The 113193-nt window shown below is 68.5% G+C and carries 104 protein-coding genes and 1 pseudogene (1 of these 105 only partly in view); 67 read left to right on the forward strand and 38 right to left on the reverse strand.

Annotation, left to right across the window (positions count from 1 at the left end):
- The 4 genes and pseudogenes from AC1DJH_RS11965 to flgL form a co-directional block, all read left to right on the forward strand.
- Nucleotides 1-411: pseudogene (locus AC1DJH_RS11965) on the forward strand (methyl-accepting chemotaxis protein); the annotation flags it as partial.
- A 118-nt stretch (nucleotides 412-529) separates the two neighbouring features.
- The gene (locus AC1DJH_RS11970; protein WP_478185846.1) at nucleotides 530-2251 is read left to right on the forward strand and encodes a methyl-accepting chemotaxis protein; all 1722 of its coding nucleotides are present in this window, start codon (nucleotides 530-532) and stop codon (nucleotides 2249-2251) included.
- A gap of 98 nt (nucleotides 2252-2349) precedes the next feature.
- The gene (flgK, locus tag AC1DJH_RS11975; protein WP_472121295.1) at nucleotides 2350-4314 is read left to right on the forward strand and encodes a flagellar hook-associated protein FlgK; all 1965 of its coding nucleotides are present in this window, start codon (nucleotides 2350-2352) and stop codon (nucleotides 4312-4314) included.
- A gap of 32 nt (nucleotides 4315-4346) precedes the next feature.
- The gene (gene flgL, locus AC1DJH_RS11980) at nucleotides 4347-5558 is read left to right on the forward strand and encodes a flagellar hook-associated protein FlgL (RefSeq protein WP_478185847.1); all 1212 of its coding nucleotides are present in this window, start codon (nucleotides 4347-4349) and stop codon (nucleotides 5556-5558) included.
- Between the two features lie 25 nt (nucleotides 5559-5583).
- Here flgL and fliR read toward each other — a convergent pair whose 3' ends face one another.
- The 13 genes from fliR to fliF all read right to left on the reverse strand — a co-directional run bounded on the left by fliR (nucleotide 5584) and on the right by fliF (nucleotide 17072).
- Complete coding sequence (gene fliR, locus AC1DJH_RS11985) at nucleotides 5584-6369, reverse strand: flagellar biosynthetic protein FliR (RefSeq protein WP_472121369.1); 786 nt, start codon at nucleotides 6367-6369, stop codon at nucleotides 5584-5586.
- An 8-nt stretch (nucleotides 6370-6377) separates the two neighbouring features.
- Nucleotides 6378-6647, reverse strand: a complete 270-nt coding sequence (gene fliQ, locus AC1DJH_RS11990) for a flagellar biosynthesis protein FliQ (protein ID WP_435436180.1) — start codon at nucleotides 6645-6647, stop codon at nucleotides 6378-6380.
- 10 nt (nucleotides 6648-6657) lie between these two features.
- Nucleotides 6658-7389: a flagellar type III secretion system pore protein FliP gene (gene fliP, locus AC1DJH_RS11995; RefSeq protein ID WP_435444763.1), complete on the reverse strand. Its 732-nt coding sequence runs from the start codon at nucleotides 7387-7389 to the stop codon at nucleotides 6658-6660.
- Between the two features lie 23 nt (nucleotides 7390-7412).
- Nucleotides 7413-7922: a flagellar biosynthetic protein FliO gene (gene fliO, locus AC1DJH_RS12000; RefSeq protein WP_478185848.1), complete on the reverse strand. Its 510-nt coding sequence runs from the start codon at nucleotides 7920-7922 to the stop codon at nucleotides 7413-7415.
- Nucleotides 7919-8356: a flagellar motor switch protein FliN gene (fliN, locus tag AC1DJH_RS12005; protein WP_472121301.1), complete on the reverse strand. Its 438-nt coding sequence runs from the start codon at nucleotides 8354-8356 to the stop codon at nucleotides 7919-7921. The genes fliO and fliN overlap by 4 nt, the downstream gene beginning before the upstream one ends.
- The gene (fliM, locus tag AC1DJH_RS12010; RefSeq protein WP_472121303.1) at nucleotides 8349-9347 is read right to left on the reverse strand and encodes a flagellar motor switch protein FliM; all 999 of its coding nucleotides are present in this window, start codon (nucleotides 9345-9347) and stop codon (nucleotides 8349-8351) included. The genes fliN and fliM overlap by 8 nt, the downstream gene beginning before the upstream one ends.
- Nucleotides 9348-9371: 24 nt before the next feature.
- The gene (gene fliL / locus AC1DJH_RS12015) at nucleotides 9372-9878 is read right to left on the reverse strand and encodes a flagellar basal body-associated protein FliL (protein ID WP_478185849.1); all 507 of its coding nucleotides are present in this window, start codon (nucleotides 9876-9878) and stop codon (nucleotides 9372-9374) included.
- 134 nt (nucleotides 9879-10012) lie between these two features.
- Complete coding sequence (locus AC1DJH_RS12020; RefSeq protein WP_478185850.1) at nucleotides 10013-11488, reverse strand: flagellar hook-length control protein FliK; 1476 nt, start codon at nucleotides 11486-11488, stop codon at nucleotides 10013-10015.
- A gap of 16 nt (nucleotides 11489-11504) precedes the next feature.
- Nucleotides 11505-11960, reverse strand: a complete 456-nt coding sequence (gene fliJ / locus AC1DJH_RS12025) for a flagellar export protein FliJ (RefSeq protein WP_472121309.1) — start codon at nucleotides 11958-11960, stop codon at nucleotides 11505-11507.
- A 50-nt stretch (nucleotides 11961-12010) separates the two neighbouring features.
- Complete coding sequence (gene fliI, locus AC1DJH_RS12030) at nucleotides 12011-13468, reverse strand: flagellar protein export ATPase FliI (RefSeq protein ID WP_478185851.1); 1458 nt, start codon at nucleotides 13466-13468, stop codon at nucleotides 12011-12013.
- A gap of 5 nt (nucleotides 13469-13473) precedes the next feature.
- Entirely contained in the window at nucleotides 13474-14334 is an 861-nt protein-coding gene (fliH, locus tag AC1DJH_RS12035; RefSeq protein ID WP_472121312.1) for a flagellar assembly protein FliH, read from the reverse strand.
- Nucleotides 14321-15319, reverse strand: a complete 999-nt coding sequence (gene fliG, locus AC1DJH_RS12040; protein ID WP_435484658.1) for a flagellar motor switch protein FliG — start codon at nucleotides 15317-15319, stop codon at nucleotides 14321-14323. The genes fliH and fliG overlap by 14 nt, the downstream gene beginning before the upstream one ends.
- Nucleotides 15312-17072 (reverse strand): flagellar basal-body MS-ring/collar protein FliF, encoded by a 1761-nt coding sequence (gene fliF, locus AC1DJH_RS12045; RefSeq protein ID WP_478185852.1) that lies wholly within the window; start codon nucleotides 17070-17072, stop codon nucleotides 15312-15314. The genes fliG and fliF overlap by 8 nt, the downstream gene beginning before the upstream one ends.
- Before the next feature lie 293 nt (nucleotides 17073-17365).
- On the opposite strand from fliF, the gene fliE reads away from it, so the two are divergent.
- The 24 genes from fliE (at nucleotide 17366) to AC1DJH_RS12165 (ending at nucleotide 42083) form a co-directional block, all read left to right on the forward strand.
- Nucleotides 17366-17689, forward strand: coding sequence for a flagellar hook-basal body complex protein FliE (gene fliE / locus AC1DJH_RS12050; protein WP_472121317.1), 324 nt, complete (start codon nucleotides 17366-17368; stop codon nucleotides 17687-17689).
- Between the two features lie 176 nt (nucleotides 17690-17865).
- Nucleotides 17866-19524 (forward strand): flagellin N-terminal helical domain-containing protein, encoded by a 1659-nt coding sequence (locus tag AC1DJH_RS12055; RefSeq protein WP_478185853.1) that lies wholly within the window; start codon nucleotides 17866-17868, stop codon nucleotides 19522-19524.
- Nucleotides 19525-19698: 174 nt separating this feature from the next.
- Complete coding sequence (locus AC1DJH_RS12060; RefSeq protein WP_478185854.1) at nucleotides 19699-20052, forward strand: flagellar protein FlaG; 354 nt, start codon at nucleotides 19699-19701, stop codon at nucleotides 20050-20052.
- Nucleotides 20053-20104: 52 nt separating this feature from the next.
- Entirely contained in the window at nucleotides 20105-21547 is a 1443-nt protein-coding gene (fliD, locus tag AC1DJH_RS12065) for a flagellar filament capping protein FliD (protein WP_478185855.1), read from the forward strand.
- Nucleotides 21548-21577: 30 nt separating this feature from the next.
- Complete coding sequence (fliS, locus tag AC1DJH_RS12070; protein WP_472121325.1) at nucleotides 21578-21997, forward strand: flagellar export chaperone FliS; 420 nt, start codon at nucleotides 21578-21580, stop codon at nucleotides 21995-21997.
- Nucleotides 21998-22039: 42 nt separating this feature from the next.
- Nucleotides 22040-22372, forward strand: a complete 333-nt coding sequence (locus tag AC1DJH_RS12075; protein ID WP_478185856.1) for a flagellar protein FliT — start codon at nucleotides 22040-22042, stop codon at nucleotides 22370-22372.
- Between the two features lie 54 nt (nucleotides 22373-22426).
- Nucleotides 22427-23749, forward strand: coding sequence for a flagellar hook-length control protein FliK (fliK, locus tag AC1DJH_RS12080; RefSeq protein ID WP_478185857.1), 1323 nt, complete (start codon nucleotides 22427-22429; stop codon nucleotides 23747-23749).
- Complete coding sequence (locus AC1DJH_RS12085) at nucleotides 23746-24033, forward strand: EscU/YscU/HrcU family type III secretion system export apparatus switch protein (protein ID WP_435436199.1); 288 nt, start codon at nucleotides 23746-23748, stop codon at nucleotides 24031-24033. The genes fliK and AC1DJH_RS12085 overlap by 4 nt, the downstream gene beginning before the upstream one ends.
- 356 nt (nucleotides 24034-24389) lie before the next feature.
- Nucleotides 24390-24752, forward strand: a complete 363-nt coding sequence (flhD, locus tag AC1DJH_RS12090; protein WP_435436200.1) for a flagellar transcriptional regulator FlhD — start codon at nucleotides 24390-24392, stop codon at nucleotides 24750-24752.
- Complete coding sequence (gene flhC, locus AC1DJH_RS12095; protein WP_435484649.1) at nucleotides 24749-25348, forward strand: flagellar transcriptional regulator FlhC; 600 nt, start codon at nucleotides 24749-24751, stop codon at nucleotides 25346-25348. Before flhD ends, flhC begins: the two co-directional genes overlap by 4 nt.
- A 77-nt stretch (nucleotides 25349-25425) precedes the next feature.
- Nucleotides 25426-26286: a flagellar motor stator protein MotA gene (gene motA, locus AC1DJH_RS12100; RefSeq protein WP_435436202.1), complete on the forward strand. Its 861-nt coding sequence runs from the start codon at nucleotides 25426-25428 to the stop codon at nucleotides 26284-26286.
- 50 nt (nucleotides 26287-26336) lie between these two features.
- Nucleotides 26337-27236, forward strand: a complete 900-nt coding sequence (motB, locus tag AC1DJH_RS12105) for a flagellar motor protein MotB (RefSeq protein WP_478185858.1) — start codon at nucleotides 26337-26339, stop codon at nucleotides 27234-27236.
- 56 nt (nucleotides 27237-27292) lie between these two features.
- Entirely contained in the window at nucleotides 27293-29398 is a 2106-nt protein-coding gene (cheA, locus tag AC1DJH_RS12110; protein ID WP_472121333.1) for a chemotaxis protein CheA, read from the forward strand.
- Nucleotides 29399-29424: 26 nt separating this feature from the next.
- Complete coding sequence (locus tag AC1DJH_RS12115; protein ID WP_472121336.1) at nucleotides 29425-30744, forward strand: EAL and HDOD domain-containing protein; 1320 nt, start codon at nucleotides 29425-29427, stop codon at nucleotides 30742-30744.
- Between the two features lie 86 nt (nucleotides 30745-30830).
- Nucleotides 30831-31697 (forward strand): CheR family methyltransferase, encoded by an 867-nt coding sequence (locus tag AC1DJH_RS12120; protein ID WP_472121339.1) that lies wholly within the window; start codon nucleotides 30831-30833, stop codon nucleotides 31695-31697.
- Nucleotides 31694-32380, forward strand: a complete 687-nt coding sequence (cheD, locus tag AC1DJH_RS12125) for a chemoreceptor glutamine deamidase CheD (RefSeq protein ID WP_472121340.1) — start codon at nucleotides 31694-31696, stop codon at nucleotides 32378-32380. Before AC1DJH_RS12120 ends, cheD begins: the two co-directional genes overlap by 4 nt.
- A complete protein-coding gene (locus AC1DJH_RS12130; RefSeq protein WP_472121342.1) occupies nucleotides 32377-33471 on the forward strand; it encodes a protein-glutamate methylesterase/protein-glutamine glutaminase in 1095 nt (364 codons plus the stop codon). Before cheD ends, AC1DJH_RS12130 begins: the two co-directional genes overlap by 4 nt.
- 31 nt (nucleotides 33472-33502) lie before the next feature.
- A complete protein-coding gene (gene cheY, locus AC1DJH_RS12135; RefSeq protein ID WP_172839779.1) occupies nucleotides 33503-33898 on the forward strand; it encodes a chemotaxis response regulator CheY in 396 nt (131 codons plus the stop codon).
- 1 nt (nucleotide 33899) lies between these two features.
- Nucleotides 33900-34541 (forward strand): protein phosphatase CheZ, encoded by a 642-nt coding sequence (gene cheZ / locus AC1DJH_RS12140; protein ID WP_472121345.1) that lies wholly within the window; start codon nucleotides 33900-33902, stop codon nucleotides 34539-34541.
- Between the two features lie 154 nt (nucleotides 34542-34695).
- Nucleotides 34696-35859 (forward strand): flagellar biosynthesis protein FlhB, encoded by a 1164-nt coding sequence (gene flhB, locus AC1DJH_RS12145; protein WP_472121347.1) that lies wholly within the window; start codon nucleotides 34696-34698, stop codon nucleotides 35857-35859.
- Complete coding sequence (flhA, locus tag AC1DJH_RS12150) at nucleotides 35856-37955, forward strand: flagellar biosynthesis protein FlhA (protein ID WP_478185859.1); 2100 nt, start codon at nucleotides 35856-35858, stop codon at nucleotides 37953-37955. Before flhB ends, flhA begins: the two co-directional genes overlap by 4 nt.
- Nucleotides 37952-40507 carry a flagellar biosynthesis protein FlhF gene (gene flhF, locus AC1DJH_RS12155; protein WP_478185860.1) on the forward strand — a complete coding sequence of 852 codons (2556 nt, stop codon included), beginning with the start codon at nucleotides 37952-37954 and terminating at the stop codon, nucleotides 40505-40507. The genes flhA and flhF overlap by 4 nt, the downstream gene beginning before the upstream one ends.
- A 10-nt stretch (nucleotides 40508-40517) precedes the next feature.
- Nucleotides 40518-41312, forward strand: coding sequence for a MinD/ParA family ATP-binding protein (locus AC1DJH_RS12160; RefSeq protein ID WP_478185861.1), 795 nt, complete (start codon nucleotides 40518-40520; stop codon nucleotides 41310-41312).
- A gap of 36 nt (nucleotides 41313-41348) precedes the next feature.
- Nucleotides 41349-42083 carry an RNA polymerase sigma factor FliA gene (locus AC1DJH_RS12165; RefSeq protein WP_472121357.1) on the forward strand — a complete coding sequence of 245 codons (735 nt, stop codon included), beginning with the start codon at nucleotides 41349-41351 and terminating at the stop codon, nucleotides 42081-42083.
- Here the strand turns inward: AC1DJH_RS12165 and AC1DJH_RS12170 are convergent.
- A complete protein-coding gene (locus tag AC1DJH_RS12170; RefSeq protein WP_478185862.1) occupies nucleotides 42067-44061 on the reverse strand; it encodes a type VI immunity family protein in 1995 nt (664 codons plus the stop codon). The two genes, AC1DJH_RS12165 and AC1DJH_RS12170, sit on opposite strands and share 17 nt — an antisense overlap.
- 201 nt (nucleotides 44062-44262) lie before the next feature.
- On the opposite strand from AC1DJH_RS12170, the gene AC1DJH_RS12175 reads away from it, so the two are divergent.
- Nucleotides 44263-46218 (forward strand): glycoside hydrolase family 15 protein, encoded by a 1956-nt coding sequence (locus AC1DJH_RS12175; RefSeq protein WP_478185863.1) that lies wholly within the window; start codon nucleotides 44263-44265, stop codon nucleotides 46216-46218.
- On the opposite strand, the gene AC1DJH_RS12180 is transcribed toward AC1DJH_RS12175, so the two are convergent.
- The 4 genes from AC1DJH_RS12180 to AC1DJH_RS12195 are packed head-to-tail and all read right to left on the reverse strand — an operon-like array spanning nucleotide 46139 to nucleotide 48786.
- Nucleotides 46139-46522 (reverse strand): putative antibiotic biosynthesis monooxygenase, encoded by a 384-nt coding sequence (locus AC1DJH_RS12180; protein ID WP_478185864.1) that lies wholly within the window; start codon nucleotides 46520-46522, stop codon nucleotides 46139-46141. The genes AC1DJH_RS12175 and AC1DJH_RS12180 overlap by 80 nt on opposite strands.
- A gap of 41 nt (nucleotides 46523-46563) precedes the next feature.
- A complete protein-coding gene (locus AC1DJH_RS12185) occupies nucleotides 46564-47457 on the reverse strand; it encodes an NAD(P)-dependent oxidoreductase (protein WP_478185865.1) in 894 nt (297 codons plus the stop codon).
- Nucleotides 47454-48020: a gluconokinase gene (locus AC1DJH_RS12190; protein WP_478185866.1), complete on the reverse strand. Its 567-nt coding sequence runs from the start codon at nucleotides 48018-48020 to the stop codon at nucleotides 47454-47456. The genes AC1DJH_RS12185 and AC1DJH_RS12190 overlap by 4 nt, the downstream gene beginning before the upstream one ends.
- Before the next feature lie 4 nt (nucleotides 48021-48024).
- Nucleotides 48025-48786, reverse strand: a complete 762-nt coding sequence (locus tag AC1DJH_RS12195; RefSeq protein WP_435484634.1) for an SDR family oxidoreductase — start codon at nucleotides 48784-48786, stop codon at nucleotides 48025-48027.
- 162 nt (nucleotides 48787-48948) lie between these two features.
- Here AC1DJH_RS12195 and AC1DJH_RS12200 point away from each other — a divergent pair, with 162 nt between their 5' ends.
- Nucleotides 48949-49902, forward strand: a complete 954-nt coding sequence (locus tag AC1DJH_RS12200) for a 2-hydroxyacid dehydrogenase (RefSeq protein ID WP_478185867.1) — start codon at nucleotides 48949-48951, stop codon at nucleotides 49900-49902.
- A 33-nt stretch (nucleotides 49903-49935) separates the two neighbouring features.
- Nucleotides 49936-51033 carry an L-idonate 5-dehydrogenase gene (locus AC1DJH_RS12205; RefSeq protein WP_478185868.1) on the forward strand — a complete coding sequence of 366 codons (1098 nt, stop codon included), beginning with the start codon at nucleotides 49936-49938 and terminating at the stop codon, nucleotides 51031-51033.
- A gap of 6 nt (nucleotides 51034-51039) precedes the next feature.
- On the opposite strand, the gene AC1DJH_RS12210 is transcribed toward AC1DJH_RS12205, so the two are convergent.
- Nucleotides 51040-52050, reverse strand: a complete 1011-nt coding sequence (locus AC1DJH_RS12210; RefSeq protein WP_435484797.1) for a LacI family DNA-binding transcriptional regulator — start codon at nucleotides 52048-52050, stop codon at nucleotides 51040-51042.
- A gap of 215 nt (nucleotides 52051-52265) precedes the next feature.
- On the opposite strand from AC1DJH_RS12210, the gene AC1DJH_RS12215 reads away from it, so the two are divergent.
- From AC1DJH_RS12215 to AC1DJH_RS12225, 3 genes are read left to right on the forward strand one after another with little or no spacing between them, the layout of a single operon-like run.
- Entirely contained in the window at nucleotides 52266-53783 is a 1518-nt protein-coding gene (locus tag AC1DJH_RS12215) for a sugar ABC transporter ATP-binding protein (protein WP_478185869.1), read from the forward strand.
- Nucleotides 53780-54886, forward strand: a complete 1107-nt coding sequence (locus AC1DJH_RS12220; RefSeq protein WP_478185870.1) for an ABC transporter permease — start codon at nucleotides 53780-53782, stop codon at nucleotides 54884-54886. Before AC1DJH_RS12215 ends, AC1DJH_RS12220 begins: the two co-directional genes overlap by 4 nt.
- A 35-nt stretch (nucleotides 54887-54921) precedes the next feature.
- Nucleotides 54922-56034, forward strand: a complete 1113-nt coding sequence (locus AC1DJH_RS12225) for an ABC transporter substrate-binding protein (protein WP_478185871.1) — start codon at nucleotides 54922-54924, stop codon at nucleotides 56032-56034.
- 22 nt (nucleotides 56035-56056) lie between these two features.
- On the opposite strand, the gene AC1DJH_RS12230 is transcribed toward AC1DJH_RS12225, so the two are convergent.
- Both AC1DJH_RS12230 and AC1DJH_RS12235 read right to left on the reverse strand, forming a co-directional pair.
- Nucleotides 56057-56968: an alkaline phosphatase D family protein gene (locus AC1DJH_RS12230; RefSeq protein ID WP_478185872.1), complete on the reverse strand. Its 912-nt coding sequence runs from the start codon at nucleotides 56966-56968 to the stop codon at nucleotides 56057-56059.
- 180 nt (nucleotides 56969-57148) lie between these two features.
- Entirely contained in the window at nucleotides 57149-57550 is a 402-nt protein-coding gene (locus tag AC1DJH_RS12235; RefSeq protein WP_116911010.1) for a phage holin family protein, read from the reverse strand.
- Nucleotides 57551-57800: 250 nt separating this feature from the next.
- Here AC1DJH_RS12235 and shkS point away from each other — a divergent pair, with 250 nt between their 5' ends.
- The gene (gene shkS / locus AC1DJH_RS12240) at nucleotides 57801-59216 is read left to right on the forward strand and encodes a surface-behavior sensor histidine kinase ShkS (RefSeq protein ID WP_478185873.1); all 1416 of its coding nucleotides are present in this window, start codon (nucleotides 57801-57803) and stop codon (nucleotides 59214-59216) included.
- 148 nt (nucleotides 59217-59364) lie between these two features.
- On the opposite strand, the gene AC1DJH_RS12245 is transcribed toward shkS, so the two are convergent.
- The 8 genes from AC1DJH_RS12245 to AC1DJH_RS12280 all read right to left on the reverse strand — a co-directional run bounded on the left by AC1DJH_RS12245 (nucleotide 59365) and on the right by AC1DJH_RS12280 (nucleotide 67484).
- Entirely contained in the window at nucleotides 59365-59964 is a 600-nt protein-coding gene (locus AC1DJH_RS12245) for a LuxR C-terminal-related transcriptional regulator (protein ID WP_472118594.1), read from the reverse strand.
- 74 nt (nucleotides 59965-60038) lie between these two features.
- The gene (locus tag AC1DJH_RS12250; RefSeq protein ID WP_472118596.1) at nucleotides 60039-61373 is read right to left on the reverse strand and encodes a tryptophan--tRNA ligase; all 1335 of its coding nucleotides are present in this window, start codon (nucleotides 61371-61373) and stop codon (nucleotides 60039-60041) included.
- Nucleotides 61374-61391: 18 nt separating this feature from the next.
- On the reverse strand, nucleotides 61392-62063 hold the full coding sequence (locus tag AC1DJH_RS12255; RefSeq protein ID WP_472118599.1) for a site-2 protease family protein: 672 nt from the start codon (nucleotides 62061-62063) through the stop codon (nucleotides 61392-61394).
- Between the two features lie 41 nt (nucleotides 62064-62104).
- On the reverse strand, nucleotides 62105-62740 hold the full coding sequence (locus tag AC1DJH_RS12260; RefSeq protein WP_435484622.1) for an L-threonylcarbamoyladenylate synthase: 636 nt from the start codon (nucleotides 62738-62740) through the stop codon (nucleotides 62105-62107).
- A gap of 130 nt (nucleotides 62741-62870) precedes the next feature.
- Complete coding sequence (locus tag AC1DJH_RS12265; protein ID WP_478185874.1) at nucleotides 62871-63848, reverse strand: DMT family transporter; 978 nt, start codon at nucleotides 63846-63848, stop codon at nucleotides 62871-62873.
- Nucleotides 63845-64702 carry a 3',5'-nucleoside bisphosphate phosphatase gene (locus tag AC1DJH_RS12270; RefSeq protein ID WP_472118608.1) on the reverse strand — a complete coding sequence of 286 codons (858 nt, stop codon included), beginning with the start codon at nucleotides 64700-64702 and terminating at the stop codon, nucleotides 63845-63847. Before AC1DJH_RS12270 ends, AC1DJH_RS12265 begins: the two co-directional genes overlap by 4 nt.
- Nucleotides 64703-64799: 97 nt before the next feature.
- Nucleotides 64800-65843 (reverse strand): transporter, encoded by a 1044-nt coding sequence (locus tag AC1DJH_RS12275; protein ID WP_435436234.1) that lies wholly within the window; start codon nucleotides 65841-65843, stop codon nucleotides 64800-64802.
- Between the two features lie 9 nt (nucleotides 65844-65852).
- Nucleotides 65853-67484 (reverse strand): inorganic phosphate transporter, encoded by a 1632-nt coding sequence (locus AC1DJH_RS12280; RefSeq protein WP_472118614.1) that lies wholly within the window; start codon nucleotides 67482-67484, stop codon nucleotides 65853-65855.
- A 155-nt stretch (nucleotides 67485-67639) separates the two neighbouring features.
- Between AC1DJH_RS12280 and ppk2 the strand changes: the two genes are divergently transcribed.
- Both ppk2 and AC1DJH_RS12290 read left to right on the forward strand, forming a co-directional pair.
- Nucleotides 67640-68572, forward strand: a complete 933-nt coding sequence (gene ppk2, locus AC1DJH_RS12285) for a polyphosphate kinase 2 (RefSeq protein WP_472118617.1) — start codon at nucleotides 67640-67642, stop codon at nucleotides 68570-68572.
- Between the two features lie 60 nt (nucleotides 68573-68632).
- On the forward strand, nucleotides 68633-69676 hold the full coding sequence (locus AC1DJH_RS12290) for an extracellular catalytic domain type 1 short-chain-length polyhydroxyalkanoate depolymerase (RefSeq protein WP_478185875.1): 1044 nt from the start codon (nucleotides 68633-68635) through the stop codon (nucleotides 69674-69676).
- 6 nt (nucleotides 69677-69682) lie between these two features.
- Here the strand turns inward: AC1DJH_RS12290 and AC1DJH_RS12295 are convergent, their stop codons facing one another.
- Both AC1DJH_RS12295 and AC1DJH_RS12300 read right to left on the reverse strand, forming a co-directional pair.
- Entirely contained in the window at nucleotides 69683-69934 is a 252-nt protein-coding gene (locus AC1DJH_RS12295) for a hypothetical protein (protein ID WP_478185876.1), read from the reverse strand.
- 159 nt (nucleotides 69935-70093) lie between these two features.
- Complete coding sequence (locus AC1DJH_RS12300) at nucleotides 70094-70672, reverse strand: nucleotidyltransferase domain-containing protein (RefSeq protein WP_478185877.1); 579 nt, start codon at nucleotides 70670-70672, stop codon at nucleotides 70094-70096.
- Nucleotides 70673-70774: 102 nt separating this feature from the next.
- Between AC1DJH_RS12300 and AC1DJH_RS12305 the strand changes: the two genes are divergently transcribed.
- The 20 genes from AC1DJH_RS12305 (at nucleotide 70775) to AC1DJH_RS12400 (ending at nucleotide 95672) form a co-directional block, all read left to right on the forward strand.
- Entirely contained in the window at nucleotides 70775-71098 is a 324-nt protein-coding gene (locus AC1DJH_RS12305) for a nucleotide pyrophosphohydrolase (RefSeq protein WP_478185878.1), read from the forward strand.
- Between the two features lie 143 nt (nucleotides 71099-71241).
- Nucleotides 71242-72510, forward strand: coding sequence for an urea ABC transporter substrate-binding protein (gene urtA / locus AC1DJH_RS12310; RefSeq protein WP_435444568.1), 1269 nt, complete (start codon nucleotides 71242-71244; stop codon nucleotides 72508-72510).
- Nucleotides 72511-72697: 187 nt separating this feature from the next.
- Nucleotides 72698-74245, forward strand: coding sequence for an urea ABC transporter permease subunit UrtB (urtB, locus tag AC1DJH_RS12315; protein WP_478186098.1), 1548 nt, complete (start codon nucleotides 72698-72700; stop codon nucleotides 74243-74245).
- Entirely contained in the window at nucleotides 74242-75468 is a 1227-nt protein-coding gene (gene urtC / locus AC1DJH_RS12320; protein ID WP_478185879.1) for an urea ABC transporter permease subunit UrtC, read from the forward strand. The genes urtB and urtC overlap by 4 nt, the downstream gene beginning before the upstream one ends.
- Complete coding sequence (gene urtD / locus AC1DJH_RS12325; RefSeq protein ID WP_435484612.1) at nucleotides 75465-76343, forward strand: urea ABC transporter ATP-binding protein UrtD; 879 nt, start codon at nucleotides 75465-75467, stop codon at nucleotides 76341-76343. The genes urtC and urtD overlap by 4 nt, the downstream gene beginning before the upstream one ends.
- Before the next feature lie 12 nt (nucleotides 76344-76355).
- Nucleotides 76356-77048, forward strand: coding sequence for an urea ABC transporter ATP-binding subunit UrtE (gene urtE, locus AC1DJH_RS12330; RefSeq protein ID WP_435484611.1), 693 nt, complete (start codon nucleotides 76356-76358; stop codon nucleotides 77046-77048).
- A 132-nt stretch (nucleotides 77049-77180) separates the two neighbouring features.
- Nucleotides 77181-78431, forward strand: a complete 1251-nt coding sequence (locus tag AC1DJH_RS12335) for an MFS transporter (RefSeq protein WP_478185880.1) — start codon at nucleotides 77181-77183, stop codon at nucleotides 78429-78431.
- A 127-nt stretch (nucleotides 78432-78558) separates the two neighbouring features.
- Nucleotides 78559-80106 carry an alkaline phosphatase D family protein gene (locus AC1DJH_RS12340; RefSeq protein ID WP_478185881.1) on the forward strand — a complete coding sequence of 516 codons (1548 nt, stop codon included), beginning with the start codon at nucleotides 78559-78561 and terminating at the stop codon, nucleotides 80104-80106.
- 82 nt (nucleotides 80107-80188) lie between these two features.
- A complete protein-coding gene (locus tag AC1DJH_RS12345; protein WP_478185882.1) occupies nucleotides 80189-81199 on the forward strand; it encodes an aldo/keto reductase in 1011 nt (336 codons plus the stop codon).
- A gap of 471 nt (nucleotides 81200-81670) precedes the next feature.
- Nucleotides 81671-83194, forward strand: a complete 1524-nt coding sequence (locus AC1DJH_RS12350) for an efflux transporter outer membrane subunit (RefSeq protein ID WP_478185883.1) — start codon at nucleotides 81671-81673, stop codon at nucleotides 83192-83194.
- Between the two features lie 4 nt (nucleotides 83195-83198).
- Nucleotides 83199-84404: an efflux RND transporter periplasmic adaptor subunit gene (locus AC1DJH_RS12355; RefSeq protein WP_478185884.1), complete on the forward strand. Its 1206-nt coding sequence runs from the start codon at nucleotides 83199-83201 to the stop codon at nucleotides 84402-84404.
- Complete coding sequence (locus tag AC1DJH_RS12360) at nucleotides 84401-87574, forward strand: efflux RND transporter permease subunit (RefSeq protein ID WP_478185885.1); 3174 nt, start codon at nucleotides 84401-84403, stop codon at nucleotides 87572-87574. The genes AC1DJH_RS12355 and AC1DJH_RS12360 overlap by 4 nt, the downstream gene beginning before the upstream one ends.
- Before the next feature lie 39 nt (nucleotides 87575-87613).
- Complete coding sequence (locus tag AC1DJH_RS12365; RefSeq protein WP_478185886.1) at nucleotides 87614-88312, forward strand: heavy metal response regulator transcription factor; 699 nt, start codon at nucleotides 87614-87616, stop codon at nucleotides 88310-88312.
- Nucleotides 88309-89691 (forward strand): heavy metal sensor histidine kinase, encoded by a 1383-nt coding sequence (locus AC1DJH_RS12370; RefSeq protein ID WP_435484603.1) that lies wholly within the window; start codon nucleotides 88309-88311, stop codon nucleotides 89689-89691. The genes AC1DJH_RS12365 and AC1DJH_RS12370 overlap by 4 nt, the downstream gene beginning before the upstream one ends.
- 141 nt (nucleotides 89692-89832) lie before the next feature.
- On the forward strand, nucleotides 89833-90771 hold the full coding sequence (locus AC1DJH_RS12375) for a VTT domain-containing protein (RefSeq protein WP_472118663.1): 939 nt from the start codon (nucleotides 89833-89835) through the stop codon (nucleotides 90769-90771).
- Nucleotides 90772-90896: 125 nt separating this feature from the next.
- Nucleotides 90897-92177, forward strand: a complete 1281-nt coding sequence (locus AC1DJH_RS12380; protein ID WP_472118666.1) for an MFS transporter — start codon at nucleotides 90897-90899, stop codon at nucleotides 92175-92177.
- A 15-nt stretch (nucleotides 92178-92192) separates the two neighbouring features.
- On the forward strand, nucleotides 92193-93218 hold the full coding sequence (locus AC1DJH_RS12385) for a hypothetical protein (protein ID WP_478185887.1): 1026 nt from the start codon (nucleotides 92193-92195) through the stop codon (nucleotides 93216-93218).
- A 46-nt stretch (nucleotides 93219-93264) separates the two neighbouring features.
- Nucleotides 93265-94647 carry a cache domain-containing protein gene (locus AC1DJH_RS12390; RefSeq protein WP_478185888.1) on the forward strand — a complete coding sequence of 461 codons (1383 nt, stop codon included), beginning with the start codon at nucleotides 93265-93267 and terminating at the stop codon, nucleotides 94645-94647.
- Complete coding sequence (locus AC1DJH_RS12395) at nucleotides 94644-95279, forward strand: response regulator (RefSeq protein ID WP_435436256.1); 636 nt, start codon at nucleotides 94644-94646, stop codon at nucleotides 95277-95279. The genes AC1DJH_RS12390 and AC1DJH_RS12395 overlap by 4 nt, the downstream gene beginning before the upstream one ends.
- Nucleotides 95280-95369: 90 nt before the next feature.
- The gene (locus AC1DJH_RS12400) at nucleotides 95370-95672 is read left to right on the forward strand and encodes a hypothetical protein (protein ID WP_478185889.1); all 303 of its coding nucleotides are present in this window, start codon (nucleotides 95370-95372) and stop codon (nucleotides 95670-95672) included.
- Nucleotides 95673-95757: 85 nt separating this feature from the next.
- On the opposite strand, the gene AC1DJH_RS12405 is transcribed toward AC1DJH_RS12400, so the two are convergent.
- Nucleotides 95758-96954 (reverse strand): MFS transporter, encoded by a 1197-nt coding sequence (locus tag AC1DJH_RS12405; RefSeq protein WP_478185890.1) that lies wholly within the window; start codon nucleotides 96952-96954, stop codon nucleotides 95758-95760.
- Nucleotides 96955-97317: 363 nt separating this feature from the next.
- Between AC1DJH_RS12405 and AC1DJH_RS12410 the strand changes: the two genes are divergently transcribed.
- Complete coding sequence (locus tag AC1DJH_RS12410; protein WP_435436261.1) at nucleotides 97318-97605, forward strand: HU family DNA-binding protein; 288 nt, start codon at nucleotides 97318-97320, stop codon at nucleotides 97603-97605.
- A gap of 143 nt (nucleotides 97606-97748) precedes the next feature.
- On the forward strand, nucleotides 97749-98288 hold the full coding sequence (locus AC1DJH_RS12415; protein ID WP_478185891.1) for a C40 family peptidase: 540 nt from the start codon (nucleotides 97749-97751) through the stop codon (nucleotides 98286-98288).
- 51 nt (nucleotides 98289-98339) lie between these two features.
- Here AC1DJH_RS12415 and AC1DJH_RS12420 read toward each other — a convergent pair whose 3' ends face one another.
- Nucleotides 98340-98675, reverse strand: coding sequence for a hypothetical protein (locus tag AC1DJH_RS12420; RefSeq protein ID WP_478185892.1), 336 nt, complete (start codon nucleotides 98673-98675; stop codon nucleotides 98340-98342).
- Nucleotides 98676-98886: 211 nt separating this feature from the next.
- The gene (locus tag AC1DJH_RS12425; RefSeq protein ID WP_478186099.1) at nucleotides 98887-100143 is read right to left on the reverse strand and encodes an FAD-dependent oxidoreductase; all 1257 of its coding nucleotides are present in this window, start codon (nucleotides 100141-100143) and stop codon (nucleotides 98887-98889) included.
- Nucleotides 100144-100350: 207 nt separating this feature from the next.
- On the opposite strand from AC1DJH_RS12425, the gene AC1DJH_RS12430 reads away from it, so the two are divergent.
- Entirely contained in the window at nucleotides 100351-102423 is a 2073-nt protein-coding gene (locus tag AC1DJH_RS12430; RefSeq protein ID WP_435484592.1) for a carbon starvation CstA family protein, read from the forward strand.
- Nucleotides 102424-102427: 4 nt separating this feature from the next.
- Entirely contained in the window at nucleotides 102428-102634 is a 207-nt protein-coding gene (locus AC1DJH_RS12435) for a YbdD/YjiX family protein (RefSeq protein ID WP_472118691.1), read from the forward strand.
- Here the strand turns inward: AC1DJH_RS12435 and AC1DJH_RS12440 are convergent.
- Nucleotides 102631-103560 carry an AraC family transcriptional regulator gene (locus AC1DJH_RS12440; protein ID WP_478185893.1) on the reverse strand — a complete coding sequence of 310 codons (930 nt, stop codon included), beginning with the start codon at nucleotides 103558-103560 and terminating at the stop codon, nucleotides 102631-102633. The two genes, AC1DJH_RS12435 and AC1DJH_RS12440, sit on opposite strands and share 4 nt — an antisense overlap.
- A gap of 97 nt (nucleotides 103561-103657) precedes the next feature.
- On the opposite strand from AC1DJH_RS12440, the gene AC1DJH_RS12445 reads away from it, so the two are divergent.
- Nucleotides 103658-104410: an SDR family oxidoreductase gene (locus AC1DJH_RS12445; RefSeq protein ID WP_478185894.1), complete on the forward strand. Its 753-nt coding sequence runs from the start codon at nucleotides 103658-103660 to the stop codon at nucleotides 104408-104410.
- A gap of 117 nt (nucleotides 104411-104527) precedes the next feature.
- The gene (locus tag AC1DJH_RS12450; RefSeq protein ID WP_478185895.1) at nucleotides 104528-105331 is read left to right on the forward strand and encodes a class I SAM-dependent methyltransferase; all 804 of its coding nucleotides are present in this window, start codon (nucleotides 104528-104530) and stop codon (nucleotides 105329-105331) included.
- Here AC1DJH_RS12450 and AC1DJH_RS12455 read toward each other — a convergent pair.
- Nucleotides 105301-105660 carry a LysR substrate-binding domain-containing protein gene (locus AC1DJH_RS12455; RefSeq protein WP_478185896.1) on the reverse strand — a complete coding sequence of 120 codons (360 nt, stop codon included), beginning with the start codon at nucleotides 105658-105660 and terminating at the stop codon, nucleotides 105301-105303. The two genes, AC1DJH_RS12450 and AC1DJH_RS12455, sit on opposite strands and share 31 nt — an antisense overlap.
- A 102-nt stretch (nucleotides 105661-105762) precedes the next feature.
- Here AC1DJH_RS12455 and AC1DJH_RS12460 point away from each other — a divergent pair, with 102 nt between their 5' ends.
- On the forward strand, nucleotides 105763-106182 hold the full coding sequence (locus tag AC1DJH_RS12460) for an SEL1-like repeat protein (RefSeq protein ID WP_472118705.1): 420 nt from the start codon (nucleotides 105763-105765) through the stop codon (nucleotides 106180-106182).
- A gap of 25 nt (nucleotides 106183-106207) precedes the next feature.
- On the opposite strand, the gene AC1DJH_RS12465 is transcribed toward AC1DJH_RS12460, so the two are convergent.
- The gene (locus tag AC1DJH_RS12465; protein ID WP_478185897.1) at nucleotides 106208-107044 is read right to left on the reverse strand and encodes a hypothetical protein; all 837 of its coding nucleotides are present in this window, start codon (nucleotides 107042-107044) and stop codon (nucleotides 106208-106210) included.
- The gene (locus tag AC1DJH_RS12470; protein ID WP_478185898.1) at nucleotides 107041-108480 is read right to left on the reverse strand and encodes a DUF2314 domain-containing protein; all 1440 of its coding nucleotides are present in this window, start codon (nucleotides 108478-108480) and stop codon (nucleotides 107041-107043) included. Before AC1DJH_RS12470 ends, AC1DJH_RS12465 begins: the two co-directional genes overlap by 4 nt.
- 180 nt (nucleotides 108481-108660) lie before the next feature.
- Between AC1DJH_RS12470 and AC1DJH_RS12475 the strand changes: the two genes are divergently transcribed.
- The 3 genes from AC1DJH_RS12475 to AC1DJH_RS12485 form a co-directional block, all read left to right on the forward strand.
- The gene (locus AC1DJH_RS12475) at nucleotides 108661-109707 is read left to right on the forward strand and encodes an alpha/beta fold hydrolase (RefSeq protein ID WP_478185899.1); all 1047 of its coding nucleotides are present in this window, start codon (nucleotides 108661-108663) and stop codon (nucleotides 109705-109707) included.
- A 183-nt stretch (nucleotides 109708-109890) separates the two neighbouring features.
- Nucleotides 109891-112152, forward strand: a complete 2262-nt coding sequence (locus AC1DJH_RS12480; RefSeq protein ID WP_478185900.1) for a type VI secretion system Vgr family protein — start codon at nucleotides 109891-109893, stop codon at nucleotides 112150-112152.
- A gap of 19 nt (nucleotides 112153-112171) precedes the next feature.
- Nucleotides 112172-113193, forward strand: partial view of a DUF2169 family type VI secretion system accessory protein gene (locus AC1DJH_RS12485; RefSeq protein WP_478185901.1) — the 5' portion only. Its footprint extends 313 nt past the window's final position; the window shows 1022 of its 1335 coding nt (coding positions 1-1022); its start codon is at nucleotides 112172-112174; the stop codon falls past the right edge of the window.

Below are 113193 nucleotides of genomic sequence, written 5' to 3' on the forward strand. Positions count from 1 at the left end.
GGCAGCGTGAAGCGCGTGACGGACATCATGGGCGAGATCACGGCGGCGAGCCAGGAACAGACCTCGGGCATCGAGCAGGTCAACCAGGCCATCAGCCAGATGGACCAGGTCACCCAACAGAACGCCGCGCTGGTCGAAGAAGCCTCGGCGGCAGCCCAGTCGCTGCAGGAGCAGGCCGGCAGCCTCGTGCAGGCCGTCAGCATCTTCAAGCTCGACCACAACGCCGCGGTCGCGCGCACCGGCTTCACACGCATCACGCCCATCGCCCGGCCCGCCAAGGCGGTTGCCGCCTACCAGTCGGCGCTCAAGCGCCCGGCCAAGGCGCTGCCTGCGCGCCACGAACCGGCCAAGGGCGCCGCGCCGCGGCTGGCCGTGGCTGCCGACGCCAAGGGCGACTGGACAGAGTTTTAAGAAACAAGAGAGCCAAGAGACACGAGGGCTCAAGACCGGCGGGCCTGTGCCGATAACGAATTGACGACGCCGCATCCCGCGGCGGGATTCGCTGCAGTTCTGAAAGAGAAGAAATCAAATGAGTTTGAAGAACCTGAAAATCGGCACCCGCCTGGGCCTTGGCTTCGCGGCGATGCTGCTGTTGATGGCGGTGATTGCCGGCACCGGCTTTCTGCGCCTTGCCAGCGTGGGCCAGTCCACGGACGAGATGATTGCGCACGCGCTCGTGAAGGAGCGCCTGGCCAACCAGTGGGCCAACCTGCTGGGCCCGACCGTGGTGCGCTCCTACGCGATGGTGAAGTCCACGGACCCGACCGTGGTGGCCTATTTCGCCAAGGCGCGCACCGAAAGCTCGAACCGGATCAACCCCGTGCAGAAGGAGCTCGAAGGGCTGCTGACCTCGCCGGAAGAAAAGAAGCTCTACGTCGGCGTGGCCGATGCGCGCGCGGTCGTCCTGGAAATCAGCGACAGGCTCAACAAGCTCAAGCTCGCGGGCCAGAGCGACGAAGCCACTGCCCTGGCGGACAACCAGTTCGCGTCGGGCCTCGCCGTCTATGAAGATTCCGTGGCCAAACTCGCCGCGTACCAGCGTGACAGGATCGACGTGCTGTCCAAGAGCATCCTTGCCGACCACGCGAGCGGCCAGACCCTGCTGCTGGTGCTGTCGGCCATTGCGCTGGTGCTGGGCGCGCTGTTCGCGTGGCGCCTGACGCTGGGCATCGTGCGTCCGCTGGGCCGCGCGGTGATGGTGGCCGAGACGGTGGCCGCCGGCGACCTGAGCGCGGACATCGTGGTCGAGAGCCGCGACGAGGCGGGCCAGCTGATGCATGCGCTGCGCGAGATGAACGCCAGCCTGGCCAAGGTGGTGGGCGAAGTGCGCGCTGGGACCGAGACCATCGCCACGGCGTCGGGGCAGATCGCCTCGGGCAACCAGGACCTGTCGTCGCGCACCGAAGAGCAGGCCAGCTCTCTGGAAGAGACGGCCGCCTCGATGGAAGAGCTGACCTCGACGGTGAAGCAGAACGCGGACAACGCACGCCAGGCGAACCAGCTGGCCGTGTCGGCGTCCGAGGTCGCGGTGCGCGGCGGCAACGTGGTCGGGCAGGTGGTCGGCACCATGGGCTCGATCAATGCGTCGTCCAAGAAGATCGTGGACATCATCGGCGTGATCGACGGCATCGCGTTCCAGACCAACATCCTGGCGCTGAACGCGGCAGTCGAAGCTGCTCGCGCTGGCGAACAGGGCCGTGGTTTTGCCGTCGTGGCATCCGAAGTTCGCAGCCTGGCGCAGCGCTCCGCAGCAGCGGCCAAGGAAATCAAGGCCCTCATCGGCGACTCGGTCGAGAAGGTGGAAGAGGGCAGCAAGCAGGTGGCCGAAGCCGGCCGCACGATGGAAGAGATCGTGGGCAGCGTGAAGCGCGTGACCGACATCATGGGCGAGATCACGGCGGCGAGCCAGGAGCAGACCTCGGGCATCGAGCAGATCAACCAGGCCATCTCGCAGATGGACCAGGTCACCCAACAGAACGCCGCATTGGTCGAGCAAGCCTCGGCCGCAGCCCAGTCGCTGCAGGAACAGGCCGGCAGCCTCGTGCAGGCCGTCAGCATCTTCAAGCTCGACCGCAACGCCGTGGCTTCCCCCCGCGCGGCGTTCACGCCCATCACCCCGATCCCGAAGGTGGCGAGGCCCGCGCCGCGGCGTGCGGCGCCGCCATTGCCCGCACGGCGTGCCCCTGGCGCCGCCGCGGCCCCGCAGTTGTCCATGACCGGCGACGCCAAGGGCGACTGGAGCGAGTTCTGACCCTCAACTTTCGGCCGATGCTGCCGATAGAGAGAACAAGGCATCGAAAAGACAGTGACTCGGTGCCACCCCTACACACCATCGACAGGTAAAGCCTTATGTCCGGAAGTTTGTTCTACACAGGTCTGAGCGGTCTGAGCGTCGCTCGCACCGCGCTGATGACCACGGCCCACAACACCGCCAACGTGTACACCGCCGGCTACAGCCGGCAGGTGGCGGAAATCGCCACCGGCAGTGCCATCTCCAGCGGCTCGGGCTTCATCGGCTCGGGCGCCAACGTGACGACCGTCTCGCGCAGCTACGACCGCTACCTGACGGCGCAGCTGGGAACGGCGCAGTCGGCTTCGGCCGCGCTGGCCACCAACAGCGTGCAGATCAACCGCATCGACACCCTGCTGGCCGACAAGACCTCGGGCATCGCGCCGCTGATGCAGAGCTTCTTCACCAGCATCCAGGGTGTGGCCAACACGCCGGCCGACCCCGCCGCCCGCCAGCAGATGATCAGCTCGGCCCAGGCGCTGGCCAGCAAGTTCCGCGCGACCGACCAGTACCTGTCGGACCTGAACTCCTCGGTGAACGAGCAGATCGTGGGCAGCGTGGACCAGATCAACACCTACGCCACCAAGATCGCCAGCCTCAACCAGCAGATCAGCCAGATCAGCGCCATGGCCGGCGGCCAGCCGCCCAACGACCTGCTCGACCAGCGCGACCAGCTCGTGAGCGACCTGAGCCAGGTGGTCGACGTGAAGGTGCTGCAGCAGGACAACGGCAAGTACAACGTGTTCATCGCCACCGGCCAGTCGCTGGTAGTGGGCGACTACGCCTCGCAGATGGTGGCGGTGAATTCCGCCGCCGATCCGTCGCGCAAGGCGGTGGCGCTGCAGGGCTTTGCCGGCAACACCTCCGAGCTGTCGGACAGCGCCATCACCGGCGGCGTGCTGGGCGGGCTCATGAGCTTTCGCCGCGACACGCTCATTCCCTCGCAGAACGCCATCGGCCGCCTTGCGATGTCGGTGGCCGACGCGGTGAATGCGCAGCACAAGCTGGGCGTGGACCTGAACGGCGCGCTGGGCAAGGACTTCTTCACGCAGGCCGTGCCAGGTGCGCTGCCCAACGCAAAGAACACGGGCAACCTCGAATTCGGCGCCACGGTCTCGAACGCTTCGCAGCTCACGACCAGCGACTACAACGTGAGCGTCACCGATGTGGCCGGCACGCTCACCTACTCGGTCACCCGGCTTTCGGACAAAACGTCGATGGGCACTTTCACCACATTCCCGATCACCTTCGACGGCGTCAGCCTCACGGCCGCCAGCGGCACCGCGCAGGCCGGCGACTCGTTCCTGGTGCAGCCCACGCGCACCGGCGCGCGCGACCTCGACGTGCTCACGCTCGACCCGGCCAAGGTGGCCGCTGCGTCGCCGATCGTCACCGGCAACACCGCCGGCAACAAGGGCAGCGGCGCGCTGGGCGCCGCCACCGTGGACGCCAGCTACCCGGGCACGCCGCTGGCCGGCCCGGTGACGCTGAGCTACGACGCCGCCACCGGCAGCTTCTCGGGCTTCCCCGCCACCTCGGCCGTCACCGTGACCCTGGCCAACGGCACCAGCACCAGCTATGCGGCCGGTACGCCCGTGCCTTACACGGCCGGCGCCAAGATGAGCTTCGACGGCATCACCGTCGGCATGACCGGCGCGCCTGCGCAGGGCGACACCTTCACCATCGGCAAGAACACCTCGGGCGTGTCCGACAACAGCAACGCCCTGGCGCTGGGCGCGCTGCAGCGCAAGACCCTCATGGCCGGCGGCACGGCAACCTTCAACGGCGCCTACTCGCAGCTGGTGAGCGAGGTGGGCAACCGTGCCATGGCCGTGAAGGTGGCGGCCACCACGCAAGACAGCGTGACGGGCCAGATCAAGGCCAGCCAGCAGTCGATCTCGGGCGTGAACCAGGACGAGGAAACCGCCAACCTGCTGATGTTCCAGCAGATGTACCAGGCCAACGCGAAGGTGATCCAGACCGCTTCGACCATCTTCGACGCGATCCTCGGCATCAGCAACTGAGCCTTCATTTCGTACCGATCCAGGAAACCGCGATGCGCATCAGCACTCAATCCTTCTACGACCAGAACGTCAGCGCCATGGGGCAGCAGCAGCAGAAGCTGTTCCGTGTGCAGCAGCAACTGGCCACGAACTCCAAGTTCCTCACGGCCGGCGACGATCCGGTCGGCGCGGCCCGCGCCCTCGGCGTCACGCAGACGCTGTCGGAGAACGCGCAGTACGCCACCAGCCGCCAGCGCGCGTCGCTGTCGCTGTCGACCGAGGAGAACGCACTCAACTCGGTGACCTCGATCCTGCAGAACATCAAGACCCTGACGGTGGCGGCCGGCAACGGCACGCTGGCGGACGCCGACCGCGCCTCGCTCGCCACCACCATCCAGAGCGCGCTCGACCAGCTGGTGGGCGTGGCCAATTCGGACGACGGCAACGGCCAGTTCCTGTTCGCCGGCTTCAAGAGCGGCTCGCCGCCCTTCGTGGCGGCGTCCGGCGGCGGCGTGCAGTACGTGGGCGACCAGGGCCAGCGGCTGATGCAGGTCGACGTGGCGCGCCAGCTGTCCACCTCGGACGACGGCCGCAGCATCTTCCAGACGGTGCAGGGCGGTGCAGGCTACGTGACCGTGGGCGCGGCCGGCAATACCGGTACCGGCGTGTTCGGCGCGGTGGGCGTGAAGGACGCCACCGATGCGAACTACGGCAAGGACTTCAGCATCAGCTTCACGGGTGGCAACTACTCCGTGTCGACCAAGGACACACCGCCCGTGGTGGTGGCCGGCGGCGCGTATGTCGAAGGCCAGCCGATCTCGTTCGGCGGCGTGCAGATGAGCTTCAAGGGCACGCCGGCCAACGGCGACAGCTTCGACGTGTCGACCGCGAAGAACGCCGGCACCGACATCTTCGCAAGCATCGGCGAGCTGGTGTCGGCGCTGCGCACCCCGCTGACCGGCGGCGGCGCGGCGGCCCAGGCCAAGCTGCAGAACGCCTTGAGCACGGCCAACGTGAAGGTCACGAACGCACACGACAACGTGCTGACGGTGCTGTCGTCGGTGGGCTCGCGCCAGACCGAGATCGACGCGCTCGACACCGCCGGCGCGGCCAGCAAGCTGCAGGAAGAAAGCTACCGCTCCAGCATCGAGGACCTGGACCCGTACAGCGCCATCGCGGAGTTCTACCAGCGCCAGTCGTCGCTGCAGGCCACGCAGATGACGTTTGCGAAGCTCAACAGCATCGCCCTGTTCAATTACCTCTAAGTGAAGAAGGCGGGGCCTTGCAGTTCTACGGACGCAAGCCCTGCGTGAACCGCAGCATGTTCGAGATGGCTTCCGCGAAGCGTGGCTCCAGGAACGCCGCCAGGTTCGGCATCAGCAGCTGCAGCATGAAGATGCCCGCCAGCAGCGTGAGCGGAAAGCCCACGGCGAAGATGCTGAACTGCGGCGAAGCGCGGTTCAGGATGCCCATGGCCAGGTTCAGCGTGAGCAGCGCGGTGATGAGCGGCAGCGCCAGCATCAGCCCGCTGGCGAAGATGTCGCCGCCGGCCAGCACCAGGAACAGCCAGCCGCCCGAAGCCAAGGGCCCGTCGGCGATCGGAAGCGTGCCGAAGCTGTCGGCCAGCGCGTTCACCATCAGCAGGTGGCCGTCCAGCGCCAGGAAGATCAGCATCGCCAGCATGTTCAGCAGGCGCGACACCACCATGGTGCTGCCGTGGCTCATGGGGTCGAAGAAAGAGGCGAACGACAGGCCCATCTGCAGGCCGATGTACTCGCCCGCGGCCAGCACGGCGGTGAACACCAGCTTCATCGAGAAGCCCATGGCCGCGCCGACCAGCACCTGCTGCACGATGATCCACAGGCCGCCGGCGGACACCACCGGCACGGCGGGAAGGGTGCCCAGGGTGGGTGCGATCACGAAGGTCAGCATGACTGCGACCGCGACCTTCACCGGCCGCGGCACCCACGCCTCGCCGAAGATCGGCGCCGTGCTCACCAGCGCGAGCATGCGCACGAACGGCCACAGGAAGGCCACCATCCAGGCCTCGAGCTGGCCCGAGGTGACGGAAAGAATCGACGGCGTCACGCCACCAGCTGCGGAATGCCGGCGAACAGCGCGCGCATGTAGTCGAGCATGCGGTCGAGCATCCAGGGGCCGGCGATCACCAGCGTCGCGAACACCGCGAGCAGCTTGGGAATGAACGACAGCGTGGCTTCGTTGATCTGCGTGGCGGCCTGGAAGATGCTCACGATCAGGCCGATGACGAGCGCCACCAGCAGCAGCGGGGCGCCCAGCAGCAGCGAGATCTCCATGGCCCGGTGGCCCATGGTCATGACGGATTCGGGGGTCATCTCGGCGTACCTAAAGGTAGAAGCTCTGCGCCAATGCGCCGATCAACAACTGCCAGCCGTCGGCCAGCACGAAGAGCATCAGCTTGAAGGGCAGCGCAATGGAAGCGGGCGGCACCATCATCATGCCCATCGACATCAGCACGCTGGCCACCACCAGGTCGATGATGAGGAACGGAATGAAGATGGTGAAGCCGATCTGGAAGGCGGTCTTCAGCTCGCTGATGACGAAGGACGGCAGCAGGATGCGCAGCGGCACCTCTTCCGGGCCCTGCATGTCGGGCACCTTGGCCAGCCGTGCGAACAGGGCCAGGTCGCTCTCGCGGGTCTGCTTGAGCATGAAGGTCTTGAAGGGCGCGATGCCGCGCTCCAGCGCCTTGTCGGCGCTGATCTTGTTCTCGGAGAAGGGCACGTAGGCGTCGGTGTAGGCCTTGTCGAGCACCGGCGCCATCACGAAGAAGGTGAGGAACAGCGACAGCCCCACCAGCACCTGGTTGGGCGGCGAGGTCTGCGTGCCGATGGCGGTGCGCAGCAGGCCCATCACGATCAGGATGCGCGTGAAGCTGGTCATCGACAGCAGCAGCGCGGGCAGGAAGGTGAGCGAGGTCAGCAGCACCATGGTCTGCACGCTCAGCGACCAGGTCTGGCTGCCGCCGGGGCCCGGCGTGCTGGTGATGCCGGGCAGGCCCTGGGTCCAGGCCACGGCGGGCAGCGCGGCGGCGGCAAGCAGCAGCGCGGCACGCAGGCCGCGGCGCAATGCGGAATGCGTCATGGGGCGGTATGCGTCTTGCCCGAGAGGGATTCGCGCAGCTTCCGGGCAAAGAGTTCGACAGGGTTGTTCATGGCGGCGGGCGTGCCCGCCGTGCCGGAGGCCGGCTGTGCCTGGGCCGGCAGCGTGTGCAGCATGTTGACCTGGCTGGACGTGACGCCCAGCACCAGCCATTGGCCGCCCACTTCGACCACGACCACGCGTTCGCGCTGGCCGAGCGCGGCGCTGGAGACCACCTTCACCAGGTGGCCGCCGCCCAGGCGCTGAAGCCCGAAGCGGCGCGCCAGCCAGGCGCACAGAAAAATCAGGCCGACCACCACCGCCATGCCGAAGCCGGCCTGCAGCAGGCCCGACGCACCGACGGCGGCCGGCTGCGCTTCATGCACGGGCGTGGGCACGGTGGGCAGCGCGGCGTGCGCCGTGTGCACGGCTTGCGCGCACAGGGTGCACAGCGCCGCCGCCCATGCGGGCAGCGCACGCAGCGCATGCAGGTGGGGGCGCAGGTTCATGAACGGGCGAGCTTCTGCATGCGCTCGGACGGGGTGACGATGTCGGTCAGGCGAATGCCGTACTTCTCGTTCACCACCACCACTTCGCCCTGGGCGATGAGGTAGCCGTTGATCAGCACGTCCAGCGGCTGGCCGGCCAGGCCGTCGAGCTCCACCACCGAGCCCTGCGACAACTGCAGCAGGCTCTTGATGGTGATGCGGGTGCGGCCGATCTCGGCGGTGAGCTGCACGGGCACGTCGAGCACGCGCGCGATGTCCACGGCGGTGGTGCTCGACGGCACCGACGGCGCGTCGTGGATCTGCTGGAAGACCTGCGCGGTGGCCGGGGCCACGGTGGGTTCGGGAGCGGCGACTGGGGTGGCCGCGGTCTGTTCGGCCAGCGCGCTGGCCCAGTCGTCCGCGTCGCTGCTGGCGGAAGAGGTGTTGTCAGTCATGGTCGTTCTTCAAATCGCTGTCTTGGTGGGAGATCATGTGTTGCACGCGCAAGGCGTAGCGCTCGTTCGAGGTGCCGTAGCCGCACTCCATCACCGGCACGCCGCCGACCTTGGCGAGCACCGTCGTGGGCAGCTCGATGGGAATCACGTCGCCGGTCTGCAGCTTCATCACTTCGCCCAGCGTGGAGGGCATGGTCACGAAGTCGGCAATGAGCTCGACGTCGGCGGCCTGCATCTGGCGCGACATCTGCTTGACCCAGCGCTTGTCGACCTCGACCTCGTCCTGGATCGGGTTGGACAGCAGGTCCTTGATGGGCTCGATCATCGAGTAGGGAATGCACACGTGCAGGAAGCCGCCCACGGGGCCGAACTCGATCTGCAGCGTGGTGTTGATCACCACCTCGTTGGGCGCCACGATGTTGGCGAGCTTGCCGTGCATTTCGGCGCGCACGTAGTCGAAGTCCAGCGGGAACACCGGCTGCCAGGCGTCGCCGTAGCACTGCAGCGACAGGTCGAGCAGGCGCTTGATGATGCGCTGCTCGGTGCGCGTGAAGTCGCGGCCTTCCACGCGCACGTGGTAGCGCCCGTCGCTGCCGAAGAGGTTGTCCACCACGAGGAACACCAGCTTCGGGTCGAACACGAACAGCGCCGTGCCGCGCAGCGGCTTCAGGTGGATCATGTTGATGTTCGCGGGCACCGGCAGGTGCCGCACGAACTCGCCGTACTGCTGGATCTGCACCGGCCCCACCGAGATGTCGGGGCTGCGGCGCATGAAGTTCAGCAGCGCGCTGCGCAGGCCGCGCGCGAAGCGGTCGTTGATGACCTCCAGCGTGTGCATGCGGTTGCGCACCACGCGGTCGGGCGCGCCGAGGTCGTAGGCCGGCAGGCCGTCCTTGGGCGGCGGCGGGGCGGCCGGCTGGTCGACTTCGCCGGTGACGCCTTGCAAGAGCGCATCGACCTCGTCCTGCGAAAGCACCTGTTCATACGCCATGGGTCGCTTGTCCGAAGAGGGGGGTCACTGCACCACGAAGGTGTTGAAGGACACGTTGGAGATGCCCAGCGGGGGCTGCCCGGCGGCCAGCGGCGTGTTCAGCGCGGTGCGGATCTCCTCCGCCAGCTTGGCCTTGCCCTCGGGCGTGACCAGCGTGTCGGGTGTGCGGTTGGACAGCAGCATCAGCAGGCGGCTGCGCAGTTCGGGCATGTACTCCACGATCTGCGCCTTGGTCTTTTCGTCGGGCACGCGCAGCGCCATGCCGATCTGCAGGAAGCGGCTGCGGCCTTCGGACTGCAGGTTGACGGTCAGCGGCTCGAGCATCAGGAAGATCGGCTTTTCCGGCGCGGCGGCCTTCGCCGGCTCCTCGGCCGCGGGCGCCGCGTTCATGAAGCGGGGAATGAAGGTGTACGCGGCGGCGGCGACGGCCGCGAGGCCGACGGCGATCACGAGCCCAATCACCAGCTTGGAAGAGCGGCGCGGGGCTGGTTGATTCGGGAGAGCGGTTGCTGCGGGAGTGGAGGTAGCCATGGTGATGCGGGGTTGCGGGTCCGGTCTATTCTTTGCGAAGTCCCTCGGCAACGAACGGTCGAACAAGCGCACAAAGGCGTTTCATATCCGTCATTGCGGGCGCCGGGCAGGCGCCGCCGAGGGGAGGGCGGGCGTCAGGCGAAGGTGTCGACCCCCGCGCTCGCGTGGGCGGCAGGCGCCGCGCGAGCGGCCGTCACGGGCGCGGCCGCCACGACGGCTGCGGCACGGCCGGCACCGGGGTAGCTGGCGGCCTGTTGCCGTGCGGCGGTCTGCTGCTGTTGTTGCTGCTGCGCGAACGCGGCGTCCTGGCCGCCGGCCTGGCGGGTGTCTGCGCCGACCGAGGCCTGGCCCAGGGTGATGCCCTGTTCCGACAGCGAGCTGCGCAGCTGCGGCAGCGCGGCCTCGACGGCCTTGCGCACGCTTTCATGGGCCGACACGAACAGGGCCTGCGCCTGGTTGTCGCCCAGCGACAGCGTGACCTTGAGCGGACCGAGCCCGGCGGGGTTGAGGTTGAGCTCGGCCGTGTGGTGGCCGGTGGTGCTCATGCGCGCCAGCTGCTGGCCGAGGGCAGGGCCCCATTTGTCGCTGCCGACCTCGGGAGCGATGGTGTGCACCGCGGGGCGCGCGGCGGCGGTCTCGTCGCTGCGTCCGGCCGAGGCCGCGGTGGCGGCGGGCTGCTGCAGCGAGAAGGGCGCGACGCCCGCCTGGGTGTCGGCATCGGTGTCCGCGCCGGGGGCGTTGGTGGCGGCCGGCACGGCGGCTGCCGCGGCGGCGATGGCCGCCGTCGTGCCCTCGGGGGCCTTCGGTTGTGCGGCGCTTGCCAGCTGCTCGGCGGTGGTGGCGCTCACGGCGGTGCGCGGACCGGCGCGGCCGGCCGCGGTTGCGCCGGCGGCCGGGCCTGCGGTGGTGGACGCGGGCTTTGCAGTGCCTGCACCCATGGCCTGTGCCGCGACGGCGGCGCGCACGATGTCCTGCAGCGAGGCGGTCGGCGCAGTGTCGGCGTCGCGCGGGGCGTTGGCTGTGCCGGCTGCCGCAGCGGGCTTGGTGGCGTCCTTGGCGGCGTCCTTGGCCGCCGCGTCGGCGTCGGCTTCGGGCGTGGCCTTGGCGTTCGCGGCCAGGGTGGCCGCATCCGACAGGGGCGCCTGGGCCTTGGCGAGCGGGTCGGCCGCGGCCGCGGCCGCGGCAGCGTCAGCGGGAATGTCCGCCGCCGCGGCGGCGCCCTGGGCCGCATCGAGCGCCTTGGCTGCGTCGGCCGCATCGCCGGCACCCGCGCCCTTGGCCGCCGCGCGCCCCGCGAGGGTCAGTGCGTGCAGCGGCGTGTGGGCCGGCGCCAGGAAGGCGAGGTTCGGGTCGGCGGGCAGCGCGTCCTTGGTGTCTTCGTCGGCACCGGGCTTGCGCACCGGCTTGCGCTCTGCGGCCGTGGCGGTGGCGCCCGACGCATCGTCCGTGGTCCGGGCGCGCTGGTTGCCGTTGCTGGCGCGCGAGCGCTCCAGCGCGGCGCCGAAGCCCTGGCCCTGCGCTTCGTCCGCGCCGCGGTTGCGCGCGCCGGCCTGCGACACGGACGGGCTGGCGCCGTTGGGCGAGACGGGGGGCGAGATCATGGATGGCATGTCGGTTCCTGGGAATTCAAAGGGTCGGGTGCGAGGCGCGGTCGAAGAACTTGCGCGCCGCGCGTTCGTCGCTGTCGCGCTGCTCGCGCTTGTTCTCGGCCATCATTTCCTGGGCGCGCACGCGCTCGGCCAGGGTGTCGAAGGAGCTCAGGCGGCGCTTTTGCTGCTGCCAGTCGATGCGGCCGTTGTCCAGGCGGGTCTCGGTCTGCGTGGCGATGGCGCGCTGCTGCTCGATGGCGCCGTCCAGCGTGCCGAGGAAGTTGCGGTAGTTGCGCCACTGCGAGGAGGGCAGGCCGTCGCGCATCAGCGCGTCGAGCTGGTTGTGATAGTCCTGGCGGTACTGCAGCAGCAGCTCGAGTTTCTGGCTGGCGCTGAGGTGCGCGCTCTGCAGCGTGCCCAGGCGCCGCGCGGCGTCGTCGGTCTGCGTGTGGGCCAGGTCGATCAGCATGCCGAGGGGAAGCTTGCGGGTCATGGAAGTAGTCCTTGCGTGATGTCGGGTGTGCTTGGCGTGCGGCAGGCTGCTCAGGCGCGCCGCTCGGGCGTGAACAGGCCGTCCAGCTGCGCGATGGAGTCCTCGTAGCCGGTGCGCTCGTGCATCGACTGCTGCAGGAAGGACTCGATGCGCGGGTACATCGCGATGGCCTGGTCCAGCTGCAGGTCGTGGCCGGGGGCATAGGCGCCCACGCTGATCAGGTCGCGGTTGCGCTGGTAGCGCGAGAGCATCTGCTTGAAGCGGCGCACGCTGTCGAACTGCGTCTGCGGAATCAGCGCCGTCATGGCGCGGCTGATCGACGCCTCGATGTCGATGGCGGGGTAGTGCCCGGCTTCGGCCAGCGTGCGCGAGAGCACCACGTGCCCGTCCAGGATGGCGCGCGCCGAGTCGGCAATCGGGTCCTGCTGGTCGTCGCCCTCGGACAGCACCGTATAGAAGGCGGTGATGGAGCCGCCGCGGCCCTGCGCGTCGCGCGCGCCGTTGCCGGCGCGTTCCACCAGCGCGGGCAGCTTGGCGAACACCGACGGCGGATAGCCCTTGGTGGCCGGCGGCTCGCCCACGGCCAGCGCAATCTCGCGCTGCGCCATGGCGTAGCGGGTGAGCGAGTCCATGATGAGCAGCACGTCCTTGCCCAGGTCGCGGAAGTACTCGGCCAGGCAGGTGGCGTAGGCCGCGCCCTGCAGGCGCAGCAGCGGCGAGTTGTCGGCCGGCGCGGCCACCACCACGGCGCGGGCCAGGCCCTCTTCGCCCAGCGTGTTCTCGATGAAGTCCTTCACCTCGCGCCCGCGTTCGCCGATCAGGCCGACGACGATGACCTCTGCGCTGGTGTAGCGCGCCATCATGCCCAGCAGCACGCTCTTGCCCACGCCGGAGCCGGCGAACAGGCCCATGCGCTGGCCGCGGCCGACGGTGAGCATCCCGTTGATGGCGCGCACGCCCACGTCGAGCACCGAATCGATGGGCGCGCGGGTCAGCGGGTTGACCGGCGGCGAACTCAGCGGCACCTTGCGCGCGAAGTCCAGCGGGCCCAGGCCGTCGAGCGGGCGGCCGGCCGCGTCGACCACGCGCCCGAGCATGCCTTCGCCCACGGGCAGGCGCTTGGTGTGGGCGTTGCCGCCGGCGCCGCCCATGCCGGGCTCCAGGGTGATCGGCCGCGCGAACACGCGCGCGCCCGGCACCAGGCCGGCCACTTCGGTCTGCGACATCAGGAACAGGCGGTCGCCCGCGAAGCCGACCACTTCGGCTTCGGCGTAGCGCTGCGCATTGCCCGGCGGCAGTTCGATCAGGCAGTCGCTGCCCACGGGCAGCTGCAGGCCCACCGCTTCGAGCACCAGCCCGACGGCGCGCGTGAGGCGCCCCGAGGCGGTGGTGGTGGTGCACTGGGCGACGCCCTCGCGCGCCTTGTCCAGCGCGGCGCGCACCTTGTGCAGATGGGAGTTGGCGTTCGCGGCGGCGGTGGCGGTCTGCATCGTGGGGGTCTCGCGCATGGCGTTCAGGAGGGTTCGCCGCCGTCGGAGGCGTTCTCGCGCAGCACCGAGGCCACGCGCTTCCAGCGTGTCTCCAGCGTGCCGTCGAGTTCGCCGTTGGCGGACTGCACGCGGCAACCGCCGCGCGCCAGGGTGTCGTCGCTGCGCACCAGCCAGCCGGCGGCCTCGATCTCGTGGCCCAGGCTGTTCTTCACCAGCGCCACGTCGTCCGGGTGCAGCAGCAGGCGCGGCTCGCCGCGCAGGGCAGGTTCGGTGTTCAGCAGGTCGCGCACCAGCGGCAGCACCCATTCGGGCTCGGCCTTCAGCGTGCGGTGCACCACCTGGCGCGCCACGTCGAGCGCGAGCGCAAGCACGGTGTCGGTCAGTTCGCCCTCGGCGCGGCGCAGCGCGTCGGGCAGCGACAGCGTGAGCGCGCGCAGGCGCTCGGCATGCGCGCTGGCGGCGGCAAGGCCGGCGGCCAGGCCTTCGGTGTGGCCGGCCTTGCGGCCTTCGGCGAGACCGTCGGCGCGGCCTTCGGCTTCGGCGGCGGTGCGCGCGTCCTTGCGGATGCGCGCCAGCTCGGCCAGGTCGACCCGGGGCGCCGGGGGCGCGGGCGGAGGAACCGGGGAGAGCGGCGCGGCGCTGCGGTTGCCGTTGCGGTTGAACTCGGCGGCGGCGGCGGCCTTGCGGCTCGCGGGCACCGAGGGCTTGCCGTCGAGCGTGCCCATCTCCCAGCGCTCCCAGGCGGAGAGTGCGGGCGGGGCCGGCCTGCCGGTCATGCCCGGCAGGGGGCCCGCTGCGGCTTGCCGTGCAGCGGCGTGGATGGCGGCGAGCCGCTCGCTCGCGCCGGTGAATGCGCCCGGGGCGCCGCGGTCAGACGAAGTCATCGGTGCCAGGCGCCGAAATCACGATCTCGCCGGATTCCGCCAGGCGGCGGGCCACCTGCAGGATCGTCTTCTGTTCGGCCTCGACCTGCGACACGCGCACGGGGCCGCGCAGTTCCATGTCTTCTCGCAGGGTCTCGGCGGCGCGTTGCGACATGTTGTTGAGGAACTTGTCGCGCAGCTCCATCGGCGCGCCCTTGAGCGCGATGATGAGCGAGTCGCTCTCGATGTCCTTGAGCAGGCGCTGGATGCTGCGGTCTTCCAGGCCCAGCAGGTTCTCGAACACGAACATCTCGTCGACGATGCGCTGGGCCAGCGCCTCGTCGTGTTCGCGCACATGGGCGATGGCTTCTTCTTCCACCGCGGTGCTCATCAGGTTGACGATCTCGGCCGCGGTGCGCACGCCGCCCAGTCGGCTGCGGCGCAGGCCCTGGCCCGCGAGCATCTCGGTGAGCACGTCGGTCAGCTCGGTCAGCGCCGAGGGCTGCACGCCGCCGAAGGTGGCCACGCGCATGATCACGTCGTGGCGCAGGCGGGCGGGCAGCTTCTCCAGCACCTCGGAGGCCTTCATGCGGTCCAGGTGCACCACCAGCGTGGCCAGGATCTGCGGATGCTCGTCGCGGATGAGCTCGGCCACTTCGCCGGCTTCCAGCTCGTTGAGCCGCTCGATGCCGCCGTGCGGCTCGTCGGGCTGCAGGATGTCTTCCAGCAGGTTGCTGGCGCGGTCCTCGCCCAGCGCCTTCTTCAGCACGGCGCGGATGTAGCTGGTCGAGCCCAGGTGCAGGGCCGACAGCTGCTCGGTTTCCTGGCGGAACTCGGCCAGCACTTCGGCCAGCTCTTCCTTGGAGACCGAGCTCAGCTTGGACATCGCGAGGCCCAGCGTCTGCACCTCGGAGGTGGGCAGCTGGTGCAGCGCGGCGGCGGCGCGGTCTTCGCCCAGCGCCATCAGCAGGATGGCGCCTTTTCGGGTTCCCAGTTCGTTACTCATGGGTGTTCATCCAGTGCTGGATCAGGGTGGCGACCAGCTTGGGGTCCTTGTCGGCGATCGCGTGCGCATAGTCCATGTCGGCTTTCTTGCGGTTGGCCTCGCGTTCGCGCAGGCTGTCTTCCGGCGAGGGCGTGGCGGCGTCCAGCGCGGCGCTCGGAATGATGAGATCGGCCGTCTCCTCGACCGGTGCGGGTGCCGGGGGCGGCGGCGCGTGGCGCCGCAGGAGCGGACGCAGCACGGCGAGCCAGGCGAACAGGGCGATCAGTGCGTACAGCAGGTACTGGCCCAGCGTCTTGCCGATCTCGATGTTCTCGCGGTCGCGCCAGAACGGCACTTCGGGTGCGGGGCCGCTGTCGGCATCGCGGGCGAAGGCGCTGTTCACCACGTTGAGCGAGTCGCCCCGCTCCTGGCTGAAGCCCATGGCTTCCTTGGCCAGGTTGCGGATCTGCTCCACCTCGGCCGGCGTCAGCGCGCGGCTGGTGGTCTTGCCGGCCGTGTCCACGCTGTCGCGGTTGTTCACCACCACGGCCACCGACAGGCGCTTCACGCCGCCGGCGGATTGCTGCACGTGGCGGATGGTGCGGTCGAGCTCGTAGTTGGTGGTGGTGTCCTTGCGCGTGCTGCTCGGGCCGGTGGCGGCGGTGGAGGTGGTCGCGGCGGTGGCGCCATTCGCACCCGGTGCGCCAGGCGCACCCGGCGTTCCGGGCGGCGGCGTGCCCGGCGCATTCGGTGCGCGCGGGCCGACGATCGGCGCGGTCGGGTTCACCGGCGGCTGGTTCGACAGCGCGCCCGGCACGCCGCCCGGCGGCCCGCTGCCGTGCTGCGCCGACTCGCTGCTCTGCTGGCTGCGCATGGCGGCCTGCGACGGGTCCTGGTTGGGCTTGTACTTCTCGTCGGTGTGCTCGACCACCGAGAAGTCGATGTCGGCCGCCACCTGGGCGCGCACGTTGCTCGCGCCCACCAGCGGCTGCAGGATCGCTTCGATGCGGCGGATGTAGCCCTGCTCGATTTCCTGCGCGTACTTGATCTGGCTCACGTCCAGCCCGCGGTCGGTGCCGCGCGCGGAAGACAGCAGGTTGCCGCGCTGGTCGACCACGGTGACGCTCTTGGCGTCCAGGTCGGGCACGCTGCTGGACACCATGTGCACGATGGCGCTGACCTGGCCTTCGTCGATGCTGCGCCCGCGCATGAGCGTGAGCACCACCGAGGCCGAGGGCTTCTTCTGGTCGCGCACGAACAGCGAGGGCTTGGGCAGCGCCAGGTGCACCCGGGCCGCCTCGATGGTGCCGATCGACTCGATGGAGCGCGCCAGCTCGCCTTCCAGCCCGCGCTGGTAGTTGACCTGTTCTGCGAACTGGCTGGTGCCGAACTTCTGGTTGTCCATCAGCTCGAAGCCCACGCCGCCGGCCTTGGGCAGCCCCTGCGCGGCGAGCTTCAGGCGCGTTTCCGCCACCTTGTCGCCCGCGATCAGGATCGCGCCGCCGCCTTCGGCGAACTTGTAGGGCACGTTCATCTGCTGGAGCGACGCGATGATCGCGCCGCCGTCGCGGTCCGACACGTTGGTGTAGAGCACCTTGTAGTCGGGCGCGCGGCTCCACAGCATGAACGCGGCGGCCGCGGCCACGAGGGCCGCGCCGCCCACGATCAACGGCAGCTTGGGCTGGGCGCGCATGCGCTCCAGGAAGGGGGGGAGGCCGTTGCCGGAACCCGTCCCGGCAGTGGGCAGGTCGCCCGTGGGCACGGCTGTGCTCATGCGTGCACCTTGGTGGCGCCGGGGTGGCCGCTACGGTCCTGTGCCATGTTTGGAGAGAGATTTCGGTGTTGAGAGTTCATTCCGGAGTGCCGGTGAAGTCGTCCACGGCATGTTCGTTTCGCGACGATTGTCAACAGTGCATGGGAATTCGAATGCCCGAACAGCCGGGGTTTTCGCCCTCAGTTGCGCGCTTGAATCGGGGTCTTCCCTTGATACGCTGCAGGCCAGCCGGAGGACCTTGCGTCCTCCTTGTCAAGTCACGCAGAAGTGTTCACACAGGAAGAAGAGATCCCATGTCGATCAGCGCCATCGAATCCGTCTTGCAGCAGATGCGCGTCACCGCGCTCAACACCGGCATCGGTCCGTCCTCGGGCGCGGCCGCCCCCGCGGAGGCCGGCGGCTTCGCTGCCGAGCTGAAGCGCTCGCTCGCCAACATCAGCGGCGCGCAGCAAAGCGCCTACGCCCAGGCCGAGTCGTTCGAACTGGGCAAGCCCGGCGTGGCGCTCAACGACGTGATGGTCGACCTGCAGAAGGCCAACGTGGCGTTCCAGACCGGTCTGCAGGTGCGCAACCGCCTGGTCACCGCCTATCAGGAAGTGATGAACCTGCAGGCCTGAGGGCTGGGTTGGGTGACTCGCGGGCCCCTGTGCAACTTTTTTGTGCGCGGCCCTAAAGGTTTGAAGGCACTCGCCGATAACTAAATCAACGATGGCTTGAGTCTCACAGCGGAAGCGGGTCCAGCGTTACGGCCGATGGCCGGAGTCACACAACCTTTGTCAATCAGGAGTCCAACATGACGCAAGTCATCAACACCAACAGCCTCTCGCTGGTCACGCAGAACAACCTCAACAAGTCGCAGTCGGCGTTGAACAGCGCCATCGAGCGCCTGTCTTCGGGCATGCGCATCAACAGCGCCAAGGATGACGCTGCCGGCCAAGCCATTGCCAACCGTTTCACGGCCAACATCAAGGGCCTGACGCAAGCAACGCGCAACGCCAACGACGGCATCTCGATCGCTCAAACGACCGAAGGCGCGCTGACGGAAGTCAACAACAACCTGCAACGCATCCGCGAACTGTCGGTGCAAGCCGCCACGGGCACGAACTCGTCCACCGACCTGGACTCGATCCAGTCGGAAATCGGCCAACGCCTGGACGAAATCAACCGCGTGTCGGAACAAACCCAGTTCAACGGCGTGAAGGTTCTGTCGGCTGACGCTGGCAAGCTGACCGTTCAAGTCGGCGCGAACGATGGCGAGACCATCGACATCGACCTGCAAGAAATCAGCGCCAAGACCCTGGGTCTGGACGGTTTCAACGTCAACAACACCGGTTCGAAGAACAAGGCTGCCGGCGCGTCCGACCTCCTGATCGCCGGCTTCGCCGCAGGCACGACCACCAACGGCGTCACGCCTTACACCCGCACGCTGACCGCCGCCGCCAACGGCGCCACGGCCAACGACGTGCTGGCCAAGATGCAAGACGGCGGCACGGTCACCTCGACCGGTGGCGCAACGTACACCTACAGCGCCGCGACCAAGAGCTACACCGCTTCGGAAGCCGCACGCACCCAGGCCAACACGCTCGCATCCCTGACCCCGCCGGCTGGCACCAGCGTGACCGCCACGGTCAAGCTCGGCACCCACTCGATGGACGTCAAGATCGACAGCAACGGCACCATGACCGACGCTGCCGACGGCTCGGCCCTGTACCTCGACGCTTCGAAGAACCTGACCAAGACGGGCGCTGGCGCGACCACCGGCGCCACGCTGGCGGCAGTGCTCGAGCAAGCCACCGGCATGTCCGCTGCTGGCGACTCGATCACCATCGGCGCAACCGGCGCTTCGTACACGGTGGTGACGGCAGCAGCCGGCGCCAGCACCTTCGCGGTTGCCGGCGAAAAGGCTTCGGCCGACCAAGTGGCTGCCAAGATCAACGGCGGCGCTGGTTCCATCGACATCGACGGCGCAGGTGCGACGACGGCCTACGCAGTGGCAGCAGCCGGCGGCGCCGTGACCGGTGCCTACATCGGTGTGAGCGGCCTGACGACGACCGCCGCTGAATCGATCAACCTGAACGCCAACGGCGTGGTGACCGACGCGCAAGGCAGCACGGTGTACGCCGACTCGGCCAAGGCCGGCAAGCTGACGACCAACGCAGTGAGCGATGCCAAGGCAACCGTCGATCCGCTGAAGGCACTCGACGCCGCCCTGTCGAAGGTCGACAAGCTGCGCTCCTCGCTGGGTGCGGTGCAGAACCGTTTCGACTCGGTGATCGCCAACCTGGGCACCACGGTGACCAACCTGTCCTCGTCGCGTTCGCGCATCGAAGACGCCGACTACGCCGTGGAAGTGTCGAACATGACCCGCGCGCAGATCCTGCAACAAGCCGGCACCTCGGTGCTGTCGCAAGCCAACCAGACCACGCAAGGCGTGCTGTCGCTCCTGCGTTGATCGAGCAAGGCTAGTTAGAAGCAAAGAAACGCCGGACCCCTCCCGAAAGGGTGGGGTCCGGCCGGTGCAGGTACCCGGACGCAAGCCGGGAGCGCCTGCGCTGTCCTCTGCGGCCATGCCCCGAAGGCGAGGCCGCAGAGCACAGCGAATACAGCAAAGAACAAGGTGGAAAAGATGTCGAACCCCGTGCCCGCAAATCCCGTGAAGGACAGTCCCTGGACGCAGATGCTCCTGGGCGGCGCCACGGGCACGAGCCTGCGCGGTACGCCGTCGGGTGCCAAGGCCGACGCCAAGGAGGAGGCGACGCCGGTGCAGGTCGAGCAGGCGGTTCACCAGGTGAACACGGCGCTCGCGCTGCGCGAGGTCGGCCTGCAGTTCGAGGTCGACAAGGACACCGACAAGCTCATCGTCAAGGTCATCGATCGCGCCAGCGGGGAAGTCATTCGCCAGATTCCGAACGAGGAAGTCGTGCGCATCGCCAAGCTCGTGAGCGACGGCAAGGGCCTGCTGGTGGACCACGCGGCCTGAGGCCGCATCCGAATCTTCATCTGCAAACGCAGCAATCAGGAAAAAAAATCAAATGGCAACGATCAGCAGCCTGGGCGTAGGCGCCAACCTCGACCTCGCCTCCTTGCTCACGCAACTCCAGACCGCCGAGAGCCAGCCGCTCGTGGCGCTGCAGGCAAAAGCCAAGAGCTACACCAGCAAGCTGTCCGCCTACGGCACGATCCAGAGCGCGCTCAGCACGCTGCAGACCGCCGCCAAGAAGCTGGGTGACCCGACGCTGTTCCAGAGCGTGACCGGCACGCCCACGGTCAGCGGCATCCTGTCCGCATCGGCCACGGACGCGAGCGCGGCCGGCAACTACACCATCGACGTGACGCAGCTCGCCCAGGCGCAGACGGTCATCGCCGCGGGCCAGGCCGACACCAAGACGCCCATCGGCAACGGCAAGATCACCATCGACTTCGGCCAGGTCACGGGCGGCACGCTCAACGCGGCCACCGGCCAGTACTCCGGCGCCACGTTCACCGCGGACGCGAGCCAGCCCGCCAAGTCGATCACCATCGACCCCACCAACAACACGCTGGAAGGCATTCGCAACGCCATCAACGGCGCCAACGCCGGCGTGACGGCCAGCATCGTGAACGACGGCAGCGGCACGCCCAACCGCCTGGTGCTGACGTCTTCCACGACCGGCGAGAAGTCGAGCATGCGCATCTCGGTGGCCGGCGACGCGCCGCTGCAGAACCTGCTGAACAACGACCCGGCCGGCACGCAGAACCTGAAGCAGACGACGGTGGCGCAGAACGCCAAGCTCAACGTGAACGGCATCGACGTCACCAGCTCCACCAACACCGTCAAGGAAGCCATCCAGGGCGCCACGATCACGCTGGTGAACACCGGCAAGACCGGCCTGTCGATGAAGGAGAACACGGCGGGCGTGAAGTCGGCGATCACGGATTTCGTGAATGCCTACAACACCCTGCAGAGCACGGCCAAGACGCTGACCTCGTACGACGCCGACACCAACACGGCGGCCGCCCTGGTCGGCGACAGCACGCTGCGCAACCTGCAGACGCGGATCCGCCAGGCGCTCACCACGCCGCAGGACGGCGGCACCAACGACATGAAGGTGCTCACCGAGATCGGCGTGGCCTTCCAGAAGGACGGCACGATCGCCATCGACGCCACCAAGCTCGACAAGGCCCTGGCCGGCAACCTCAAGGGCGTGGCGAACCTCTTCTCCAGCGCCACCGGCAGCACCGGCGGCTACGGCAAGCAGATCGACGCGCTGGTGACCGACCTGAACACCGGCGCCCTGAAGGTCGCCAGCGACGGCGTGACCTCCACCATCAAGGAGCTCGACACCCAGTACGACGCCATGCAGACGCGCGTGGACTCGACGGTTGCCCGCTACAAGGCCCAGTTCACCCAGCTGGACGTGCTGATCAACAGCATGAACAACACGAAGAACTATCTCACGCAGCAGTTCGACGCGATGTCGAGCAGCAGCAAGTAAGACAGACAACGAAGACCTGGAGCCGCAGCGATGTACACCCCTCACAACCTCCGCACCGGCGCCGGCGCCTATGCGCGCGTCGGCGTGGAAACCAGCGTGATGAGCGCGTCGCCGCACCAGCTCATCGTCATGCTGTTCGACGGCGCCAAGACCGCCATCGGCATGGCGAGGCACCACATGGCGGCCGGGGAGATCGAGGCCAAGGGCCAGGCGATCTCCAAGGCCATCGGCATCGTGGACAACGGCCTGAAGGCCGGACTCGATGCGCAGGCAGCCGGCGAGGCCGGTGCCGCACTCGTGAGCAACCTGTCCGCGCTGTACGACTACGTCGTGCGGCGGCTGTTCCAGGCCAACCTGCACAACGACGTGCAGGCGCTGGACGAAGCAGGCCAGCTGCTCGAAAACGTCGCTTCCGCCTGGCGGGAGATCGACGACCGGAACCGCGGCTGAGACGCGGCCGTAACTACAAGACAACAGGGATAGGTGAAAAAGATGGCAGTCCGGAGTGAGGTCGTTCATTGCTATGAGGAGCTTGCAGCCAGCGTCGCGCAGATGCTGGTGCTGGCACGGGCCAAGGAATGGGGCAAGCTGCCCGAGCTCGAGACCCGCTGCTCGGCGCTGGTCGAGCGCCTGCGCGCCATCGAGCCGCTGGAAATGCTGGACGCGATACAGATCGAGCGCGTGCTCGGCCTGCTCGACCGCATCCGCACGGACCAGGCCGAAGTCTCCGGCCTGATCAAGCCGCAGCTCGACGACCTGATCGACCGCATGGGTCATCTCCACAAGCAGAAGAGCCTCGGGCGCGCCTACGGGCAGACGCACTGAGCCTGGCTGTATTCGCCTGAGCCCGCCTGAACCCCCACCCGAGATGCCACGCCCATGACTGGACTTGCCGGACTGATCGACGCACTGCTGGCCGCACGGCTCGCACCGCGCCTCGACGTGCTGGGCATCAAGGGCGAGACGACCATCGGCGCGCCGGGCCCGGCCGTGGGCGTCGGCAAAGTCGACAACGATGTGCGGCTGCCTTCCAATGCCGCGCTCGACCGGCAGATACCGGGTGCGCTGACCGGCGGCGCGGTGCATGCCGGCGGTGGTGCGCCGTCGTCGGTGGCCACGCGGCTGTCGGTGGCGGCACGCGTCATCGGCGCGGTGCTGGCCGACCTGCAGGCGCAGCCGGGGCCGGTGCGCGGCGCGGCGCCGCTGCTGGCATCGGGCCAGCAACCCGCCAGCGCCGCGGCACTGGCCGGCGCGCTGGCGCGCACGGTGTCGGACAGCGGGCTCTTCTACGAAGCGCACCTGGCGGAGTTCGCCACCGGCACCCGCACGCTGGCGCAGATGGCGCAGGAGCCTCAGGCGCGTTGGGCGGGGCCGTTGGTTGCGCGGCCCGAGACGGCCGCCGCCCCGGTGAATGCGGCAGCGACGGCAACGGCGACCGCGACCGCGACCGCGACCGCGACTGCGGCGGATGCCGTCGACGTGCTGCTGCCGGCCGGTGCACCGCAGGCGGCTTCCGCCGTGGCGCAAGGTGAGCTGCCGCCCGCCGCCGCACCCAGCCCGCACACACCAGCGACTGCGCCTTCGACCCATGCCGCGGCACAGCCCGGCGCGGCGCAGGCGCCGGACCCTGCGGCATCGGCCGTGTCGGTCGATGCCTTGCGCCTGCAGGCGGCCTACGGCCAGAGCGATGGCGCACCGGCCCGCACGGCCCTGGACGGCGACATGCCCGCGCACCGCGCCGGCGAGATCGCGCGTTCGTCGGAGAGCGCCGCCGTGGCGCAAGCCGCGCGCGGCACCGAAGTCATTCATCCGCAGGCGGTCACGCTCGTGCACCAGCAGCTCGACCTGCTGGCCAGCGCCGCCTTCCGCTGGAGCGGCCAGGCCTGGCCCGACGTGCCGATGCGCTGGTCCATCGAGCAGGAACAGGACAGGCACGATGCCCGCGAAGGCGCGGATTCGGCACCGGAGGCCGAGCGCCGCTGGTCGACCACGGTGTCGCTGTCGCTGCCGCGCCTGGGCGAGGTCGACCTGCGGCTGAGCCTCGCGGGCGCGGCGGTGCAGGCGCACCTGACGGCGCGCGAAGCCACCACCACCGAGCGGCTGCGCGGCGACGCGGGCCAGCTTGCGAAACGCTTCGAGGCCGCGGGCCTCCAGCTGCAGCAGTTGCAGGTCACGGAAAAAGCCATGGCGGAGGCCGCATGAGCACCGCCCTGAACGACGCCATGGAGAACCGGCCCAGCGCGATCGCGCTGTCGTACGCCGACAAGACCAAGGCACCCGTCGTCGTGGCCAAGGGCTACGGCGTGGCGGCCGAATCGATCATGCGCGAGGCGCGCGCGCACGGCCTGTACGTGCACTCGTCGGCAGACCTCGTGAAGCTCTTGATGCAGGTCGACCTCGACCAGCATGTCCCGCCCGAGTTGTACCTGGCGGTGGCCGAGGTCATGGCGTGGATCTACGGCCTGGAAGGCCGTGAACAGAATTAGCCAGGTGCGATCAATGCAAAGTCATGGACATTCCGATGAACGGAATCTGAATAGCAAATTCAGCAGTTCATTCAATGGCCGAATGCCCATAGTCTTTATTAATTCGCAAACTGAAATGAATAAATTATTCCCGAAAACGTCTGTTTGTAACCACTGGTTGCATGTTTTAGGTTACCCAGTTTCCGACGCTGGCGAACCGCTCTCACAGGGAGAGCGCGGAGGCCTTGTCGGACGTTTCCTACTTTTTTTGTCGCCATCTCTTACAAAGTACTTCAAAGTGTAAAACTTTGTGTATAGAATGTATACACGGTCAATTAGAACCTTTGGTGGACTGAGGAACGGAAATGGAACAAGAGATGGAAAACGGTAATTTCAATGCAGGCGGCGTGATTTCCAAGGAAATCGGCGAAATAAACCTGGCTTATATGCTGCTCGCGCAGAAACTGGTCAAGCAGGACAGGGCGGAAGCCATGTTCCGGCTGGGCGTGGGGCGCGAGCTCGCCGATCTGCTGGCGAACATGTCGCTCAGCCAGATCGTGAAGCTGGCGGCTTCCAACTTCCTGCTGTGCAGCTTCAGGCTGGACGACCGCCCGATGTTCGCGGTGGTGGGAGAAGGCAAGGAGCCCGCATTGCAGCAGGCCCACATGTCGATCCTGATGGCGGCGCGCCAGATCCAGGCCCAGGGCCAGATGCGCGACGCGGGCGTGGCGGCTGCATGACCACCCGCAAGAGCGTCCTTGGCGAGGTCCGTGAAGTCCAGCTCGCTGTCGAGCTGATCGGGCTCGGCGCGCGCCTGCAGTTTCTCGAAGCGGCGGTGTCGCTGAGCCGGGAACGACTGATCCGCCTGTACAAGGAACTCAAGGGCGTTTCGCCGCCCAAGGGCCTGCTGCCGTTCTCGACCGACTGGTACATGACCTGGCTGGCCAACATTCACTCGTCGATGTTCTACAACATCTACCGCTTCATGCTGGACGAGGCGGACGAGAACGAACTGCCCGCGCTCATCAAGGCCTACCGGCTCTATGTGGAGCAGGTGTCCTCCCAGGGCGGCGAGGTCGTGCTCGACTTCACCCGCGCCGAGACGATGGTGCGCTTCTTCGACAGCGACATGCTGCAACTGAGCCCCTGCAGCCGGTGCGGCGGCCACTTCGTGGCGCATGCGCACGATCACAAGAACGGATACGTGTGTGTCCTGTGCCGTCCGCCTTCGCGCGCAGGCAAGGCACGCAAGCCCAAGCTCGCCGAAGTGCGGCTGAGCGGATTCGGTGGGTTGGTGGCCGCAGGGCCAGCGTTGGACCTCGGCGGCGCAAGCTAGAAAAAGTACCCCCGCGCCCGTCTTGCGGACGTTCGGGGATTGAATGAATTGACGCCTCAGGGCGATAGGGGTAGCCCGTGCTGGTTCTGGTTGGATACATCGTGGTGATCGGTTGCGTGTTCGGGGGCTACGCCCTCATGGGCGGGCACTTCGGCGTCCTGTTCCAGCCGATCGAGCTGCTCATGATCGGCGGCTCCGCGCTGGGCGCGTTCATCGCGGGCAACAACGGCAAGACCATCAAGGCGACCATCAAGGAGCTGCCGCTCCTGCTGCGCAGCTCCAAGCACAACCGCCAGCTCTACATGGACCTGATGGCGCTCCTGTACGAGCTGCTCGCCAAGGCCCGCAAGGAAGGGATGATGAAGCTGGAGTCCGACGTGGAGAACCCGGCCCAGAGCGAGATCTTCTCGCGCTACCCGAACATCCTGGGGCACGAGGGCATCACCGTGTTCCTGAGCGACTACCTGCGCCTGGTCATCAGCGGCAACACCGACGCCCACGAGATCGAGGCCCTGATGGACCACGAGATCGAGACCATCCGCCACGAGGCCATGGTGCCCGGCCACAGCCTGGCCCGCGTGGGCGACGCGCTGCCGGCGCTGGGCATCGTCGCGGCCGTGATGGGCGTGGTGCACGCGCTGGCCTCGGCCAACCTGCCGCCTTCCGAGATGGGTGCACTGATCGCCCACGCCATGGTCGGCACCTTCCTGGGCGTGCTGCTGGCCTACGGCTTCGTGTCGCCGCTGGCCTCGCTGATCGAGCAGAAGGTGGAAGAGAGCATGAAGATCTACCAGTGCGCCAAGGTCACGCTGCTGGCCAACCTCAATGGCTACGCGCCGCAGCTGGCCGTGGAGTTCGGCCGCAAGGTGCTGTTCTCGACCGAACGCCCGTCCTTCTCCGAACTGGATGACCACGTTCGCGAAGTCAAGGCGCGCTGACGCGCCGCCCGACCCGATACCCCCGCAATCGAGCGAACGACAGAGCCACCATGAGCGAAGGCAAGCCAAGGATCATCATCAAGCACGTGCACAAGGCGCACGGCGGCGGCCACCATGGCGGTGGCTGGAAGATCGCGTATGCCGACTTCATGACGGCCATGATGGCGTTCTTCCTGGTGATGTGGCTGCTGTCCATCTCCAGCCCGAAGCAGCGTGACGGCATTGCCGAGCACTTCCGCATGCCGCTGCGCGTGGCGATGAACGGCGGCGACAAGGCCAGCCTGAGCTCCAGCATGATCTCCGGCGGCGGCGCCGACCCGATGCATGTCGAGGGCGAGGTCAGGAACACCGAGACCACGAGCGAGGACGAGGCCGACGCCAGCCGCCTGGCCGAGATGAAGCAGCAGCTCGAAGAGCTCATCGCCAAGAGCCCGGTGTTCCAGCAGTTCCGCTCGCAGATCCTGATCGACATCACCACCGAAGGCCTGCGCCTGCAGATCGTGGACACCGAGAACCGCCCGATGTTCGAACTGGCCAGCGCCCGCGTGGTGCCGCACATGCGCGCCATTCTTCGCGAGCTGGCGCCTGCGCTGAACCTGCTGCCCAACAAGATCACGCTGTCGGGCCACACCGACGCCATCGTCTACACCAACGACCGCTCGTACGGCAACTGGGAGCTGTCGGCCGACCGCGCCAACGCCTCGCGCCGCGAGCTGGTCATCGGCGGCATGACCGAGGGCAAGGTGCTGCGCGTGATCGGCCTGGCCGACAGCATGCACCTGGACAAGGCCGACCCGCGCAGCCCCATCAACCGGCGCATCAGCATCATCCTGCTCAACCGCCGTACGCAGGAACGCATCGAGCACGAGAACAGCACCGAACCCGTGGGCACGCGCGTGGGCAACGTGCCCGGCGCACCCGCTCCCAAGGCGACGCCCGCGTCGCCATGACAACGACAAGAAATCACATGCGGCAGGCGTGAGAGCGCAGGCCCGGAGCACAAGAGATGGACCTCAGTCAATTCACCCAGGCATTCTTCGTCGAAGCCATCGAGCTTCTCGCGGAGATGGAGCAACTGCTCCTGGCGCTCGATGTCGAGTCGCCGGACAGCGAACAGCTCAACGCCATCTTCCGCGCGGCGCACTCCATCAAGGGAGGCGCCGCGACGTTCGGTTTCACAGCCCTGACCAACACCACGCACGTTCTCGAGACGCTGCTGGACCGCGCCCGCCACGGGCAACTGGTCCTGAGCGCTTCGATGATCGATGCCTTTCTGGAAACGAAGGACGCCTTGCAAGAACAACTCACCGCCTACCAGGCCGGCAAGGAGCCGGAACCCGACATGGTCGCGCACATCTGCGGCGTGCTCCAGCAGCTCGCCCAGGAAAACGGCGGCGACGGCAGTGCGGCGCCCAAGCCGCTGGCCGCGCGCACGCCGGTGCCGGCGCCCGCACCGGCGCCAGCGCCCGTTGCCGCCGCGCCCGCGCCCGTGGACGCCGCAGCAGCGGCGGGAGACGGGGTGCTGCGCATCCGCTTCGCCCGCCTGTCCGACAGCGAATGCGAGCTGCTGGCCGGCGAGCTGGCCAACCTGGGCACCGTGCGCTCGCGCACGCGCAGCAGCGACCAGCTGACCATCCTGCTGGAGACCACCTGCGACCCGGACGACATCGTGGCGGTGTGCTGCTTCGTCATCGACGAGTCGCAGATCGACATCACGCGCGAAACCGGCGATGCGCCCGAGGTTGCGCAGGCCGTGGCCGCCGTCGAGGCGCCCGCCGCCGTGGCGCAGCCCGCGCCCGAACCCGAACCTGAACCCGAACCGCTGCTGGTCGCCGAGGCGCCCGTGAAGCAGGCCGCTGCCGCGGCGCCCGCGGCAGCCGGCGCCAAGGAGTCCAGCTCCATCCGCGTGGACGTCGAGAAGGTCGACCAGCTCATCAACCTCGTGGGCGAACTCGTCATCACGCAGTCGATGCTCACGCAGGCCGCCACCATGCTCGACCCCGTGGCCTACGAACGCTTCCTGAGCGGCCTGGGCCACCTGGAGCGCAATGCGCGCGACCTGCAGGAGTCGGTGATGTCCATCCGCATGATGCCGATGGACTATGTGTTCAGCCGCTTCCCGCGCGTGATCCGCGACGTCAGCGCCAAGCTGGGCAAGCAGGTGCGCCTGGACACCTACGGCAAGGAAACCGAGCTCGACAAGGGGCTCATCGAGCGCATCGTCGATCCGCTCACGCACCTGGTGCGCAACAGCCTGGACCACGGCATCGAGACGCCCGAAGTTCGCCTGGCCAAGGGCAAGGACGCCACCGGCCAGCTGCTGCTGTCGGCGCAGCACCACGGCGGCAACATCGTGATCGAGGTGAGCGACGACGGCGCCGGCCTCAACCGCGAACGCATCCTCGCCAAGGCCCTGCAGCAGGGCATGGCGGTCAGCGAGACCATGCCCGACGAGGAGGTGTGGCAACTGATCTTCGCGCCCGGCTTCTCCACCGCCGAGCAGATCACCGACATCTCCGGGCGCGGCGTGGGCATGGACGTGGTCAAGCGCAACATCCAGGAAATGGGCGGGCATGTGGAGATCCACTCGCGCGGCGGGCAGGGCACCACCACGCGCATCATCCTGCCGCTCACGCTGGCCATCCTGAACGGCATGTCGGTCAAGGTGGGGTCCGAGGCCTACATTCTTCCGCTGAGCTACGTCATCGAGTCGCTGCAGCCGCTGCCCGAGCACCTGCATTCGATCACCGCCGACGGCCATGTGATCCGGGTGCGCGGCGAGTACCTGCCGCTCATCGAGCTGCACCGCGTGTTCGACGTGAGCGGCGCGCAGACCCAGCCCACGCAGGGCATCCTGGTGATCGTGCAGGCCGACGACAACCGCTTCGCGCTGATGGTGGACGAGCTGCTCGGCCAGCACCAGGTGGTGGTGAAGAACCTGGAGACCAACTACCGCAAGGTGCCGGGCATCTCGGCCGCCACCATCCTGGGCGACGGCAGCGTGGCTTTCATCATCGACGTGGGCGCCATGCCGCGCATCCAGCGCGCGCAGGCCGCGAGCGCGGTCGCGCTGGCGGGGGCTGCCCGGAGGACCGACGCCATCGCCCTGTGACGCCCACACAAGACGGAGACAGCTGAATGCGTTTCGATTTCTTCCGACGTTCCGGTTCCGGGGACACCAACGGCAACGCTGCCTCGGGTGCCGCGCTGGTGTCCAGCGAGCCCGGTGCCAACGGCCACGTGGCCTATGAAATGCTGCTCGATGCGCAACGCCGCGTCATCGGCTACCGCATGGCGTGGCGCGCGCCGGGCGACGAGCCCGGCTCGCGCACGGCGTCGCCGGCCGCTGGCGTCAAGGCGCTGATGGACACGCTCGCCGTGCACCTCAACCCCGAGAACAGGGGCTGGCTGCTGGGACCGCAGGTGCTGTTCGTCGACGTGGCCGTCGACGCGCTGTTCCAGAGCGAGCTGCAGTCGCTGCCGGCGAACAACGTGGTGCTGTGCATGGGGCCGGACGACCTGCTGGACGCCGACATGCGCTCCATCCTGATGTTCCTGCGCGAGCAGGGCTTCGGCTTCATGCTGTGCGGCGCGCAGTCCTTGCCCGAAGACCCCGAGCTGCGCGCCATCGTCACCCACTTCGAGGTGGACGCCACCGACGTGGCGACCGTGTCGCGCATGCGCCAGGAAATGCTGCTCGGCCATCCGCCGGTGGAGCTCATCGCCGCGCGCGTGAAGAACTGGAACGAGTACGAGGCCTGCATCGCGCGCCGCGTGAACGTGTTCATCGACGGCACCTTCGGCAACCCGCCGGTGCGAGAGGCCGAGGACGCGCTGCAGCCCGAGTCGCTGCTCATCGTGCAGCTGATGCAGATGATCCAGCGCAACGAGGACGTGCGCACCATCGAGGCCTCGCTCAAGCACGACGCCGCGCTGACCTACCGGCTGCTGCGCTACATCAACTCGCCGTCGGTCGGCGTGGCGGTGGAGATCCATTCGCTGCGCCACGCGGTGACGATGCTGGGCTACTCGCCGCTGTACCGCTGGCTGTCGCTGCTGCTGGCCACCAGCAACAAGGCGGGCTCGCCCTTCATGATGAAGAAGGCCATCCTGCGCGGGCGTTTCGTCGAGCTCATGGGCCAGGGCATGCTGCCGCCCGGCGAGTCCGACAACCTGTTCGTGGCCGGCATGTTCTCGCTGCTCGACCAGTTGCTGGGGGTGTCGATGGAAGGCGTGCTGCGCAAGGTGCAGCTCACCGAGGCGGTGCAGCAGGCCATTCTGTCGCGCGGCGGGCTCTATGGTCCCTTCGTGGCGCTGGCAGAGGCCTGCGAGCTGGACAACGGCGAGGCCTCGCGCCTGTCCGAAGCGCTGTTCGTGAGCGCCTCGCAGGTCAACGCGGCGCAGCTGTCGGCCCTGGTGTGGTCGCAGGACGCGGGTCCTGCCGCGTCGGGGCCGTGAAATGACCGTGACCGTGATGGCGCCCAAGCCCCGGAAAGTGCAGGGCTTTGGTGCGTCTCATCGGCGCATTGGAAACGGCGGCTGCTATGTACATTGAAAGCCATATTTCCAAGGCTGCCGTGAACTCCGAGTTTCTTTTTACCGACAGCGATTTCTCGCGGATCCGCACGCTCATCCATCGCCGCGCCGGCATCGCCCTGGGCGAGCAGAAGCGCCAGATGGTGTACAGCCGCCTCTCGCGGCGGCTGCGCGAGCTGCAGGTGCCCGAGTTCGCCACCTACCTCGACTGGCTCGAAGAGCGCCAGGACGGGGACGAGTGGCAGGTGTTCATCAACTCGCTCACCACCAACCTCACCTCGTTCTTTCGCGAGGCGCATCACTTTCCGACGCTGGCCGACCACGTGCGCCGCGCGCAGCAGCCGGTCACGGTGTGGTGCGCCGCGGCATCGACCGGGGAGGAGCCCTATTCGCTGGCCATCACGCTGATGGAGGCGCTGGGCGACAAGGCGGCCTCCGCGCGCATCATCGCCACCGACATCGACACCGCGGTGCTGGCCAAGGCCGCGACCGGCGTGTTCACCACCGAGCAGGTGCGCGCCCTGGCGCCGGAGCGGCTGCGCCGCTTCTTCAACAAGGGCACGGGCGCGAATGCCGGCAAGGTGCGCGTGCGTCCCGAAGTCGCGGCGCTGGTGAAGTTCTCGCGGCTCAACCTGCTCGACAGTTCGTGGTCGGTGAAGGAGCCGGTCGACGCGATCTTCTGCCGCAACGTGATGATCTATTTCGACAAGCCCACGCAGAAGAAGGTGCTCGACCGCTTCGCGCCGCTGCTCAAGCCGGGCGGCCTGCTGTTCGCCGGGCATTCGGAGAATGCGTCGCTCGTCAACCCGGCGTTCCGCCCGCTGGGGCAGACGGTGTACGAGCTGGCGCGCGCGCGCACCCCGGGCCTGCCATGAGTGCCACCCATGTGGGCGCGCCGGGAGCGGTGGCGACCCATCACTACTTCGACCGCGACGTCGGCCTGATGGCCGTGAAGCTGCTGCCGTCGGAGTACTACGTGACCTCGAGCGACACCGTGCTGAGCACCGTGCTCGGTTCGTGCGTGGCCGCCTGCCTGCACGACCGCGAAGCGGGCGTGGCGGGCATGAACCATTTCATGCTGCCCGACGAGGGCGAGGCGGGTCCCGGGGCTCCCAGGCGCCACGCCACCGAATCGATGCGCTACGGCGCCTACGCCATGGACGTGCTCATCCGCGAGCTGGTGCGCGTGGGCGCGCGGCGCGACCGGCTGCAGGCCAAGGTGTTCGGCGGCGGCGCCGTGCTGGCCAACATGACGACGCTGAACATCGGCGACCGCAATGCGGATTTCGTGCTGCGCTACCTGCGCGACGAACGCATCGAGATCGCCGCGCAGGACCTGCGCGGACCGCATGCGCGCCGCGTGTGCTTCCTGCCCTCGACCGGCAAGGCCATCGTGCGCAAGCTGCGCGCGCAGACGGAGGTTCAGCAAGTACAGAGCGTGGAAGGCGAATTGCTGCGCGGGCTCACCGGCCTGCGCACCGCGCCCGATCTGCAACGAACGGCCCCCCTGCCGGTCGCCCGTGTGGCGCCGGCGGCCGCAATCAAAGGAAACCGGTGAGCGTCAAGAAAATCAAGGTGCTGTGCGTCGACGACTCGGCACTGATCCGCAGCGTGATGACCGAGATCATCAACAGCCAGAGCGACATGACCGTGGTCGGCACCGCGGCCGATCCGCTGGTGGCGCGCGACCTCATCAAGGTCACCAACCCCGACGTGCTCACGCTCGACGTGGAAATGCCGCGCATGGACGGGCTGGAGTTTCTCGAGAAGCTCATGCGCCTGCGCCCCATGCCCGTGGTGATGGTGTCGTCGCTGACCGAGCGCGGCTCTGAAATCGCGCTGCGTGCGCTCGAGCTGGGCGCCATCGACTTCGTCACCAAGCCGCGCCTGGGCGTGCGCGACGGGCTGCTCAACTACACCGAACTCATTGCCGGCAAGATCCGCACGGCCGCGAGCGCGCGGCTGCTGCCGAGCCGGCATGCCACCGCACGCCCGGGCCATGGCGCCGGTGCCGACGCGCCGCAGGAATCGCTGCTGCGCAGCCCGCTGCTGAGCACCGAGAAACTCATCATCATCGGTGCGTCCACCGGCGGCACCGAGGCCATTCGCGAAGTGCTGCAGCCGCTGCCGCCGGATTCGCCCGCGGTGATGATCGCGCAGCACATGCCGGCCGGCTTCACGCGTTCGTTCGCGCAGCGCCTGGACGGCCTGTCCCGCATCAACGTGAAGGAAGCCGAGCACGGCGAGCGCGTGCTGCCGGGCCATGCCTACATTGCGCCGGGCGGCTTCCACCTGTCGCTGGCGCGCAGCGGCGCCAACTACGTGGCGCACCTCGACCAGGAACCGCCGGTGAACCGCCACCGCCCGTCCATCGACGTGCTGTTCGACTCCGCGGCCAAGCATGCCGGCAAGAACGCCATCGGGATCATCCTGACCGGCATGGGCAAGGACGGTGCCGAGGGCCTGCTGCGCATGAAGCGCGCCGGCGCCCACACGCTGGCCCAGGACGAAGCGAGCTGCGTGGTCTTCGGCATGCCGCGCGAAGCCATCGCGCTGGGCGCGGTGGACGAGGTGTCCCCCCTGAGTGAAGTGAGCCGCCGTGTTCTGGCGCATCTGCGCACGTTCGGTGAACGTGCGAACCGAGTTTGAAAAAAGACCTGTTGGAGTTGGAAATATCGTGATCGACAAGAGCATCAAAATCCTGGTTGTGGACGACTTCCCGACCATGCGGCGCATCGTGCGCAACCTGCTGAAGGAGCTGGAGTTCCTCAACGTCGACGAGGCCGAGGACGGCGCGGCCGGCATCGAGAAACTGCGCGGGGGCAACTTCGGCTTCGTGGTGTCGGACTGGAACATGCCGAACATGGACGGCCTGACCATGCTGCAGACCATCCGTGCCGACCCCGAGCTGAAGAAGCTGCCGGTGCTGATGGTGACGGCCGAGGCCAAGAAGGAAAACATCGTGGCGGCCGCGCAGGCGGGTGCCAACGGCTACGTGGTGAAGCCCTTCACCGCCGCCACGCTGGAAGAAAAGATCACCAAGATCTTCGAAAAACTTGCAAAGGAAGCGGCGTGACATGAGCCAGATCGCGACGGAGGCTGCGGACTCCACCAACACCGCCGAACAACTGCTGGGCCGCATCGGCCAGCTGACGCGCCAGCTGCGCGAGGGCCTGCGCGAGCTGGGCCTCGACAAGGAGGTCGCCAAGGCCGCCCAGGCGATTCCGGACGCGCGCGACCGCCTGAGCTACGTGGCCGAGACCACCGAGCGCGCGGCGCACCGGGCGCTCAACGCCATCGACGTGGCGCAGCCCCTGCAGGAAGCGCTGGCCGCCGACGCCAAGGGCCTGAGCCAGCGCTGGGACAAGTGGTTCGAGAACCCGATCGAGCTCGACCATGCGCGCGAACTGGTGCTGGACACGCGCGGCTACCTCAACCAGGTGCCGCAGCGCGCGAGCGAGATCAACTCGCAGCTGATGGAAATCCTCATGGCGCAGGACTTCCAGGATCTGACCGGCCAGGTTATCAAGAAGATGATGGAAGTGGTCAACGACGTGGAGACGCAGCTGCTCCAGGTGCTCATCGACAACTCGCCCCCCGAGAAGCGCGTCGAGGCCGCGCACAGCCTGCAGAACGGCCCCCAGGTGAAGCCGGGCAACCCCGACGCGGTGACCGACCAGGCACAGGTCGACGACCTGCTGGAGAGCCTGGGCTTCTGACGCCCCGAAGTGCCCGGCCAGCCTCGGCCGGGCCGCGCTGATTAAGCGAAGAGCAGGGCGATCAGGGCCCTGATCGGCAGATTGTTCCGGACCACCAAATTCAATAATTTGGTTCTAGGCAAGGCGTATTCCGCCACCGCCATCCGGAGCATGAATGTCTGAGGAAAGCGATCTCGAAAAAACGGAACCCGCCTCCGAGCGGCGCCTGGAGAAGGCGCGCGAGGAAGGCAACGTTGCCCGTTCACGCGAACTCACCACGTTCGTGATGCTGGCGACCGCCAGCGCCGGGCTGTGGCTCGCCGGCGATTCGCTCAGCCAGAGCCTGAACGGCGCGCTGCGCCTGGGCCTGCAGTTCGACCGCGCCAGCGCCTTCGACCCGCAGCACATGCTGGCCCAGACCGGGCTCATGGCGATGCAGGCGCTGATGGCCGTGGGCCCGTGGTTCGCCATGATGGTCGTGGCCGCGGTGGTCGCGCCGCTGATGCTGGGCGGCTGGATGTTCTCCGGCAAGGCGGTGGCCTTCAAGGCCGGCAAGCTCAATCCGCTGGCCGGCATCGCGCGCATGTTCTCCGCGCAGTCGCTGGCCGAGCTGGTCAAGGCGCTGGCCAAGTCGGCGCTGATCGGCTGGGTGGCGTGGCGGGTGGTGTCGGGCGACATCGAAGCCCTGATGGCGCTGATGGCGCAGCCCGCGCACTACGCGCTGCCGCACGCCATGGTGCTGGTGGCCAAGCACTGCGCGCTGATCGCCGCCACGCTCTTCCTGGTGGCCGCGATCGACGTGCCCTTCCAGCTGTGGAGCTACTTCCGCAAGCTGCGCATGTCGCGCGAAGACCTGCGCCAGGAACACAAGGAAAGCGAAGGCGATCCGCAGATCAAGGCGCAGATCCGCCGCCAGCAGCAGCAGATGGCGCGCCGCCGGATGATGGCCGAGGTGCCCAAGGCCGACATCGTGCTCACCAACCCGACGCACTTCGCGGTGGCGCTGAAGTACATGGACAGCGACATGCGCGCGCCGCGCGTGGTGGCCAAGGGCACCGAGCTGGTGGCCGCGCGCATCCGCGAGATGGCCAAGGAACACAACGTGCCCATCCTGGAGGCGCCGCCGCTGGCCCGCTCGCTCTACAAGCACACGAAGCTGGGGCAGGAGATTCCCGCGGGCCTGTACACGGCCGTGGCCGAGGTGCTGGCCTGGGTGTACCAGCTCAAGCGCTGGAAGAGCGACGGCGGTGACGCGCCCCGCACGCCGACCGACCTGCAGGTGCCCGCAGACCTTCAATACACCGACACAGCCCAACCCGTGGAATCCCAAGCCGCATGAACGCGTTGACAACTTTCCTGCGACTGCCGGCGAACACGTTCTCCGGCTCGCAGTTCAAGGGCATGGCCGGCCCGGTGCTCATCATCCTCATCCTGAGCATGATGGTGCTGCCGCTGCCGCCCTTCCTGCTCGACCTGCTGTTCACCTTCAACATCGCGGTGTCGGTGATGGTGCTGCTGGTGAGCATGTACACCATGAAGGCGCTCGACTTCGCCGCCTTCCCGGCCGTGCTGCTGTTCTCCACGCTGCTGCGCCTGTCGCTGAACGTGGCGTCCACCCGCGTGGTGCTGATGCACGGCCACACCGGCCCCGACGCCGCGGGCAAGGTGATCGAGGCCTTCGGCCACTTCCTGGTGGGCGGAAATTTCGCCGTGGGCGTGATGGTGTTCATCATCCTCGTGCTGATCAACTTCATGGTGATCACCAAGGGCGCGGGCCGCATCGCCGAGGTGGGCGCGCGCTTCATGCTCGACGCGATGCCCGGCAAGCAGATGGCCATCGACGCCGACCTGAACGCCGGCCTGATCGGCGAGGAAGTGGCGCGCAAGCGCCGCGCCGAGGTGGCGCAGGAGGCCGACTTCTACGGCTCCATGGACGGTGCCAGCAAGTTCGTGCGCGGCGACGCCATCGCGGGCCTGCTGATCATGGTGATCAACATCATCGGCGGCCTGGTGGTCGGCATGCTGCAGCACGGGCTGGACTTCTCGACCGCCGGCAAGACCTACACGCTGCTGGCCATCGGCGACGGCCTGGTGGCGCAGATTCCGGCGCTGGTGATCTCCACCGCGGCCGGCGTGATCGTCTCGCGCGTGACCACCGACGAGGACGTCGGCAGCCAGCTGACCGGCCAGCTCTTCTCCAACCCGCAGGTGCTGTTCCTCACGGCCGGCATCGTCGGCCTGCTGGGCATGATTCCCGGCATGCCGAACCTGGCGTTCCTGCTGATCGCGGGCGGCCTGGTGTGGCTGGGCCGCCGCCTGCTGCTGCGCAAGCCGCAGGAGGCCGCGCAGCAGGCTGCGGCCGCCGCGCAGGCCGCGAGCGTGTCGCCCGCGGCCGAAATGGCCGAGGCCACCTGGGACGACGTGGCCATGGTCGACCCGCTGGGCATGCAGGTCGGCTACCGGCTCATTCCGCTGGTGGACCAGTCGCAGCAGGGCGAGCTGCTGGGCCGCATCAAGAGCATCCGCAAGAAGATCGCGCAGGAGGTGGGCTTCCTGGTGCCGGTGGTGCACATCCGCGACAACCTCGAGATCAACCCCAACACGTACATCATCAGCCTGAAGGACGTGGAGATCGGCCGCGGCGAGGCCTACCCGAACCAGTGGATGGCCATCAACCCCGGCCAGGTGACCGGCTCGCTGCCCGGCACGCCCACGCGCGACCCGGCCTTCGGCCTGGCAGCGGTGTGGATCGACGCCAGCCTGCGCCAGCAGGCGCAGGTGTACGGTTACACGGTGGTCGATGCCTGCACCGTGATGGCCACGCACCTGAACCACCTGATCCAGACGCACGCCGCCGAACTGCTCGGGCGCCAGGAAGTGCAGCAGCTGCTCGACCAGATCGCCAAGACCGCGCCCAAGCTCACCGAGGACCTGGTGCCCAAGGTGCTGTCGCTCAGCACGCTGCACAAGGTGCTGCAGAACCTGCTCGACGAAGAGGTGCCGATCCGCGACATGCGCACCATCCTCGACGTGATGGCCGAGCATGCGCCGACCATCAAGGACCCGACCGAGCTGACCACGCTCACCCGCCTGGCCCTGGGCCGCGCCATCACGCAGCAGCTGTTCCCGGGCGAGACCGAGATGCAGGTCATCGGCCTGGACGGCTCGCTCGACGGCGTGCTGCAGCAGGCGCTGACCAGCAGCAGCGGCATCGAGCCCGGCATTGCCGACAACCTGCTGCGCCAGGCGCAGGCCGCCATCGTTCGACAGGAACAGCTGGGCCTTGCGCCCGTGCTGGTCGTGCAGCACGCGCTGCGCGTGCTGCTGTCGCGTTTCCTGCGGCGCAGCCTGCCGCAGCTCAAGGTGCTTTCGCATGCGGAGATTCCTGACTCCCGCACCATCAAGATCACTGCCGCCATTGGAGGACGCGTTTGAATTCCCAGCAGACCGACGTGCGCACGACCGCACGCAAATTCGTCGCGGCCACCAGCCGCGAAGCCCTGAGACTCGTGCGCGAGGCGCTGGGCGCCGACGCCATCGTGCTCAGCCACCGCGTGGCGCCGGAGGGCGTCGAGATCGTCGCCATGGTGGAGGGCGAGATGCGGCAGGTGGTGGGCGACGCCTCGCCAGCGAAGCCTGCGGGCCCCTTGGCCCCTTCGGCCCCTGCGGCTGTGGTGCCTGTGCCGGTCGCGATTGCAGCTCCGGTCGCGCCTGTCGCACCGGTGGCAGCCGTCACCCCTGTCGCCCCCGTGGCGCGCGCCGTGCCGTTGACGCCGGTCGCCATGGCGCCCGTGGCCCCGGTCGTGCCCTCCGCGCCCTCCGCGCCCTCCGCGCCCGCCGACACGGTGCTCAACGAACTGCACTCCATGCGCGGCATGATCGAGGAGCAGCTCGCCAGCGTGGTGTGGAACGACAAGCAGCGCCGCGACCCCGTGCGCGGCCGCCTGCTGCGCACGCTGCTCGGCGCCGGCTTCAGCGCGAAGCTCTCCAAGGCCATGCTCGAGAAGCTGCCCACCGGCCAGAGCTACGCCGAAGGCATGGCCTACGTGCGCTCCGAGCTGATTCGCGCCGTGCCTGTGCATGAAGACGAAGACGCCCTGTTCGCGCAAGGCGGCGTCTATGCGCTGATGGGCCCGACCGGCGTCGGCAAGACCACCACCACCGCCAAGCTGGCCGCGCGCTGCGTGATGCGCTTCGGTGCCGACAAGCTCGCGCTGGTCACCACCGACAGCTACCGGATCGGCGCCTACGAGCAACTGCGCATCTACGGCCAGATCCTCAACGTGCCGGTGTACGCCGTGAAGGACGCGGCCGACCTGCACCTCGTGCTGCAGGACCTGCGCGACAAGCACATGGTGCTGATCGACACCGTCGGCATGAGCCAGCGCGACCGCGCGGTGCCCGAGCAGATCGCCATGCTGGGCCAGAGCCCGCGCCCGGTGAAACGCCTGCTGCTGCTGAACGCCACCAGCCATGGCGACACGCTCAACGAGGTGGTGCACGCCTACCGCCAGGGCAACGAGCTGACCGGCTGCATCTTCACCAAGGTCGACGAGTCCACGCACCCGGGCGCGCTGATCGACACCGTCATTCGCCACCGCCTGCCGGTGCACTACATCTCCAGCGGCCAGAAGGTGCCCGAGAACCTGTTGCAGGCCGACCGCGCGCAACTGGTGGACAGCGTGTTCCAGCCGCGCCAGCACAACCCGCTGTTCGTGCCGGCCGAGAGCGACCTGCAGGAAGAACCCGCGGGCGCCGGCCCGTCGGCGCAGGTGGTGCAGGCGCAGGGCGAGACCGACCGCCTGCGGCTGAAGTACCAGAACCTGATCCGCGCCATGGCGCACGACGCGCAGGAGCTGGCCACCGCCGCCGGCGCGCTGTCCGGTGCGCAGATCGGCTTCGATCGCGCACGCGGCCTCTGGCGCCAGGCGGGCGACGCCGAGACCGGCCAGAAGGCCGTGCTGCAAGACCTCGCGGTGCATGCGCGCGGTGAAGTGGCCGCGGGTTGCGAGACCTACGTGCTGGCGCTGTCGGGCCAGATCGGCCTGCGCTCCAACGAAGGCGGCGACGCCTACGAATGCCATGGCAGCCTGCTGCTGTCGGACCGCACGGGCCTGCCGCTCGCAGCCCCGAACCAGTGGCTCGCCACCGCCGCCACGCGCGGCATGAAGGACCCGGCACGCAAGCCGGGCGCGCGCCAGGCGCCCTGGCTGCGCCAGCAGGACTTCGGCGCCCGCACGATGGTGCACGTGCTCACGCGCCTGCCCGGCATCGAGGCCATGGTGCAGTGGCAGGCCGCCGGCCAGCGCTGGCTGGCGCGCGCGCCGGGCTCCACCGCCGTGATCGATTCGCGCACCGGTGCGCCCGACACGTTGGCCCGGCTGGATCTCGAATTCGGCGAAGGCCGGCCGGTGCGCTTTCGCGGCAAGCCGGCGCTGCAATGCGAAGCGCACGTCGACGTGGTGCTGCGCTTCAACGCTGCCGCCGCGGCGGCGGGCATCGAGCGCGGCGCCATGCCAGCGCTGCGCTGCGTGGCCACCCGCACGCTCGACGCGCGCACCGGCAACGTGCTGGCGCTGGGCTTTGCGCTGTCGAACGTCGGCACCGAAGTGACGGCGCGCCAGCTCGCGCAATGGCAAGGCTGGGCCAACGAGGCCGAGCCCTGCTTCCGCCTGCTGCGCGACGGCGTGCAGCTGGTGGGCGGCATCGGCGAGCTGGGCGACCCGGACAACATGAAGCGCCTGCTCATCGCCGGGCAGGTGACCACCACCGTGTGGCGCCTGCTGCACGCCGAGGGTGAATGGGCCGACCGCACGCGCACGCTGCTGGGCCAGCTGACCGCCCGCCCCGCGCGCAACGGACGGCTCATGAGCGGCAGCGCGCTGTATGCCGGGGTGGGCAAGCTCTTCTTGCTGCTGGAGGCGCTGGGCACCGAATCGACGGCGCCCGTGCAGGCGCCGCGCGCGCTGGAGCCGCTGGGCCGATGAGGAGAACCGCATGAGCAAGCTGGTCGCCGACCAGGCGGACGGACTGCGGCGCCTGCTGGCGCCGAAGCCCACGCGCGTGATCGCCGTCGCCGGCATGGGGCAGGGCGCCGGCGGCACCACTGCCGCCATGAACCTGGGCGTTGCCCTGGTCCAGCAGGGCAAAAGCGTGCTGCTGCTGGATGAACACTGCCCGAAGGAAGGCTCGGCCTGCGAGGTCTGGGCGATCGATCCGCTCGGCAGCCTGGCCGACGTCGCCAGCCATCGGCTGACGCTGGACGGGGCCGACGTGCAGGCCGGGTGCGGGGTGCACGTGCTGCCCGCGCCGCCCGGCGTGGCGCCGGACACGACCGACCCGCGCACGCTGTGGCCCGAAGGCGTGGTCATCGTCGACGCGGCCTTCGACCGCGAGGGGCGCCTGTCGCCGCTCGCGCGGGACGCGGACGACCTGCTGCTGGTGCTCAAGCCGCATCCGGCGTCGATCACCTCGGCCTATGCGGGCATCAAGAACCTGCACTACGCGCACGGGCTGAAGCAGCTGCGCTTTCTCATCAACGGCGTGGTCGATGTCGACGGCGCGCAGCAGATCATGAACAACCTCGCCAACGCCGGCAGCCGCTACCTCGCGCTGTCGCTGCTGCCCGCCGGGCTGGTGCGCTTCGATGCGCGCATTCCCGATGCGTGGCGGCTGAAGCAGACCATTGCCGAGGCCTTTCCCGCCAGCGCGGCCGCGGTGGACTTCCGGCGCCTGGCCGACGACGTGGGCCGCTGGCCGTGGCGCGCGGCCGTGCCGCTGCAGGCCGCCTGACGCGCCGACCACCCCATCAACGGAACAAGGACGGCCGTGTACACCGCACAGGGAACCATCGACAAATCGCACCTGCTGGCGCAGCATCAACCGCTGGTGCGCCGCATCGCGCTGCAGATGATGTCCAAGCTGCCCGCCAGCGTGGAGCTGGACGACCTGATCCAGGCCGGCATGCTGGGCCTGCTGGACGCGTCCAGCCGCTACCAGGACAACCGCGGTGCGCAGTTCGAGACTTTCGTCAGCCAGCGCATCCGCGGCGCCATGCTCGACGAGCTGCGTGCCAACGACTGGGGCTCGCGCGGCCTGCGCCAGTCGGCGCGTGGCGTCGAGAAGGCCATCCACGCGCTGGGCCACCGGCTCGGGCGCTCGCCCACCGAAGGGGAGATCGCCAAGGAGCTGAAGATGGACCTGGAGGCGTACCAGTCGCTGCTGCAGGAAATCCAGGGCTGCCAGCTGCTGTACGTCGAGGACTTCGCCAAGGACGATGCCGACAACCCCTTCCTCGATGCGCATTCGCAGGAATCGCGAAAGGACGGACGGGCGAGCAACGACCCGCTGGAGCAGTTGCTGGAAAGCGGCTTCAGGCACCAGCTGGTCGACGCGATTGCAACCTTGCCCGAGCGCGACCAGTTGCTGCTGAACCTGTACTACGAGGAAGAGCTGAACCTGCGGGAAATAGGCGCCATTCTCGAAGTGAGCCAGTCGCGCGTGTGCCAGCTGCACAGCCAGGCGATCAGCCGGCTGCGCGCGAAGCTCAAGGACCTGCTGTAGGGCCTGCTGCAGGGCCTGGTGCGGGGCCGGCGGCCCAGTCGCCGTCGGCATCGAAGCGCCGCAGCCAGCGCGCCGACGTGGCTGGCGTGAACATGTCCTCGCGCGCCGTGTTGGGCGGATGGCTCACCAGCCAGAGCCTTGACAGGCGCACCGGCTTCAGCGCTTCGGACAGTGCGCGCAGGGGCTCGGGCACCCCTTGTTCGACCGGGTGCAGCGCAGGAGCGTCGCCGGCCTCGATCCACAGGCCCCGGCCTTCCATGCACGGCTGCACGCGCAGGCCCGGCACCTGGCCCAGCCGGCCTTGCAAGGCATTCACGCCCCCCAACGTCGTGGCGTGGTCGCCGCACACCAGCACCCCGAAGCTCGGCGTGCGCATGCCGCCCTCCAGGCTCATGCCGTCGGGCCTGCTGGAGCGCATGAAGAAGGGCTTGTCCACGTCGAGCCCGAGAAACCGTTGCGCCAGGGCGAACTCGGCCACCTGCTGGAACGCATAGCGCTCCAGCACCGGCGGGCGCCCGATGCCCAGGCCCATGTAGGCCTGCTCGGGCTGCAACCGTTGCAATGCGCCCAGCCACCACGCGCGCAGTTCGTCCTTGCGCGCCGTCCAGAACGCCAGCGGAAAGTGCAGTGCGAGGTAGTCCAGGCCGGGCGCGGCCTTGGCAAGGCGCGCGCGGCGGCACTGCGCGATCGCCTGGAACTCGAACTGCGACGAGCTTTCCTTCGTCGGGGCGTCGAAGGCTTCGAGCGAGACGGTGTCGTCGGCATGCTTGAGGAAGTGCGTTTCGATGTCTGCCTGCGTGTGCGCCCTGCGCGCGACGGCGCCGCTGCGCAGGCCCATGTATCGGGTCAGCGCGTGGCCGGTGAGCGCCTGGAACTCCTCGTGCAGCTGCGGAATGAGCAAGGCCAGCCGGCCCGCATCGGCCTTGGAGCGCACCTGAAAGTAGGCCGAGGCGTGCATGGCCAGCCGCCAGGTGGCGGGCGGTTGCGGCGGGCCCGACGCATCGCTGGCTGGCACCGTGGCCGTGGCGCCGGCGTCGGTGCGCAGGGCGTCGATCCAGCGCTGCAGCTCGGGTGCGGGCAGGTGGTCGCGGCCGCGCATGCCGGGCGCGTAGAGCACGTGGAACCGGTCGCGGCCGAACATGTCGACGAGGGCCTGGCTCTGGTTGAGTCCCAGCGAGTCGGGCGTGAGCTTCAGCTCCACGGCATGCGTCACCTGCGCGGCGCCCGGCGACGGGTGGCCCGGCGGCACGACCACCAGGTCGGCGGAGAGGCTGCCCTTCGGCTTGCGCCAATGGCAGTCGCCCTTGCGCAACGGCCGGGGGGCCGGGTTGCCGATGAGCGGCATGCCGTTGACGGCAAAGGCCAGCTCCGACTTGAAGGGCGCCTGCCAGAAGCCCACCTGGTAGTCGCAGGCGTCCAGCAGCGTGGCGAAGCTGCGATGCGCGTCGCTGCGCACCTTGGGCTTGTCGTCGCCGCCGGCATGCACCGCGGATTCCTCGCCGGGCTGCATCTCGTAGCAGCGCGAGTCGGGGCGCACCGGAAAGGCCACGGCGAAGGCGCCGAGCGCGCGATACAGCGGCAGGAAGGGCAGCGGCCGGCCCCAGGTGTTGCCTGCCTCGCCGTGGCCTTGCATGGCCGTGGCGTCGGCGATGGCGCTGGCTGCGATGCAGTGGCGGCCGAGGTCTGCCAGCACCTGCGTGAGCACGCCCGCTGCCTTGCGCAAGCCTGCCTCCTGCCATTGCAGCGCGGGATAGATTTGCAGGCTCGCCTCCAGGTCCTGTTCGAGCAGCGCGCCGACCGGCAGGGTGGGCGCTTCGGCGGCACAGAGCAGCTTGCCCAGCCGGTACACGAGCACGCCCATGGGACGACGCAGGGTTTCGATGCCTTCGGGGCCGAGCGCGTCCAGCACGGCCAAAGCCTTGGCGAGGTGCGGTTCGCAGGAGGTCTGGAGGGGGTGGGGCGGGAGGGTGTGCGCCATCGGGGACTCGCATCGCGAAAAAAAGAACGGCGGAGTTTGCAAGGCCCGACGTGCCTGAAAAGCGAACAATGGTTAAGTCGCGCGCAGCGCCAGAAGAATCCCGCGCGAACTGCGAACAAGTTCGCACACCTCGCGGTCAGGCTTTGTCCGGCACGGGCGCGCGCCGCTTTCCGGCGCGCCGCCGCAGCGCCTGGCGTCACGATGGCAGCCTTGCCAAAGCAATCTTCCCTTCCCCCCAAGCGCCGCGCGGCGCGCCCCATCGGCGACTACGCGCTCATCGGCTCGACCCACAGCGCAGCGCTGGTGCACCGCGGCGGCGACATCGAATGGCTCTGCCTGCCGCGCTTCGATTCGGCCGCCATGTTCGCCAGCCTGCTGGGCGACGAGCGCAACGGCCACTGGACGATGCGCGCCAAGGACCCCAAGGCGGGCGTCACGCGGCGCTACCTGCCCGGCACCGTGGTGCTCGAGACCACCATCGAGACGGCGAAGGGCGCCGCCACCGTCACCGACTTCATGCCGCGGCCCGCAGCCGACGGCACGCAGGAGGTGGTGCGCATCGTGCAGGGCTTGCGCGGCACCGTGGCCATGCACACGGAGTTCCGCATCCGCTTCAACTACGGCCAGTGGATTCCGTGGATGGACCGGCACGACGGCGCGGTGTTCGCCATGGCGGGCCCCGACGCCGTGCGCATCACCTCCGGCGTGCCGCTGACCAACGAGAACTTCGCGAGCTTTGCCGACTTCAGCGTGTCCGCCGGCCAATCGATCGCTTTTTGCCTCGACTGGTTTCCCTCGCACCTGAAGCCTCCGGTGACGCGCGACGCCAGCGCCCTGCTGGCGCGCACCGTCGCCGAGTGGAGCGCATGGACCGAACGCTGCGGCTACCGGGGCGAGTTTCAGGAGCCGGTGATGCGCTCGCTGCTTACGCTCAAGGCGCTGACCTACGAGCCGACCGGAGGCATCGTCGCCGCGCCGACCACCTCGCTGCCCGAGCAGCCGGGTGGCGAGCGCAACTGGGACTACCGCTTCTGCTGGCTGCGCGACGCCGCGCTCACGCTCTACGCGCTGATCGGCTCCGGCTACGTGGAAGAGGCGAGCGCCTGGCGCTGGTGGCTGATGCGCGCGGTGGGCGGTTCACCCGAAGAGCTGCAGGTGATGTACGGCCTGCACGGCGAACGCTCCCTGACGGAGCTCGAGCTCGGATGGCTGTCGGGCTATGAAGGCAGCCGCCCGGTGCGCATCGGCAACGGCGCGCACGGGCAGCTGCAGCTCGACGTGTTCGGCTCGGTCATCGCGGCCTTTCATGCGGCGCGCAAGGCCGGGCTTTCGGACATGGACAAGGTGTGGCCCCTGGAGCGCGCCATTGCCAAGCAGTTGATGGTGCTGTGGAAGCAGCCCGACTGCAGCCTGTGGGAGGTGCGCGGCGAACCGCGCCACTTCGTGCATTCCAAGATCATGTGCTGGCTGGCCTTCGACCGCATGATCGCGAGCGCGACCGAGTTCGGCCTGGAAGGCCCCGTGGAGACATGGCGCGCGGTGCGGGACGAAATCCATGCCGAGGTGTGCGCGCGCGGCTACGACGCCGTGAGCAATTCCTTCGTGCAGTACTACGGCGCCGACACGGTCGACGCGGCGTTGCTGTGGATGCCGCTGATCGGCTTCTTGCCGATCCACGACGCGCGCGTGCAGGGCACCATCGCGCGCGTCGAGAAAGAGCTTGTCTTCAACGGGCTGGTGTACCGCTACCGCACCGAGGAGGGCGTGGACGGGCTCGCAGGCGGGGAGGGCGCGTTCCTGGCGTGCAGCTTCTGGCTGTCGAACGTGTACGTGGCCATGGGCAAGGTGCGCAAGGCGCGCGCGCTGTTCAAGCGGTTGCTGGCGCTGGGCAACGACCTGGGGCTGTTCGCCGAGGAATACGACCCGGTGGCGAAGCGCCAGCTGGGCAACTTTCCTCAGGCCTTCTCGCACATCGGGCTGGTCAACAGCGCACATGCGCTGGTGGCGGCGCAGGGCGGCGTGTGGGAGCTGGCGGACCTGGACGGCAAGGAGGGCCCCAGGTCTTCGCAACCGGGGGCTAAGCCGAGGAGGACGGCGCCGAAGACGACGTTGAAGAAGGCGACGCCGAAGCCGCGAGCGCGAACTCCTCGGCGCTGAACACCGTGTGGAAGACGCTGCCGTCGAACATCTCGAACAGCTTCTTGGAGACTTCGCGGCTTTCGTGGCGCACGGGGGAGTCGAGCGCGGTGGCAATGTCTTCGCGGCTCGCATAGCGGATGGACAGCACCATCGCCAGCGTGGGGTCGCTCACATCGCTTTCGAGCTGGCGCAGCACGCGCACTTCGAGCGCGCCGGGAAAGCGGGTCCACAGGGGCACCAGCGTCTGGTGCACGTGCTGGTCGAAGGCCTCTTCCATGCCGGGCTTGACCTGGCCCTTGAAGAACGCGCAGCGGATGAACATGGGTGTCTCTTTTCTGTGGTGAAACAGGGGGGCGCCGCGCTTCAGCCGCGGTCGTAGCCGCTGAACTGCCGCATCATCGCGGCTGTGTCTTGCGCGCCGAGGCCGGCTGCGACAAAGCTGCGGTGCAGTTCCGCGACGGCGCCCGCGAGCGGCAGCGGCAGGCGCTCGCCCTGCGAGAAGGCCTGCACCGCCTCCAGGTCCTTGAGCATGTTGTCGATGCGGCCGGTGGGCGTGAAGTCGCGCGCGGCCATCTTGGGGCCGAACTCGCGCAGGATCTGGCTGTCTGCGCGACCGCCTGCCAAGGCTGCGGGCAGCTTCGACGCATCGACACCGCCGGCCTCCGCGAGCCGCACCGCTTCGGCCACCGCCTGGAAGCCGATGGCGCACAGCAGCTGGTTGACCAGCTTGGTGGTCTGGCCCGCGCCGCTGTCTCCCATGCGGGTGTAGTTGGCGCACAGGCTGTCCATGACGGCGCGTGCGCGGCGCGCATCGTGTTCGCTGCCGCCGGCCATCACCGTGAGCTGACCGAGCAGCGCCTTGGGCGCGCCGCCCGACAGCGGCGCGTCGACGAAGCCCATGCCCGTGCGCTCGCGCAGCGCTTCGGCCAGCCGGCGCGTGGAGGGCGGGTCGATCGACGACATGTCGATCAGCAGGCGCTGCGCATCGGCCGGCGCCGAGGCGATGCCGGCCTCGCCGAAGATCGCGCGCTCCACCGTGGCGGCCGCGTTGAGGCTGGTGATGACGAAGTCGGTGGCTGCCGCGGCCGCCTGCGCGCTGCCGGCGGCCTTGGCGCCGTGCGCTTCGAGCGCGGCCACCTTCGCGGTGTCGGGGTCGAACACGTGGACGTCGTGGCCGCAGTCGAGCAGCCGGCGCGCAATGGCCGAGCCCATGATGCCGACGCCGATCACGGCCACGCGCTGGCGGGGGGCGGTCATGCGGAAACTTTCATCAGGGGGGCGCTTGCCCTGGGTTGAAGGAGCCGGGCGCCCACGTCCGCGACGATCAGCGGGACCGGCGTGTCGATGGCGGCACGCAGGACGTCGGTCTCGCCCGTGTCGGGCGGCTCCAGCGTCTGCAGCTGGCTCTCGAGCAACGCGGGCGGCATGTAGTGGCCGGTGCGCTGCGCCATGCGCTGGCGGATGAGTGCGCTCGGCCCGTCGAGGAACACGAACTGCAAATCGGACGACGCGGCGCGCAGCCGGTCGCGGTAGGCGCGGCGCAGGGCCGAGCAGGCCACTACCACGCCATGCGGCGCGGCGGTGCGGTCGGCCAGGCAGGCGCCGATGCGGTCGAGCCAGGGCCAGCGGTCCGCGTCGGCCAGCGGCAGGCCGGCGCGCATGCGCGCCACGGCTTCGGGCACATGCAGGTCGTCGCCGTCGACCCAGGGCACGCCGAGCATCTGCGCCAGCGCGGCGGCCACGCTGCTCTTGCCGGTGCCCGACACGCCCATGACCACCACGCTCAGGCGTTGTTGCGGCAGGGAGGCTGCAGCGCGCACGGTGTCAAAGGCTCGCGGTGATGCCGCCGTCCACGTACAGGATGTGGCCGTTGACGAAGCTGGACGCATCCGAGGCCAGGAAGATGGCCGCGCCGCCGAGCTCTTCCACGTCACCCCAGCGCCCGGCGGGCGTGCGGCCCGACAGCCAGCCCGTGAAGGCCTCGTCGGCCACCAGCGCCTGCGTGAGTTCGGTCTTGAAGTAGCCCGGCCCCAGGCCGTTCACCTGGATGCCGTACTTGCCCAGGTCGATCGCCATGCCCTTGGTGAGCATCTTCACCGCGCCCTTGGTGGCGGCGTAGGGTGCAATGCCCGGGCGGCCCAGCTCGCTCTGCACCGAGCACACGTTGATGATCTTGCCGCGCTGGCGCTCGATCATGCGTTGCGCCACGAAGCGGCCCACCAGGAACACGCTGTCGATGTTGGTGGTGGTGATCTTGTGCCAGGCGTCGATCGGGAATTCGGCGAACGGCCCGCGATGCTGCATGCCGGCGTTGTTCACCAGGATGTCGATGGCGCCGATGCCGGTCTCGATGGCGGCCACGCCGGCTTCCACCGCGGCGGCGTCGGTCACGTCGAAGGCCACGGCCTCGGCGGCGATGCCCTTGGCGCGCAGGGCGTCGCGGGCAGCGGCCAGCGATGCGGCGTCGCGCGCGTTGAGCACCACGCGTGCGCCGGCGTTGCCGAGCGCCTCGGCCAGCGCAAAGCCGATGCCCTTGCTGGAGCCGGTGATGAGGGCGGTGCGCCCGGAAAGATCGAACAGTTTCAAGAAAAGCTCCTGGGCGATGACAGCGTGATGGCGGGTAAGTTACCGGTATCCTGGAGGGCCGTCAACCGGTGAAACCTGTGTTGCCAGTTCTATTGGTGCCGGTTTAAAGTTACCGGTATCTTATTCGGTTCTTTCTTACCGTCATTCGCAGGAGACATCCGCTTGACCGCTACCGCCACCTCCCCGCACGTGCTGATGCCCGGCACCTACCCGGAATGGGACATGACGCCCATGCAGTCGGCCTACACGCTGCACCGCCTCTGGGAGGCACCTGACCGGGCGGCCTTCATCGCCGAGCACGGCGCGAACATCCGCGCCATCGCCACGCGCGGCGAGCTGGGCGCCAATGCAGAGCTCATCGCGGCGCTGCCGAAGCTGGAGCTGATCGCCTGCTACGGCGTGGGCACCGACGGCATCGACCTGGCCGCCTGCCGCGCGCGCGGCATCCGCGTGAGCAACACGCCCGACGTGCTCAACGGCGACGTGGCCGACCTGGCCGTGGGCCTCACGCTGGCGCTGCAGCGTCGCATTCCGGCGGGCGATGCCTTCGTGCGCAGCGGCGCCTGGGCCGACGGCGGCATGCCGCTGGCCACGCGCGTGTTCGGCCAGCGCGTCGGCATCGCCGGCTTCGGGCGCATCGGCGGCACCATCGCGCGCAGGCTCTCGGGCTTCGACGTGGAGCTGGGCTACTTCAGCCGCACGGTCAAGGCCGACAGTCCGCACCGCCACTTCGCCAGCCTGGAGGCCATGGCCGACTGGTGCGACGTGCTCATCGTCATCCTGCCCGGCGGCGAGGCCACGCGCGGCATCGTCAGCGCGCAGGTGCTGAAGGCGCTGGGCCCCAAGGGCTGGCTGGTGAACGTGTCGCGCGGCACCACCGTCGACGAAGGCGCGCTGCTGCAGGCGCTCGAACAGAAAAGCATCGCCGGCGCGGCGCTCGACGTGTTCCTGAACGAGCCGCGCATCGACCCGCGCTTTGCCGCGCTCGACAACGTGGTGCTCACGCCGCACCACGGCAGCGGCACCGAGCAGACGCGCCGCGCCATGGGCGAGCTGGTGCGCCGCAACCTCGAGGCCCACTTCGCGGGCCGGCCCCTGATCACCCCCGTCGCCTGACCTGAACAGAACTGAACTGAAGAAAGAAACATCATGCGTTTGCGTTGCATGTGCCTCGTGATCCACGCGCCCGACGACCTGCGCCTGGACGAACAGGACGCCGGAGAAATCGGTCCCGGCCAGGTGCTGGTGAAGGTCGGCATGGGCGGCATCTGCGGCTCCGACCTGCACTACTTTCACAACGGCGGCTTCGGCACCGTGCGCATCAAGGAGCCGATGGTTCTGGGCCACGAGGTGGCCGGCACGGTGGTGGCGGTGGCCCCGGGCGTGCAGAACGTTCGCATCGGCGACAAGGTGGCGATCAACCCCAGCCGCCCGTGCGGCGCCTGCAAGTTCTGCCTGGAGGGCCTGCCCAACCAGTGCCTGGACATGCGCTTCTACGGCAGCGCCATGCGCACGCCGCACGTGCAGGGGGCGTTTCGCAACATGCTGCTGTGCGAGGCCACGCAGTGCGTGAAGGTGGCCGACCACGTGCCGCTGCGCCTGGCCGCGCTGGCCGAGCCGTTCTCGGTCGGCCTGCACGGCGTGTCGCGTGCCGGGCCGCTGCTGGGCAAGCGCGTGCTGGTGTCGGGCTGCGGTCCCATCGGCGTGCTGGCCATCGCGGCGGCGCGTGCGCACGGCGCCGCCGAGATCACCGCCACCGACGTGGTCGACGAGCCGCTGGCCATTGCGCGCGCCATGGGCGCCGACCAGGTCATCAACGTCGCGAAGGACAGGGAGTGGGTGTCGCGCTACTCGCCCGACAAGGGCACCTTCGACGTGATGCTCGAATGCTCGGGCAACGAGCGCGCGCTGCGCGACGGACTGGAGGTGATGCGCCCGCGCGGCGTGGTCGTGCAGCTGGGCCTGGGCGGCGACGTGAGCATTCCGCAGAACATGGTGGTGGCCAAGGAGCTCAGCATCTGCGGTTCGTTCCGCTTCCATGCGGAGTTCGCGCTGGCGGTGCGGCTCATCAACGAAGGCCGGGTGGATCTGTCGCCGGTGGTGACGCACACCTTCCCGATGCTGCAGGCGCGCGCGGCTTTCGAGCTGGCGAGCGATCGGCAGAAGGCGATGAAGGTGCTGATCGATTTTGCGGATGTGGGCGCGAACGCGGGCGCCGACACGGCCGCGCAAACCGCGCCGGCCTGACGCCGCTCAGGAGCTCTCGCGCTGCTCGATGTGAAACGGGATCAACACCGTTTCCGCCGGCGGCCGATGTCCTTCGCGGGTGCCGTCCAGCACGCGCAGCAACAGTTCCCCCGCCGCCTTGCCGATGCCCACGCAATCCACCGCCACGGTGGTGATGCGCGGGTGGCAGGCACGCGCCACCTCGAAGTCGCCGAAGCCCGCGATCGCGATGCGGCCCGGCACGCTCCAGCCGCGGCGCTGGCATTCCATGAGCGCGCCGAAGGCCGAGAGGTCGGACACGCAGAGAACCGCGTCCACGTCGGGCCACTGCCGGATCAGCTGCGCCACCGCCTCGCCGCCTTGCGCCATCGAGATCGGCGGCTGGCCGAAGCTGATGACGCGGCCGTCGGGCAAGCCCAGTTCACGGATGGCCTGCGCATAGCCGCGCTGGCGGTCCGCGCCGCGCGTGTCCCGGTTCGACGTGCCGCCGATGTAGGCGATGCGACGGTAGCCCTTGCCGTGCAGGTGCCGCACCATCGCCGCGGCCGCCTCCGCATTCGAGAAGCCGACCGTGTGCCCCACGGGCGTGGCGGGCAGGTCCCAGGTCTCGACCACGGGCACGCCCGCGGCCTGCAGCATGGCGCGCGCGGCGGGCGTGTGCGCGCCGCCGGTGAGGATCACGCCTTCGGGCCGGCGCGCGAGCATGGCGCGCAGCAGGCGCTCTTCGGTCTCCACGCGGTAGTCGGTGTAGCCCAGCAGCACCTGCAGGCCGCGTGCTTCCACCGCTGCGGTGATGCCCTGCGCGGTTTCGGAAAAGTTCGAGTTGTTGAGCGAGGGAATCAGCACCGCGATGAAGCCCGAACGCTTGCTGGAGAAGGTGCGCGCCGTCTGGTCGATGACGTAGCCCATCTCCTCGCAGGCCTGCAGGATGCGCTGGCGCAGCGCCTCTGAGGTCACGCGGTCGCTGCTCTCGCCGCGGTTGAGCGCGCGCGACACCGTCATCTTCGACACGCCGACGCGCGCGGCCACGTCGGCCATCGTCGCGGGGCGGGTGAGGGGGGCGGGGGCTTTGGTCGGGGGCAAGGTGGCTGTCCTTGAATTCGCAATGAGGAGGTACCGATACCTTGTAAGGTGCGGCGTCCGGTGCAGCGAAGGATACCGCGCGCAGCGCCGTCGACAGAGTGGAATTGCCACTTCGATATCTACGGGAAAAGCCTAAGTTACCGGTATCTCTTGCAGTGCCAGACTGCGGCATGGCCCCTCCACCCCTGCTGCAGTTCCAGGCCGTCAGCAAGCGCTTCGGCGGCACGCAGGCGGTCGACGGCGTCACGCTCGACGTGCGCGCCGGGGAGATCCTGGCGCTGCTCGGCGAGAACGGCGCGGGCAAGTCGACGCTCATCAAGCTGCTTGCGGGCATCTACCCCGCGGACCAGGGCGAGATCGTGTTCGACGGCCAGCCGCAGGCCGTGTGGCGGCGCAGCGACCGGCGCGAGCAGCCCGTGGCCTTCATCCACCAGGACCTGGGCCTCGTCGAATGGATGACGGTGGCCGAGAACGTGTGCCTGGGCACCGGCTACCCGCGCCGCTTCGGGCTGATCGACTGGCGCGCCGCCCAAGACACGGCGCGCCGCGTGATGGCGCGCGTGGGCTGCGACATCGACCCCGGCCGGCGCGTGTTCTCGCTCACGCGCGCCGAGAAATCGCTGCTGGCCATCGGCCGCGCGCTCGAGGTGAAGGCGCGGTTGCTGGTGCTCGACGAGCCCTCGGCCAGCCTGCCGATGAGCGACGTGGAGCGCATGTTCGGCGTGCTGCGCGAACTGCGGCGCCAGGGCATGGCCATGCTCTACGTGTCGCACCGGCTCGACGAGGTGATGGCCATCTCCGACCGCGCGGCCGTCATGCGCGACGGCAAGCTGGTGGCGGTGAAGGCCACGGCGCAAACCAACGAAGGCGAGCTGGTCGGCCTGATCGTCGGCAAGGCGCTGTCGGCCTCGGTGGCCAAGGCCAAGGCGCCCGCGCGCAGCGAGCCCGTGCTGCAGCTCGACGGTGCCGCCAGCGGCAATGCGGGGCCGTTGAGCCTTGCGGTGCATCGCGGAGAGGTGCTGGGGCTGGTCGGCCTGCGCGGCGCGGGCCACGAGGCCATCAGCCGCGCGATCTTCGGGCGCGAGCCGCTGTCGGCCGGCCGCATGCGGCTGCTCGGCAAGCCCTGCGGCTTCACCTGCCCGGCCGATGCCATCCGCGCCGGCGTGGCCTACGTGGCCGGCGAGCGGCTCGAAGAAAACCTCTGCGGCGCGATGAGCGTGCTGGAGAACCTGTTTCCCAACGCCGCGTTGCACGGCGATCGCGGCCTGGCCTTCGACCGGCCGCGCCGCGAGAACGAGGGCGCGCTGGGCCTCATCCGGCGCTTCGGCATCAACCCGCCCGCGCCGTCGGCCGAGGTGCAGCAGCTCTCGGGCGGCAACCAGCAGAAGGTGGTGCTGGCGCGCTGGTTCCACCTCGACAAGCCGCTGGTGGTGCTCGAGGAGCCGACCGCGGGCGTGGACGTGGGCGCCAAGCGGCAGATCTACGGCGTGCTGCGCGAGCGCGCGCAAGCCGGCACCGCACTGGTCGTCGTCTCCACCGACTTCGAGGAAATCGCGACCGTGTGCACCCGCGTGCTCGTGTTTCGCGACGGGCTGATCGCCGCGGAACTGACGGGCGAGGCGATCACGGTCGAAAGACTCCTGGCATTGGCAGCAGGCGCGGCAACGCGCGAGGAAGTTTCCGCATGAGCAGTTCCATCAAGTCCACCGCGCTGGAGCCCGACAAGTCCCTCGACGGCGAGGCCGTGTCCGTTGCGCAGCGCATCGGCCGGGCGCTGCCGGTCTACGGGCTCGTGATGCTCACGGTGGCGCTGGCGTTGCTGTTCTCGGTGCTGTTGCCCGACACCTTTCCGACGCTGTTCAACCTGCGCGCCATATTGGCCGACAAGTCGGTCATCGCGTTGCTGGCGCTGGCCGCGACCATTCCGATGATCACCGGCAAGATCGACCTCACGGTGGGCTACGGCATCGTGCTGTGGCACATCCTGGCCATCAGCCTGCAGACGCAGCTGGGCCTGCCCTGGCCGGTGGCGGTGCTCGTCGTGCTGCTGTGCGCGGCGCTGTTCGGCGTGCTCAACGGGCTGCTGGTGGAGCTCGCGCAGATCGACTCGTTCATCGCCACGCTGGGCACCGGCACCGTGATCTACGCGGTGGCCATGTGGCACAGCGGCGGGCGCCAGGTGGTGGGCGAGCTGCCCGACGGCTTCGTCGGCATCGCGGGCGGCAACCTGCTGGGGTTGCCGGTCGGTGCTTTCTATGTGCTCGCGGTGAGCGTCACGCTGTGTGTGGTCACCGAGTTCACGCCGCTGGGCCGTGCGCTGTACGTGATCGGCGCGAACCCGAAGGCGGCGCAGCTCAACGGCATTGCGGTGCGCAAGCATGTGATGGGCGCCTTCGTCGCGTCGGGCCTGCTGTCGGGCTTTGCGGGCGTGCTGCTGGCGTCGCGGCTGCAGATCGGGCAGGCCAGCGTGGGGCTCGAGTTCCTGCTGCCCGCGCTGGTCGGCGCGTTCCTGGGCTCCACCACCATCCGGCCGGGGCGCGTGAACGTGTGGGGCACGCTGGTGGGCGTGGCCATCCTGGCCATCGGCATCTCGGGCATCCAGCAGTTCGGCGGGGCCTTCTATGTGGAGCCGCTCTTCAACGGGCTGACGCTGCTGGTGTCCATCGGCATCGCGGGCTGGGCGCAGCAGCGGCGCAACCGGTCGATCAAGCGGCGCATCGCCGAGCGGCAGCTCGACCAGGCGGACCCCACGGCGCAGGTGCAACCTGTTTCCCCCGCGCCGTCGAAATGACGACGGCGATTCACCACAACGACTGGAGACAAGCAATGAAGAAGAGTGTTCACGCACGCACGGCCGCCGCCGTGCTGGCCCTGTGCGCCGCCACGCTGGCGCCCAAGGCCATGGCCGACGACTTTCTGGACGCCGCGAAGAAGAAGGTCGAGGTCGCGACCATGACCAAGGAGAAGTGGGACGGCCCCACCACCGGCCCCAAGGCCGTGGCCGGCAAGACCATCGTCTTCGTGGCGGGCGACATGAAGAACGGCGGCATCGTGGGCGTGAGCAAGGGCGTGGAGGAGGCGGCGCGCGCCATCGGCTGGACGGTGCGCGTCATCGACGGGCAGGGCACGGTCAGCGGGCGCACCGCGGCGCTCAACCAGGCGCTGGCCGTGAAGCCGGCGGGCATCGTGGTCGGCGGCTTCGACACCACCGAGCAGAAGGCCGCGTTCTCGGGCGCGGCCACCTCGGGCATTCCGCTGGTCGGCTGGCACTCGGGCGAGCAGCCCGGCCCCAACGACAAGGCCGGCCTGTTCGCCAACGTGACCACCGTGACCGACGACGTGGCCGATGTCGCGGCCTCGTGGGTGGTGGCCGACTCGGGCGGCAAGGCGGGCGTGGTGATCTTCACCGACTCGCAGTACGCCATTGCCCTGTACAAGGCGCGCGCCATGGAGGCGGTCATCAAGAAGTGCGGCGGCTGCACGGTGCTGAGCTTCGAGGACAGCCCCATCTCCGAAAGCTCCACGCGCATGCCGCAGCTCACCACCTCGCTGCTGCAGCGCTTCGGCGACAAGTGGACGCACTCGCTGGCCATCAACGACCTGTACTTCGACTTCATGGGCCCCTCGCTCACGTCGGCGGGCAAGAAGGGCGACGGCGCGCCCAAGGCAGTGTCGGCCGGCGACGGCTCCGAGGCCGCCTACCAGCGCATCCGCACGCAGCGCTTCCAGGCCGGCACCGTGCCGGAGCCGCTGAACATGCAGGGCTGGCAGATCGTGGACGAGCTCAACCGCGCGTTCTCCAAGGAGAAGTGGTCGGGCTATGTGCCCAAGGTGCACCTGGTGACGGTGGGCAACGTCGGCAAGGACGGCGGGCCGAAGAACGTGTTCGACCCGGACAATGGGTATCGCAACCAGTACAAGACGGTGTGGGGCAAGTAGGGCGCGCAGCCCGCCTGCTTCGTTACCGCAGTTCCTCGTGCTCGAACGTGGCGTTGTCGATCACGTCGTGGTGTTCGAGCCCGTTCTTGTCGAACAGCCGGATGTCGGTGGCCGCCGGCGTGTAGTCGAGGATGCCGAAGTTCTCGCGCGTGCCGACGAGCTTGTACTTGGTGACGCAGGCGCCCGAAGAGATGACCTCGAACATCTTCGTGGCGCCCGCCGGTGGCAGGAAGGCGTTCTCGTGGATGTCGCCCGACAGGAAGATGATCTTGCGCCCCTGGATGAGCTGGCGAAACCTGGCGTACTCGTCGCGATAGCGCATCCAGCCGTTGCCGGTGGCGCGAATCGGCATGCCCGCGCAGATGAGGATGAAGCCGTTTTCCGCCTGCAGTTCCTGCGCGAGGAACGCGAACTGCGCTTCGCCGAGCAGCGTGTTCTGGTCGCCCGGCTCCTCGCTGTACCAGCGCGTGTCGAGAAAGATGGCCCTGCCGATCCGCTGGCCCTCATGGCTCAGCGGCACCGAGTAGTACAGGCCGGCGACCGGCGGGTCGATGCGCATGAACTGCGCGAACAGCGCGCGTGAAATGTCTTTCTTGGTGGCGCTGACTTGCGTGCCGCTCGCGTTGTTCCAGGCAAAGTCATGGTCGTCCCAGGTGCCGTACACGCCGCCTTGCGGGCCTTGTTTCGCGCGCATGCTGGCGAACAGCTCCTTGAAGCCCGGCGTGTTCCATTGCGCGGTGTACTTCTCGGCCATGACCTGCCCGAAGTAGGCGTCGGCCCACTGTCTGGGCTCCCCCAGGTGGGGAAAGAAGTCCATGTAGATCTGGTCGCCGAGCAGAAAGAGGTAGTCGGGCTGGTGCGCCGCGATGCGTTCCCAGACCGCTTGCGCATGGCCGGGTTGGAGGTTCATGCACGAGGCGAAGGCGATTTTCATGGGGCTCCTCTTTCTGCGCTCCGGTCTGCGGGCCGGGGTGAGGCGCATCTTAGGGAGCGGCCGGGCGCTGTCTCTCCGCAGAACATGGGATGGCGGGGCACGCGCTCGTACGGCAACAGGCCGGGTTCGGGGCGTGCCCATGCCCTGAAAAAGAACCCCGCCGGGCGAGCGCTCAGCGAATCAGAGCCAGTTCCCGCTCTGCGGCATCTGCACCTTTTCCGCCGGATCGTTGCTCGTCACGAAGGAGCCGATGACGATGCTCAGCAGCGAGATGAAGATGCTCGCGAACAGCGCCGTCCAGAAGCCCGACACCCGGAACCCCTTCACCAGCGCCGCCACCAGCAGGATCATCAGCGCGTTGATGACCAGCAGGAACAGCCCGAAGGTCACCAGCGTCAGCGGCAGCGTGAGCACGATCAGCAGCGGCTTCACCACGGCGTTGGCCAGGCCCAGCAGCAGCGCGGACACCACCAGCGCTCCGGTGCTGTCGAACTTCAGTCCGCGAAAGAGATGGCTCGCCACCCAGAGCGAGACGGCCGTGATGGCCCAGTGAATGAGGAAGGGGGTCAGGTTGTTCAGCATGTCGGGGAGGGGCAGGTGTGACGGGAAGGAACCGGGATCAGCCGGGAGCGTGGCAGCAGACACAGAGCTTGTTCCCGTCCGGATCGCGAAAGGAATTTTTCGCAGGACGGCCCAGGATTATCACGGGTGGTGTTTGATTGTTACCCGGTGAAACAATGGCGTACAGCCCGGTAAGATCGCCGCTTTCGCGCCCATGGTCGACAGACACGGGGTTTTCTTTGTCGCCTGATCAACAAGGATCGTGCGCCCCATGGCCAATGCGTCGATCGCCAGCTTGACTCCCGCCCCGGCTTCGGCCGACGAGGCCGAATCGTGGGTCCGCGGCGAGCTCATCCGCAGCCTGATGCGCTCCGCGAAGGGGTCGTACCTGGTGTCCGCGCTGCTGATGCCGGCGATGGTCGGGCTGAACTGGGGCTATGCGGCCCGCTGGGAGCTGTTCACCTGGCTGGTGGCCGGCATTCTGGCCACCGCCTGCCGCGCCTGGGGAGCGCGCGTCTACGCAGTGCGTTACGCCGGGCGCAGCGCCCTGGCGCAGCAGCAGTTCACCGAGCGCTACGGCTTCGTCTGGAGCACCAGCGCGGTGGTCTGGGGCTTCTCGGTGCTGCTGTTCTTCGAGCGTTCGCCGCAGGTCAACCAGTTCATGAGCTGGCTCATCGTGGCCGGCGTGGGCACCTTTCCGCTCAACGGGCTGGCGCTGCACCCGCCGCTGCTCAAGCGCTACGTCAACACCCTGTTCATCACGATGCTCGGCGCGGTGGTGCTGCGCATGATCAGCCTGCAGATGCAGCACCCGCAGTTCCAGTACGGCTACCTGATGCCGGTGCTGCCCGTGCTGCACTGGTTCCTGCTGCTGCGTGCCGGCCGGCACATCCACGAGACCGCGCGCAACAGCCTGGAGCTGCTGTTTCACAACCACATCCTGATCAAGTCGCTGACCCAGCAGCGCCAGGCGGCGGTGTCGGCCGTGGCCATGAAGAACCGCTTCCTGGCCAGCGCCGCGCACGACATGCGCCAACCGGTGCTGGCGCTGTCGCTGTACGCCGACTGGCTGCGCAACGAGCCGGAGCTGGTGCTGGAACTCGCGCCGAAGATCGTGCGCGCCACGCACGCGGTGAATGCGCTGTTCGACTCGATGTTCGACCTGGCGCGCATCGACTCGGGCCAGGTGCGCCTGCACGTGGAACGGGTCGACGTGCCCGAACTGCTGCACGACCTGGAGCTGCAGTACCGCCCGGTGGCGGAAAGCCGCGGCCTCGACTTCCGCGTGCACGTGTGCGAGGGCTCGTTCCTGACCGACCCGATCCGCGTGCGCCGCATGATCGGCAACCTGCTGGCCAACGCCATCAAATACACGAGTGAAGGCGGCGTGCTGCTGGCCGCGCGCCATACCCGCGACGGCCTGCGCGTGGAGGTGTGGGACACCGGCATCGGCATTGCGCCCGAGCACCTGCGCGACGTGTTCCTGGAGTTCTACAAGGTGGCCGACCATGCCGGCACCTCCGACGGCTTCGGCCTCGGCCTGGCCATCGTGGCGCGGCTGTCGCACGTGCTGGGGCACCCTGTGAGCGTGCGTTCGCGCGTGGGCAGCGGCAGCGTGTTCCGCGTGGCGCTGCACGATGCCGACGAGGCGGTGGCGCAGGCGCGGGTGACGGCGTCGGGCGGCTAGCCCGGACAGGAGCGCGCATAAAAAAACCGCGCCGTTGTGCGCGGTTTTTCTTTCCTGCACCGGGGAGCCGGTTTCGCCGGGGCTCAGGTGGTGCCCCTGCAAGGGGGCCCGGGAGAAGCGATGCGACGCAGCGCGCGAAGCCTGAAGGTCAGGAAAGCAGCCCGTTCGTGCGCGCGTAATGCAAGGCCTGCGTGCGGCTCTTCACGCCCAGGCGGCGGAACAGGCGCCACAGGTGCACCTTCACAGTGTGTTCGCTGATCTCCAGGTCGGTGGCGATGTCGCGGTTGCTCATGCCCTTGTCGAGCATGGCGATCAGCTGCGTCTGGCGCTTCGACAGCTTGCCGCTGTTGGCGGCCGGTATGTCGGTTTCCTCTTCTTCCGAACCTGCCATCAGCAGGCCGCGAAGGGCGGCCGCCAGCTCGTTGGAGCTGGCCGACTTCTCGATGTAGGTGTCCGCGCCGGCCTCGATGCAGGCGTCTTCCATGTCGGCAGCCGGTGCGGCCGAGTACACGGCGATCGGCACGTTCGGATAGACCTGCTTGACCGCAATCACGCCCGACACGCCGTTGGTGTCCGGCAGCTTCAGGTCCAGGCAGAAGAGCGTGGGCGCGCCACGCTGCTGCACCGAGCCCGCGAGCTTGTCGAGGCGCTCGAGCTCGACGATGTTCTCGGCCGGACGCAGGCGCCGCAGGACCATCACGATCGCGTCGCGCATCAGGGGGTGGTCGTCGATGACATAAATGCTCATGTTTTCTTCCTTTGTGATCGCACCGTCTTCTCTTTTTCTGCTCACCGGCAGGCAAGCCGATGGGCTTGGCCGGGTCAACTCCCTTGGTGGGTGGGCGTTGCCTCCACCAGTGCCTCCAGCGCCTCGGTGATGGCGCGTGTTCCTTCGGTCGTGTCGATGGGTTCCAGCTGGTCGGCCAGCGCGGTCAATGCCTCGCCGCGCTGCGCCTGCAAGAGCGCGATGGTACGGCCCGCTTCCTGCGGCGACGCGAACCCACGGCTTTGCAGCAGGGTCTCGCCGCGCGCGTCCAGCAGCTTGAAATAGAAGAGGCCGTCGGCCTTCTCGCGGTACTGCTTGAAGCTGGGCTTTGCAACCTTGGCCGCCTTGGCGCCGGCCTTGTCCTTGCCCGCCGCGAGGTTGCGCAGGCCCACGGCATGGCGCAGGCTCGTCATGAACGGCTTCGACAGCGCGCGGGCCTTCTCGGCACCGATGAGCAGGATGCGCTCGATCTCGGCCGGGTCGTTCATCAGCGCGTCGTAGCGCGCGCGCAGCGGCGCCACTTCGCGGTCGATGCGCTCGAACAGCGTGTGCTTGGCGTCGCCCCAGCCGATGCCCTCGGCGTAGGCCTTGCGCAACGCCTCGGTTTCCTCGGCGCTGGCAAAGGCCTGGTAGATCTGGAACAGGGCCGAGCCCTCGGTGTCCTTGGGCTCGCCGGGCGCGCGCGAGTCGGTCACGATGCTGGCGATCTGCTTTTGCAACTGCGCGCGCGGTGCGAACAGCGGGATCGTGTTGCCGTAGCTCTTGCTCATCTTGCGGCCGTCCAGGCCGGGCAGGGTGGCGACGGCGTCGTCGATCTCGGCATCGGGCAGCGTGAAGTGCTCGCCGTACTGGTGGTTGAAGCGCTGCGCCATGTCGCGCGCCATCTCGATGTGCTGCACCTGGTCGCGTCCCACCGGCACCTTGTGGGCGTTGAACATCAGGATGTCGGCGCCCATCAGCACCGGGTACATGAACAGGCCGGCCGACACGTCGGCGTCGGGGTCCTCGCCCTTGGCCACGTTCTTGTCGAGCTGCGCCTTGTAGGCATGCGCGCGGTTGAGCACGCCCTTGCCGGTGACGCAGGTGAGGAACCAGGTCAGCTCGGGAATCTCGGGAACGTCCGACTGGCGGTAGAAGGTCACGCGCTCTGGGTCGAGGCCGCAGGCCAGCCAGCTGGCCGCGATTTCGAGGGTGGAACGCTGGATCAGCGCCGGCTCCTGCACCTTGATGAGCGCGTGGTAGTCGGCCAGGAAGAAGAAGCTCTGCACGCCGGGCGCGACGCTTTGCCGCACCGAGTGGCGGATCGAGCCGACGTAGTTGCCGAGGTGCGGCGTGCCCGACGGGGTGATGCCGGTCAGGACGCGCAGGGGAGCTTGGGAAGACGTAGCCATGGAGCGAAAAAGAAGAACCTAGAGCAGCAATGCCTTGAGCGGGGTGATGAGCATGTTGATGACGTAGTAGCCCACGTCCATCAGCGGGCGCAGCCAGTAGTTGCTGACCACGCCGGCGATGACGAGGCCCATCACGATGAAGAAGCCGTAGGGCTCGATGCGTGCCAGGAACTGCTGCGCCGGGCCGTTGGGCAGCAGGCCCGCCAGCACGCGGCCGCCGTCGAGCGGAGGCAGCGGGAACAGGTTGAAGGCCCACATCACCAGGTTGACCAGAATGCCGCCCTGCGCCATCTTGATGAAAAAGGTTTCATCGACGCCGGCCGCCACCATGGCGATCAGCGCCACTGCCCACAGGATGGCCTGGATGAAATTGGACACCGGCCCGGCCAGCGCCACCCAGATCATGTCGCGCTTCGGATGGCGCAGCCGCCCGAAGTTGACGGGCACCGGCTTGGCATAGCCGAAAAGGAAGGCACCCGAGGTTGCGAAGTACAGCATCAGCGGCATCAGGATGGTGCCGATGGGGTCGATGTGCTTGAGCGGGTTGAGGGTGACGCGTCCCATGACCTCGGCCGTGTTGTCGCCGAAATGGCGCGCCACATAGCCGTGAGCCGCCTCGTGCACGGTGATCGCGAAGATCACCGGCAGTGCGTAGATCAGTACGGTCTGTATCAGATTGGAAATATCCACGGGGCGATTGTGTCAGACGGGAGTGCTTCTCAGCCCCGATTTCAGAGGCCGAGCACGGCCAATGCACCGCGCCCCTGGCGCACCACGACCGGCTCGTCGCCCGTGCCCATGGGCGTGAGGTCGACCACGGTCGTGGGCTGCGACGGGCAGGCGCCGGCATCGATGACGCCGCCGACCTGCTTTTCGAAGCGCTCGCGAATCTCGGCGGCGTCGTTCATTGCCTCGGTCTCGCCGGGCGCGATCAGCGTGGTGGCCAGCAGCGGCGCGCCGTGCAGCGCCAGCAGCTCCAGCAGCACCGTGTGGTCGGGCACGCGCAGGCCGATGGTCTTGCGCTGCGGATGGCTCACGCGGCGCGGCACTTCCTTGGTGGCTTCGAGCAGGAAGGTGTAGGGCCCGGGCGTGGCGGCCTTCAGCAGGCGGTACTGCTTGTTGTCGACGCGCGCGTAGTTGGCCAGTTCGCTCAGGTCGCGGCACAGCAGCGTGAGGTGGTGCTTGTCGTCGACCTGGCGGATGCGGCGCAGCTTGTCGACCGCGTCCTTGTCGTCGAGGTGGCAGGCCAGCGCGTAGCTGGAGTCGGTGGGCACGGCCACGATCTCGCCGCGCGCGAGCAGCGCCACGGCCTGCTTGAGCAGGCGCTGCTGGGGGTTTTCGGGGTGGACTTCGAAGTACTGGGCCATGATTACCTGGAGGAATGGTTGAACATACTTGACCTCGATACAACCGGGAACCGAGCGCCGCCGGGCCGCCCCAAGGCGCGAGCGGCCCCCTTGGGGGGCAGCGAGGACACGAAGTGCCGAGCGTGGGGGCTCATGACTCCGCAGGTTCTATGGGCACGCGGCGCTCGCGCACCGTGAGCCAGGCGCCGGCGGCGCCGCAGACCGCGATCATCGCCATGCCGATGAGCGAGAAGCGGTCGGGCACATGCGAGAAGATGAGCCAGCCGCCCAGCATCGCGAACGCGATCTGCGCATAAAGATAAGGGGTGAGCGTGGACGCCGGCGCGCGCTGGTAGGCCAGGATCAGCATGAAGTGTCCCACCGTGCCCATGAAACCCATGAGACACAGCAGCGCCCACCATTCCCACGAGGGCAGCGCCGTCCACGCGAAGGGCACCGCCACCGAGGCGATCAGCGTGCCGACCCAGCCGGTGTAGAAGTGCATGGTCAGCGGGTTCTCGGTCTGCGCGAGCTTGCTGGTGAGCACCTGGAACCAGGCGTTGGTCAGCACCAGCCCCAGCGGCAGCAAGACGGCCCAGCTGAAGGCGCTGCCGCCCGGACGAAGAATCACGAGCGTGCCCGCGAAGCCGCCGGCCACCAGCGTCCAGCGCAGCGGCGACACGTGTTCCTTGAGCGTGGTGGCCGCCAGCAGCGTGATCACCAGCGGCGCGATCAGCACGATCGACGTGAACTCGGCCAGCGGCATGTAGCGCAGGCTGAAGAAGGCGAACACGCTCGACGCCAGCAGCAGCGCCCCGCGCAGCACCTGGTAGCGCGGATGGCGCGTGCGCAGCAGCGCGGTGCCGTGCAGCGGCAGCAGCACCAGCGTGGTCGCCACGGCCTGGAAGGCGTAGCGGAACCACACACCCATGAGGATCGGCACGCCGAGGGTGGAAAACTTGGTGGCGGTGTCGAGCGTGGCGAAGCAGGCCACCGCCAGGATCACCAGGCCGATGCCCGCGAGGATGCGTTCGGACTCCCGGCTGCGGCTTTCCTGCTCGGCGGCGCGTGCATTGGCCAGCGCAACGGTTGCCGCACTGTCGCTGCCGGGCCGCGCGCTCTGGCTCACTGCTGGATGCGGTCGCCGAGCAGTTCCCACACAGGAGTGAGTGCACCGGGCAGCGGCGGCAGCTTGCCCAGGTCGCAGTGGCTTTCGTCGGGGCTGTGGAAATCGCTGCCGCGCGAGGCGGCGAAACCGAACTCGAGCGCCTTGTCGGCGTACTCGACAAATTCAGCCGGCGTGTGGCTGCCGGTGACTACCTCGATCGCCTTGCCGCCGTGCGCCTGGAATTCGAGGAACAGCGCGTATTCCTCGTTGGCCGTGAACTTGTAGCGGCCCGGGTGCGCAATGACGGCCATGCCCTTGGCGGCGGTGATCCAGTGCACTGCGTCCTTCAGCGAGGCCCAGCGGTGCGGCACGTAGCCGGGCTTGCCTTCGGTGAGGTATTTGCGAAACACCTCGGGGGTGTCGCGGCAGTGGCCTTGTTCGACCAGAAAGCGCGCGAAGTGCGTGCGCGAGATGAGCTCGGGGTTGCCCACGAACCGCAGCGCGCCTTCGTAGGCGCCCTGGATGCCGACCTTGGCCAGCCCCTCGGACATTTCCTGCGCGCGCTTGCCGCGGCCGCCGCGCGTGTCGTACAGGCCCTGCGACATGGCAGCGTCGTCGGGGTCGAAGCCCAGGCCGACGATGTGCACCGTTTCGTTCGCGAAGGTCACCGAGATCTCGGTGCCCGTGAGGTAGCGCATGCCGTTCGCGCGGGCCGCCGCAGCGGCGCGGTGCTGGCCGCCCACCTCGTCGTGGTCGGTGAGGGCCCAGAGCTCGACCCCGTTGGCGGCTGCGCGCGCGGCCAGCTCCTCGGGCGTCAACGTGCCGTCGGAGACCACGGAGTGGCAGTGAAGATCGGCGTTGAGTATGGAGGACACCCCTGCATTCTATGGGGTCTGGAACATCGGTGCGGGCGCATGGATGCTGCGCCATGTGCTACTAAATAAATAGCATTACCGCACCGCTGCATGCGGCTCAGCGCTTCTTGCGAAAAGCCGCCCATGCCGCCACCGCGGTGAAGGTGGCCACGATGGCGACCACGATCCAGAAGCCGTGCTTGTGATCGGCCAGCGGAATGCCGCCCACGTTCATGCCGAACAGGCCGGCCAGGATGTTGATCGGCAGCGCCAGCACCGTGACCACCGTCAGCACGAACAGGCTGCGGTTGTTGTCCTCGTTCACGTTGGCGGCAATTTCTTCCTGCAGCAGCTTGATGCGCTCCTGCAGCGCCTGCATGTCGCGCAGCACCACCGAGAACTCTTCGGTCGAGCCGCGCAGTTCCTGCGCGTCGGCCTCGGACATCCAGGCCGGCGGGCCCTGCAGCAGGCGGAAGAGGGCGGCCGGCTCGGGTGCCAGCAGGCGCTGCAGCCGCACCAGCAGGCGCCGCAGCACGCCCAGGCGCGCGCGCTTGTGGTCCAGCCGGCCGGCGAGCAGCTCGTCTTCGATGCGGTCGATGCGCGAGGTGACGCCGCGCACGATCTTCACCAGCACGTCGGCCTGTGCGCGCAGCAGATGTTCGAGCAGCTCCGTGCTCGAGCGCGGCGCGTCGCCCGCCTTCACCGCGGTGCGCAGCGCATCCACCGAGCGCAGCGGCTTGGTGCGCGCCGTGACCACCAGGCGGGGGCCCACGCTGATCCACAGCGTCGAGATGTCCGAGGGCTCGAAGCTGAATTCGAAGTGCACGTCGTTGATGACGGCGATCAGCGAGTCGTCCGCGCGCTCGATGCGCGTGGAGGGCAGGCCCTCGTGCAGCGTCTCGTAGAAGGTGTCCGACAGGTTCGCGTGCCGCAGCAGCCAGCGCTCCGCATGCGCATGGCTGAGGTTGAAGTGCAGCCAGACGTAGGCCGGATCGTCCGCGGTGCACTCCCGTTCGCGCTCCTGAGCCAGCCACGCCGCAGCCTGCGAAGAGTCAATGGCACGCGCAGGCTCCGGCGCCGAGGCGTCGAACAGGTAGCCGGAAATCAGCCCGGCTTCGTCGCCGCCATAGGACTGGGCGGCGAGGTCATGGAATGCCGACAAAGTGCGTGGTCAGAAAAAGCGGGTGAACAGCCAGTACAGCGACCCCGACAGCAGCATCGCCACCGGCAGCGTCAGCACCCAGGCCAGCGCAAGGTTGCGCAGCGTGGACATCTGCAGGCCCGAACCGCTGGCCGTCATGGTGCCGGCCACGCCGGACGACAGCACGTGCGTGGTCGACACCGGCAGCCCGTACATGTCGGCCGCGCCGATGGTGACCATGGCCACCAGTTCGGCCGAGGCGCCCTGGGCGTAGCTCAGGTGCGTCTTGCCGATCTTCTCGCCCACGGTGACCACGATGCGCTTCCAGCCGATCATCGTGCCCAGGCCCAGCGCAATGGCCACGGCCACCTTGACCCACAGCGGAATGAAGCGCGTGGCGCTGTCCAGCTCCTCGCGGAACGCGTTCACGCGCATCTTCGTCTCGGCGTCGAACTTCGCGGCGCCGCTCTTGTCGAGGTGGCGAATGGCTTCCGAGGCCAGGTACATGTCGTTGCGCACGTTGGCCACGGCCTCGGCCGGCACCGCGGCCAGCGAGCCGTGCCTGCGCACCTGCTCGCCGATGCTGCCGGCGGTGGCGGCCAGCGCGGGCACCACGGCCGGCGTGAACTCGCGGGTGCGCACATAGGTGGAAAGCGTGTCGCGCGCCGCGGCGGGCTGCAGCGCCGGCAGCGAGGTCGGTACGCTGCGGCTCAGCGTGTTCTGCGCCATCTCGGCCACGGCCACGAACTTGATGGTCTCGTCGGCGGGCATCGCGCGGTTCAGCGCATAGGCCATCGGCACCGTCCCCACCAGGATCAGCATGATCAGCCCCATGCCCTTTTGCCCGTCGTTGGAGCCGTGCGCGAACGACACGCCCGTGCAGGTCAGGATCAGCAGGCCGCGGATCCACCACGGCGGCGGCGCGCTGCCCTTGGGTTCCTCGTACAGCGCGCGGTTCTTCACGAAGGCGCGCAGCGCCAGCAGCAGCAACGCGGCGCAGCCGAAGCCCACCAGCGGCGACAGCAGCAGCGAGTAGCCCACCTTGGTGGCCTGTGCCCAGTCGACGCCGCTGGTGCCGTCGCGCCCGTGCATCAGCGCATTGGCCACGCCCACGCCGATGATCGAACCGATCAGCGTGTGCGAGGACGAGGCCGGCAGCCCCAGCCACCACGTGCCGAGGTTCCAGATGATGGCGGCGATCAGCAGCGCGAACACCATCGCAAAGCCGGCGCCCGAGCCCACCTGGAGAATCAGCTCCACCGGCAGCAGCGCGATGATGCCGAAGGCCACCGCGCCGCTGGACACCAGCACGCCCAGGAAGTTGAAGAAGCCCGACCACACCACCGCGAAGTTGGGCGGCAGCGAGTGGGTGTAGATGACGGTGGCCACGGCGTTGGCCGTGTCATGGAAGCCGTTGACGAACTCGAAGCCCAGCGCAATCAGCAGCGCCACGCCCAGCAGGATGTAAGGCACCCACGTGGTGACCGGCGCGCCCGAGGCGGTGACGTCGCCCACCAGGCTCCAGGCCGTGAAGAGCAGGCCCGCGGCCAGCAGCCCCACGAAGGTGATCAGCGTGACCGGGCCGGGCTTGGCGTCGAGCTTGGGCCGGTGCGCGGCGGGCGCCGGCGGCATCTCGGCGTGGGGGGCGGCGAGGGTGTTCATGGCGGCATTTTTTAGGCTGTTGGTATGCCGCGGATGGTGTTCCGGCCATATGACAACTTTGTGTCGGGACCTGTAAAAGAGCGTTCGTCCGTCACGCAGCGGTCATATGTGCAGCGCAGCATGCTTTTTCCTTCGCCTTCCCATTCGAGCTTTCCATGATGCTGAACAGCGCCCTCCCGGACCACGAAGACCTGATGCAACGCATTGCCCGCGACCTGATCGACAGCTACGACGAAGAACTCGAGCTGGAAATCGAGGACCGCAACATCGACGGGCTCGACCCCGCCGCCAGCATTGCCAGCAGCAGTGCCGAAAAGGCCGCCCGCCAGGCCTACTTCAAGGAACTGTTCCGCCTGCAGGGCGAGCTGGTCAAGCTGCAGGACTGGGTGCAGCACAGCAAGCAGAAGGTGGTCATTCTTTTCGAAGGCCGCGACGCGGCGGGCAAGGGCGGCGTCATCAAGCGCATCACGCAGCGCCTGAATCCGCGCGTGGCCCGCGTGGCCGCGTTGCCGGCGCCCAACGACCGCGAACGCACGCAGTGGTACTTCCAGCGCTACGCCGCGCACCTGCCGGCGGCGGGCGAAATGGTGCTGTTCGACCGCAGCTGGTACAACCGCGCCGGCGTCGAGCGCGTGATGGGCTTTTGCAGCGACGACGAGTACGAGGAGTTCTTTCGCACCGTGCCCGAGTTCGAGAAGATGCTCGTGCGCTCGGGCATCAAGCTCATCAAGTACTGGTTCTCCATCACCGACGACGAGCAGCACATGCGCTTTCTCGGCCGCATCCACGACCCGCTCAAGCAGTGGAAGCTCAGCCCCATGGACCTGGAAAGCCGCCGCCGCTGGGAGGAATACACCAAGGCGAAGGAAATCATGCTGGAGCGCACCCACATCCCCGAGGCGCCGTGGTGGGTGGTGCAGGCCGTCGACAAGAAGAAGGCACGCCTGAACTGCATCAGCCACCTGCTGGGCCAGCTGCCCTACAACGAAGTGCCGCACCCGACGGTCGAGTTGCCCGAGCGTGTGCGCCATGCCGATTACCTGCGCCAGCCCGTGCCGGCCAACATGATCGTTCCGGAAATCTACTGAGGCGCACCCCGGCGGGCGGTCGCCGTTAGGCCGGTCGGCGCTTTGCGTTCACACTGCGCCATGGCCCGTCGTTCCACCGCTTCCGTCTTCGCCCGCGCTTACCAGCGCAACCTGCGTGCGCTGACCAAGGCCACATTGACCAGCAGCAAGCGCATTGCGGGCAAGGTTCAACGCGCCGCCGCCCAGCGGCTCAAGCCGCCGCCCGGCAAGGGCGACTGGCTCAGCGGCATGGCGATGGGGGCGGGCGGGGCGCGGGGCTATCACCTGTTTCGCCCGGCCGACCTGCAGCTCGCGCCCGGCGAGAAGCTGCCGCTCGTGGTCATGTTGCACGGTTGCGGCCAGACCGGGCGCGACTTCGCGGCCAGCACGCGCATGAACGCGCTGGCCGTGCGCCAGCGCTTCCTGGTGCTCTACCCCGAACAGGACCGTCTGGCCCATCCGCAAGGCTGCTGGAACTGGTACGAGCGCCGCTCGGGCAAGGCGGACGCCGAGGCCGCGACGCTGATGGCCGCGGTCGACCAGGCCTGCGTGCTCTACCCGGTGGACCGCGACCGCGTGGCGGTGGTCGGGCTCTCGGCCGGCGCCAGCATGGCGGCGCTGATTGCCACGCGCTATGCGAACCGCTTTCGCGCGGTTGTCATGCACTCTGGCGTGGCGCCCGGGGCTGCGAAGTCGTCGGCCACGGCGCTGGGCGCGATGCGTGGCCAGAACGTGCCGCCCATGCCCACCACCGCGGTCGGCAAGGCCATGGGCGCGGCCGCCGTCTTCGCCACCTTGCCGCCGATGCTGGTGCTGCACGGCGATGCCGACGCCGTGGTGGCGCCGAGCAATGCCGTCAGCAGCGCCGTGGTGTGGGCGACGGCCCTGGGCGCGAAGCCCGGGCCGCCGCGCGGCATGCAGCGCGGCAAGCGGCGCGCGATGCGCGTGACCGATTTCAAGCGCAAGGGCCGCACGGTGGTCACGCTGTGCGAGATCGCGGGGCTGGGCCACTCGTGGAGCGGCGGTGCGTCCACGCTGATGTTCAGCGACCCGACGGGGCCCGACGCCACGCGCATGACGTGGGCGTTTGCGGCTGCGCAGTTCAAGGCTGCGGCGAAGGGCTGAGCGGCGTCAGCCGCTGGGCGGCAACGGGAGCTCGCCCAGCTTCGAGGCCACGCGCTGGCACGCGGCGATCAGGTCGCGAACGATGCGTTCATCCACATTCAGATCGCCTTCGTATTCGCCGAGGTTTCGTATCTCGTGGCCTTTGGCCAGCACGCGCCACACCTCCGGACCGAGCGCCAAGGTAAGCGGCAGCACCTGGAAGACGATGAAGCGGTTGCTCGACCGGTAGCCATGCCAGCGCAGCGCCGCGAGGCACATCGCATGTGCTGCGTTGTAGCCAGATCGAACCGGCCTTCGACGGAGAGTTGCATCACCTGGGCATCCGCCAGGCGCGCGAGGCCGGAGCGCATCAGGCCCGCGAATTCGCGGGCGTCTGGCGGCTCCGCGGCGAGCGGCTTGGTCGGGCCGCAGAGGTTTTCAAGCGGGGAGGGCATCCGCGTTGCCGATGACCCAGAGCTTGGGCTGTTCCATGACGCGCCTCACGAACGATTCGCCATCCTTGTGTTTTCGCATGAGTTCCTTCTGGGTGAACAGGGTCGGGTTCACTGTACGGCCGAGTTGCGCCGACACTGCGTCGAGCGCAAGAAACAGATCCGAATACGCAAGTTCTTCACTGATCAGCAGCAGGTCGATGTCGCTCGCGGCCGTGTCGCTCTTCTTCGCGACCGAGCCGAACACGAAGGCAGCCTCGATTTTTTCAGCCAATGGTTGCAGCGCTTCGTACAGCGGGCCGGCGAGCCCGAAGGTCTTGCGCACGATGCCGCACAGCTCTTCGTAGATCGGTGCCTGGGCGTTCGCCTGGTAGTGCTTCTGATTGCCGACGCGAGACATCGTGAGCAGCCCGCTGTCCGTCAGTTGCTTGAGCTCGCGCTGCACGGCGCCGGAGCCTGCGCCGGTAAGCTTGGTCAATTCGGTGAAGAAGAAGCTTCGATCCGGTTGACCGAAGAGATAGCCGAGCACGCGTTGCTGCGTGGTCGTGAACAGAGCGTCCGCCAAGCCTGCGGACTTCCCGGTCTCCGGCGTCGGTGATGGAGATTTACCCATTTTGGGTAGTTTAAAGCCCAAAATGGGCTTTTGTAACCCCTGCGCACACGAGCCATGACCAACGAATTGCAATCGCTCACCCAAGCCCTGCGCGACTTCGCCCAGGCGCGCAACTGGGAGCCGTACCACTCCCCCAAGAACCTCGCCTCCGCGCTGTCGGTGGAAGCCGCCGAGCTGCTCGAACACTTCCAGTGGCTCACCGAGGCGCAGAGCCGCTCGCTGCCGGCCGACAAGCGCGCCGAGATCGGCACCGAGATCGCCGATGTCCTGCTCTACCTGCTGCAGCTGGCCGACAAGCTCGGCATCGACGTGATCGAGGCGGCCAGAAGCAAGATGGTGCTGAACGCGCAGAAGTACCCCGCGCCGCCGCCCGCCTGAATTCGTTGAACGGCGCGAACCGGCTGAGTACCTCCGTGTACGCCACCCGGCGTATTTCACCTTGATGGTGCATTCCGCAGACTCCTCTCCACGCCAGCACAGCGCTGGCGACAGGTTCAACCCACCCCGGAGCAGGAGTCCACATGCAACGTCGTTTCACACTCAAGGCGCTCACCGCCGCCGTCGCGCTGGCCAGCATTTCTGCTGCGCCCGCATTTGCCGCCGACACCATCAAGGTCGGCGTGCTGCACTCGCTGTCGGGCACGATGGCCATCTCGGAAACCGTGCTGAAAGACACGGTGCTGATGGCCATCGAAGACATCAACAAGAAGGGCGGCGTGCTGGGCAAGCAGCTCGAGCCCGTGATCGTCGACCCCGCCTCCAACTGGCCCCTGTTCGCCGAAAAGACCAAGCAGCTCCTCGGCCAGGACAAGGTCTCGGTGATCTTCGGCTGCTGGACCTCGGTGTCGCGCAAGTCGGTGCTGCCGGTGGTCGAGGAAATGAACGGCCTCTTGTTCTACCCCGTGCAGTACGAAGGTGAAGAGCTCTCCAAGAACGTGTTCTACACGGGCGCGGCACCCAACCAGCAAGCCATTCCGGCCGTCGACTACCTGATGAGCAAGGAAGGCGGCGGCGCCAAGCGCTGGGTGCTGCTGGGCACCGACTACGTGTACCCCCGCACCACCAACAAGATCCTGCGCGCCTACCTGAAGAGCAAGGGCGTGAAGGACACCGACATCGACGAAAAGTACACCCCCTTCGGCCACAGCGACTACCAGACCATCGTCGCCGACATCAAGAAGTTCTCTGCCGGCGGCAAGACGGCCGTGGTGTCGACCATCAACGGCGACTCCAACGTGCCCTTCTACAAGGAACTCGGCAACGCCGGCCTGAAGGCCAAGGACGTGCCCGTGGTTGCCTTCTCGGTGGGTGAGGAAGAACTGCGCGGCGTGGACACCAAGCCGCTGGTGGGCCACCTGGCTGCATGGAACTACTTCATGTCGATCAAGAACCCGACCAACACCGCGTTCATCAAGCAGTGGAGCGACTACGCCAAGGCCAAGAACATCGCCGGCCACAAGGACAAGCCGCTCACCAACGACCCGATGGAAGCCACCTGGATCGGCATCCACATGTGGAAGCAGGCCGTGGAGAAGGCCAAGTCGACCGACACCGACAAGGTGATCGCCGCCATGGCCGGCCAGACCTTCACCGCGCCCTCGGGCATCGTGTCGAAGATGGACGAGAAGAACCACCACCTGCACAAGAGCGTGTTCATCGGCGAGATCAAGGCCGACGGGCAGTTCAACGTGGTGTGGAAGACGCCGGGCCCGGTCAAGGCCAAGCCGTGGAGCCCGTACATCGAAGGCAACGACAAGAAGCCGGATTACCCGGCTGGCAAGTCGATGTAAGTGTGTTTCTCCCTTCCCCGCCGCTGGGGGAGGGCAGGGGTGGGGGCTGCGGTGGTCGATTCGAGCACTGCGCTTGTCCGGGCGCCGCGTGCCCCCACCCCGACCCTCCCCCGGAAGGGGAGGGAGCCAAAACCCAACTTCCACTTTCACCATGCTTCGACGAACCCTTCACTGCGCACTCGCCGCCATGCTGCTCATGGCAACGGCCGCCCACGCGCTGACCGCCGACGAAGCCCGGGCCATCGCCTCCGGCGAGTCCGAAGCCCGCATCGCCGCGCTCAACAAGGCCGTGCTCACGGCCGACGACAAGACTGCCGCCTTCATCCAGGCCATGTCCGACGACGCGGTCAAGTACACCGAAGACAAGGTCTTCGTGATGAAGGACGACAAAGGCTACGACCCCGTCACCGGCACCGAACTGAAGGTGCCCGACACCGCCGGAGACGTCGTCAACAACAACCTCATGCGCGGCGCGCTCGACGCCGCGCAAGCCGCGCTCAAGCTCACCAGCAAGGACGACGCGGTGCGCGCGGAAGCCGCGCAGGCCCTGTTCAAGGACCCCGACGAGTCGCGCATTCCGATGGTCGACAAGGCGCTGGCCGCCGAGACCAACCCGAAGATCCGGGCGCAGCTCGAACTCGTGCGCGCCGCCGGCATGCTCACCAGCGCCGACAAGGCCAAGCGCCTCGCCGCCGCCAAGGAGCTGGGCAACAACCGCAACCCCGACACCAAGCTGCTGCTCAACCAGCGCCTGGCCGACGAGACCGAGGCCGACGTCAAGGCGGCCATCGTCGCCTCCATTGCCAGCATCGACAGCTCGCTGGTCTGGGGCGACCGCATCAACGCCGTCTTCAGCGGCATCAGCCTGGGTTCGGTGCTGCTCCTGGCCGCCCTGGGCCTTGCCATCACCTACGGCCTCATGGGCGTCATCAACATGGCGCACGGCGAGCTGATGATGATCGGCGCCTACGCCACCTACGTGATGCAGGGCATCTTCCAGAAATACCTGCCGGAGTCGGCCTTCGGCTGGTACCTGGTGGCTGCCATTCCGGTGTCGTTCATGGCCTCGGCGCTGGTGGGCGCGGTGCTGGAGCGCGGCGTCATCCGCTTCCTGTACGGGCGCCCGCTCGAGACGCTGCTGGCCACCTGGGGCATCAGCCTGATGCTGCAGCAGCTGGTGCGCACGCTGTTCGGTGCGCAGAACGTGGGCGTGGAAAACCCCGGCTGGATGAGCGGCGGCTTCACCATGCTGAGCAACGTCACGCTGCCGTGGAACCGCATCGGCATCATCATCTTCGCGGTGCTGGTGCTGCTCGCCATGGGCTGGCTCATCGGCCGCACGCGCCTGGGCCTGTTCGTGCGCGGCGTCACGCAGAACCGTCCCATCGCTTCCTGCATGGGCGTGAACACCGCCCGCATCGACACCTACGCCTTCGCGCTCGGCTCGGGCATCGCGGGCCTGGCGGGCTGCGCGCTGAGCCAGATCGGCAACGTCGGCCCTGACCTGGGCCAGAGCTACATCGTCGACAGCTTCATGGTGGTCGTGATGGGCGGCGTGGGCCAGCTCGCGGGCACCGTGTATGCGGCGCTGGGGCTGGGCATTCTCAACAAGTTCATCGAAGGCTGGGCGGGCGCGGTGCTCGCCAAGATCGCGGTGCTCGTTTTCATCATCATCTTCATCCAGAAGCGCCCTCAAGGCATCTTCGCGATGAAAGGCCGGAGTGCAGAGGCATGAGCAAAGTCGTACTACCCACCAAGGGACCGCTGCTGAGCGGCAAGGGCTGGACGGCCTTCTTCGTCGCGCTGATCGTGGTGTGCGCGGTGGCGCCGGTGCTCAACATCTGGGTACCCGCCGACAGCCCGCTGCACATGAGCGACTACGCCGTGGCGCTGGTCGGAAAGATCATGTGCTACGCCATCTGCGCGCTGGCCATGGACCTGATCTGGGGCTACACCGGCATCCTGTCGCTGGGCCACGGCATGTTCTTTGCGCTCGGCGGCTACATGATGGGCATGTATCTCATGCGCCAGATCGGACGCGACGGCAACTACAAGAGCGACCTGCCCGACTTCATGGTGTTCCTCGACTGGAAGGAACTGCCCTGGCACTGGACCTTCAGCGGCAGCTTCGTCATGACGCTGGTGATGATCGTGGCGGTGCCCGGCATCATCGCCTTCGTGTTCGGCTTCTTCGCCTTCCGCTCGCGCATCAAGGGCGTGTATTTCTCGATCATCACGCAGGCCATGACCTTCGCGGCCATGCTGCTGTTCTTCCGCAACGAGACGGGCTTCGGCGGCAACAACGGCTTCACCGACTTCAAGCGCATATTGAACATTCCGATCGCCACGCAGGAAATGCGCATGACGCTGTTCGCGCTCACTGGCATCACGCTGCTGGGCTTCTTCCTGTTCGCCAAGTGGCTCATCGGCAGCAAGTTCGGCCGCGTGCTGCAGGCCATTCGCGACGCGGAAACGCGCGTGATGTTCTCGGGCTACAACCCGCTGCCCTACAAGCTCACGATCTGGGTCATCTCCGCCGTCATGTGCGGCGTGGCCGGTGCGCTGTACGTGCCGCAGGTGGGCATCATCAACCCGGGCGAAATGAGCGCGGCCAACTCCATCGAGATCGCGATCTGGGCGGCGGTGGGCGGGCGCGCCACGCTGATCGGGCCGATCATCGGCGCCTTCATCGTCAACGGCGCCAAGAGCTGGCTCACCGTGGCCTACCCGGAGTACTGGCTGTACTTTCTGGGTGCGCTGTTCATTGCTGTCACGCTGTTCCTGCCGAACGGCATCGTGGGGTTGGTACGCAAGTGGATGTCTCGCGAGAAGACGCCCGCTGCCGCCGTGAGCGATGGCCGCGAAGAAGCGCAACGCGCCCTCGCGGCCGCGCAAGGCATGGAGCCTGAGTCGCTGCTCGCGCCGCTGGCCGCCGAACCGAAGGGAGCACGCGCATGACGCCCGATCTGATGGAAGCCGGTGCCGAGCGCGCCGCGCGTGCCCACGGCCTGCCTTACGACAGCGGCAATACCGAATCTGGCGGCCGCAGCGCCGACTTCGGCCGCCACGTCACGCCGGGCGAAGTGGACGTCACGCACGGCCGCATCCTGTACCTGGAAGACGTGAGCGTGAGTTTCGACGGCTTCAAGGCCATCAACAAGCTGTCGCTGGACATCGCGCCGGGTGAGCTGCGCTGCATCATCGGCCCCAACGGTGCGGGCAAGACGACGATGATGGACATCATCACCGGCAAGACGCGGCCCGACTCGGGCACCGTGTTCTTCGGCAGCACCATCGACCTGCTGCGCCACCGCGAGGCCGACATTGCGCAGCTGGGCATCGGCCGCAAGTTCCAGAAGCCGACGGTGTTCGAGCACCTGACGGTGTTCGAGAACCTCGAGCTCGCTTTGAAGACCAACAAGGGCGTGCGCGCTTCGATGCTCTTCAAGCTCGACTCGGCGCAGAGCGACCGCCTCGCCGAGGTGCTGGAGACCATTCACCTCGCCGACAGCGTGTCGCGCCTGGCAGGCAACCTGAGTCACGGCCAGAAGCAGTGGCTGGAGATCGGCATGCTGCTGATGCAGGACCCGAAGCTGCTGCTGCTCGACGAGCCCGTGGCCGGCATGACCGACGAGGAAACCGCCCGCACGGCGGAGCTGTTCCTCACGCTCAAGGGCAAGCATTCGCTGATGGTGGTGGAGCACGACATGAGCTTCATCCGCACCATCTCCGAGATCGTCACCGTGCTGTGCGACGGCTCCGTGCTGGCTCAGGGCACGCTCGATGAAGTGCAGGCCGACGAGCGCGTGATCGAGGTCTACCTGGGCCGCTGAGGAACCGAACCCATGCTGACAGTAAAAAACATCCACCAGTACTACGGCGGCTCCCACATCCTCAGGGACGTGAGCTTTCAGGCAACCCTGGGCAAGGTCACCGTATTGCTGGGGCGCAACGGCGTAGGCAAGACCACGCTGCTGAAGTCCCTCATGGGCCTGGTGCCCATCAAGAGCGGCAGCATCGAACTCGAAGGCAAGCCGATCCAGAAAGCCACGCCCTACGACAGGGCAAGAGCAGGCATCGGCTTCGTCCCCCAGGGAAGAGAGATCTTCGCCAGGCTCACCGTCGAGGAAAACCTGCGCATGGGCCTGGCCTACAAGAGCGGCAGCACGCCCATCCCTTCGGAGCTGTACGAGCTGTTCCCCGTGCTCAAGCAGATGATCAACCGAAGGGGCGGCGACCTCTCCGGCGGGCAGCAGCAGCAGCTGGCCATCGCGCGTGCGCTGGCGCCGAAGCCGCGGCTGCTGATCCTCGACGAGCCCACTGAAGGCATTCAGCCCAGCATCATCAAGGACATCGGGCGCGTCATCCGCATGCTGGCCGACCGCGGCGACATGGCCATCGTGCTGTGCGAGCAGTACTACGACTTTGCCCAGGAACTGGCCGACGACTACCTCGTGATGGAGCGCGGCGAAGTCATTGCGCGCGGCCTCGGCAAGGACATGGAAGCGCAGGGCGTTCGCCAGCTGGTGGCCATCTGAGCTTCCTGGCCGGGCTTCCGTCGCCAAGTCCGTACAGGGCCCTTGGCAACTCCGTATCGGCAGAAATTCAGGGTTTACCCTAAAATCCGGCTTCTGCCCGCGGCCGCCGGGCACCTTCCCAGGAGCCTGGCCTTGAACGCCTCCCCACCCGCGCTGGACAGCGCGGACACCGACATTTCCGTTTCTTCCTCTTCCGCTGGCGCGCCCGTCAACTTCCTGCGCGCGGTGCTCGCGCTCGGCGTCGGCGGTTTCGCCATCGGCACCGGCGAGTTCGTCATCATGGGCCTGCTGCCCGAAGTGGCGAACGACATCGGCGTGAGCATTCCGCAAGCCGGCCACGTCATCAGCGCCTATGCGCTGGGCGTGGTCATCGGCGCACCGGTGCTCGCGGTGCTGGCCGCGGGATGGCGCCGCCGCGCGCTGCTGATCGCGCTCATGGCCGTGTTCGCCGCGGGCAACTTCGCCAGCGCCGCGGCCCCCACCTACCTGCTGCTGAACCTGCTGCGCTTTGCCACCGGCCTGCCGCACGGCACCTACTTCGGCGTGGCCGCGCTCGTGGCCGCCACCCTCGCACCGCCGGGGCGCCGCGCGCGGGCCGTGGGGCTCGTCATGCTGGGGCTCACCGGCGCCACGCTGGTCGGCGTACCCATCGCCGCCTGGCTGGGCCAGGTCTTCGGCTGGCGTGCGGCCTTCGTGTTCGTCGGCGTCATCGCGCTGGTGGCCATCGTGCTGCTGCGCCGCGACATTCCCGACCTGGCACCGCCGGCCGGCGCCAGCCCCTGGCGCGAGCTCGGCGCGCTCAAGCGCAAGCAGGTGTGGTTCACGCTGGGCATCGGCGCCATCGGCTTCGGCGGCATGTTCGCGGTGTTCAGCTACATCAAGCCCACGCTCATCGAAGTGGCCGGCCTGCCGCTGGGCGGCGTGCCCTTCGTGCTGGCGCTGTTCGGCCTGGGCATGGTCATGGGCAACCTCGTGGGCGCGCGCCTGGCCGACAAGTCGCTCATGCGCACCATCGGCGGCCTGCTGGTTTACGCGGCGGTGGTGCTCGCGCTGTTCACCTTCGCGGCGCACAACGTCTACACGGCGGCGTTCAACGTGTTCCTCATCGGCACCACCGTGGCCATCGGCCCGGCGCTGCAGATCCGCCTGATGGACGTGGCCGGCGACGCGCAGACGCTCGCCGCGGCGCTCAACCACTCGGCCTTCAACATGGCCAACGCGCTGGGCGCCTGGCTCGGTGGCGTGGCCATTGCCGCGGGCCTGGGCTGGACCTCGACCGGCTGGGTCGGCGCCTTGCTGGCGCTGGCGGGCATGGGCGTGTTCGGCTGGGCGGTGACGAGTGCACGCGCCGATGCGCGGCAGCCGGCGGCCATCGCCTGCTGAGCCTTGGTGGAAGCGCCGCTCGGGGAGCGCATTGCATTGCAGCGCCCGTCCGTGACAGGCTTGGTTGACAGCAGCGCGCGAAGCGAACGACAGTGCCGGGGATGATCTTCTCCACCTCTGCGCGCCAATGAGTACACGGCCGCTCTCGCGCCGGCGCCTGCTGTGCGGCGGTCTGGCCGCCGCATCGCTGGGCCACCCCTTCCTGCGGCTGCAAGCGCAACCTGCTTCACGCGAGTTGTTCACGCTGGGCGTGGCTTCGGGCGCGCCGCGTGCCGACGGCTTCGTGCTGTGGACGCGGCTGGCGCCCGATCCGCTGCAGGGCGGCGGCATGGGCGATGTGCCTGTCGAGGTGCGCTGGGAGGTCGCGCACGACGAGACCTTCAGGCGCATCGTGGCGAAGGGCACCGCCACGGCAGCGGCCGAACTCGCGCACGCCGTGCATGTCGAGGTGCAGGGCCTCTTGCCGGGCCGGCCGTACTGGTACCGCTTCACGGCCGCCGGTGCGCGCAGCCCGGTCGGCCGCACGCGCACCGCGCCGGCCGACGCCGACGAATCGGCGCAGGCCGTGCGCTTCGCCGTCGCCTCCTGCCAGCACTACGAGCAGGGCTTCTACGCCGCCTACCGCGACATGGCCGCGCAGCCGCTGGACTTTGTCGTGCACCTGGGCGACTACATCTACGAGAGTTCGCGCGGCGCGGACCGCGTGCGCCAGCACCAGGGCGGCATCCCGACGCAGCTGGCGGGTTTTCGCGAGCGCTACGCGCTCTACAAGACCGACCCGCACCTGCAGGCCGCGCACGCCGCCTGCCCCTGGCTCGTGACCTGGGATGACCACGAGGTGGCCAACGACTACACCAACGATGTGTCGCCGCGCACCCCCGATGCCGCGCAGTTCCTGGCCATTCGCGCCGCGGCCTACCAGGCCTGGTACGAGCACATGCCCGTGCCCGCGCGCATGCGTCCGCGCGGCGCCGACGCCACCATCCACGGGCGCCACCGCTTCGGCCGCATGCTCGACCTGCTGCTGACCGACGGGCGCCAGTACCGCTCGCACCATGCCTGCCTTTCGGGCCGCAGCGCCTCGCCGCTGGCCGACTGCGCCGAGCGCTTCGCGCCCGAGCGCAGCCTGTTCGGCGCGGCGCAGGAGGCCTGGCTCGCGCGCGAGCTCGCGGCGCCGCCCGCACGCTGGACCGTCATCGCGCAGCCCACGCTGCTGGCCGAGGCCGACCGCAAGCGCGGGGCGGAACATGGCTACTGGATGGACGGCTGGGACGGCTACGCCGCGGCCCGCGCGCGCCTGCTCGACGGCATCGCAGCCAACAAGGCGAACGGCGGCAACACGCTGGTGGTCAGCGGCGACGTGCATGCCTTCTGGGCGGCCGACCTGCGGCGCGATGCACAGGAGCCGGCCATCGCGACCGAGTTCGTCGGCGGCGCCATCACCTCCGAAGGCCCGAGCGCCGCGAGCGTGGCGAACTTGCTTGCCAAGAATCCGCACCTGCGCTACGGCCGCGCCGACAAGCGCGGCTACGCGCTCATGACGCTCGATGCGCGCGGCTGCGCGGTGGAGTTCCGCGCGGTGGACGACGAGAAGCGGGCCGACTCGGGCGTGCAGGCCATGGCCCGCTTCAGCGTGGAGCGCGGCGCGCCCGGCGTGCATGCCGAGACCGCCTGAAACCCGCACCGCCTGCAGGATCGCGCGGCCGTGTCTATGATGGCCGCCGCCCTTTCCCTCACTCTTGCAGAGCGAAAACACCATGAGCATTCCCACCACCCGTCTCGGCCGCACGGGCCTCACCGTGTCGCGCCTGGCCCTCGGCACCATGACCTTCGGCCTGCAGACCGACGAGACGGTGTCGCACCAGATCCTCGACAAGGCGGCCGAAGGCGGCATCAACTTCCTCGACACCGCCGACGTGTACCCGCTGGGCGGCACGGTGGAGACCACCGGCCGCACCGAGGAAATCATCGGCCGCTGGCTGCAGAAGCAGGGCCCCGCGGGGCGCCGCCGCTTCGTCGTCGCCACCAAGGCGGTCGGCAAGGTCGGCCCGAACAGCTGGGACCAGGGCGCGTCGCGCAAGCATTTGCTGGACGCCATCGACGCCTCGCTCAAGCGGCTGCAGACCGACCACGTCGACCTGTACCAGCTGCACAGCGACGACCGCGAGACGCCGCTCGAAGAGAGCCTGGAGGCGCTGGACATCATCGTGAAATCGGGGCGTGCGCGCTACATCGGCGTGTCGAACTTCCTGGCGTACCGGCTGGCGCGCGCGCTGGGCAAGGCCGAGCTGCACAAGCTCACGCGCTACGTGTCGGTGCAGCCGCGCTACAGCCTGCTGTTCCGAGAGATCGAGCGCGAGCTGCTGCCGCTGGTGGGCGAAGAGGGCCTGGGCGTGATTCCCTACAACCCGCTGGCCGGCGGGCTGCTCACCGGCAAGTACAAGGCCGGCGCCAAGCCCGAGGAAAACACCCGCTTCACGCTGGGCACCGCCGGCAACATGTACCAGGACCGGTACTGGAACGAACGCAGCTTCAACACCGTGACGCAGCTGCACAAGCTGGCGGACGAAGCCGGCGTGCCGTTGGCGACGCTGGCGGTGGCGTGGGTGATGGCGAATCCGCTGATCACCGCGCCGCTGCTCGGCGCGAGCCGGCCGGATCAGCTGGACGCGACCCTGGCCGCGGCTGAATACAAACTGGACCTGGCGTTGAAGCAGAAGCTGGACGACCTGACCGCCGAGTACCGCAAGGGCGACGCGCCCCGCTGATCTCGGGTGTTCCTCCTTCCCCCTTTGGGGGAAGGCCGGGATGGGGGCAAGCGGCCTTCGAAAAGGCGCTGCGTTGTTGCGAACGCCGCCGTGCCCCCACCCCAACCCTCCCCCGGAAGGGGAGGGAGGCAAYCCGTCTTGCTCCTTCCCCCTTTGGGGGAAGGCTGGGATGGGGGCAAGCGGCCTTCGCGTAGATGCTGCGCTTATGCAGACGCCGCCGTGCCCCCACCCCGGCCCTCCCCCGGAAGGGGAGGGAGCAAGAGGGCCCCGCTCCTTCCCCCTTTGGGGGAAGGCTGGGATGGGGGCAAGCGGCCTTCGAAAAGGCGCTGCGTTGTTGCGAACGCCGCCGTGCCCCCACCCCAACCCTCCCCCAGCGGGGGGAGGGAGCAACAGCCAAAACCGGGAAACTGTCAGAACTGTCAGTTAACCGACAGCGAGCGGTTCGATGCAGGTACCTAGAGTGCCTTCATCATGGATTCTTCCGCCGCAATTCCCCCATCGCGCAAGGCCTTCGCGCCGTCCGCCATCGCGCTGGCCGCCTTGCTCCTCGCAGGCTGCGCCGTCGGCCCCGACTACGTTCGCCCGCAGATGGACATGCCGGTCGCCTACAAGGAAACCGGCGGCCCCTGGAAAACCGCCGCCCCGCAGACCATCGACGCCGCCCACCCCTGGTGGGATGCCTACGGCGACAGCACGCTCGGCGACCTGATCGTGCGGGCCAATGCGGCCAACCAGAACATCCGCGTCGCCGAGGCCCAGTACCGCGAGGCGCAGGCCATCACCGCCGCGGCGCGCGCCAGTTTCTTTCCGACCGTCGGCCTGAACGCCGGCGCGAGCCGCGCGCAGACCAACAGCACCGGCACCGTCAAGCTCGGCACCACCGACACCCTGGGCCTGGGCGCAAGCTGGGAGCCCGACATCTGGGGTGCCGTGCGCCGCTCGGTCGAGGCCGGCAGTGCCAGCGAACAGGCCAGCGCCGACGACCTGGCCGGCGCGCGCCTGAGCATCCAGACCACGCTCGCGCAAGATTACCTGCAGGTGCGCGTGATCGACCTGCAGCGCGACCTGTACGCCAGCACCACCGCCGCCTATGCCAAGGCGCTCGAGCTCACGCAGCACCAGTACGCCGCCGGCACCGTGCTGCGCTCCGACGTGGCGCTCGCGGAAAGCCAGCTGAAGACCGCGCAGGCCCAGGCCGTGGACCTCGAGGCCCAGCGCGCGCAGCTCGAACACGCCATCGCGGTGCTCACCGGGCAGGCGCCCGCGTCGTTCTCGCTGGCGCGGCTCGAATCGCCGACGCAGCCGCCGACGGCCGAGTCGCTGTCTTCTTCCGCCGCGCTGCGCGTGCAGTTGCCGGTCACGCCCACGGGGCTGCCGTCGGATCTGCTCGAACGCCGCCCCGACATCGCCGGCGCCGAGCGCCGCGTGCAGGCCGCCAACGCCAACATCGGCGTGGCCAAGGCCGCCTACTTTCCGCAGATCGTGCTCAGTGCGAGCGGCGGCTTCAGCGCGGCCAGCATGGCCACGCTCTTCAACACGCCCAGCCGCGTGTGGTCGCTGGGCGCGGCGCTGGCGCAGACGGTGTTCGACGGCGGCCTGCGCAAGGCGCACAGCGATCAGGCCGTGGCCGCCTATGACGCGTCGGTCGCGCAATACAAGCAGACCGTGCTCGGCGGCTTTCAGCAGGTGGAAGACAACCTGGCCACGCTGCGCGTGCTCGACAGCGAATCCGCCTTGCAGGCCGACGCGGTACGCGCCGCGCAGCTCGCCGAGCGCCTGGCGCTGAGCCAGTACCGCGCGGGCACCGCCACCTACCTCAGCGTGGTGACGGCGCAGACGCTCTCGCTCACCAACCAGCGCACCGCCGCGCAGGTGCTGGGCCGCCAGCTGGCCGCCAGCGTGTCGCTGATCGCGGCCACGGGCGGCGGCTGGAACGCCACCGACACAGCCGCCGCCGCCACGACCGCGGCCGCATCCAAGACTTCCGGGAACTGACGCCATGACGACCACCGCAACGCATCCCCTTCTTCAGCGCCGCTCCACCTGGCTCGCCGCCGCCACGCTCGTGGTGCTGCTGGGCGGCGGCGCCTGGGCGCTCGCGCCCCATGCGGCCCACGCCGCCAAGCCCGACGCGCCCAAGACGCCGCCCGTGCAGGTGACCACCGCGCGTGTCGCCTCGCAGAACGTGCAGGTCTACCGCTCGGGCATCGGCACGGTCGCCTCCATGGCCACCGTGACCGTGAAGGCGCGCATCGACGGCCAGCTCGACAAGGTCGGCTTCGTCGAAGGGCAGGACGTCAAGGCCGGCCAGCTGCTCGCGCAGCTCGACCCGCGCACGCTGCAGGCACAGCTCGCGCAGGCGCAGGCCACCAAGGCCAAGGACAGCGCCCAGCTCGCCAACGCGCGCGCCGACCTGCAGCGCTACACCACGCTGCTGGGGCAGGACGCCGCCACGCAGCAGCAGGTCGACACGCAGAAGGCGCTGGTCAACCAGCTGCAGGCAACGGTGCAGAACGACGCCGCGCAGGTGCAGTACGCCGAGGTGCAGCTGAGCTTCACGCGCATCGCGTCGCCCATGAACGGGCGCGTGGGTGCGCGGCTGGTGGACCCGGGCAACATCGTCCACGCGACCGACGCCAACGGGCTGGTCGTCATCAACCAGATCGACCCCATCGCCGTGCAGTTCACGCTGCCCGAGGACGCTGTGCAGGACATCAACCGCGTGCAGCAGCAAAGCAACCAGCCGCTCGCCGTGGTGGCCTACGACCGCAGCGGCGCGCAGATGCTGGGCACCGGCAAGCTGATATTGCTGAACAACCAGATCGACACCACCAGCGGCACCGTGCAGCTCAAGGGCAGCTTCGCGAACCCGCAGCACACGCTGTGGCCCGGCCAGTACGTCAACGTGAGGCTGCAGCTCGACCGCCGGGCCGACTCGCTCACCGTGCCGGCGGCCGCCATCCAGCGCGGCCAGGACAACACCTACGTCTGGGTGGTCGATGCCGAGAACAAGGCCGAGAACGTGCCCGTGCACGTGGTGCAGATCGCCGACGGCACGGCCGTGATCGACAAGGGCCTCGCGGCCGGCCAGCGCGTGGTGACCGACGGGCAGTACAAGCTCAAGCCCGGCGTGAGCACGGTCGAGCCGCCGCCCGCCGCGAAGAATGCGAACGGCAAGACGCCCGCCGCCGGGAGCGGCAATTGAGCATTTCCGCCGCCTTCATCAAGCGCCCCATCGGCACCACGCTGCTGGCACTGGCCATCCTGCTGGTCGGTGCGGCGGTGTTTCCGCTGCTGCCGGTGGCCCCGCTGCCGCAGGTCGACTTTCCGACCATCCAGGTGTCGGCCAACCTGCCGGGCGCCAGCCCGGAGACCATGGCGTCGAACGTGGCGCAGCCGCTGGAGCGGCAGTTCTCGCTCATTGCGGGCCTGTCGCAGATGACCTCGACCAGCGGCCTGGGCTCCACGCAGATCACGCTGCAGTTCGACCTGGACCGCAGCATCGACGCCGCCGCGCTCGACGTGCAGGCCGCCATCAATGCCTCCACCGGCCAGCTGCCGGCCAACCTGCCGAGCCCGCCGACCTTCCGCAAGGTGAACCCGGCCGACTCGCCCATCCTCATCCTGTCGGTGCAGTCCAAGACGCTGCCGCTGACCGAGGTGAACGACTACGCCGACAACATCCTGGCGCAGCAGATCTCGCAGATCTCCGGCGTGGGCCTGGTCAACATCGGCGGCGTGCAGAAGCCGGCCGTGCGCATCCAGGTCGACCCGGCCAAGCTCGCCGCGCTGGGCCTGAGCCTGGAAGACGTGCGCACGGTGCTCGCGTCGGCCACCGTCAACGCGCCCAAGGGCACCATCGACGGGCCCAACCAGAGCTTCACCGTCTACACCAACGACCAGCTGCTGAAGGCGCAGCCCTGGAACGACGTGGTGCTGGCCTACCGCAACGGCGCGCCCATTCGAGTGCGCGACCTGGGCGTGGCGGTGGACGGCCCCGAGAACGCCAAGATCGCCGGCTGGGCCTATGCCGGCGCCGCCGCGCCCGAGGGCAGCACCGTGCAAAACGGCCGCTCCATCGTGCTGGCCATCACCAAGCAGCCGGGCGCCAACGTGATCGAGACGGTGGACCGCATCAACGCCGCGCTGCCGCGCCTGAAGGTCTCGATTCCGCCGACCGTGGAGGTCAACGCCATCATCGACCGCACGCAGACCATCCGCGCGTCGGTGAAGGACGTGGAGTTCACGCTGCTGCTGACCATCGCGCTGGTGGTGGCGGTGATCTTCGTGTTCCTGCGCAACGTGCCCGCCACGCTCATTCCCAGCGTGACGGTGCCGCTGGCGCTGCTGGGCACGGTGGCCGTCATGTACCTGCTGGGCTACAGCCTGGACAACCTCTCGCTCATGGCGCTGACCATCGCGGTGGGCTTCGTGGTGGACGACGCCATCGTGATGCTGGAGAACATCTACCGCTACGTGGAAGAAGGCATGACGGCCATGGAGGCCGCGTACAAGGGCGCGAGCGAAATCGGCTTCACCATCATCTCGATCTCGGTGTCGCTCATCGCGGTGTTCATTCCGCTGCTGCTCATGGGCGGCATCGTGGGGCGCCTGTTCCGCGAGTTCGCCGTCACGGTCACGCTGACCATCGTGGTGAGCGTGGTGATCTCGCTCACGCTCACGCCCATGCTGTGCTCGCGCTTCCTGAAGAACGAGCATGGGCGCCGGCACGGGCGGCTCTACCAGCTGTTCGAGCGCGGCTTCGACGCCCTGCTCAACGGCTACAAGCGCGGGCTGCACGTGGTGCTCGACCACCAGTTCCTCACGCTCATGGTGTTCATCGCCACGGTGGCGGCCACGGGCTTCCTGTTCGTGATCATTCCCAAGGGCTTCTTCCCGCAGCAGGACACCGGCTTCATCTCGGGCTTTGCCGAGTCGGCGCAGGACGCGTCCTTCGCGTCGATGAACTCGCGCATGCTCGAGCTGGCCGACGTGGTGCGCAAGGACCCCGACGTGACCGGCTTCGGCATGAACGGCAGCTCGTCGACCTACAACACCGGCAACTTCTTCATCAGCCTGAAGCCGAAGGACGAAGGCCGCACGGCCACGGCCGACGAGATCATCACGCGGCTGCGTCCGCAGCTGGCCAAGGTGCAGGGCGTGAACTTGTTCCTGCAGGCGGGGCAGGACATTCGCGTGGGCGGGCGCTCTTCGCGCACGCAGTACCAGTACACGGTGACCGACGCCAACCTCGACGAGCTCAACACCTGGGCGCCGCAGCTGCTTGCGCGCTTCAAGCAGTTGCCCGAGATCACCGACCTGGCGTCCGACCAGCAGAACGCCGCCGCGTCGGCGGTGCTCACCATCGACCGCGACCGTGCCGCCAGCTTCGGCATCACGCCCGCCACCATCGACGCCACGCTGTACGACGCCATTGGCCAGCGCCAGGTGGCGCAGTACTTCACGCAGCTCAACAGCTACCACGTGGTGCTGGAAGTGACGCCCGCGCTGCAGCAGGACCCGGCGCTGTTCAGCAAGCTGTACCTCAACTCGCCGCTCACCGGCCAGCAGGTGCCGCTGTCGACCTTCGTGAAGGTGGACACCAGCAAGACGGCCTACCTGTCGATCAGCCACCAGGGGCAGTTTCCGGCCGTGACCATCTCGTTCAACCTGGCGCCGGGCCATGCGCTGGGCGACGCGGTGGACGCCATCAACAAGGCGCAGGCCGACATGGGGCTGCCGCAGTCGCTCACCGGCTCGTTCCAGGGCACGGCGCAGGCCTTCCAGGACTCGCTGGCCTCGCAGCCCTACCTGATTGCCGCGGCGCTGGTGGCGGTGTACATCGTGCTGGGCCTGCTGTACGAGAGCTACATCCATCCGCTGACCATTCTGTCGACGCTGCCCTCGGCCGGCGTGGGCGCGCTGCTGATCCTGATGGCGGGGGGCTACGACCTGAGCGTGATCGCGCTGATCGGCATCATCCTGCTGATCGGCATCGTGAAGAAGAACGGCATCATGATGATCGACTTCGCGCTCAAGGCCGAGCGCGAGCAGGGCATGTCGCCGCACGACGCCATCTACCAGGCCTGCCTGCTGCGCTTCCGCCCGATCATGATGACCACCATGTGCGCGCTGCTCTCGGGCCTGCCGCTGATGCTGGGCCACGGCTCGGGCTCCGAACTGCGCCGCCCGCTGGGCTACGCGATGGTGGGCGGGCTGATACTCTCGCAGGCACTCACCCTGTTCACGACCCCGGTGGTCTACCTGTACCTCGACCGCGCCCACTACTGGTACCTGAGCCGCAAGGAAGCGCGCAAGGCCCGCAAGGCCGCCCGGGCCGGCGAGGCCCCGCCGGTGGCCGAAGCGCACGGCTAGGTGCCGGCAGGGACGGAGAGAGACAGGAGCACAAGAAATATGAAGATCCTGATTGTCGAAGACGAGCTCAGAACCGCCGACTACCTCTCCAAGGGGTTGACCGAGCAGGGCTGCACGGTCGACACGGCGCACAACGGCATCGACGGCCAGCACCTGGCGCTCACGCACGACTACGACGTGATCGTGCTCGACGTGATGCTGCCCGGGCAGGACGGCTTCTCGGTGCTGCGCGGGCTGCGCGCCGTGAAGCAGACGCCGGTCATCATGCTCACCGCGCGCGACCGCGTGGAAGACCGCATCAAGGGCCTGCACGAGGGCGCGGACGACTACCTCGTCAAGCCCTTCTCGTTCCTGGAGCTGCTCGCGCGCCTGCAGGCGCTGAACCGGCGCGGCCGCAAGCAGGAGCCGATGCAGCTGCGCATGGCCGACCTGCAGGTCGACCTGCTCGCGCGCAAGGCCTTCAGAGGCAGCACCCGCATCGACCTCACGGCCAAGGAGTTCGCGCTGCTGGCCGTGCTGGCAAGGCGGCAGGGCGAAATATTGTCGAAGACCGCCATCGCCGAGCTGGTATGGGACATGAACTTCGACAGCAACACCAACGTGGTCGAGGTGGCCATCAAGCGGCTGCGCGACAAGATCGACGTGCCCTTCGGCACCAAGCTGCTGCACACCATCCGCGGCATGGGCTATGTGATGGAGGTGCGCGACGGTGGCGAAGGGGAGGGTGCCACCCTGTGAAGCGCTCCATCACGGCGCGCCTGGTCCTGATGTTCGCGGCGGTGGCGCTGGCCACCTTCGCGCTCACCGGCGCCGCGCTGCACGGCGTGCTGGCACGCGAGCTCGACCGCCACCAGTACGACGAGCTCAAGATCGGGCTCAAGAACATGCAGTACTCCATCGACCGCGTGGGCACCGTCGACCGCTGGGCCCGCGTGCAGGCCAAGATGGACACGCTCACGCCCGAGGACGGCAGCGTGCGCTTCTGGGTGCTGTGCGACGACCCGCGCTTCCAGTACGGCAAGGGCCTGGCCGAGATCGAGCGCATGAGCCACGACGCCGACGGCCGCGGCAGCATCCTGTTGCCGGGCCGCGCGGAGCCGATGCACACTTTGTCGGTGCACATCGAGCCGTTGCTGGACCGCCCGGCCGTGCGCTTGATCGTCGGCAGCGACTCTGCTCCCTACACCCACACGCGGCATGCATTCCTTACCGCGCTGGTGGCACTCGGCCTGGGCGCCGTGCTGGTGGTGGCGCTGGCCGGCTACTGGATCGCCCGCGTCGGGCTGCAGCCGGTGAAGCAGCTCTCGCGCGAGGCCCAGGCTTTGCGGCCCAAGACCTTGTCCCAGCGGTTGCAGTCCGGGGCGCTGCCGGTGGAGCTGTCGGCGCTGGCCGAGGCCTTCAACGGCGCGCTCGGCCGGCTCGAAGAAGCCTACGGCCAGCTCGAGTCTTTCAACGCCGACGTGGCGCACGAGCTGCGCACGCCGCTGGCCAACCTCATCGGCAGCACGCAGGTGGCGCTGTCGCGCCAGCGCAGCGCGGGCGAGTTCCAGGAGGTGCTGCAGGCCAACCTGGAAGACCTGGAGCGGGTGCGCTCCATCGTCAACGACATGCTGTTCCTGGCGCGCGCCGACCGCGGCGAGGTGGCCACCGGGCTGGTGCTCACGCCGGTGGCGCAGGAGGTGCGCAAGACCATCGAGTTCTTCGAGTTCGTGCTCGACGAGACCCGCACGCAGGTGGCCATCGAAGGCGACGTGCTGGCGCAGGCCCGGCTGGAAAGCGCGCTGTTCCGCCGTGCCATGTCCAACCTGCTGCAGAATGCCATCGAGCATTCGAAGCCGGGCGCGCAGATTGCCGTCACGCTGCGCGAGGAGGCCGCCTCGACCTGGATCACCGTGTCCAACCCCGGCGCGCCCATCGACGCGCAGCACCTGCAGCACCTGTTCGACCGCTTCTACCGGGTGGACGCCGCGCGCAACGACGGCGGCGGCGAGCACCATGGCCACGGCCTGGGGCTGGCCATCGTGAAGGCGGTGGCGAGCATGCATGGCGGGCAGGTCTTTGCGTCGAGCGAAGACGGGCTGAATACCTTCGGCTTCAGCGTATCGCGCGCCGCTTGAGAGAGCCGCTGTCCACAGCCGTCCGCCAATGGCCTGCCCCGGGTACGTTCTTGGGCCATGCCGGACAATCGCCGGTGGCATGAACCCCCCACCCATCCCGCGGCATCCCGCCGCACCCCCAGCACTTCCAGGACACCCGGCATGGCACAGCTGATGTCATTGCTCGTGCAGAACGCGATCCTTGTGGTGTTCGCCGTCAGCTTCGCCGCCCGCCTCGGACTGCCGGTGCCGGCCGCGGCGGTGCTGGTGCTCACCGGCGCGCTGCTGGCGGCGGGCGATGTGTCGGTGCCCGGCGTGGTGCTGGCCGCGGTGGTGGCCAACCTGCTGGGCGACGCGGCCTGGTTCTATGCGGGGCGGCGCTTCGGCTACCGCTTCATGCGCATGCTGTGCCGCATCTCGCTGTCGCCCGACACCTGCGTGCGGCGCGGCGAGTCGCTCATCACCGACTGGGGCGGCCTGTCGCTGGTGGCCGCCAAGTTCGTGCCGGGCGTGTCGGTGGTGGCTCCGCCCATGGCCGGGGCGCTGGGCATGTCGGTGCGGCGCTTCATCGGCTTCGACATCGGCGCCGCGCTGGTCTGGACGGGGCTCTTCCTCGGGCTGGGCTGGGTGTTTCGCAACCAGATCCAGGAGGTGCTGGCCGTGATGGCGCAGGCCGGCGGCATCGCCACCATCGCGCTGGCGGTGCTGCTGGTGATCGTTCTGGCGGTGCGCTACTGGCGCCGCCGCGCCTTCATGCGGCTCACCGGCATGCCGCGCATCTCGGTGGACGAGCTGCACGCGCTGCTCGAAGGCGAAACGCCGCCGCTGGTCATCGACGTGCGGGGCAAGGCCGGCACGCAGGTCGACCCGCGCCGCATCCCTGGGGCGCAGTCGTACACCCTCAAGGCGCTGCAGCAGCGCGGTCTCGACCTGTCGCATGCCGAGGGGCGCGACGTGGTGCTGTACTGCAACTGCCCCAACGAGGTGTCGGCCGCGCAGGCCGCCCGCGTGCTGCTGTCGCGCGGCGCCAGGCGGGCGCTGCCGCTCACGGGCGGGCTCGATGCCTGGGTGGCCTCGGGCCGGCCGACCAGCACGGACTGAGCGCCAACGCCCGCCGGCCTGCGCAAAGCGGTCGGCCGTGCTAAGGTGCCCCGGCCCGGGTTAACCCTTGGCCACCCCTCTTTCTCCCGATATCTTTCGACACCCGCCAGCCAGCGAGGCCCTTCGTGCCACTTCCCGACGCCCCCCTTCCCACTGCCGCGCAGAGCGCCCGCGCCGATGCGTCGGACAGGGCCAATGCGCAAGCCCAGGCCCATCACGCGCCCGGTCTCAGCCCGGCCCTCACGCTGGTCTTCGCCATCGCCTGCGGCCTGTGCGTGGCCAACATCTACTACGCCCAGCCGCTGATCGGCCCCATCTCCGAAACACTGCAGCTGCATGCCGGCCTGGCGGGGCTGATCATGACGCTCACGCAGCTCGGCTACGGCGCCGGCCTGCTGCTGCTGGTGCCACTGGCGGACGTGGTGGAGAACCGCCGGCTCATCGTGGGCGCGCTGTTCGGCGCGGTCATCGGGCTGGTGGGCATTGCGCTGTCGGACTCGGCCGTGACCTTTCTTGCTGCCTCGTTCCTCGTGGGCACGTGCGCCGTGGCGGCGCAGGTGCTGCTGCCCTTCGCCTCGCACCTCGCGCCCGAGTCCTCGCGCGGCAAGGTGGTCGGCAACATCATGGCCGGGCTGCTGGGCGGCATCATGCTGGCGCGGCCTTTCGCCAGCCTGGTGGCGTCGGCGCTCGGCTGGCGTGCGGTGTTCTGGTTGTCGGCGGCGCTGATGGCCGTGCTCATTGCCGTGCTGTGGCGCGCGCTGCCCGAGCGCCGGCCGCATGCGTCGGTCGGCTATGCGCGCACCATGGCCTCTCTGCCCGGCATCGTGTGGAACACGCCGCTGCTGCGCCGCCGCGGCTTCTACCAGGGAATGATGTTCTCCGGCTTCCAGGTCTTCTGGACGGCCGTGCCGCTGGCGCTGGTGCACGAGTTCGGCATGGGCCAGCGCGGCATTGCGCTGTTCGCGCTGGCCGGTGCGGCGGGGGCCTTGCTCGCGCCCGTGGCGGGCCGGCTGGCCGACCGCGGGCTCACGCGCCCGGCCACCGGCTGGGCCATCGTCGTGGCGCTGCTGTCGTTCGTGCTGGGCGCGGTGTCCATGCACTTCCATTCGCTGGCCGGGCTGGTGGTGGCGGGCATCCTGCTCGACGGCGCGGTGCAGCTGTGCCAGGTGCTGAACTTCCGCAGCCTGTTCATGCTGGCGCCGGAACTGCGCGGTCGGCTCAACGGCCTGTTCATGACCTTCATCTTCATCTGCGCGGCGGTGGCCTCGGGCATTGCGGCGGCCGTGTATGCCTTCCATGGATGGACCGGCCTGTGCCTGCTGGGCGGCGGGTACGTGACGCTGGCGCTGCTGTACTACGCGACCGAGTTCCGCAGCCAGCCTGCGGCCGTCGCCGTGGGCCGATAACCGGGGTCCACGCCGATGCTGCAGTCAGCAGGCGGCCCGCCGGCCTTTTCGCGGCATATCCAGGTCACCCAGCTCGACGGGGTGCGCATCTGGCCGACCCTGCTGGTCTGCGCGCTCTACACCGTGCTGATCTGCGCGGCCACGGCATGGGTCATCGACATGGAGGCGACCGGCTGGTACATCGCGCTGGGCATGGTGGCCTGGCTGGCGCTGTTCGCGCTGTGGCTGGTGGGCCTGGTGTTCGTGGTGCGCGCATGGATCTGGATCGAAACGCACTGGCTGCGAGCGGGTGAGCGCAAGCCGGAGCCGTTCAACGCGAGCACCCAGGTCGAGGTCGGCGAAGACGGCCTCCGCGTGCAGGGCCTGGGCTGCATCGCCTGGATCGACGTGCTGGCCCTCGAGGGCATTCCCGACAGCGACAACTACCTGATCGTGCACACCCGGCCGTTCAAAAAACTGATGCTCACGGCGCCCGTCGACGAGCTGGCCCCGGCCATCCACCACCACCTTGAACGCGCAAGCAGCGCGCAGGCAACGCCCAAGACAACGCTAAAGGGAGCACGCACCGCCGCCCTGCAAACCCGTGCCATGGTGTTCTGCTGGCGGTGCTTTCTTGCCTGGGTCTGGGCTGGCTACGCGCTGGCCGGCGCCGCGGGCATCGCGTTGCTGCTGAACGCCTCCGACGCCGGTTTCCTGAAGACCGTGGTGGGGCTGTGCGTGCTCATGCCGTTGATCGCGTGGCTGGTGTGGGCCGTTCCTTTCTCGCGCATCAGCACCTTCTCGCATTCGCGGGTGCGCGCCTTCGAGCTCGACGGCACGCGCCTGTTCAGCATCGACGGCGAATGGCAGGCCGACTTGCTGCAGGCCCGCGTCAGCCATCGCCGCGTGAGCGGACTCGGCTACGAGTTCAGCTTCCTCTGCGTTCGGCCGAAGGAGGGCCAGGGACGAGACCTGCTGCTGCAGGGCGGCGCGGATCAAGAGGCGCTGCTGGACGCCCTGGTTGAGCGGGGCGTGCTGCTGCAGGCGAACGCCGGGCGCTGACCGGCCCGTGGCCGCGGCCACGCCCCGGTGGTAGCCTTGCCCCCCGATGAACCTCCGCTCCAAGATCGTCGCGCTGGCCGTGGCCCCGCTGCTCGTCGCGCTGGTGCTGGTGGCCCTGGCGGTGCGCCACCAGGAGCACGACCTCGCGCAGCGCGAGCGGGCCCTCATCGAGCGCAGCTACATGGCCCAGCGCCGCAGCGAGCTGCGCAGCTACGTCGACCTGGCCGTGAGCAACCTGCTGCCGCTGTACGAATCGGGCCAGGACGACGAGGCCACCCGCAACGAGGCGCTGCGCCGGCTGGCCGCGCTGAACTACGGCAACGACGGCTACTTCTTCGTGTACGACCTGGAGGGCAACTCCCTCATGCACTCGCGCCAGCCCGAGCTGGTGGGCCAGAACCTCTGGGACATGCGCGATTCGCACGGCCGCTTCACCATCCAGGACCTGATCAAGGGCGCCAAGGACAACGGCGGCGGCTACGTCGAGTACGAATGGCGCAAGCCCTCCAGCGCGCAGATGGCGCCCAAGCTCGGCTACGTCACCGCCATGCCGCGCTGGAACTGGATGGTCGGCACCGGGCTGTACCTGGACGACATCCAGTCGACCATGGACACGCTCGACCGGCAGATGAACGCCAACGTCACCGCCACGCTGCTGTGGATTGCCGGCATTGCAGCGCTGTGCCTGGGCACGGTGAGCGCCGCCGGGCTGCTGCTGAACCTCAGCGAGCAGCGCACGGCCGAGGCCAAGCTGCGCCTGCTGGCGCGGCGCGTGGTGCAGTCGCAGGAAGAAGAGCGCGGCCACCTCGCGCGCGAGCTGCACGACGGCACCAGCCAGACGCTGGTGTCGGCCAAGCTGCTGATCGAGTCGGCCGTCGAGCAGCTCGACAGCCAGCGCCAGGGTACGCCGCCCGCGCTGGGCAAGGCGCTGCAGCGGCTGAACGATTCGCTCATCGAGGTGCGCCGCATCTCGCACCGCCTGCGCCCCGCCTTGCTCGACACGCTGGGCCTGCCTGCCGCGCTGGAGCGGCTGGTCGACGAGTTCCGCGAAGAGGGTGCCGTCGATGCGTCGATGATGATCGGCGGCGAAGCCTTCGAGCTGCAGCCCGAAGTGAAGACCGCGCTCTTTCGCCTGACGCAGGAGGCGCTGACCAACGTGCGCAAGCACGCGCAGGCGCAGCACGTGAACATCGAGCTGAACTTCGACGAAGAAGAGGGCGTGCGGCTCGAGGTGAGCGACGACGGCACCGGCTTCGACATCGACGCCGTGCAGCTCGACCCGCGCCGAGGCATCGGCCTGCGCAACATGCGCGAGCGCATGGAGGCCATCGGCGGCAGGCTCGTGGTGTGCTCCAACGACGGGCGCACCTCCATCGAGGCCGAGGTGCCGGTGCGCAATGCGCGGGCCGAGGCGGCGGTGCCCGCATGACGAACAGCGTTCGCCTCTTTCTGGTCGACGACCACCCGCTGGTGCGCGACGGCCTGCGCGCGCGGCTGGGCTCCATGCCCAACCTGGAGATCGTCGGCGAGGCCGGCAACGCGGCCGAGGCGCTTGCGCAGATCGACAGCGTTCAACCCGACCTGATGCTGATGGACGTCGGCATGAAGGACATGAACGGCATCGACCTTGCTGCGCTGCTGCTGCAACGCCGGCCCGCCACGCACATCGTGATGCTCAGCATGTACGACAACCCCGAGTACGTGCAGAAGGCCTTGCAGGTGGGCGCGCGCGGCTATGTGCTGAAAGACGCGCCGGCGGCGGAGATCGTCGCCGCCATCGAGGCCGTGTCGGCGGGCGGCACCTTCCTCAGCCCGGCCGTGTCGAAGAAGCTGTTTCGCACGCAGGCGCCGCGGCCCCTGCTCACGCCGCGCGAGAGCCAGATTCTTTCGGCGCTGGGGCGAGGGGAGTCGAGCAAGCAGATCGCGCGCGACCTGTCGTTGAGCGTGCGCACGGTGGAGGCGCACCGCCAGAGCATCAAGCGGCGGCTGGGCATCGAGGGGCAGGCGGAACTCATCAAGTACGCGGTGGAGCATGCGCGGGAGTTTGGGCAGGGCGGTTGATTCGGCCGCGTGGCGACGTGTATTGCCGCTGCTGCGCGTTGATTGGGCGCGTATTTCGAATATCAAGAATCAGACGCCAGAGCCTTGAGCATGACCACACCTGTTGTTCCTGAAATTGTCGTCGGGCTGGCGCTGGATGCCGCTGCAGACGGCGGCAGACAACGCCCCCTGAAAGAAGGCGAATACCGCGGCGTCTTTCTTGTCGGCGAGCAAGGCTTCTCGATTCGATTCTTCGTGGCCCTGCCATTCGACGCAGGCACGCCGCAGAGATTCGGTGTTCGGTTTCTGTCCCCGAAAGAGGCGTTGCCGCATTTCGCAGTGGGCACGTCCTTCTCGATGTGGGAGGGACGGGTTGTCGGACATGGCCGCGTGCTGGAGGTCCTGGCGACATGAACACGCATTGGCGTGCTGCGCCGGGTTTCTGAGGCCCGGCGCCGAAGCCGGGCATTTGCGCCACGCCCTGTCTGGCGCGCTCGCCTCACGCCTTGCCGATGCGCAAAGACGGCAGCAGGCACAACGCCGCACAGGTCGCACCGGCCCCCACGAGAAAGGCGGTTGATATCCCGAACCACTGCGTCGCAAAACCGACCGCCGGCCCCGTCACGCCCAGCGCGATGTCGGCGAAGGCGATGAAGTTGCCCACCGCACGGCCGCGCTGTTCAGGCGGAACGGACCGGGTCGCGATGACGCCCATCGCCGGGAAAACGAGCGAGAAGCCGAGCCCGGTCAATGTCGCTCCGAGCACGGCCATTGCCGGCGTGGGCGCGCACCAGATCAGCGCCTGCCCCACGGCCTCGAAGGCCAATGAACCCACGGCGACTTTCGTTGCGCCGAAGCGGTCAGGCAGCCCCGACCCGACCAGCCGCACGAAGACATAGGCGGCACCGAAACCCAGCAGCGCCGTGCCGGCATGCGGCCAGCCGTGCGCCGCGTAGTCGAGCGTCAGGAAGGCCGCCATCGCGGCATAGGGAACCGTCGCGAGCGCCAGCACCAGGCCCGGTCGCCAGATGAGGCCGAGCACACGATTGAACGGCACGCGCTGCCCACCGGCGGCGGGAACAGCCGGCAGGCGCAAGGCGATGGTCCAGGCCAGCATCGGCGTCAGCACCGCAAGAGCGCCGACACCGGCAAAGCCGTAACGCGCTTGCACGGCCAGGCCCAGCGGTGCGCCAAGCCCGAGCGCGGCGTAGATCGCAATGCCTGTCCACGACATGACCTTGCCGGTGTGCGCGGCGCCCATGCGCGCGATGCCCCAACTCATCAGGCCGGTCAGGAACAGGCTCTCGCCGAAGCCTGCCACCAGCCGCCCGAGGAGCAGCACGGCCAGCTTGGCAACGGGGTCGATGGGCAGCACGCTCGACAGGGCATACGCGAGGCCCGAGCAGGCGGTCAGTGGAAGCCCGAGGAGCACAGCAGCGCGCGGCCCGCGCTGGTCGCAGAGGGTGCCCGCCTGATGGCGGGTCAGCAACGTGGCCAGCGACTGTGCGCCGATGACCCAGCCCACGGTGAGCGCGCCGAACCCGAGGTGATCGCGCACCTCGAGTGCCAGCGCGGCCAGCGGAACACTGATTGCAAGAAAGCCCAGGAACACCGCGAGCACCACGGGCACGAGGCCGGTGAAAGCAGAGGGGGTCCCGAGCGGGCGAACGGATACGGGTGAGAAAAGTGATGTCATGCCAAGGCGCGTCTTTATGGATCGAGATATTCCCCACTGGGATCCTCTCGACAAAGGACGCGTTGGATGACGGTAACGCTTACGGCAGCACCATTGCGGGCTGCGGCGGCGACTATAAACGCGGCGCTGCGCGATCGTCAATACGCCTGGAACGGATGCGTCGATATGTCTCGAACGCCTACACGAACAGAGGACACCCGGCCCTGGCAAGGTGATCCGGGCTTCGATCACGATGTTTCAATTTCGAAGCCCCTGCGAATCCGAATCTCCCCGGCAGGGCGTTTAAAGTTCGTCCCCCCGTAGCGATTTGGCGCTACGTACTTTTCCCCATCGTTTCACTCACTGAAAAAGGAACCCCTCGTTTTGAACAAGACCGAACTCATCGCCGCCATTTCCACCGACACCAACCTCAGCAAGGTCGATGCCGCCCGCGCTCTGGACTCCGCCCTCGACAACCTGTCGCGCGCCCTGGCCGGTGGCGACACGGTGCAACTGATCGGCTTCGGCGCCTTCTCGGTGGCCGCACGCCCCGAGCGCACGGGCCGCAACCCGTCGACCGGCGAGCCGATGACCATCAAGGCCAGCAAGGCGCCCAAGTTCACCGCCGGCAAGGCGCTGAAGGACGCGGTCAACGCTGCGCCTGCTGCGTAAATCGCACCCTCGTGTGCATGACGCCCTTTGGCGGCCCCGGTGCAGCAGCACCGGCCGCAAAGGGCGTTTCGTTTTCAGGAAGGCGGGTCTGGTGGGCGTTCCGCGATAGAGTTCGCGAACGCCCACCAGACCCGCCTTCCGCCATGCACGACGCACTCCGGCCCACGTCATCTTTTCGCATGCTGCAGCAGTGGCTGCCCAGGCTGTTGCCCATTGCGGCTTGCGTCCTCGTCGTCGGCTGCGCCGGCCCCACGGGCCCCAGGCCGCGCCAGGGACAGCCGCCCGTCGTCACCGGCATTCCATTGACGGACGAACAATCGAACAGCATCGCGATTCATGCGCTCGGGCTTGTCGGCACGCCGTACCGTTACGGCGGCAACACGCCCGATGGCGGCTTCGATTGCAGCGGGCTCATCGGCTACGTGTACCTCAACAGCGTGGGGCAATCGCCGCCGCGCACGGTGGCGCGCATGTCCGCCTTCGGGCATCCGGTGGACATGTCGCAGTTGCGCACCGGCGATCTGGTGCTCTTCGGTTCTTCCACGCCCTCGCACGCGGGCATCTACGTGGGCGGTGGGCGCTTCGTGCATGCGCCGTCGACCGGCGGCGAAGTGCGGCTCGACAGGCTCGACGGGGTCTACTGGTCGCGGCAGCCGCAGCAGGCGCGGCGGCCCGGCGCGTGATGGCTTCGCTCGCCGCCGTGGGCGTTGGCTGCCGTGCGGCCCGCCGCGTCTTCAGTCTTCCAGATCGCGCTGCTTTCTTCGGCGCCACGCGATCCGTTCGTCGATAGAGCGTGGCGGCTTGCATGCCGGTCGCGCGGCGGATGCCGTGTTGCGTGCCAAGGGCTGCCAGTCGCTGGTGTGCTCCGCCTGCGACAGGCTCAGCCACTCCGCCCCGCAATGGCTGCATGAAGCGACCAGCACGTCGCGCCCGCCATGCCGCCCGAGCAAGGTCTGCTCGCCGAGCGCGGGTGTGCCGCAGCACGACCAGAGCAGCGTCATGTCGGGCCGTGCCTGCGCCTGCCGGGCCCAGGCCGCCGCGCGATACCAGAGCGTTGCGTTCAACGCCATGTCACACCTTGGCGGTGCGCTGGCCCGAACCATCGAGCTTGCGAACCCGTACCAGCGTTTCAGCCGAAATGACCCACACGGCCGCGATGACGGCCAACCAGACGATGTCCATTGCTCACTCGTGCATTTGCAAGGCATCGAGTGTCTGAAGACCGGCATAAAAACGGCATCGAATGTTCACGCGCGCGCGTAAACAAGCCGTAAAAAACGCTCAGGCGCGCGGCGACTGCACGTGTTCCGGCCGCACACCGAGGCCCACAGCGCGCGCCGGCAGCCTGCGCAGCAGCGGCCAGCGCGACAGCAGGCGCAACGGCCACGGCACATGGCCCGCCTTCGTGTTGACCTTGCCGCCCAGCACCGGCAGCAGCACACGGTCCTGCACCATGCGCTGCGCCGCCTGCGTCACGCGCACGGGCCATTCCCTGCGGCGCTGCAACTGCGGGAGCAGGGTGTCGATCTGCTTGTCGGTGGCGCTGCCCGCGAGCGACGCGGCCAGCAGGTTGGCGGTGGCCACCGCGTCCTGCACGGCCAGGTTGATGCCCACGCCGCCCACCGGTGACATGGCGTGCGCCGCGTCGCCGATGCACAGCATGCCTTTGCAGGCCCACGATTCGAGCCGGTCGACCGTCACTTCGAGCAGCTTCACCGCGTTCCAGTCGGGCAGCGCCTGCGGCAGCCGCTCGCCCATGAAGGGCGCGATCTTCGCGATCTCGGCATGGAAGGCGTCGATGCCGCGCGCCTTCAGCGCCTCGTGCCCGCCCTTGGGAATGACGAAGGCGCATTGCCAGTAGTCGCCGCGGTTCAGCGTCACCAGGAAGTGCCCGCCGGCAATGTGGCCCGCGGTGGCATCGGGGTCGCCGGGCTGTTTGGGAATGCGCATCCACAGCACGTCGATGGGCGCCCCGTAGCTGATGTGCGGCAGCGCCGCGGCATCGCGCAGCGTCGAATGCCGGCCGTCGGCCGCCACCACCAGCGAGGCGCGCAGTTCGACGTCCTGCGGCTTGCCGCTTCGCGCGCCGCGCCTCACCTTCACGCCGCTCACCCGTCCGTTGTCGTGCAACAGGCCCACGGCCTCGGCGTCGGTCCACAGTTCGAAGCCCGCGTAGCGCCGCGCCTCGTCGCACAGAAAGTCCAGAAACTCCCACTGCGGCATGAGCACGAGGAACTTGCTGTGCGAGGGCAGGTGGGTGAAGTCGGCGACCGGAAAGCCCCGTCCTTCGAAAGTGGCGCGCAGCTCATCGACACGGTCGTGCGGGCGCTGAAGAAAGGCGTCGAGCAGGCCCAGCTCGTGCAGGATTTCCAGCGTCGACGGATGCACCGTGTCCCCCCGGAAGTCGCGCAGAAAGTCGAGGTGCTTCTCCAGCACCACGACGTGGACGCCTGCGCGTGCCAGCAGCAGGCCCAGCACCATGCCGGCCGGCCCGCCGCCCGCAATGCAGCAGCGTAGGGGGGTGTCGAATGCGTTGATCTCTCGTGCTCCCTGGCGTCAGGGCGACATCTTCAGGTCTGGCGTGGTTCGTGCGTGTAGGCCCAAAGGCATTGAAACGCGCAGCGGTTGGCGCGCGATGCGGGTTTTCCATTACGCAAAGCCACGCACATGCACCGCGCGGTGCGACGGATGCGCGTCGGCTCCAGTCCCGCAAGACTCTGCGGGTTCAATCTTGGAGACAACCGCATGCACAGCATCCGACGCCATCTGGTGTGGCTGGTCGTGGCCGTGGTCGGCGCATTCGCGCTCGGCACCGTCGCCTTGACCCGTGGTGAAAGCGTCAACGCCCTCTGGGTGGTGGCCGCCGCGATCTGCACCTACCTCATTGCCTACCGCTACTACAGCCTGTTCATCGCCGAAAAGGTGCTGGGCCTGGACGGCAACCGCAAGACGCCCGCGCACCGCCACAACGACGGGCTGGACTACGTGCCGACCGACAAGAACGTGCTGTTCGGCCACCACTTCGCGGCCATCGCGGGGGCAGGCCCGCTGGTGGGCCCGGTGCTCGCCGCGCAGATGGGCTACCTGCCCGGCTTGCTGTGGATCCTGGCGGGCGTGGTGTTCGCGGGCGCGGTGCAGGACTTCATCATCCTGTTCATCTCCACGCGGCGCGACGGCCGCTCGCTGGGCGACCTGGTCAAGCAGGAGATGGGCGTGGTGCCCGGCATGATCGCGCTGTTCGGCACCTTCATGATCATGATCATCATCCTGGCGGTGCTGGCGCTCATCGTGGTGAAGGCGCTGGCCGAATCGCCGTGGGGCACCTTCACGGTGGCGGCCACGGTGCCGGTGGCGCTGTTCATGGGCGTGTACCTGCGGTTCATTCGCCCGGGGCGCATCGGCGAGGTGTCGCTCATCGGCTTCGTGCTGCTGATGCTGGCCATCTTCGGCGGCCAGGCCGTGAGCCAGAGCGCCGAGTGGGCGCCGTTGTTCACCTTCGACGGCAAGGCGCTCACCTGGATGCTGGTGGGCTACGGCTTCGTGGCCGCGAGCCTGCCGGTGTGGCTGCTGCTGGCGCCGCGCGACTACCTGTCGACCTTCCTGAAGATCGGCACCATCATCGCGCTGGCCATCGGCATCGTGTTCGTGATGCCCACGCTGCAGATGCCGGCCATCACCCAGTTCGCGCAGGGCAACGGCCCGGTGTGGTCGGGCAGCCTGTTCCCGTTCCTGTTCATCACCATCGCGTGCGGCGCCGTCTCGGGCTTTCATGCGCTGATTTCTTCGGGCACCACGCCCAAGATGCTCGACAACGAGCGCCACGCGCGCTTCATCGGCTACGGCGGCATGCTGGCCGAGTCGTTCGTGGCGGTGATGGCGCTGGTGGCGGCTTCGTGCATCGAGCCGGGCGTGTACTTTGCGATGAACAGCCCCGGCGCGCTGGTCGGCACGACCGCGCAGCAGGTGGCGGCCACGGTGTCGAGCTGGGGCTTCGTGATCACGCCCGAGATGCTGCTGCAGACCGCCAAGGACGTGGGCGAAACCACCATCCTCGGCCGCGCGGGCGGTGCGCCCACGCTGGCGGTGGGCATGGCCCACATCCTCCACCAGGTGATCGGCGGGCAGGCCATGATGGCCTTCTGGTACCACTTCGCCATTCTGTTCGAGGCGCTTTTCATCCTGACGGCGGTGGACGCCGGCACCCGCGCCGGCCGCTTCATGCTGCAGGACCTGCTCGGCAGCTTCGTGCCCGCGCTCAAGCGCACCGATTCGCTGCCGGCCAACCTGGTCGCCACGGCGCTGTGCGTGGCGGCCTGGGGCTACTTCCTGTACCAGGGCGTGGTCGATCCGCTGGGCGGCATCAACACGCTGTGGCCGCTGTTCGGCATCTCCAACCAGATGCTGGCCGCGGTGGCGCTGCTGCTGGGCGTGGTGGTGCTGTTCCGCATGAAGCGCGAGCGCTATGCCTGGGTGGCGGCGGCGCCGGCCGCATGGCTGCTGGCCTGCACGCTTACCGCAGGCTGGCAGAAGATCTTCTCGGCCGACCCCAAGATCGGTTTCCTGTCGCATGCGGCCAGGTACACCGAAGGCATCGCCAACGGCGTGCTGGTGGCGCCGGCCAAGACGCCAGAGGCCATGTCGCGCATCGTGTTCAACGACCGCCTCGACGCCGCGCTGTGCGCGCTCTTCATGTTCGTGGTGCTGAGCGTGCTGGTGTACAGCATCAAGGCCTGCCTGGCAGCGCGCGCGGCCAACCGGCCGACCACGCACGAGACGCCGTTCGAGCCGATGGGCGCGGCTTCGTCGGCGGCGCACTGACGCCATGGGCCTCGCATTGCCGGAAGCGGGGCGCTACATCGCGCGCTCTGTCAAGCAGTCGCTGCGGCTCATGGTCGGGCTGCCCGACTACGACGTGTACCTGACCCACATGGCCGCCACGCACCCCGACCGGGCGCCCATGAGCTACGAGGCCTTCTTCCGCGAGCGGCTGGAGGCGCGGTACGGGGCGGGCAAGGGGCGCTGCTGCTAGGGCAGCACAGCGTCGATCCCGCTCCTCGAATAGCGCCCGGGCGGCACGCCCACATGCCGCGTGAACGCCACGCCGAAGGTGCTGACCGAGCTGTAGCCCACGCGCTCGGCGATCTCCGAGATCGCCAGCTCGCGCTGCCGCAGCATCTGCCTGGCCAGCGCCATGCGCCATGCCAGCAGGTACGCCATCGGTGCGATACCCACCGCGCGGCTGAAGCGCGCAAAGAAGGCCGAGCGCGACATGCCTGCTTCTCGCGAGAGCTGCGCCACGGTCCAAGCGCTTGAAGGGCGCTCGTGCATGCGCCGCAGCGCCAGCGCGAGCTTGGTGTCGGCCAGGGCGCGCACCAGTCCCGCGGACGCCGCGGTGCTGGCCGACGAGCGGAAGGCCTCGATCAGCAGCACCTCCAGCAGGCGGGCCATGACGATCTCGCGCGCCGGCCGGTCGGCGCGAGACTCCTCGCCCACCAGCTGCACCAGCGTCGACAGGCGCGGCTCATCGCGCACGTGCAGCCACTGCGGCAGCAGCGACACCAGCAGCGCCGCGTCCGGCGAGCCGAACACGCAGTTGCCGACCCGCATGCGCACGTCCACCGCGCCGGCCGGATCGCCCACGCGGGCACCGCCGGGCATCTGCGCGATCGGCGTGGTGACTGCTTCTCCTTCTCGCGGCGGCTGCCGGTCGAGGCTGGACGTGGCGAAACTGCGCGCGGCGGGAATCAGCGCGAAGTCGCCCGCGTTCAGCGTGAGGGTGTCGCTGTGCGCCGGGCCGTCGACGGTCAGGTGGCAGCTGCCTTCGAGCACGACCAGGTAGAAGGGCCGGCCCGTTTCGGTGCGGCGCACGGCCCAGGGAGCCGACGCGACGACGAGCTTCGAGAACGGTGCCTCCGGGCGCAGCAACGCCACCACTTCCGCCAACGGGTCGACCATGCTGGACTCTCTCGACAAATGAATGGACTTTAGAGTGTAGTAAGTCCTGCCTGCGGTCCGTATCGTCAGGGCATCGTCAACCCCACGGAGTTACCCGATGTCCACCGCTTCCACCGTCCTGATCACAGGCTGCTCTTCCGGCTTCGGCCTCGAGACGGCGCGCTTCTTCCTCGACAAGGGCTGGCATGTCGTCGCGACCATGCGCACGCCGCGCGACGACCTGCTGCCCCGCTCGGAGCGGCTTCGCGTGCTGCCGCTCGACGTGACCGACGCGCAGAGCGTGCAAGGCTGCATCGAGGCGGCCGGGCCGATAGCCGCGCTGGTCAACAACGCCGGTGTCGGCCTGCTGGCGCCGCTGGAAGGCATGGCGCTGGCCAGCGCCCGCGAGGTGTTCGAGACCAACACGCTCGGCACCATTGCGATGACGCAGGCCGTGTTGCCGCAGTTCCGGCAGCGCCGCTCGGGCGTGGTCGTCAATGTCACGTCGAGCGTCACGCTGATGCCGCTGCCGCTGCTGTCGGTCTACACCGGCAGCAAGGCGGCGGTGAATGCGTTCACGGAGTCGCTCGCCCTGGAGCTGGCGCCCTTCGGCGTTCGCGTGCGCCTGGTGCTGCCGGGCCGCGCGCCCGGCACGAGCTTTGGCGACAACGCGCGCCAGCGGATGGGCGACGGCGTGCACGAAGCCTATGCGGACTTCAGGCAGCGCGTGTTCGCCGCGGTGCGCGACACCGGCACGCCGGTGACGCACGCCCAGGACGTCGCCGAGGCCGTGTGGCGCGCCGTGACCGACCCCGCGGCGCCCATGCGGATCCCGGCGGGCGCCGATGCCGTCGCACTGGCGGAGGCATGAAGCGGACGCTGCAGCGGCATCGCGTTACGCTTCTTTCGCGCGGTGGCTAGGCCGCCGTGCGCCCGAGGTCTACAGTGCGCTCACGTCCGCAGCTTCGCGGCAGGCATGGAGGGCTGCATGTCCACCGATCCGTTCGCAGAGTTCAAGCAGCGGCAACGCCAGATGTGGTCGACCTTTGCGCCGACCGCCATGTTCACGCCGCCGGTGGCGGGCCACCTCGTGCGCTTCGCGCAGATCGCCAAGGGCGAGGCGGTGCTCGACGTGGGCACGGGCACCGGTGTCGTGGCCATCACGGCGGCGCGCCAAGGCGCCAGGGTCACGGGGCTGGACCTCACGCCCGAGCTGCTCGAGCTGGCGCGCGACAACGCCCGCATCTCGAAACACGAAGACATCGTGTGGACCGAGGGCGATGCCGAACAGCTGCCGTACCCCGACGCCTCGTTCGACGTGGTGCTGAGCCAGTTCGGCCACATGTTCGCGCCGCGTGCCGAAGTGGCCATTGCCGAGATGCGGCGCGTGCTCAAACCCGGCGGGCGCGTGGCCTTCGCCACCTGGCCGCCCGAGCATTTCGTGGGGCGCATGTTCGCCTTCGTCGGGCGCAACTCGCCGCCACCGCCCGCGGGCGCCTCGCCACCGCCGCTGTGGGGCAACCCGGCAGTGATCGCCGAGCGCCTGGCCCCGCACTTCGAGGCACTCTTCTTCGAGCGCGGCACCATGAACTACCCGGCGCTGAGCATCGACCACTTCCGCATGTTCATGGAGCGCTCGATCGGCCCGATGCAAAAGCTCGTCGAAAGCCTTGCCGCCGATCCGCGGAAGCTGGCCGCGCTGCGCGACGAATTCGACGCCATGGCCGCGCCGTATTTCGTCGACAACGTCATGCACCAGAACTACCTGTTCACGCGCGCCCGGGTGCGCTGAGGCTCCAGCAGCTCGACCATCTTGAGCGCCGCGGGCGCCAGCGGCCGGCTCTTCAGCGCCAGCCGGTAGAGCGGGCGCGACAGCACCGCGCCACCGTCGAGCTTGAGCTTCAGCTCGCGCAGCGTGCCCAGCGCCAGCATGTCGGCCACCACCACGCGCGGCAGCATCGACACGCCCACGCCGCTGGCCACCGTGCGCGCAATGGCCTCGTTGCTGGCCATTTCCATCCAGGGCAGGGCGGCAATGCCGTGGGCCGCGCACAGCGCGTCGGTGGCCTGCCGCGTGCCCGAGCCCGCTTCGCGCAATATCCAGTTCTGCCGGCTGAGCACCTCGGCCTCAGGCGGCCACTGAGGCGGCCTGTGCGAATTCCAGCTTCTGTCTTCGGCGCTGTCGCGAGACGATGCTCCCCACCTTGTTCGTGGAGAACGCCGATGCCATCCGAACTCAACCAGATCGCCAGCTGGTCGCTGCGCTGGCGCATCTTTCTGTCGGGCGTGCTGTGCCTGGTGGCCGCGCTGTGCGCGGCAAGCCCGCCGGATGCGAGCGCGCAGGTGCATGCGCAGCAGCGCTACCAGATGGCGCTCGAGGCACAGGCCGAGCGCGACTACCGCGGCATGCTCGCGCTGCTCAGGCAAGCCGCGCAGGAGGGCAGCGCCGAGGCGCAGGAAATGCTCGGCATGGTGCTGCTGACCGGGCCCACGCTCTACGGCATGGCCGTGCAGGCCGACCGCTGCGAGGCCGGCGAGTGGATGCGCCGCGCGGCCGCGCAGGGCAGCGAAACCGCCAAGGTGCAGCTGGGTTTCCTGAACCGGCTGCGCGCCTCGCCGGAAGGACGAAACGCCTGCGAGTGAAGCACCGGGCGCCCGGCGCGCGCCGCTACGCTGCCGCAGGCCGAACGGCCGGCTCGCGTATCGCCGCCCGCGCAAGGCGCCACGCCATGAACAGGAACACCAGCGGCAGCACGATGGTCTGCAGCACGAACAGCGCGATCAGCTTCACGATGCGCTCGGCCCAGTCGGAGGCCGACTTCAGGATCTGGTCGTAGGTCGCCTTCAGGTTGGGCAGCTTCGGCAGCCAGCGCTCGACGCGGTCGCGCCAGCCTTCCTGTGCCGCAGGCGCTTCCTGCGCGGCATCGACCACGGCGGTGGGCGACTTCTCGATGCCCGACAGCGCCACCTGGTAGTCGCTGGCCATGAACGCGCGATAGAGCCCTTCGTTCGCCACCGCGCTCAGCGGCACCGCGAAGCGCACCAGCAGCAGGCCGATCAGCAGCGACTGCAGCCAGCGCGGCGAACGTCCGCGCTGCCAGCGCCACACCACCCACGCCAGCGCCACGCCGCTCACCAGCCACGACATGAGATGGTGCGCGCCGATTTTCAGCAGCATCAGCTGAATGCCGAACGACACGCTGGCCGCCAGCATGATGGCCGCGAACTGCTCGATGAGCTCGTTCAGCGGCTTCAGCGCCTGGCCCGGCGCAAAGCTCACGCCGACACCCCCCGGCGTGGCATCGACCTGCGTGCCCTGTGCCACCGACACCACGGCGCCGAGCGCGCGCGCCGCGGCAAAGGTGGTCAAGGCGCGCTTGAGCCCGTCGTTGACCTGCTCGCGCGCCGGTGTGTCGATGGGCGCAACCCAGCACCCGACGAGCACCACCACGGCGACCAGCAGCAGGTAGATGCGCTGCGGCATCGGGTTCTTCACGGTGCTCATTTCCTGGCCCCTCCCTGCATGCGCGCGATGATCTTGCTCGTCTCGTTGCCCTCTTCGCGGCCGTCGGGGTGGCGGCGCGCGTAGTCGAACACCTTGGCCTGCGAGACCTTCACCATCTGGCCGGCGTGCAGGCTGGGCACGTCGACCGGCTCGTTCTTCAGCAGGCCTTCGATGGTGTCGCCGTTCCATTTCGCCACCTCCACCCACATCCATTCGTTGCCGCCGTCGCGCGTGGCGAAGGGCGCCTTCACCAGGATGTATTCGCCGGGCTGCAGGCCCTTGGCGAAGGCGTCGCGCAGCCTGGGCAGTTGTGCGTTGGCGGCCTTGCTGGCGGCGAGCAACTCGTCGTTGTGCCTGAGCCGCGTGACGGAATCTTCGTCGGCGCCGAAGGCCGCGGTGAGCATGGCCGTCTGCTGCGCGTAGCGGTCGGGGCCGCTGTAGCGGTCGAAGCGAATCTCGTACAGCCGGTTGCGCGGGTCGCCGTCTTCCCACTTGCCGTTGACCAGCGAGAGCCGGGCCACGGCGGCTGCGTTGGGCTTCAGGTTCGCGAGCATCGGGTCGCGCGCGGCGGCATGCCGCAGCGCGCGCAGGTCCAGGTCGTACTGGCCGGGGCGCGGCAGCGTGGCGCCTTCGCCCAGCGCCTGCGCGAACATGTTCACCAGGCTGCCGATCGGCCGGTTGCTCGACCACGAGAAGTCGCTCACCACCACGTCGGGCAGGCCGAACTTCGCCATGCCCAGCGTGATCGCGCGCACCAGCGTGTCGCTGCGGTAGGCGTGAATGACGGTCTGCTGCGATATGTCGGGCACGCTGCCCGACCATGAGTCGATGCGGCGCGCCTGCCATGCATCGGGCGTGAAGACTTCGCGTGTTTCCTCGTCCCACAGCAGGCCGTTGGTGTCGCGCGCCACCTGCTGCGCGAGCTGCAGCGCCTTCAGCATGGCGGCGGACGACTGCTGCGCCGGGTGCGCGAAGTCGATGATGAGCGCGCGGTCGGCCTTCTGCAGCCCTTCGGCCTGCTCGCGCGACAGGCCCCGGCCGAAGCGCTGCAGCATGTCCAGGCTGGGCGCGCGGTAGTCCTGCAGCACGGTGGTGGTGTTCCAGTTGGCGAACACCACGGGCTCGGTCGCTTGTGCCGGCGTGGGCATGGCCGCGAGCAGCTTCGGACCGCCGCCCAGCTTGGCGAGCCGGCTGCGCAGCGCGGCCATGGGGTCGGTGGCCGGCGGCTTGGCGTAGTAGATGGCGAACTGGAAGTGAATGGGGCCTGCCTGCGGCGAGCCCGCGGGCACAGGGGCGCCGGGCACGGCCTTGCTTGCGCCTTGCGTTGCCTGCTGTTGTTGCGAGGCGGATGTCGCGGGCGTCGCTGCCATGGACAGGGTGCTTGCACAGAGAACGAGTGCGCCGATGGCGATGCGATGAAAGGAAGTCTTTGGCATGGGCATGTGTGAACGTCGTCGATGCTGCGGGAGAGCGCATTCTCGGTGCGACGCCAATGAAATTTACTGTGCGAAAAGCGCACCCCGACACACAACGATACGCAACGCCGGTTCTTGCGCGATCGCGCGATCAACATCAGGGCCTTCAACCCCCGATGCCTGATTCGCAAGGAGATCCCGATGCCTGCTCCCTTTCATTTGCCCCGCCGGTCGTTCCTGGGAACCGCCGCGCTCGGCGTTGCCGCTGCCCAGCTCGCCGTGGCCCTGCCTGCCTTCGCCCAGCCCGGCCCGTCGAAGAACGCGCAGGGCGCGGGCCCGCTGCGGCGGCTCGAGCCGCTCAAGCGCATCGACGCCGGCGTGCTGAACGTTGGTTACCACGAAGCCGGCCCCGCCAACGGCGCGCCCGTGATTCTTCTGCACGGCTGGCCTTACGACATTCACATGTTCGTCGACGTGGCGCCGCTGCTGGCTGCCGCCGGCTTTCGCGTGATCGTGCCGTACCTGCGCGGCTACGGCACCACGCGGTTCCTGTCCGACGACACCCCGCGCAACGGGCAGCAGGCGGCGGTCGCCGTCGACATCATCGCGTTGATGGACGCGCTGAAGATCGAGACCGCCACGGTCGCAGGCTGCGACTGGGGCGCGCGCACGGCCTGCATCATGGCGGCGCTGTGGCCGCAGCGCGTGAAGGCGCTGGTGTCGGTCAGCGGCTACCTCATCGGCAGCCAGGAAGCCGGCAAGGTGCCGCTGCCGCCGCAGGCCGAGCTGCAGTGGTGGTATCAGTACTACTTTGCCACCGAGCGCGGCCGTGCGGGCTACGAGAAGAGCCGGCACGACTTCGCCAAGCTGATCTGGCAGACCGCATCGCCCAAGTGGAACTTCGACGACGCCACCTTCGAGCGCAGCGCCAGTTCGTTCGACAACCCCGACCACGTCGCCGTGCTGGTGCACAACTACCGCTGGCGCCTGGGCCTTGCGGAAGGCGAAGCGAAGTACCTCGACCTCGAGTCGAAACTGGCGAAGGCGCCGGTCATCGCCGTGCCGACCATCACGCTCGAAGGCGATGCCAACGGTGCGCCGCACCCCGAGCCTGCCGCCTATGCGAAGAAGTTCTCGGGCCCCTACGAACACCGGACGGCCAGCGGCGGCATCGGGCACAACCTGCCGCAGGAAGCACCCGACGTGTTCGCGACCGCGGTGATGGACGTGGCGCGCCGCCGGAGCTAAAACTTTTGGCTTTGTTCGCCCTGCCCGCGTGTCGGCGAACCGCGCGAAATTGCGGCTGAACACGCAATAGCGACCCTCGAACGCTCGAATGCAATCGATCTGTCACGGTTGACACGGAACATGGCGGCGCAGACCGCAGGCCTGCACACCGCAGCCGTCCATTCGAACGTCAGGGAGAGTCTCATGCCAACAGGCCCGGCGCGGTCCGTCCGCGTACTGAGCGCGTCCTGCGCCGCCATGCCGACGCTGGGCGGCGAGCCGGCGCTGGAGCCGGTGCGCATCGAGGGCGACGAGGCCCTCAGCAGCCTGTTCCGCTACACCGTGACCCTGGCCACGCCCGAGCAGGCGGGCTACAACCCCCGGCAGGCCGCCAACGTCGACATCAAGAGGCTGGTGGGCGAGGTGCTGACGGTGCACATCGTGCTCGACGGCCGCCCGGGCGCGGACGGCGACCGGCGCCACGTCAGCGGACTGGTCACGCGCGTGCGCTTCGTGCGGCTGGAGAACCGCCGCGCGCTGTACGAGGCCGTCATCGAGCCCTGGCTCACGCTGGCCGCGCGCACCAGCGACTACCGGATCTTTCAGCACAAGCGCGTGATCGACATCGTGAGCGAGGTGCTCGGCGACTACGACTTCGCGCACGAGATCAAGGCCACGCGCAGCTACCCCGCGCGCGAGTTCCAGGTGCAGTACGGCGAGAGCGACTTCGACTTCGTCGCGCGGCTGCTGCACGAGTGGGGCCTGTACTACTTCTTTGCGCACGCGGAGGGCGGCCACAAGCTGGTGATCGTCGACGACATGGCCTCGCACCAGCCCTTTGCCAACGCGGCCTACCAGAAGGTGCCCTTCCACGGCGCCGAAGACACCGTGCGCGAAGAGCACTGCGACCGCTTCAACGCCTGCGAAACGCTGCAAAGCGGCCGCTGGGTGACCGACGACTTCGACTTCACGCGCCCCAGGGCCCGCCTGCAGCAGGTGAGCGCCATGCCGCGCAAGACGGCGCACAGCGGCATGGAGCGCTACGGCTGGCCGGGCGACTACGCGGTGGAGTCCGAGGGCGAGCAACTGGCGCGCACGCGCATGGAAGAAAGCGGCAGCCAGGGCGAGCGCGCCAGCGGCGCGGGCAACCTGCGCGCGGTGGTGCCGGGCTGCCTGCTCACGCTGGAGCGGCATCCGCAGAACGAGGCCAACCGGCAGTACCTGGTGACGGCCGCGCACCTGCGGCTGCAGGACATCGGCGACGCCAGCGCACAGCAGCCCTTCGAGTGCCGGGTCGAGTTCGAGGCGATTCCCGCGAGCAAGGTCTTTCGCGCGAGTGCGCCCGCCGTGCCGCGTCCGCGCACCACGGGGCCGCAGACGGCCATCGTCACCGGCCCCGCGGGGCGCGAGATCTGGACCGACGCCTACGGCTGCGTGAAGCTGAGCTTTCACTGGAACCGCTATTGCACCAAGGACGAGAACAGCTCGTGCTGGGTGCGCGTGTCCTCGCCCTGGGCCGGCACCAACTTCGGCGGCATCCAGATACCGCGCATCGGGCAGGAGGTGATCGTCGATTTCGAGCACGGCGACCCCGACCGCCCCATCGTCACTGGCCGCGTCTACAACGCCGACAACATGCCGCCGTGGCCGCTGCCGGACAACGCCACGCAAAGCGGCCTGCTCACCCGCAGCTCCGAAGGCGCGAGCGACGCCAACGCCAACGCCCTGCGCTTCGAGGACAAGAAGGGCGCCGAGCAGCTGTGGCTGCATGCGGAGCGCAACCAGGACATCGAGGTCGAGAACGACGAGACCCACTGGGTGGGCCGCGACCGCAGCAAGACCGTCGACCGCGACGAGACCGTGCACGTGAAGCACGACCGCACGGAGACGGTGGGCCACGACGAGACCATCACCGTGCACAACGACCGCACCGAGACGGTGGACGGCAACGAGACCATCGCCATCCACAAGAACCGCACGGAGACCGTGGACCTGGACGAAACCATCACCGTGCACAGGAACCGCACCGAAACCGTCGACCTGAACGAGGCCATCGGCATCGGCATGAACCGCAGCGAGCGCGTGGGCCTGAACGAGACCGTTCATATCGGCGAGCACCGCAGCGTGACCATCGGCGGCGCCAAGGTGGAGACGGTGGCGCTGGCCAAGGCCGAGACCATCGGCCTGGCCAAGGCGCTGACCATCGGGCTGGGCTACCAGGTCACGGTGGGCGCGGCCATGAACACCACGGTGGCGTTGATGCAGACCGAGCAGGTGGGCCAGTCCAAGCGCGTGGATGTGGGCCAGACGCTCACGCTGCAGGCCGGCGACCGCATCGAGCTGCTGTGCGGCAAGAGCTCGCTGGTCATGACCTCGGAGGGCGTGGTGACCATCAACGGCTCGTCCTTCGACTTCTCCGCCAGCGGGCCGGTGCAGGTGAGCGGCAAGGACATCGACCTCAACTGAGGCCGCGCAAGCACGCACCGTGGAGTTCCGCAACCTCACGCCCTTCGACGCCCTGTGCTTTCGCGCGGCCACGCCGAGCGACCGCGAGTACCGGGTGGTCGCCATGAAGGTCGGCTACCGGCTCGTGCGCGGGCCGCACGGCGGGTGGCGTGCCGAGGTCAACGACGACGACCCGGTGCCGCTGCGCCTGGCCGATGCCTACTGGGGCGAGGAGGGCGCGTCGAGCCCGCGCGAAGAGAGCGACCTGGCGCCCTTCAAGCCGCGCTGCGACGTGATCGTCAACGCCACGGCCCATGCGCCGCGCGGCATTCCAGCACCCGAGTGGGAGGTGCGCCTGCAGGTCACGGCCGGCCGCCAGTGGGTGCAACCGCCGGAGCCGCCCAGGCCGCTGCACCCGGGCGCGCGGCTCACGCCGCAGCAGCAGGCCGCATGGCACGACGAGCGGCAGCGCGCACAAGCCGAGGCGGCCCCGCGCGCGGTGCTCGACAAGCGCCTGCGCGTGAGCGGCCCCTCGCTGCTCTACCTGCGCAACAAGCGCGAATGGGCGCGCACGGCCAGCGAGCCCATTGCACGGCTGCCCATGCGTTGGGAGCACGCCTTCGGCGGGCGCAGCCTGCTGCGGCGGCCCGGCGCGCCGGACGACGAACCGCCGGTGCTGAACGAGGTGTGCTTCGCCAACCCGCTGGGCCAGGGCTGGCTGGAGCGCCGTGCCATCGAGCAGGCACGCCACCTGGGGCTGGCCGACACCGAGCGCCTGCCGGCGCCGCAGATCGAGCCCTTGCACGAGCCCATGCAGCAGCCCGTGCTCGCAAGGCACACCGGCGTCGACCTCGATGCGCGCGCCATGGCCGAAGCGGCGCGCGGCTACGGCCGCGAACCCGCCGGCCTGGGCGTGGTGGGCCGCGCCTGGGCGCCGCGGCTGGCGCTGGCCGGCACCTACGACGACACCTGGCTCGCGCAGCGCCATCCGTGGCCGCCGCACGACTTCGACTTCGGCTACTGGAACGCGGCGCCCGCGGACCAGCAGACGGCATACCTGCC

Source organism: Variovorax sp. 10N412 (assembly GCF_056394985.1).

Excerpts from the sequence above, each read along its gene's own strand:
- AC1DJH_RS11970 (WP_478185846.1), top strand. The coding sequence starts at position 530 with ATGAGTTTGAAGAACCTGAAAATCGGCACCCGCCTGGGCCTTGGCTTC.
- flgK (WP_472121295.1), top strand. The coding sequence starts at position 2,350 with ATGTCCGGAAGTTTGTTCTACACAGGTCTGAGCGGTCTGAGCGTCGCT.
- flgL (WP_478185847.1), top strand. The coding sequence starts at position 4,347 with ATGCGCATCAGCACTCAATCCTTCTACGACCAGAACGTCAGCGCCATG.
- fliQ (WP_435436180.1), bottom strand. The coding sequence starts at position 6,647 with ATGACCCCCGAATCCGTCATGACCATGGGCCACCGGGCCATGGAGATC.
- fliO (WP_478185848.1), bottom strand. The coding sequence starts at position 7,922 with ATGAACCTGCGCCCCCACCTGCATGCGCTGCGTGCGCTGCCCGCATGG.
- fliN (WP_472121301.1), bottom strand. The coding sequence starts at position 8,356 with ATGACTGACAACACCTCTTCCGCCAGCAGCGACGCGGACGACTGGGCC.
- fliM (WP_472121303.1), bottom strand. The coding sequence starts at position 9,347 with ATGGCGTATGAACAGGTGCTTTCGCAGGACGAGGTCGATGCGCTCTTG.
- fliL (WP_478185849.1), bottom strand. The coding sequence starts at position 9,878 with ATGGCTACCTCCACTCCCGCAGCAACCGCTCTCCCGAATCAACCAGCC.
- AC1DJH_RS12020 (WP_478185850.1), bottom strand. The coding sequence starts at position 11,488 with ATGCCATCCATGATCTCGCCCCCCGTCTCGCCCAACGGCGCCAGCCCG.
- fliJ (WP_472121309.1), bottom strand. The coding sequence starts at position 11,960 with ATGACCCGCAAGCTTCCCCTCGGCATGCTGATCGACCTGGCCCACACG.
- fliI (WP_478185851.1), bottom strand. The coding sequence starts at position 13,468 with ATGCGCGAGACCCCCACGATGCAGACCGCCACCGCCGCCGCGAACGCC.
- fliH (WP_472121312.1), bottom strand. The coding sequence starts at position 14,334 with ATGACTTCGTCTGACCGCGGCGCCCCGGGCGCATTCACCGGCGCGAGC.
- fliG (WP_435484658.1), bottom strand. The coding sequence starts at position 15,319 with ATGAGTAACGAACTGGGAACCCGAAAAGGCGCCATCCTGCTGATGGCG.
- fliF (WP_478185852.1), bottom strand. The coding sequence starts at position 17,072 with ATGAGCACAGCCGTGCCCACGGGCGACCTGCCCACTGCCGGGACGGGT.
- fliE (WP_472121317.1), top strand. The coding sequence starts at position 17,366 with ATGTCGATCAGCGCCATCGAATCCGTCTTGCAGCAGATGCGCGTCACC.
- AC1DJH_RS12055 (WP_478185853.1), top strand. The coding sequence starts at position 17,866 with ATGACGCAAGTCATCAACACCAACAGCCTCTCGCTGGTCACGCAGAAC.
- AC1DJH_RS12060 (WP_478185854.1), top strand. The coding sequence starts at position 19,699 with ATGTCGAACCCCGTGCCCGCAAATCCCGTGAAGGACAGTCCCTGGACG.
- fliD (WP_478185855.1), top strand. The coding sequence starts at position 20,105 with ATGGCAACGATCAGCAGCCTGGGCGTAGGCGCCAACCTCGACCTCGCC.
- fliS (WP_472121325.1), top strand. The coding sequence starts at position 21,578 with ATGTACACCCCTCACAACCTCCGCACCGGCGCCGGCGCCTATGCGCGC.
- AC1DJH_RS12075 (WP_478185856.1), top strand. The coding sequence starts at position 22,040 with ATGGCAGTCCGGAGTGAGGTCGTTCATTGCTATGAGGAGCTTGCAGCC.
- fliK (WP_478185857.1), top strand. The coding sequence starts at position 22,427 with ATGACTGGACTTGCCGGACTGATCGACGCACTGCTGGCCGCACGGCTC.
- AC1DJH_RS12085 (WP_435436199.1), top strand. The coding sequence starts at position 23,746 with ATGAGCACCGCCCTGAACGACGCCATGGAGAACCGGCCCAGCGCGATC.
- flhD (WP_435436200.1), top strand. The coding sequence starts at position 24,390 with ATGGAAAACGGTAATTTCAATGCAGGCGGCGTGATTTCCAAGGAAATC.
- flhC (WP_435484649.1), top strand. The coding sequence starts at position 24,749 with ATGACCACCCGCAAGAGCGTCCTTGGCGAGGTCCGTGAAGTCCAGCTC.
- motB (WP_478185858.1), top strand. The coding sequence starts at position 26,337 with ATGAGCGAAGGCAAGCCAAGGATCATCATCAAGCACGTGCACAAGGCG.
- cheA (WP_472121333.1), top strand. The coding sequence starts at position 27,293 with ATGGACCTCAGTCAATTCACCCAGGCATTCTTCGTCGAAGCCATCGAG.
- AC1DJH_RS12115 (WP_472121336.1), top strand. The coding sequence starts at position 29,425 with ATGCGTTTCGATTTCTTCCGACGTTCCGGTTCCGGGGACACCAACGGC.
- AC1DJH_RS12120 (WP_472121339.1), top strand. The coding sequence starts at position 30,831 with ATGTACATTGAAAGCCATATTTCCAAGGCTGCCGTGAACTCCGAGTTT.
- cheD (WP_472121340.1), top strand. The coding sequence starts at position 31,694 with ATGAGTGCCACCCATGTGGGCGCGCCGGGAGCGGTGGCGACCCATCAC.
- cheZ (WP_472121345.1), top strand. The coding sequence starts at position 33,900 with ATGAGCCAGATCGCGACGGAGGCTGCGGACTCCACCAACACCGCCGAA.
- flhB (WP_472121347.1), top strand. The coding sequence starts at position 34,696 with ATGTCTGAGGAAAGCGATCTCGAAAAAACGGAACCCGCCTCCGAGCGG.
- flhA (WP_478185859.1), top strand. The coding sequence starts at position 35,856 with ATGAACGCGTTGACAACTTTCCTGCGACTGCCGGCGAACACGTTCTCC.
- AC1DJH_RS12160 (WP_478185861.1), top strand. The coding sequence starts at position 40,518 with ATGAGCAAGCTGGTCGCCGACCAGGCGGACGGACTGCGGCGCCTGCTG.
- AC1DJH_RS12170 (WP_478185862.1), bottom strand. The coding sequence starts at position 44,061 with ATGGCGCACACCCTCCCGCCCCACCCCCTCCAGACCTCCTGCGAACCG.
- AC1DJH_RS12175 (WP_478185863.1), top strand. The coding sequence starts at position 44,263 with ATGGCAGCCTTGCCAAAGCAATCTTCCCTTCCCCCCAAGCGCCGCGCG.
- AC1DJH_RS12180 (WP_478185864.1), bottom strand. The coding sequence starts at position 46,522 with ATGTTCATCCGCTGCGCGTTCTTCAAGGGCCAGGTCAAGCCCGGCATG.
- AC1DJH_RS12185 (WP_478185865.1), bottom strand. The coding sequence starts at position 47,457 with ATGACCGCCCCCCGCCAGCGCGTGGCCGTGATCGGCGTCGGCATCATG.
- AC1DJH_RS12205 (WP_478185868.1), top strand. The coding sequence starts at position 49,936 with ATGCGTTTGCGTTGCATGTGCCTCGTGATCCACGCGCCCGACGACCTG.
- AC1DJH_RS12210 (WP_435484797.1), bottom strand. The coding sequence starts at position 52,050 with ATGGCCGACGTGGCCGCGCGCGTCGGCGTGTCGAAGATGACGGTGTCG.
- AC1DJH_RS12215 (WP_478185869.1), top strand. The coding sequence starts at position 52,266 with ATGGCCCCTCCACCCCTGCTGCAGTTCCAGGCCGTCAGCAAGCGCTTC.
- AC1DJH_RS12220 (WP_478185870.1), top strand. The coding sequence starts at position 53,780 with ATGAGCAGTTCCATCAAGTCCACCGCGCTGGAGCCCGACAAGTCCCTC.
- AC1DJH_RS12225 (WP_478185871.1), top strand. The coding sequence starts at position 54,922 with ATGAAGAAGAGTGTTCACGCACGCACGGCCGCCGCCGTGCTGGCCCTG.
- AC1DJH_RS12230 (WP_478185872.1), bottom strand. The coding sequence starts at position 56,968 with ATGAAAATCGCCTTCGCCTCGTGCATGAACCTCCAACCCGGCCATGCG.
- AC1DJH_RS12235 (WP_116911010.1), bottom strand. The coding sequence starts at position 57,550 with ATGCTGAACAACCTGACCCCCTTCCTCATTCACTGGGCCATCACGGCC.
- shkS (WP_478185873.1), top strand. The coding sequence starts at position 57,801 with ATGGCCAATGCGTCGATCGCCAGCTTGACTCCCGCCCCGGCTTCGGCC.
- AC1DJH_RS12245 (WP_472118594.1), bottom strand. The coding sequence starts at position 59,964 with ATGAGCATTTATGTCATCGACGACCACCCCCTGATGCGCGACGCGATC.
- AC1DJH_RS12250 (WP_472118596.1), bottom strand. The coding sequence starts at position 61,373 with ATGGCTACGTCTTCCCAAGCTCCCCTGCGCGTCCTGACCGGCATCACC.
- AC1DJH_RS12260 (WP_435484622.1), bottom strand. The coding sequence starts at position 62,740 with ATGGCCCAGTACTTCGAAGTCCACCCCGAAAACCCCCAGCAGCGCCTG.
- AC1DJH_RS12280 (WP_472118614.1), bottom strand. The coding sequence starts at position 67,484 with ATGAACACCCTCGCCGCCCCCCACGCCGAGATGCCGCCGGCGCCCGCC.
- ppk2 (WP_472118617.1), top strand. The coding sequence starts at position 67,640 with ATGATGCTGAACAGCGCCCTCCCGGACCACGAAGACCTGATGCAACGC.
- AC1DJH_RS12290 (WP_478185875.1), top strand. The coding sequence starts at position 68,633 with ATGGCCCGTCGTTCCACCGCTTCCGTCTTCGCCCGCGCTTACCAGCGC.
- AC1DJH_RS12295 (WP_478185876.1), bottom strand. The coding sequence starts at position 69,934 with ATGTGCCTCGCGGCGCTGCGCTGGCATGGCTACCGGTCGAGCAACCGC.
- AC1DJH_RS12305 (WP_478185878.1), top strand. The coding sequence starts at position 70,775 with ATGACCAACGAATTGCAATCGCTCACCCAAGCCCTGCGCGACTTCGCC.
- urtA (WP_435444568.1), top strand. The coding sequence starts at position 71,242 with ATGCAACGTCGTTTCACACTCAAGGCGCTCACCGCCGCCGTCGCGCTG.
- urtB (WP_478186098.1), top strand. The coding sequence starts at position 72,698 with ATGCTGCTCATGGCAACGGCCGCCCACGCGCTGACCGCCGACGAAGCC.
- urtC (WP_478185879.1), top strand. The coding sequence starts at position 74,242 with ATGAGCAAAGTCGTACTACCCACCAAGGGACCGCTGCTGAGCGGCAAG.
- urtD (WP_435484612.1), top strand. The coding sequence starts at position 75,465 with ATGACGCCCGATCTGATGGAAGCCGGTGCCGAGCGCGCCGCGCGTGCC.
- urtE (WP_435484611.1), top strand. The coding sequence starts at position 76,356 with ATGCTGACAGTAAAAAACATCCACCAGTACTACGGCGGCTCCCACATC.
- AC1DJH_RS12340 (WP_478185881.1), top strand. The coding sequence starts at position 78,559 with ATGAGTACACGGCCGCTCTCGCGCCGGCGCCTGCTGTGCGGCGGTCTG.
- AC1DJH_RS12345 (WP_478185882.1), top strand. The coding sequence starts at position 80,189 with ATGAGCATTCCCACCACCCGTCTCGGCCGCACGGGCCTCACCGTGTCG.
- AC1DJH_RS12350 (WP_478185883.1), top strand. The coding sequence starts at position 81,671 with ATGGATTCTTCCGCCGCAATTCCCCCATCGCGCAAGGCCTTCGCGCCG.
- AC1DJH_RS12355 (WP_478185884.1), top strand. The coding sequence starts at position 83,199 with ATGACGACCACCGCAACGCATCCCCTTCTTCAGCGCCGCTCCACCTGG.
- AC1DJH_RS12365 (WP_478185886.1), top strand. The coding sequence starts at position 87,614 with ATGAAGATCCTGATTGTCGAAGACGAGCTCAGAACCGCCGACTACCTC.
- AC1DJH_RS12375 (WP_472118663.1), top strand. The coding sequence starts at position 89,833 with ATGGCACAGCTGATGTCATTGCTCGTGCAGAACGCGATCCTTGTGGTG.
- AC1DJH_RS12385 (WP_478185887.1), top strand. The coding sequence starts at position 92,193 with ATGCTGCAGTCAGCAGGCGGCCCGCCGGCCTTTTCGCGGCATATCCAG.
- AC1DJH_RS12390 (WP_478185888.1), top strand. The coding sequence starts at position 93,265 with ATGAACCTCCGCTCCAAGATCGTCGCGCTGGCCGTGGCCCCGCTGCTC.
- AC1DJH_RS12395 (WP_435436256.1), top strand. The coding sequence starts at position 94,644 with ATGACGAACAGCGTTCGCCTCTTTCTGGTCGACGACCACCCGCTGGTG.
- AC1DJH_RS12400 (WP_478185889.1), top strand. The coding sequence starts at position 95,370 with ATGACCACACCTGTTGTTCCTGAAATTGTCGTCGGGCTGGCGCTGGAT.
- AC1DJH_RS12405 (WP_478185890.1), bottom strand. The coding sequence starts at position 96,954 with ATGACATCACTTTTCTCACCCGTATCCGTTCGCCCGCTCGGGACCCCC.
- AC1DJH_RS12415 (WP_478185891.1), top strand. The coding sequence starts at position 97,749 with ATGCACGACGCACTCCGGCCCACGTCATCTTTTCGCATGCTGCAGCAG.
- AC1DJH_RS12420 (WP_478185892.1), bottom strand. The coding sequence starts at position 98,675 with ATGGCGTTGAACGCAACGCTCTGGTATCGCGCGGCGGCCTGGGCCCGG.
- AC1DJH_RS12430 (WP_435484592.1), top strand. The coding sequence starts at position 100,351 with ATGCACAGCATCCGACGCCATCTGGTGTGGCTGGTCGTGGCCGTGGTC.
- AC1DJH_RS12435 (WP_472118691.1), top strand. The coding sequence starts at position 102,428 with ATGGGCCTCGCATTGCCGGAAGCGGGGCGCTACATCGCGCGCTCTGTC.
- AC1DJH_RS12440 (WP_478185893.1), bottom strand. The coding sequence starts at position 103,560 with ATGGTCGACCCGTTGGCGGAAGTGGTGGCGTTGCTGCGCCCGGAGGCA.
- AC1DJH_RS12445 (WP_478185894.1), top strand. The coding sequence starts at position 103,658 with ATGTCCACCGCTTCCACCGTCCTGATCACAGGCTGCTCTTCCGGCTTC.
- AC1DJH_RS12450 (WP_478185895.1), top strand. The coding sequence starts at position 104,528 with ATGTCCACCGATCCGTTCGCAGAGTTCAAGCAGCGGCAACGCCAGATG.
- AC1DJH_RS12460 (WP_472118705.1), top strand. The coding sequence starts at position 105,763 with ATGCCATCCGAACTCAACCAGATCGCCAGCTGGTCGCTGCGCTGGCGC.
- AC1DJH_RS12465 (WP_478185897.1), bottom strand. The coding sequence starts at position 107,044 with ATGAGCACCGTGAAGAACCCGATGCCGCAGCGCATCTACCTGCTGCTG.
- AC1DJH_RS12470 (WP_478185898.1), bottom strand. The coding sequence starts at position 108,480 with ATGCCAAAGACTTCCTTTCATCGCATCGCCATCGGCGCACTCGTTCTC.
- AC1DJH_RS12475 (WP_478185899.1), top strand. The coding sequence starts at position 108,661 with ATGCCTGCTCCCTTTCATTTGCCCCGCCGGTCGTTCCTGGGAACCGCC.
- AC1DJH_RS12480 (WP_478185900.1), top strand. The coding sequence starts at position 109,891 with ATGCCAACAGGCCCGGCGCGGTCCGTCCGCGTACTGAGCGCGTCCTGC.